This window comes from Polaribacter litoreus, from assembly GCF_054584775.1.
This window is the reverse complement of record NZ_JBTLRD010000011.1, coordinates 1-115,343: the sequence shown is the minus strand read 5'-3', so window position 1 is coordinate 115,343 and position 115,343 is coordinate 1. Positions and strand designations below refer to the sequence as shown.

Sequence of the window (115,343 nt, the reverse complement as noted above, 5' to 3'; positions counted from 1 at the left end):
TGTTTTTTTAACAATTGTAGTTTTAAAAGGTGTTTCGGTTTCGTATTCTACAATACTTTTTTTGTTCTTTTTTCCGAACCAAACTAATGCAACAACAAATAATATTGCTATGATAATTAAAATAATTTTTGCTTTTTTACTCATGATTTAGTTAATTGTGATTGATTTTATTCTTCTCTTAATGCTTCTATTGGTCTTACTACTGTTGCCATGTGTGCAGGAATTAATCCTATTAAAGTTCCTAATATAATTAACGTGACAAAGGCTACTAAAATAATTGGAATGTTTACGGTTGGGTTTATTAAAACTGCATCATCTCCATGTCCAATTGCCATGTCAATTAAAAATAAAATAAAACTTCCAAAAATAATTCCTAACATACCTGCAATGGTTGTTAAAAAAACAGATTCTAATATAATTTGTTGACGAATACTTTTTGGAGTAGCTCCTAGAGCTCGTCGAATTCCTATTTCTTGCGTTCTTTCTTTCACTGTAATTAGTAAAATATTACCAATTGCAAAAACCCCTGCAATTAAAGTTGCAATACCTACAAACCAAGTTAAAAATTGCATTCCTGTTAAAAAGCCTGTCACTTTCCCTATTTCTTTCCCTAAATTGACACTTCCAAAAGCCCTTTCATCATCTGGATGTACTTTATGTAAACCTTTTAAAGTCTGAATAACATCTGTTTCCATTTGCTCAATATCAGTTCCTTGGTTTGCAGTAATCATCATCCAATCTACATTATTGGCTGTGTTATACACTTTTTTAAATGTTGTAAAAGGAATGTAAGCACAATCACCATCAAAATTTACTGTAGTTGATGGTTCATAAACCCCAATTACCTGATAACCAATGTTATTTATTTTAATGTATTGCCCAATTGGCATTTCATCGATTTCGAATAATTGCTTGTACATATCTTCAGATATCACTGCAACTTTTGCGGTATTTAAAATATCATTTTCATTTAAAAAACGACCATATAATAACTGTTTTTTCTGAATTTGATCTAATACAGGATAATCGCCACTTACTCTAAAATCGCCAGATTTAAAATCTTTTATAATTAAATTATTTGTTTGATTTCTTGGTGCCAATAGTCTTATTTCATTGGAATATTCAGTTTTTAAAACCTCAATATCATTCATTGTTAAACGAAACCTTCTTCCTTTTTGAAAACCTTTAAAAGGAGTATCTGTAGATTGCGTCCAAACAAAAACACTGTTGGTTGCAAAATTTCCGAATAACTTATTAAAACTATTTTCTAAACCTCTTGCTGAACCAAGTAAAACAACTAATAAAAAAATCCCCCAGAGAACACCAATAATTGTAATTGCTGTTCTTACTTTATTTTTACGAATACTTCCGTAAATTTCTTGCCAAGTATCTGAATCGAATAAAAATTTCATAATTAATCTGCTCTTAAGGCTTCTATAGGTTTAATATTTGCTGCTCTTTTTGCAGGTAAATATCCTGCAATTAATCCAGATACAATTAAAACAATGGTTGCTCCAATTACTAATCCTGAACTAACGCTTGGGTCTTTTATAAAATATTTTTCTTCTAAACTATTACCAATTAAACTTAAAAGATAAGTTCCCAGAGTTAAACCTGCATAACCGGCAATAGTAGTTATTAAGACAGACTCTTGCACAACCATACCAACAATTGATGATGGTTTTGCTCCTAAGGCTTTTCTAATTCCAAACTCTTTTGTTCTTTCTTTAATTACAAAAATCATAATATTAGAGATTCCAATAATACCTGCTATTAAAGTTCCAGAACCAATAAAAATAATTATAATAAACAAAGCAAATGAAACAGTACTCACAAATTTATTTGCTTCTGCCATATTTCTAACAGAAAGTGCACTTTGATCGTCTGGATGAATGTTCATCTTTTTACGTAAATCACGCTCCATTTTGTTTCCAAAAGCAATAGCAGCATCTGTACTTAATTTGGGGTTATATCCTAAAGCTATCTGACTTATATAATCATTATTGCCATACATATTTTGTGCAGTAGTTAAGGGCATAAATGCTTTTCTTTCTTCATTATCTCCTCCATCATCAGAAAAAACACCAATAATTAGAAAAGAACTTCCGTTTACGTTTACTCTTTTATTTAAAGCTGGTTTTTCACCAAATAAATCCTTTTTAATTAATCTACCAATAACTATTACTTTAGATTTTTGTTTAATGTCTCGTTCATTTAAATACCTGCCTTCATTAATAATTGTTTTTTCTAAAAATTGATGATCTGGGTTTACAGCCATTACACTATAAGAACTCGCTTCATTTTTATATTTTATTACAAAGTTTTTATAGATTCTTGCAGATTGGTATTGAATTTTACTAGCATATTTGTCTGACACAAAATTATAATCGTCATTTTTTAACTGAACTGCTCTTCCTGATTGCAACCCTTTATATGGTTTTGTTGTTCTCCAAACTCTAACAAACATTGAGTTTTTAGCATCATCTGCAAAAGCTGTTTTGAAAAAATTTCCAAGTCCGTTTGAAATACCAAATAATAATGTAAAAAGCAAAATAGCAAAAGCTACTGTAAAACCAGACATTACAGAACGCAATCGGTTTTTATTAATGCTTTGAAAAATTTCTCTCCAACGATCTATATCAAACATAACTAGACTGCTTTAGAAGCTTTGGTTAATTCATCACTAATTATTACGCCATCTTTTAAACGTACAATTCTTTTGGTTTGCTCTGCAACTTCTTCTTCATGTGTAATTACAAAAACGGTCATTCCTTCATCATTAATATCTTTTAACAAATCCATTACATTATCTGTTGTTGTAGAATCTAAAGCTCCTGTTGGCTCATCTGCTAAAACTACTTTTGGATTGGTAACTAAAGCTCTTGCAATGGCTACACGTTGTTTTTGCCCCCCAGACAACTCATTTGGCAAATGATTTGCCCAATCTTTTAAGCCTACTTTTTCTAAATATTCTAGAGCTACTTTTAATCGCTCTTTTCTATTCATGCCTTTATAATACAAAGGTAAGGCCACATTTTCTAAGGCAGTTTTGTAAGAGATTAAATTAAAAGACTGAAATATAAAACCTAAAAATTTATTTCGTAAAAGGGCAGCCTTTTTCTCGTTCATATCTTTAATCAGCTGGCCATTTAAATAATATTCACCTTCATCGTGAATATCTAATAAACCAACAATATTTAACAAGGTAGATTTTCCAGAACCTGAGGACCCCATAATAGAAACAAACTCGCCCTCTTTTATATGTAAATCAATTCCTTTTAATACGTGTAAAGAATCTTTTCCTATCGGATAAGATTTGTGAAGTTTTTCTATTCGAATCATGAGTTTGGTTAATTTTTACACTAAAGTATTCAATGCTATTGATTGCGATTATTAATATTATGTTAAAAGCCACAGCAGATACTTAAATACAACCATAAGACGTCTGTAAAACTAAAATGTTACATGAATTTTAAAAAAAGATAATGTAATTTTGTTTTTTACTTTATAATGATAAAAAATGATTGATATTCCTGAACATAAAAAGCTTATTCTTTTTGATGGTGTATGCAATCTTTGCAATAAAGCTGTGTTAGAAGTAATTAAATACGACAAAAAAAACACATTTTTATTTGCTTCTTTACAATCTAAAACGGGTAAAAAAATAGCCTCGCAATTAAATATCAACCTCAGTAAAATAGACTCTATAATTTTATATGATCCTGGTGTTTCCTATGATATTAAGTCTACTGCTGCTTTGCATATTATGAAAGATTTTGGTGGTATTTGGAACATTACTCAAATTGGATTTTTACTACCCGAAACTTTTAGAGATTACATTTATGATTTTATTGCAGCAAATAGATACAAATGGTTTGGTAAAAAAGAAAGTTGTATGATACCTACCCCAGAAATAATTGCTAAATTTATAGAATAATTCATAAAACTTCCCCCAAGATGAAAAAAATTAAATTTAACAAAGATTTTAAGTACAAATTTACTTTAGCTACTATTTCTTTACTAGTACTTATTAGCGTTTTAAGCTATCAATTTACGAATGAAAATTTTTATATCATTTCTACCTTTATTGGTTTCTTATCTTTAGTTGCCATAGTTATATCTATTAAAGGATTTATTAGGTCGTTAAAAAAACTGAACAAACCAAAATCTAAAGAAAGAATTTTATCTTTTATTGTTATATCGATTACGGCTTGCTTACTTTTGTATATAATTATCGAAAATTTAATAAAAGCTATAAAATTTATTCTGTAAGTGAAAATACCTGATACATTACAATGCGTTATTTTTGATATGGATGGCGTTATCATAGATTCTGAAGAAATTCATAAAAAAGCTTATTATGAAACTTTTAATATGCTTGGTGTAGCTGTTTCTGAAGCACTGTATAAAACGTTTACTGGCTCATCAACTATAAATGCTTTTCAAAAATTGGTAAATCATTTTAATTTAGATGAAAATCCTGAAGATTTGGTTTTAAATAAAAGAGCTAGGTATGTTAATTTTTTTGAAAATGACCCGAATTTACAATTGGTAAACGGAGTAGAAGATCTTATTAAGCATTTTTATAACAAAGGAATCACGTTAATTTTGGCATCATCATCAGCAATGGTAAACATTAATAGAGTATTTGATCGTTTTAATTTACATCAGTATTTTATGGCTAAAATTAGTGGTGCAGATTTAACTGCTTCTAAACCTCATCCTGAGATTTTTGAAAAAGCGGCTGTTTTAGGAAAAACACCCAAAGAAAACTGTATTGTTATCGAAGATTCTGACAACGGAATAAAAGCTGCAAACGATGCTGGTATTTTTGTTATTGGTTATAAAAACCCAGTAGTTTTAGATCAAACTCTTGATAATGCTAATTTTATTATTGATGATTTTAAAAAGCTATTAAAAATCATTTAAAATATTTTTAAATATCCTTTAGGTCGTTCCTATTTCATCGATAGCATCAACATTTGGTGTGGGATTTTTTTGCTCTCTAATATCAAAATAAATAAATACGGTAACGATTGTAGAAATGATGTATAACACAAATTTTACCAAATAAGAGAAACCTAATAAAATTAAATAAATAGGATCTCTGAAATATTCGAAAAGTTCTGCTGGGTTTTCATCCTCAAGTAATGCTGTCATATCTATTCCTTGATACAAGCTTATAGGTAACTCAACAAAGAAACTGGTAATTCCTATTAGAATTTGAACTACTATTAAAATTCCAAATGTTTCCCACCAATTATCTTTAATTAAGGTAAAAGCATCACTAATTGAATCTGCAACCCCTTTGTTTTGATATATCAGTATAGGAATTGATAAGCTTAAAACCACCCAAAAATAAATACCTGGTAAGAAACAAAATAAAGTTCCTACTAAAATGATAAGACCTGCTAAAAAAAACAAACCTACATAAGGCCAAAATTGTTTTTTTGTATCTGTTTGTATTTCTTCGTAATTTACTACCCCTTTATTTTTTATATAAGATTTTATATATGATAAAGAAGTAACTGTTACCAGAGCATAAGCAATTATGTACGAAAATACAATTGCTAATAGCGGTAGAAAGATACTAGAGAAATTAAAATTGAAATCAGGCTCATTTTGATTAAAATTAAGAACCCCTGAATAAAAATAACTTGACTCAATTAAAAAATAAATTGCTGCAGCAATTGCTATGATTACAGGTACAATAGCTATTTTTATTATGGTAATAAAAAAAGGTTGCCACTCAGACTTTAAAAATTTAAAGGTATCTGAAAGCATATCTCCTAAGCCTCTTACTTGCTTAAAGTTTACAAAGTTTTGAGTATTCATTATTTTATTTGTTCTTTCTTATTCTATAGCAATTTTTACAAATTACCTTCTACTGTAATTGGGTGATTCTTTTGTAATAGCTACATCATGAGGATGGCTTTCATTAATACCACTAGCAGTAATTCTAACAAACTGGCCTGTTTCTTTTAAGGTTTCAATATCTTTAGCTCCACAATACCCCATACCTGCACGCAAACCACCAATAAACTGATGAATACTTTCAAAAAGTTCTCCTTTATACGGTACTCTACCCTCAATACCTTCTGGCACTAATTTTTTAATATCGTCTTCAACGTCTTGAAAATATCGATCTTTAGAACCTTGTTTCATGGCTGAAACAGAACCCATTCCTCTATACGATTTAAATTTTCTTCCTTCATAAATAATAGTTTCTCCAGGAGATTCTTTTGTACCTGCTAATAAAGAGCCCAACATTACACAATCTGCACCTGCAGCAATTGCCTTTGGAATATCTCCTGTATAACGAATTCCACCATCTGCAATTACAGGAACTCCACTGCCTTTAATAGCATTTGCTACTTCTAAAACTGCAGAAAACTGAGGGAAGCCTACACCAGCTACAACTCTTGTTGTACAAATAGAACCAGGCCCAATACCTACTTTAACAGCATCTGCACCAGCAGCTACTAAATACTGTGCAGCTTCTGGTGTAGCAATATTACCAACTACAACATCTAAGTTTGTGAATTTTTCTTTAACCGCTTTTAACACCTTTACAACCCCCTCTGTATGACCATGAGCTGTATCTATAATTACAGCATCTACACCAGCATTTACCAATGCTTCTGCTCTGTCTACTGCATCACCTGTAACACCTAAAGCTGCTGCAACTCTTAATCTACCATAACTATCTTTATTTGCTATTGGTTTTTGAGTAACTTTTGTAATATCTCTAAATGTAATTAATCCTTTTAAAATATAATCTTCATCAACAATTAGTAATTTTTCAATTTTATGATTTTGAAGAATTAATTCTGCATCTTTTAAAGAAGTACCCACACCTGCAGTAATTAAATTTTCACTCGTCATTACCTCTACAATTGGTCTTGTATTGTCATGTTCAAATCGCAAATCTCTATTGGTAACAATACCTTTTAGTTTACCATTATCATCAACTACAGGAATACCACCTATGCTGTGTTCTCGCATATTATTTTTAGCATCTGCAACTATTGCTGTTAACGGTAAAGTAACAGGGTCTAGTATCATACCACTTTCTGCACGTTTTACTTTTCTAACTTCTTGAGCTTGTTGCTCAATTGTCATGTTTTTATGTAAAACGCCAATACCTCCCTCTCTTGCCATGGCTATAGCCAAAGCAGACTCTGTAACAGTATCCATAGCTGCTGATACTATAGGTACATTAATAGTAATATTTCTGGTAAATTTTGTTGAAATTCGAACTTCTCTAGGAAGTACTTGTGAAAAAGCGGGAACTAAAAGTACATCATCATACGTTAAGCCTTCTCCTAAGATTTTATTTTGGTGTGCTATCATTTTGCAATTAAGATATAATTGCGTGCAAATTTACAATTAAAAAATGACTTTTAGCAGATTAAGCATTTATTTTAATTTACACCTGCTTTTTTTTACATGATTAGCTAATTTTATCGTATTGACTTTGCCAAGAATATTCACTGAAATTTTTACCAGAGCTTCCACAAAAAATAAATACCATACCTACTGCTCCTTTAAAATAAAACATAAACAACATCAGCAAATAACCAAATGAAGCTGGCTTTGTAAAAAAGAAAGGATACGAAATAGCAGTAAAAATTATACTGATTATAGCAAGTGATATTGCTAAATTTTCAATATTTTTTATAGACCAATATTTTAGTTTTCTATAAGGGCTAACATCAGTACCCCATTTATGAATTAGATAATAAAATCCGTTTCCCATTGGCGCAAATAACAAAGGATCATCTGCTTTTTTTAGATGAAATAGCTTTGATGGAGCTATGATTTTAAAACCATCTAAAATGGTGTTATGTTCTTCTTCTATTTTGTTGATTTTAGATACAACTTCTGCTGGATAATCTCCTTTAAAGAATTGAGTATCTAAAAAACGCAATCTATAATCAATACAAATTTTCTTTATTTCAGAAATATGAAAAATTGCGTTTCGGTCTACTTTATCTATATTAAAAGTGTTGATATTTCTATGGATTGGAGAGTTAGATAAACGCTCAAAAACTGAGTTGTATTGTGTATCTACTTCATCAAAAATATCATTTACCCAGGCCAAAATTTGTTCTGGATTTTTATTTTTTTTGCGTTGATCAATTAATTTTTGTTGAATATTTACTGGTTGTAACATATTTAAATTAATTTTTTATTTAAAATTACATTACAATAGCCTTTAATCAAAGTACTTACAACAAAAAAGTTTTATTTAAAATGAATATAAATAAATTTTCGGTTATAGCTTTTGTTTTAATCAATAAAACTAAAATTTTAACTGTAGTGTGGTATAAAAACTTCTTGGCTCAGCAGGAATAATACCTGGACCTGGATAACCAGTTGCTCTTCTTGTAAAATAAGAATTATTTAACAAATTATTAAATCCGGATTCTAATTTAATATTTTTGGTAAAGGTAAAAGACATTGATAAATCCATAATATGATAGGCAGGAATGGCACCATCTACTCGATTGTTGTTTAGCGGATTATATGCTGAGTTCGTAGCATCTGTAAATTGCTCAGACAAATATGAATACTGAAAAGCAGTTAAAAAATTCTTGTAACCAAAAGAAAAACCTGTTTTTAAGTTTACTTCAGGAATAAATTCTACCTTGTTACCATCTATACTTTTAGAAACACTACTATTGTATTGCGATGTTGTTAAAGCTAGGTTCGAAAAAATATCAAGTTTTAACTGTTTACTTTCTTTAAAAAATGATTCTTTAAGATTCCATTGTACTAAAGATTCTAAGCCAGCAATGGTAGCTTTTCCAATATTGCCTCTTACCCATTGTGCTCTGTAAGGAGCTTCTGTACTAAATGCCTGACCAATTCTGTTATCGTACAACAAGGTAAACAGATTTACATCATAAGATACTATTTTTTTAACACGCCCTCTAATACCGATATCTAAGGTATATCCTGTTTCATCTTGAATTGATGGATCTACAACAAAAGAAGGATTAACAGTTCTAATATCGGAAAAAGTTACCGATCTATAATTTTGTGAAAAATTAAAGTAAGATTCTAAATACGGTTTAGGTTTATAGCTAATACCAACCCCTAACAACACAAAATTACGTTCTAATAAGTTGTTATCTTCTATAAAATTGATATTCGGGTTACTACCTTGTAAATCAGGAATATTTAAAAAAGAGCCTATAGATTCTGTTTTTATATATTCAAAACGAAAACCTGGGGTTATGGAAAATGAATTGGTGATATTAAATATATTTTCACCAAAAACAGCTACGTTTAAATTGGGAAATTTAAATTGATTTTGGTTGGGATAAAACGGAAAATCATTCGTGTAAATTGTAAAATCTGCGTCTGTATTTTTACTACCAGGCCCTTGTTGAGAGGTATTATTTGCTTTGTAAAACTTACTACCTAATAACAAAACAGACTGTTGGTTTTTGATATTATACTTGGTAATTATTCTAGCTTCAGCTCCGAAATTTTTAAAATCGCCTAAAATAACATCTCTTTCAAAGTCAAAATTGCCAAATTCATCAACTTCATCGCTATTTACATCAAAAATATTGGCGTTTTCATCTAAAGGATTTGTTCTAAAACCAATTGCTTTTCGCGATGCATTTAAGGCAAAAAAGCTTAATGTTCCGTTTGTATTTTTAGAAAACTCATGGTTTAATTTTAGGTTAAATAGTTTCCAATCTACTGCAAACCAGTTTCTAGTTCTGTAGCTCTGAGTTGGATTTTCTAAAAATTGTACATCAGATAAACCACCTGCTTGTTGTGCTAAATAATAATAGTTTGTATAATCTACACTAACACTTGTTTTATCATTAAAATCATACGCCAAATAACCATAAAAATTATTGGCATTAAAACCAGAATTTGGGCGAAAACCATCTCCTTTTTTTCCATTATAAAAAGCATAATAACTCAATTTGTTTTTTGTACCAGATAATGAGGTAAAATTTGTGAGTGTCCCAAAAGAACCGAATGTATTTCTGATAATAAATTCTATTGATTTTTTACTGGGTTTATTGAATTTGAAATTCACTAAACCTCCAAATTGGGTTCCATACTGTAAAGATGCTGCACCACGAATTACCTGAATTTGACTTAAAGCTTCAGTGGGTGGTGTGTAATAACTCTCTGGATAGCCCAAAACATCTGCACTAATATCATAATCATTTTGGCGTGTATTAAAATTGGCTGTTCTATTAGGGTCTAAACCTCTACCACCAATATTTAACTGCAAACCACCATCATTACTATCGTAGATATTTAAACCTGCTACTTTTGCAAAAACCTGCCTTGCATTATTGGTAGATTTGTTAATTAACTCTTGATTTAATAAAATAACCTCAGACTTTTTACCTGCATAAATATGCGTTCCTTCTACTGGCTTTAGTGCAGTTAACCCAAATGCTTCTTTCTTTTTTACGCTAATAATAACTTCGGATAAAGTTTCTCCAAGAGAAATTAATGATACGTTGTATTTGCTTTTATTTTTTAATAAAACATCTATTTCTAAGGTCTTATAATTAAAACTAAAAAATAGCAAGCGGTATCTTTTATCTACTTTTAATTGAGACAAATTAACAACTCCCAATGCATTCGTATACCCAATAAAAAAACCTTCTTTTGTGTAAACCTCAACACCTTCAATGGGTTTTTGGGTTTCGTTATCATAAACAATTGCTGAATAATTTTGAGAAAATATTGTTAATGATACTAAGTAAAATATGATAAAAAAACTATAAACCTTTAATTTCATCGTTAAATGGTAGAATCCAATTTTTATGTTTAAAACTATTATGTACTGTCAATAAATCTATTGTAGGGTCTATAAATGGTTTGCCAATTCTACCATTTACAGATATATAACCTTCTGCAAAAACTCCAATATTTTCTTCTCTTAACTCTTTTTTGTAATGATTTCCTAAATAATGTGCATATTCCAGAATAAAATCGGGTTGCGTTTGCATTTGTTTTTTTTGAAAAGAGTTTAAAAAATAATCGTCTGTAACCGTAAAACTATTTCCGGTAGTATAATTTTTAATCCTAAAAGTGGTAAATCCTGCTTTTTCCATCAACATAACTCGCCATGAAAATCGATAGCCCTCTTCTGTCCAAAACAATTCGTCTGGATATAATGTATAACGAAAAGGAAAAGTAAATTGAATTAAAAAAAAGATACTTAAAACACTTAATACAACTCTTTTATAATTTGGTTGAAATACTGTAGAAACAGACAAAACTTTTTTTTGTATTGATAAAACCTTGGCTATTCCTTTTAAAAATTTTTCGTGAAAACTACTGTCAAAAAAAATTAAAGTAGCCACTATCATTATATAAGGGAATACACCAATATTGAACAAAACTCTAGTAAACACATGAAAAACAACTACTAAGAAGAAAGCAAAAGGTCTTGTTTTTTTAATCAGTAATAAAAAAGGAATCGTTAAATCGTATAAAGCACCACTCCAGCTCATAGCATAATGAAACCAAGTATCATTCATAAATTTACCAATTACAGGCAAATCGGTTTTTGTTGATAGCCATATTTTTAAAGGCTGCGCTCTTAACAACCAATCTGAATTTAGTTTGGCCAAACCAGCGTAAAAATATACGATGCCGAGTAATAGTTTTATGCTATCTACCATCCAAGCAGGTACGTTTTTATAAGATTTATTTTTACGATAAGCATCAACAGAAAAAGTTGCGTTTAATGGTAAAAAACAAAGTAAGAAACTTAAAATACTAATAAAGTAATAGTGATTTAAATAGGTGGTTTTATCGATCAATTCGATATAAGTGAATGATAAAAAAAAGAGTACGATTGCCAATCGATATTTGAACCCTAAAATAATACCTATGCAAGCTAAAATTGCAATGCCAAATAAAATATAAGTATATTCTCCCCAAGTGGTAACCCAAGAAAAACCATAATATTTAAAATGGAGTTTTGGTGCGATATAAAAATCGTATACCCAACCTTTAACTAAAAAGCGAGTTAAACTAAATAACATTAACAAACCAAATAATATACGAAAAGCGGCCAAAGAAGCCGCTCTTGTTTTTGTATTAAAATAGTTTGTAATCAATTGTTTAGTCACCATCGCTATCTACAAAATCAATGGTTAGGTTAAAGGCATTGATTACATTACCCTTTACTGCTATTACAAATTCTTGAATGGCATCAAAAACAGCATCAAAATTTGGGTTATAATCTTGAGTTTGCTCAAAAAAATTGTTGCCTATGTTGTTGTTTGCTGCATCTATATTATCAAACAGCGTTTCTATGTAATCGTTTAAAGAAATATCAGTACCATCAACCATAATTGTTGTACCTAAAAATTCTAGATATTCTTGTAGGCCAACTGTATTTGCATTTGTACTATAATTTCTACCATAATAAAAATCTTGAATGGCGTCATAAGCTTCTAAATACAATGCTTTTGAATTTTCTGGGCTGTACAAAGATTCCACAAATTCTGGACTTGGATTTACAGAAATATTAGCTTGTCTGTTTCTCGTTCCAGATGGTGTTGCTATCTTTTTTTCTCTAAAATTCTTTTCAGTATATTGTACATAATCATTAACTTGAATGCTAAAATAAGAGCTAATGGTATTATCTACACTATTGATATTAGCATCTTTTTCGATTTCAAGTTCAGCAATAATACTATCTGTTAAGCTCAACATTCTGGCTGTTAAAGCTTTTATATAGTTTGCATATTTTTCATCTTGATATTTTACTACTAGAGCTTCGTCTGTGGTTTCTAAGCCATTTACTAAATAATCTAAGGCAGGTAAACCTTGTGTGGTATCTAATAAGGTTCTATCAAAATTTATGTCAACTGTACTATTTAAGTTGGTGTTAATTCGTTCTAAATCTGCTGGATAAGAATTCATATCTCTTGCAAAACTAGTTCCGTAGAAAAAGAGCTCTACATGTTGCCAAACTTTAGCAGTTTCAAATAGATCTGTTCTTACTTTGGCTAAACTAGTAGCGTTTGGTGCATTTGTAAAAGTAACTACTGCATCATTTAAAATTTCAACTTTTGTTTGATAATCATTGATTGCTGGACTTAATAAGTTATTTACCCAGCTTGCAGTTAATGTTGTTCTATCAAAATCATCTTCATTAATATTTTCATCTATATTAGTCTCTGAACAAGCATAAGCTATTAGAAAAACTAATGATATTAAAAACACATAAACTATTTTTTTCATTTTTTGTTTTTATTTATTCTAAATAACGATTACAAATATACTAACAAAAGAGATAGTGTTAGCAATCTCTTTAAAGGTTTTTACTCTGGTACAACATCACTATAAGTCCACGAAAATCCACCAACACTTTTAGCAGCAATGGTATCTGCCATGTCAATTAATTCATCAGAGGTAATACTCCACAGTCCTTTATCAGCCTCTAAAATATTTAAATATCCATCTACTTCTGCATCTGTAAAATACCTGTTCCCATTTGCATCTACAATGTAACGTAGGCTGTTAATGAAACCATATCCTTCACATATATCATGAAAAGCATCTGCTCTTTGAGCTGCATCTGGAGCTAATGTTCCTATCAATTTTGCACCACCCCCTAAATAATGAACTGCTCTTACTGCAACTATTGTTGATAATTTTTCTCTAAGAATAGCTATTTGTGCATCTCTTTCCGTATAATTTTTTTCTACAATTGCTATACGTCCTTTTACAAAAGCCTCTAAAATTTCTTTTTCTATGCCTGCAAATTTTGTTAAGGCATCTACATTGTCAATATATTTATAGATTAAATTTTCGCTGGTTATGTTACCATACACATAACCGAAAGCTTCATCCCAATGATGCTCCATAGTGGTATAATTTTTATCGCTGGCAACTGTACCTTCGTCATTTGCAGTTCTATAAGTATTAGAGTTATCATTTTCATCATCTAATCTATTAAAATAATGATTTACAGCTTGATCGTACGCTAAAGCACCCACCATAGATTTTGTAAACAATTGATCCATTTCAAAACCTTTTTCATCTACATATCTTGTTGCACCATCAGAATCTAAAAAAGTACCTGCCTGACCTGCAGCTACTTGGGTTGACCAATTATCAATAACAATTTGATGACCTTCTATAAAACTATCTATTAAATTTACATTAGTAGCTCCTTGCCCTATACTATTAGATTTATTAAATAAACCAATTGAAGCAGATGTTTTAGATCTAACAATTTTGGTTGTTCCATTTAAAGAAGCATCCTCAAAACCTGCACTTTGTAAATTACCATTAACTTCTTCTCCTTCAAACATTAATTGTATTTCTGCAACTGATTTTGTTGTAATTAAATCTTTACCAATTGCATAAGTTTGCTTTAAACGCGTAGTTTGTCCGCTAAAATCTACAGTAGATTCACCATTTCTTGTAAATTGTGCTGAATAATTATCAATGTAATTATTATTGTAGGCACCATTGCTGGCTCTACTAAAATCACTTCCTGTAATAACTTCATCTAAAGAAGGAGATATTACCATAGAATCTATTTCTATTTCACTCTTCTCACACGCAACCAAAACTGCCAAAATACTAATGCAAAATATCGCTTTTTTCATTTTATTTAGATTAATTTAAAATAATTTATGCAAATATAATTACCAAATTTAGTAGTTCAAAATTTATTTAGATTTATTTTAAATAAAAATATCGAAAGTACATTTGAAATAGTAAAGTGTAAGTGTAAGGAATAAACTATGTAGTGATTGTGTTGAAAAACTACTTTTAGATTTTTTTCAAAAAAAAACCACAGCAATAGTGCTGTGGTTGTATTGAGTTAATATTTCCATTAATCTTTTAATCTTTATGCATAAAAGCTTGTTTTGCTAACAATTCGTCTTCAGTTTCAACAATATCTTCATCTGGCACACAACAATCTACAGGACAAACTGCAGCACATTGAGGCTCTTCATGAAAGCCCATACACTCCGTACATTTGTCTGGTGCTATGTAATAAATTTCGTCTGAAATAGGTTCTTGGTCTTCATCAGCGTTAACTGATTTACCATTAGGTAAAACCACATTACCACTTAAATCTGTACCATCTGCATATTTCCAATCGTCTGCTCCTTCATAAATTGCAGTATTTGGACATTCAGGTTCACAAGCCCCACAATTTATACACTCATCTGTTATTATAATCGCCATAATTTCTGTTCTCTTTTTGTACCTTTGCTTTTGCAAAAATAAACCCTAAATCATTTACATCCAAAATAAATGAGTAGTATTCAACATAGAATTAACGCTTTCGTAAAATTAGGCACTTTTTTAAGTCAATTTTCTAATAAAAGAATTGAAAAAAAAGACAATATAGAGCACAATGAACTTTTTTTTGAGGGTTTTCTTCATCAAATTAAATTGGCCCAAGAATACAACTCTTGGTTTACAAAAGATAATGTTTTATTTGCCTTAGAAAGTTGGTCTATAGCTTTATCAGAAGATAATTTAAAAACCTTTACAAGTAACTTAAATGATAAAAATAATAGCCCAAAAACGGTTGCCATTATTATGGCAGGAAACATACCTTTAGTAGGTTTTCACGATTTTTTATCGGTTTTAATTTCTGGCCATTCTGTTTTAATAAAACAATCTTCTAATGACAAATATTTATTGCCTTTTTTAGCTAAATATTTAGAATTTGTAGAAAATAGTTTTAAAGGAAACATAACGTTTACTGAAGAAAAGTTAACCAATTTTGATGCTGTAATTGCTACAGGAAGCAATAATACAGCACGTTATTTTGAGTATTATTTTAAAAACAAACCTAATATTATTAGAAAAAGTAGAAACTCTGTAGCTGTAATTAATGGCAAAGAAACTCATGAAGATTTTGAAAAATTATCAGATGATATTTTTCAATATTTTGGATTAGGATGCAGAAGTGTAGCTAAACTTTACGTACCACAAGACTATCAATTTGATACCTTTTTTAATGGGATGTATTGTAAAAAAGACCTCATCAATAACGCAAAATACGCCAACAATTACGATTATAATAAGGCTGTGTATTTAATGAGTGAGTTCGATTTACTTGAAAATGGTTTTTTAATGATTAAAGAAGATGAAAGCTACTCCTCACCTATTGCTACATTATTTTATGAATATTATGATAATGAAATCGATTTAAAAATAAAACTACATCAAGAAAGAGAAAAAATTCAGTGTATTGTTGCCAAAGACTTTATAGAAAACGAAGTTGCTTTTGGACAAACACAGCATCCAAAATTAACAGATTATGCTGATGGTGTAAATACCTTAGAATTTTTATCGAAAATATAAATTAATTTTTGGTTGATGGTTACTAGTTTTTGATAAAAAAACTTTGAAACTTTGAAACTTTGAAACTCAAAATAATGAAAAAACATAATTTTAGTGCAGGCCCTTGTATTTTACCTCAAGAAGTGTTGCAAAAAGCATCTGAAGCAATTATCAATTTTAATAATGACGATTTATCTCTTATAGAAATATCACATAGAAGTAAATCTTTTGTTGCTGTTATAGAAAAAGCACGTGCTTTAGCCTTAGAGTTATTAGGCTTAGAAAATAAAGGCTACAAAGCGTTGTTTTTACAAGGCGGTGCTAGTATGGAGTTTTTAATGGTTGCTTACAATTTACTGCATAAAAAAGCAGCCTATTTAAATACAGGAACTTGGTCTGACAAAGCCATTAAAGAAGCAAAAGCTTTTGGAGAATTGATAGAAGTTGCCTCTTCTAAAGACAAAGGGTATTCTTATATACCTAAAGGATATTCAATTCCTGAAGATGTTGATTATTTTCATTACACAAGTAACAACACTGTTGCTGGCACTCAATTAAAAGAAATCCCTGAAACAAATGTGCCTTTAGTTTGTGATATGAGTTCTGATATTTTTTCACGTCAATTAGACTTTGAAAAATTTGATTTAATTTATGCAGGAGCTCAGAAAAATATGGGTCCTGCAGGCACAACTTTAGTTGTTATTAAAGAGGATATTTTAGGCAAAGTTGAACGTCACATTCCTTCAATGTTAAACTATCAAGTACATATTGATAAAGACAGTATGTTTAACACTCCTTCTGTTTTTGCAGTTTATGTTTCTATGCTAACCTTAGAGTGGTTAAAAGATTTGGGTGGAATCTCTTTTATTGAAAAAGTCAACAATAAAAAAGCTACACTTTTATATGATGAAATTGACAGAAATCCTTTATTTAAAGGAATTGTAGCAAAAGAAGATAGAAGTACTATGAACGCTACATTTACTTTAGTTGATGAAGCTCACAAAGCAACTTTTGACAAACTTTGGCAAGAAGCTGGCATTAATGGTTTACATGGTCATAGAAGTGTTGGTGGTTATAGAGCTAGTATGTACAATGCGTTACCTTTATACAGTGTACAAGCTTTGGTTGATGTTATGCAGGAATTTGAGAAACGCTTCTCCTAACCTCTCCAAAGGAGAGAAATTCTTACTCTTAAAAATAAAAAATTAATAAACAATAAATAAAAACTCCTTCCCTTAGGGAAGGTTGGGATGGGATGAAAATATTAGCAAATGATGGACTTTCGCAAAGCGGAATTGACACTTTAGAAAAAGGTGGTTTTGAAGTACTAAATGTAAAAGTAGCTCAAAATCAGCTAGAAAATTACATTAACGAAAACAATATTGATATCATTTTAGTAAGAAGCACAACTCAAATTCAACAAGAATTAATTGATGCCTGTCCATCTTTAAAACTTATTGGTAGAGCTGGTGTTGGTATGGATAATATTGATGTTGACTATGCAATTGAAAATGGTTTACAAGTAATTAATACACCTTCTGCTTCTTCTAGCTCTGTGGCTGAATTGGTTTTTGCACATTTATTGGGTATGGTTCGTTTTTTACATTCTTCTAATAGAGAAATGCCTTTAGAAGGTGATTCTCGTTTTAATGCATTAAAAAGAACCTATTCTCAGGGTGTTGAATTAAGAGGAAAAACACTAGGTATTATTGGTTTTGGTAAAATTGGGCAAGAAGTAGCAAAAATTGCTATTGGTTTAGGAATGAAAGTATTAGCAACTGACCCACTTGTTGAAAGTGCTCCTATAACTTTAGAGTTTTTCAACGGACAAAAATCTACGTTTACCATTTTAACCACAGATAAAGAAGAGTTGTTAAAAGAAAGTGATTTTATAACATTACATATTCCTTTACAAGAAGATTATACTATTGCAGCACAAGAATTTGAAAAAATGAAAGATGGTGTTGGTATCATTAACACAGCAAGAGGTGGTGTTTTAAATGAAGTAGATTTGATGAATGCCATTGAAAATGGAAAAGTACAGTATGCTGGTTTAGATGTTTATGAAACAGAACCAATACCAGCAGTACAATTATTAATGAATCCAGATATTTCGTTAACTCCACATATTGGCGCATCAACTTTAGAAGCTCAAGAAAGAATTGGTCTTGAATTGGCAGAACAAATTATAAAATTGTTGAAATAGTATTTTTTACTATTAAGTTTTAAAGTTACACTTAATTTTAAATTTTTAATTCCTAAAAAGAATCCGTTAACACAAATAGCTCATTTTTGCTAACAGTACATCAATTATTTAAGTTGTATGCCATTTTATCAATTTAATAAATCATCACAACTATATTGAGGCCAGTTAGAAGGCACATCCATCGTTTGTCCTGGTTTTAGCAATAAAGCTTCAGGATATAATGATTTAATTTCACCCCAAGTTGTTTCAAACCATTTATCCGTATTATGTTTTTTAATAACTGTTCCCATCATTTTACCTGAAACCGCTTTATCAATTAACGGCCACCATAAACTTTCTGTTTCACGATCCCAAAAAACAAAACCATCTATTCCACCCCAAACATCTGGCTCTCGATAAGTATATCCTGAAAGTGCAAATGTAAATGTTTTATTATTGTAAACACGTGAATATACTGCTCCTAAATCGGCTAAAAAACAAAAAACAATAGCTATAGGATCTCCATCAATTACCTCATTTATAACTTCATGCTTCGTTAATAATTCTATTGAATATGCTTTAGGCCTCTTAGTATCTGTTAATACAATTATATACCTATCATCATCACTAAAACTAGAAGAATGCTTAATATCTTTTTGAGCATCACTAACAGAATAGTATTTAGGATTTATTAACGCATGAAAGGTTTCTCGCCCTAAGCCATGCCTTAAATTACATTCATCTAAATACCAATTAGAAATATCAAAATGCCAATTTGAATTATTACCTCCAAACAACATTTTTCGTTCGTTTTCAACAAATACCCAATTTTTATTGGCACAATCTGGTATATTTTCATCTTTTTTATAAGCTAATGAATCGCACCATATTTTAACTGCATTGTTTTCGTTAACAAACGCGTCATCAATACCAATATCTAGTGAGGTAAATTCCTGTGGAGTATCTTCGTTTTTGATAGAACAAGATGTAGTAATTATAAAAAATATAATGCTGATTGAAAAAATTTGTTTCATAGTATAACCTTAATTTTAATTTTAAGTCGAATTAAATTTTAAAACCTAACAAAATATTTTTAACCGCTCATTTTTAATTATTGAGCACTAAAAACGATTATCGCCATCTAACATATTACCCAAACCTCCTAAAACACTGCCTTCTCCTCTAGTTCCAGAGCCAGTTTTAGGTGCCATGGCCAAAACACGTCCTGCTAATCTACTAAAAGGTAACGATTGTATATAAACTGTTCCTGGTCCTTTTAAAGTAGCAAAAAACAATCCTTCGCCACCAAAAATAGTATTTTTAATACCGCCAATAAATTCAATATCGTAGTCAACAGTTTGTGTAAAACCAACAATACAACCAGTGTCTACTTTTAAAACTTCACCTGGCTGCAAAACCTTTTTTGCCATTGTTCCACCAGCGTGAATAAATCCTAAACCATCACCTTCCATTTTTTGCATAATAAAACCTTCTCCACCAAACAATCCTCTTCCTAGTTTTTTAGAAAATTCAATACCAATAGAAACTCCTTTTGCAGCGCATAAAAATGCATCTTTTTGGCAAATAAATTTTCCGCCAAATTCTGTTAAATCTATAGGAATTATTTTTCCTGGATAAGGAGACGCAAATGAAATTTGTTTTTTTCCAATTCCGGCATTCGTAAAAACGGTCATAAATAAACTTTCGCCTGTTAAAATTCTTTTTCCGGCAGAGAATATTTTTCCTAAAATTCCTTTTTCTTGATTAGAGCCATCACCTAAAATCGTATTCATTTTAATCTGGTCATCCATCATCATAAAAGTTCCAGCCTCGGCTACAACGCCCTCATCTGGATCTAGCTCAATTTCTACAAATTGCATTTCTTCACCAAAAATTTTATAATCTATTTCGTGTGCATTCATACTTTTTCTGTTTGATATATTTTCTGGAACTCGATCTTGAAACATTTTTTTTATTTTTAATTCAACACTTATTAGAGGTTTAAAGTAACACTATGTTACAATTATTTAAAATAAATTATTCATTTTTAATGATTTTTTAACTTTAATTTTTAACAATAAAACTACTTTTGTATCAAAATTAAACACCATACAGAAAAGCAAAACTGACTATGAAATATTTAACTCCAGAAATTGAAGCTTTATCAAAAAAATACGAAGTAAGCAAGTCTTTAGCAAGAACCTCTGTTTCTTGCGGGATTTTTCAAGACTTAGATTATAACGAAAAAAGACCACAACCTTATCTAAAAAAAGATTAGTTCTTTACTTTTAAACTCCAATGGAATTTAAAGTTAGACACCAATACACCATTTTCATTCACTCCTTTTGAAGTTAATATAATAATTTGCCCCTCTCCTGTTTCTATGGATTTTTGAATAGCTTCTCTAATTTCATCACCTCCCTTACAGCTAAATGTAATTCTACCAGTTGCTTTTTTGTAAAAATTAGCCTCTTGATGAGTAACAAGCATAGAAACTTTTCGTTTAGAATCATAAATAGCTTTCATCACTAAAATACCTGTTGGCATTTCTGCAGCCATACCTTGCGCAGCCCAAAACATACTTTTAAACGGATTTTGATTCATCCATCTGTGTTTAATAGTTACCACAACTTCTTTATTGTTTATAGACTTTACCCAAACGCCTCCAAAAAAAGCCAAAGGCAACTTAAAAAGATTGAAAAAATTGACTTTTGCTGGTGTAAACTTCATTTTTTTACTTTAAATAATAATTTAGAGGCTATTCAACGTAATTTTTTTTAATGTAAAAATCGCTAAATATATCAACTCATATATTTTTTAAATATACTTAAATATTATGATATTGGCTTAAATACGAACCCATCATTTTAATCAAACCCAGTATCAGCAACAATTTTATAATTATTCAAAGTCATTATAATACAAAATCAAAATGTTAATAAAACGTTAATTATAGTACTATGTATTGCATAATACCTTCTTTAGGATATATATTTGCATAAGAAAGTATTATATACAATTATAAAATGAAACAAAATAAAGAAAACACCAATGCCTTTTTAATACATATTTCTGCATTTGCAGGGTTTATGTTTCCATTTGGCCACATTATAACTCCATTAATTGCTTGGCAAACACTAAAAGACAGGAGTTTATTTTTAGATGAACAAGGCAAAGAAGCTGTAAACTTTAACATCAGTTATACGCTATACGTATTTTTGCTGTCTGTTGTTTTTATACCATTTGCTTTGGGTTCTATTTTTAATAGACATCATCAGTTTATCAATTGGAATAATTTTCATGTAAACTTTGATTTAGACCTACATAATTGGTTTAGTGTTTTCAGCTTTGGGTCTATTGCTGGTATTGTATACATCATAGGTATTGCTTTAGTAATTATTGCTTCTGTTAAAGCTAGAGAAGGTGAACATTACAAATACCCTTTCACTATAAAATTTATTAAATAATAAATCCTCTCTTAATCACTTTAAAAGATGGAAAAAAATGCCATCAAAATTCATCATAAAAGTAAATTAAATGAAAATAATAAATCAAAGTTTGCTCACTCAAAAATTCCTTCGTTTTAGTAAGGTTAGGATGAGCTTAATAACACATAAAATATGAAGATTGAAAACACAAAAGCACAAATGCGAAAAGGTGTTTTAGAGTTTTGCATTTTATCCATCCTAAAAAATGGAGATGCATATACTTCTGAAATACTGTCTACGCTAAAAAGTGCAGAAATGATTGTGGTAGAAGGAACCATTTACCCGTTATTAACCCGTTTAAAAAACGCTGGTTTATTAACCTATAGATGGGAAGAATCAACCTCTGGACCACCAAGAAAATATTACGTTTTAACCGAAAACGGAGGTATGTTTTTAAAAGAACTCAACAAAACCTGGACCAATTTAGTAAACGCAGTACACCAAGTAACTAGTAAAAAATCGACTACAAATGAATAAGACCATAAATATAAATTTAGGCGGATTTTTCTTCCATATCGATGAAATAGCCTATCAAAAATTACGAAGATATTTAGAATCCATTTCTAAATCTTTAAGTGATGATCCTCAAGGAAAAAACGAAATTATTGCAGATATAGAAGCTAGAATTAGTGAATTATTATCTGAAAAAATTACAGATGTTAGACAGGTTGTTAATGAAGGTGATATTGATGACATCATAAAAATAATGGGACAACCAGAAGATTATGCTGATGCAGAAGAATCGTACAGCGATGCTAGCTATTCTTACAAAAGAAACAGCGCATCTGGCAAAAAATTATTTAGAGATGGTGATGATAAGTTTTTAGGTGGTGTAGCTTCTGGTATTGCACATTATTTTGATGTTGATACCATTTGGATTCGTTTGGCATTTATTATTTTAACCGCAAGTGGATTTTCTGTTTTGGTGTACATTATTCTATGGATTTTATTACCAGAAGCAAAAACTACTGCCGAAAAATTACAAATGGAAGGCGAACCAGTAAATATTGATAATATTGAAAAAAAAATCCGTAAAGAATTTAGTGAAGTATCAGATAAAGTAAGTGTGGTTGCCAAAGAAGCATCAGATAAAATAAAAGAGGGTGCTAATGAGTTTTCAGATAAAATGAGTAAAACTTTTTCGGGAAAGACCAAAAAAAATAACGGAGCAAGCGATTTTTTTGATACTATAGGAAAAATATTACTCGCCATTTTTAAAGTATTTGGTAAGTTTATTGGTATTATAATTATATTTTTCTCTGCTGCTGTTATTTTATCTCTAATTATTGGAGGGTTTTCTGTAGGAAGTTTAGGTTGGTTAGAAATTGATGGAGAGTTTTTACACTATCCTCCTTTTTTAGATGATACTATTTTACCAACTTGGTTATTAATAGTATGTGCATTTTTATTAGCTGGTATTCCTGCTTTAGGGCTGTTTATTTTAGGTTTACGCATTTTATCTAGCAATATTAAAAAAATGAATAAGCCAACATCTTTAACCCTTTTAGGAATTTGGATTGTGGCATTTTTAGGAATCTTCTTTACATTTTTAGATTTTGGCACATCTCATGCAACTTATGGTGAATTTTCAGAAAAAAATACACTAAATATTGTGGATAATGATACGCTAAAACTAAAAATGATAAATGACGATACGATTTATTATCGTCATAGTTTAAAAAGAAGCAACTACAAAGAAGAAGTTGAAGTTAACGGAGAGGTTATGACTTATGCAAGTGATATAAAAGTTGATGTTAGAAAAAGTAATACTGACGAAAACTATATGGTGATTCAAAAGGAATCTAAAGGTAAAACAAGAAGTAAAGCCCAAAAAAATGCAAAACAAATAAAATACAACTTTAAAGTTTTTGCAAATACTATTGTTTTAGATGCCTATTTTTTATCCGATTATAAAAACCTTTGGAAAGATGAAGAAATCAATATTATATTTTATCTGACCGAAAACACAACGGTTTACTTTGATAATTCTATAAAAAACTTCTTGTATAGAGTAGATAATGAAGAAGATATTTATGATAAAGATATGGCAAATCATCATTTTAAAATGACTGATAAAAGCCTAAAATGTACAGATTGCAAAGTTGAGGTTGAAATTGAGAAAGAGGAAAAGGAATCTGATGACAACATAAGTGATATGACACAAACTATTTAATACAATTCAGTACTAAAAAACAACAATTGAGCAACCTTAGTTACATTTTAAGCGTCTAATCTAAGACCTTTGAAACATCAATTAAATCTAATATCATGAAAACTATCACCAAAAAACTACTTTCCATTCTTTTTTTAGCAACATTTTTAAGTGCTTGTAACGTAAATATGTTTAACAGTATTAACGGAAATAAAAACGTTGTAACAGAAAACAGAAAAGTAAATGAAGACTTTACTAAAATAAAAGTGAGCACAGGTTTAGACTTATATATTACTCAAGGTTCAACATCAAAAATAATTGTAGAAGCAGATGAAAATTTACAAGAAATCATTATGACAGAAATTAATGATGGTGTTTTAAAAATCTATTCCGACAAAAATATCTGGAAAGCAAAATCAAGAAAAATACACGTTACTCTCGAAACTTTAGAAGGTGTTACTGCAACAAGTGGTTCTGAAGTTTACACCAATAATCCTATAAAAGTAAATACCATTGCTCTGAAAGCAACTAGCGGAGCAAATATTAATATGTCTTTAGATGCTAACGCTGTAACAAGTAATGCTACTAGTGGCTCTGACATTGAAATTTCTGGAACTACAAATAAACATACATCTAGTGCAACAAGTGGCGCTTCTATAGATGCTTACGAACTGCAAAGCAAACATGTTACAGTTAAGGTTACAAGTGGTGCAGATATTAATGTATATGCTTCAGAAACTATAAACGCAAAGGCTACAAGTGGTGGCGATATCGATTTTAAAGGTAACCCAAAACAAGTGAGTAAAAATTCTTCTTCTGGTGGAAGTATTTCTGCTAAATAAATTTTGAATTAATTAGTCAATCAACCAAAAGAATTCTTGGGGCTTTAAATAGCCTCAAGATTTCAAAAAAATTATACCTGTTTAGAAAAATATTAAAAAAACTGACATTAGAATAGCTAACTCTAATAACAGTACTAATACTTGGTTTTATTAGTTTACTTGGTAAGTCGTCGTTTTGTAAAAAAACGACGCTTACTTTTTTTTATGCTGAACTTGTTTCAGCATCTGGGAACTTGTTTCAGCATCTCGGAACTTGTTTCAGCATCTCTGAAATTATTGCAATATCACTAAATCCAATCTTAATTTTTACGTTTTAATATAAACTCCTAAAAAGTAGACTTTTTACTCTTGACTTTTTAAAATAAAAAAACGAATTTAGCTAACTTTGGATATTACGAATTGAAACTCGTCATATCCGAAAAAAGTTAGCGAAATAGCACACCATTCCTAAAATAAGGTTGCATAATTATAACCTTTATATTCAAAATGTTCATTTGGTTAAACTAAATTTTTGTTTTACAAATAGAACATCACCCCTTAGTTCTTTTATGATTTTTTACTTTTAATCTGTAATCCTATTTTAAATGCTTCAAAAATATTTACCTTTAGCAACCAATTATAAATTTTAAAATGGAAAACAAATTCAATATTTCAGTATTAATAGATGGCGATAATGCACAACCCAAACTCATTAAAGAAATTATTGATGAAGTTTCTAAGTACGGTAAAGCAACGATTAGAAGAATTTATGGCGATTGGACTTCGCAACAAATGAATAGTTGGAAAGCCATCATCAACCAACATTCTATTACACCGATTCAAAAATTCTCTTACACAACAGGTAAAAATTCTACAGACGGCGCTTTAATTATTGATGCTATGGATATTTTACACGGTAAAAGCACAGAAGGTTTTTGCATCGTTTCTAGCGATAGCGATTACACAGGCTTGGCCAAAAGAATTCGAGAAGAAGGTTTGTTTGTAATGGGAATTGGCGAGAAGAAAACTCCTACTGCTTTCGTGAAATCTTGTGAGGTTTTCACCTTTACAGAAAACCTTAAAAATGAAGATACAGAAGAGGAGGATGAAAAAGCAACTGATGAAACCAAAAAGAAAAGAGTTGTTCAAAAAATAAAAGAGCCAAATAAAAACATTAGACTTACGAAAGAAGACTGGAAAACGGTAATAAAAGCTTTTGACATTTCTACCAATGAAGAAGATAAAGCACATATTTCTACACTAGGTTTAAACATCAGAAAAATTGATCCAAGTTTTGATCCAAGAAGTTATGGTTTTAAAAGTTTAACCAAACTTTTTGCCAACATCGAAAAATTTGAAGTCATAAAAAATGAGGTAAATGGCTCTAATCATCCGTTATTAAAAATGAAATAAACTTATTTTTTATTCCCTAAATACTCTTCTATATCTGCAATATGATGCTGCAATGCTTCTGTAGAGATTTGAATTTCTCTAATTAATAAAGCTAAAGAAATCAATAATAAAATCAACCCCAAACCAAATGCATAAATGGCAATAAGTTGATATCCGATATAAATTAAAAACATCGTTAAAACACAAAACAACAAACTAGTTATTCCAAATATTTGCATCCATTTTGTTAAATGTAACCTTTGTTTTAAATTATTAATTTGTCGTAATAAAGAGTCATCATGCTCTTTTAAGTATCGATCATGTAAATTTCTAATCACAGAAGCATAAGCCAAAAACCGATTGGTATACGCAAGCATTATTAAAGATATTGCAGAAAACAATAATGCTGGGGTAGTTAATGTAAGTTGTTCCATAATGCAAAATTAATACTATTAAACTAAAATCTTTTCTGTAATTTTACATTAATGAAAAAAATGATTTACTTACTAGCTTTATCAATATCAATGGGTGTTTTTTCGCAAAATTTACCCAAAGGTTTTGTGTATTTGCAAAATGTTGATGCATCTATTCAAAAAGAATTACGATACCTCAGTACTAATAATTTTATAGGCAAACCTATTGATGGTTACATCAACGATTGTATCATAATTTCTAAACCAACTGCCCTAGCCTTAAAAAAAATACAAACAAAACTAAAAAAAGACGGTTTAAGTTTAAAAATTTTTGATGCATACAGGCCTCAACAAGCTGTGAATCATTTTGTAAGGTGGGCAAAGGTAATTAATGATACATTAATGAAAAAACAATATTATCCTAAAGTATCAAAATCACAATTGTTTAATTTAGGATATATAGCCTCAAAATCTGGGCACTCAAGAGGCAGCACAGTAGATGTAACACTTGTAAACCTTAAAACAGGCAAAGAATTAGATATGGGGAGTCCTTATGATTTTTTTGGCACACGCTCTCATCCTTTTTACAGAAAAATATCAGAATCGCAAAAAGAAAACAGAATGTTATTAAGACGAATGATGTTAAAAAACGGATTTAAACCTTATGATAACGAGTGGTGGCATTTTACCTTAAAAGACGAACCGTACCCAAAAACCTATTTCAATTTTCCTGTAAAATAATATTTTAACAAAAACTAAACAAAGTCGTGTAAAATCGGCATTATATTTGTTCTGTAATTGCTAGAAACCATTAATATGAAAACAATTTTTAAATCTTTTCTTTTTATTATTTTATTCTTTTTTTCTTCTGAAATGTTAGCGCAGTTAGACACAAACAACGGCACAGAAAAAAAAGGTAAAGTAAAAGCAATTACCCTAAAAAATGCTAAAGAAGTAAGCAGACCAAATTCTATAGAGTTAAAAGGTTTACAAGGATTTCAAAAAGCCTATGAGGCAGAAAAACAAAAACTACAAAAAAAACAAAAAGAAGACAATTTAAAAAACAAAGGCATACTTACACAGGCTAAACTAAATGAACAACGTTTTTTAAAATCTTTTAAAAAAATAAATGGTCAGTACATTATTCCTAAGATAGATCAAGACTTAGGTAGCTTTAGATCTAATTCTAAAAGTGTAAACATTATATGCAGAGATTATCAATATCCTGATGGAGATAGAGTTACTATTTTTGTAAATGATATTCCAGTAATTTATAACATCACACTACAACAAAACTATCAAAAATTTAATATCCCTCTAAAAGTTGGACTAAATAAAATTGTTATCGAAGCTTTAAATCAAGGAACTTCTGGTCCAAATACAGCAGCTTTTAAAGTTTTTAATGATGAAGGAATGCTCATTTCTTCTAACGAATGGAATTTAGCAACAGGTGCAAAAGCTACATTAATGATTTCTAAAGACAAGTAATTTACTAAGGATATTTACAGATTTCAATAAAACTTAATTTTTATAAGTTTAATTTATAATAATGCAAAATTAACCTGTAAAAACTAGTATTTTTAACAAAATCACATATTTTACAATAATAACACCCTGTATTTTCTAATTATTCTAGAAAACAATTTCATATTTATTTAAATTTTAAAATCACAAGTTTTTTTATTCTTTATAAAACAGTTATTTTTGTATTGATATAATATTAATTTTGGTTAAACGATTAAACAAACAACAATTCATTAAATGAAAAAAATCACCAAAGAAACCTATTTAGATTGGTACAAAGACATGCTTTTTTGGCGCAAGTTCGAAGACAAGTTAGCATCCGTTTACATTCAACAAAAAGTAAGAGGTTTTTTGCACCTTTATAATGGTCAAGAAGCTATTTTAGCAGGTGCTTTACATGCTATGGATTTATCGAAAGATAAAATGATAACTGCTTACAGAAATCACGTTCAGCCAATTGGTATGGGAGAAGATCCTAAACGTGTAATGGCCGAGTTATTTGGTAAAGCTACAGGAACTTCAAAAGGTATGGGAGGATCTATGCACATCTTCTCAAAAGAGTTTCGTTTTTATGGTGGTCATGGAATTGTTGGTGGTCAAATTCCCTTAGGAGCTGGTATTGCTTTTGGAGATAAATATAAAGGAAGCGATGCTGTTACCTTAACTTGTTTTGGTGATGGTGCTGCAAGACAAGGTTCTTTGCACGAAGCATTCAATTTAGCAATGCTTTGGAAATTGCCTGTTATTTTTATTTGTGAAAACAACCAATATGCCATGGGTACATCAGTAGAAAGAACCGCAAATCATTCTGATATTTGGAAATTAGGTTTAGGATACGAAATGCCATGTGGACCAGTAGATGCTATGAACCCTGTAAAAGTTGCAGAAGCTATAGATGAAGCTATTCAAAGAGCAAGACGTGGTGATGGACCTACTTTCTTAGAAATGAAAACCTACAGATATAGGGGGCATTCAATGTCTGATGCTCAACATTATAGAACAAAAGACGAAGTAGAAGATTACAAAAAAATTGACCCAATAACTCAAGTAAAAAATATCATTTTAGAAAAGAGTTACGCTACAGAAGAAGAAATTTCTGTAATTGATAAAGAGGTGAAGTCTATGGTGAAAGAATGCGAAAAATTCGCAGAAGAATCTCCATATCCAGAAACTCAACAATTATATGATATGGTATATGAACAAGAAGATTATCCTTTTATAAGTTAAAAATATGGCTACAGTTATAAACATGCCGCGTTTAAGCGACACAATGGAAGAAGGTGTTGTTGCACAATGGTTGGTAAAAGTTGGAGATAAAATAGAAGAAGGTGATATTTTAGCAGAAATTGAAACCGATAAAGCTACTATGGAATTTGAATCATTTCATGAAGGTACTTTATTACACATTGGTATTCAAGAAGGTGAAACTTCTCCTGTTGATAAATTATTAGCAATTATTGGAGAAGAAGGGGAAGATATTTCTGGATTACTAGAAGAAGGCGAGGCACCAAAAAAAGAAGAAAACAAAGAAGAAGTAAAAGAGGAAGAAACTCCTGATGCTTCTTCGAGCGAAGACACTGTAACAATCCCTGATGGTGTTAATGTGGTTTCAATGCCACGTTTAAGTGATACTATGACAGATGGTACAGTAGCTACCTGGTTAAAAAAAGTGGGTGATAAAGTTGAAGAAGGTGATATTTTAGCTGAAATTGAGACTGATAAAGCAACAATGGAATTTGAGTGTTTTTATGAAGGAACCATTTTACACATCGGTGTTCAAGAAGGTGAAACAGCTCCTGTAGACAGTCTGTTAACTATTATTGGTCCTGAAGGTACTGACGTTTCTGCAATTGTAGCTCAAGGTGGTGCTAGTTCTAACGATTCTTCTGATGCAAAGTCAGAGGCTAAACCTGAAGCTAAAGTTGAAAAAAAAGAAGAAAAACAACCAGTTCAAGAATCAGAAAATTCTTCAAACGCTTCAACAGCTAATAACTCAGGTGGACGAGTTTTTGCCTCACCTTTAGCTAAGAAAATTGCTGCTGACAAAGGCTATAATTTAGCTGATATTTCTGGATCGGGTGAAAATGGAAGAATCATCAAAAAAGATGTTGAAAACTTTACACCTGCTGCTAAGGTTGCTGAAACAAAAGCTGCTCCTGCTGATGCACAGACTTTCGTTGCTGCAGGCGAAGAAAAATCGGAAGAGGTTAAAAACTCTCAAATGCGTAAAGCAATTGCAAAATCTTTAGGGAATTCTAAATTTTCTGCTCCAGATTTCAGTTTAAATATTGAGGTAGATATGGACAATGCAATGGCTTCTAGAAAAACAATCAATGCTATACCAGATACAAAAGTGTCTTTTAATGACATGGTAGTAAAAGCTTGTGCAATGGCATTGCAAAAACATCCGCAAGTAAATACGTCTTGGAATGATAATACCACTATTTATCACAGCCATATTCACGTTGGTGTTGCTGTTGCTGTAGATGATGGTTTATTAGTACCTGTTGTAAAACACACCAATACATTAAGTTTAACACAAATTGGCGCTTCTGTTCGTGATTTGGCAGGTAAAGCTAGAAACAAAAAAATTGCTCCAGCTGAAATGCAAGGAAGTACTTTTACTGTTTCTAACTTAGGAATGTTTGGTATCGATAATTTTACATCAATCATCAATCAGCCTAACTCAGCTATTTTATCTGTAGGTGCTATTGTGCAAAAACCTGTAGTTAAAGATGGTCAAATTGTAGTTGGAAACACTATGAATTTAACATTAACCTGTGACCATAGAACAGTTGATGGTGCTGTAGGAGCTCAATTCTTACAAACATTAAAAACATTTATAGAAAATCCTGTTACAATGCTAGCTTAGTTTTTCTTTAAATTAATTATGCTAAAAACCTAAACGTAATTGTTTAGGTTTTTTTGATTTACAAAAGAATGTTTTTCTTATTGATTTTCTTCAAAAAAAATCAAATAATAATTTCATAAGCTTAAACAAAAAAATCAATCCATAAAAGATTAACTATTTTATTATCTAATTTCAGAGGAAACAAATGAAAACACTTCTCATGATATAATCATATTTTTCTTAATATTCTGCTATATACTAGATAAAGATAGAAAGAACCTTATGGATGAATTAAGGTTTTCGGACTTTAACATTAAAGGAATAATTGACCATATCCTGTTAGATCTTGGTGCGATATTATAAAATAACCAATTTAAAGATGATAAAGTATAACCTAATTAGTTTGTTTAGTGTTAAAGTTCAACAAGCTGATTAAAAATACGTAACAAATCAATACATTAACCATTCGTTACTATATTGATTGCTGCTAAAATATCTCTATAACTTTGCTCAACATTTTTTGTAAATTGAACTTTATCTTTACGCAATATATTCATAGATACACCATCTACAAGAGTTGGATGAAACTCTCTTAAATACTGATCGCTCCATAAACCTAATTCTACAATTAATGGCGTTAATGCCAACCCTTTTTCTGTTAAAAGGTAAATATTTGACTTTTTATTAGTAGGTAGCTTCGTTTTTAAAACAATTCCAAAATCTTCTAACCACTTCAATTTTGTACTCAAAATATTTGTAGCTATTGCTTCATCACTTTCAACAAAACTCTTAAATGTTTGTTTATGTTCGATCAACATCTGTTTAATAATTACCAAAATCCATTTATCTCCAATTACATCTAAAGCAGATGTAAACGGGCAATCGCATCTAAAATTATAATCCATTCTTTTTTTTGAATTGATATACAAATATATCAAAATCTATTTTTACTTGTAAAATGCAATTATTCATTTTTTTACTTGCAAAACAAAAGTAATTATATATATTTGCTTGTATAAAACAAGTAATAATTTTAAATCTTTCTTTTACTTATGAAAAATACAATCTTCATTACCCTTATTGTAAGCCTGTTTTTAAGTTGTACATCAACAAAAACAAATTCTAACTCAACAAAAACAAAAATGACTAAAAAAGAAACTGCTATAGCTTTTGTAAAAGCTGTAACCTCACAAAACGAAGCAAAAGTACGAGCTTTAGCAACTGAAAATTATATTCAACATAATCCTTTTTTACCAACAGGATTGTCTCCTTTTATAGGTCTATTTCCTATATTGAAAGAAAACGGAACAAAAGCTCAAACCATAAGAGCCATTGAAGATGGAAATTTTGTAGTATTACATCAATTTTGGACAGGAGCAAAACCTTTTGGGGCCGAAAAAATGGTTTCTTTTGATATTTTACGTTTTAACGAAAACGGAAAAATAGCAGAACATTGGGATGCCTTACAACCTTTTGTTTCTCAAACTGCCAGTGGAAGATCACAAACTGATGGAGCAACAGATATTACTGATTTAAGCAAAACTGATAAAAATAAAGAAATCGCAGCAGCTATGGTTAGAGATATTTTGATGGGTAAAAATCCAAATAAAATAACAGACTATATCAGTTCTGAAAAATATCATCAGCATAATCCTTCTATAAAAGATGGATTGAGTGGTATTGTTGAGGCAGTAAAATATTTGACCTCTCAAAACAATATGTTCAAGTATACAAAAATCCATAAAGTTTTAGGTGAAGGTAATTTTGTTTTAACAATTAGTGAAGGAGAATGGAGTGGTAAAAAACAGGTTTTCTATGATTTACTTCGTTTTGAAAATGGTAAAGCTGTGGAGCATTGGGATGTAATTCAAGAAATACCAACTGAAAATTTAGCAAATACTAATGGAATGTTCGGATTTTAATTGTTTATAAAAATCCTAAAAACAACAGTTTAACGTGAGTTCTATATAAGGTTTATTTTACTGAAAAACAACAGATTTTCATTTCGAGCATCACTGAGATAAAAATAAATTTTTATAGAAAGTAGCATGAGAAACAGATAGTATAGCCTAGAAACCTCAAATTTAAATTAAGATTTCTCCATTTCAGTCGAAATGAAATTCATCTCAAAGAATAAAAATTATAACATACTAATAATCAGTAGTTTTAAATTAAATTAACTTTAGTTTAAAATAGGTAGTCTTATTTAGGGCTACCTTTTTTGTAATGATCTCTAAAAATCAGTAGCGTGCTAAGTTTTAACATCATTAATGACATTATATGTTATATATTAGCAAAAATTTTTTATTTACGATGACAAAAAACGCATGTACATTACTTTTAGGGCTATTAATAATGGTTGCTTGTAGCCAAGAGAAACCTAAAGACTACCTTACCTTTTCTGGAAAATTAGAAAACAATAAAGATTCCATTTTAGCTATTGCCAATAGACAAGGTATTATTAAAGAAATTAAAATTGGTGCAGAAGGTACTTTTAAAGACACTTTAAAATTAAAAAGTGATAAAGGTGAAATTTACACTCTACAAACTGCTGTAGATAAGGTAGCACCTATTTATTTAAAAAATGGCTTTGATATTACTTTAAATGGTAATTCAGATAATTTTATGGAAAGTTTCAAATATTCTGGAAACGGAGCTTCGAACTCAAATTTTATACTAGCACAAATTAAAAAAGGACAATCTATTGGAAATCCTCAGTTAATTTTAAATCTTGATGAAAAAGCTTTCCGTAAAAAAATAGAGGATTTAAAGACAGATTATGATAGCATTTTAAACGCTTACAACAACTTAGATAGTACTTTATACGCCACTGTAAAACAACAAAATGAGCAGTTGGTTACGTATTTTAACAATGCGTATGAGCAAAGTAAAGTTATGGGTAAAGGAAAACCATCTCCTAAATTTAAAAATTATATAAATATAAAAGGAGGTAAAATGTCTTTAGATGATTTTAAAGGTAAATATGTATATATTGATGTTTGGGCAACTTGGTGTGGGCCTTGTATTCAACAAATACCTTATTTAAAAACTTTAGAAGAAGATTATCACAATAAAAACATTGAATTTGTTAGTATTTCTACTGATGAATCTAGACGAAGTGGTGGTTCTTGGGAAGCTGCTGAACAAAAATGGCGCGATTTTGTAGAAAAACGCAATTTAAGTGGCGTACAATTATGGTCTGGTAAAGATTATTCTTTTCAACAAGCTTACCAGATAAATGCCATACCAAGGTTTATTTTGATAGATCCTGAAGGAAACATTGTAAATGCTAACGCTCCAAGACCTTCAGACCCACAATTAAAATCGTTATTTACGTCTTTAGGAATCTAATTGTATTTTCTATAAATTCTTTTAAAAATAAGGTCTTTAAGTTTAAAAACTTAAAGACCTTATTGGTTTACACAAAAATTTAGATCTAGTTCACAACCAGTAGTACTTAATTATAAATCAAGTTATTTAGTAAAAATCAACTATTGTAAGGTGATTTTTTTGATAAGAAAACCAAATAAATATTATTGTCAAATTTATATTACAAAAAATTTACCAATAGAAACGGAACTCCTAAAAAGCAAAGAAAACTTAAAAATACCACTAAAATTGATATTGCTGCAGAGCCAAAAGCATCTTTAGGATCTTTAAATACTTTATACAGTAAAATTGAAATATAAGCATAAACCAAAAAATTAAAGATGATAATTTCTCTACTATAAACCAATCTTGTTAAAATTGCTAAGATGGTGGCATGTCCTAAGATAAAACAATTGATTGCTAAATGTTCGAAGAAATTATATTTCTTAAAAATTAACTTTGTGAAAATTGAGGTATAAATGGCATAAGTAAACCAAAGAAATTTCATTTTATCTCGAATAAAATACCCCAATTTCATACCCATTTCCTGAGCGTTAAACAGGTCTGTTTTAGAAACTTCTGGTCGTTCTGCTCTTGGCAATATACTGCCAAGAAACAAATAAACGCTTATGGTTATAATTACATAACTTATAGGATTTAAAACTTGGCGTCTTTTTCCATTAACATATTGCAGAATTGTTTTCTTAGGATGAAGTGTTAGGTTTTTAAGATTGTACAACAACCCTTTATCCATATCTAAAAACCCTGAAAATACAGATGTAGTAATAGATTGAAAAGTAATTCTATCTACATCTTTCTTCTCTCCACAAGTTGGACAAAAATGTCCTTCAAATTCGATATTGCAGTTTATGCAAGGCACATTTTACTCTTTATAAACGCCCATATTTGCATATTTTTCCATTCTTTGAAGTACCAAATCTGTTTCATTTAAATCTTTTAATTCAGCAAAGGCATTGATTATTTGGTTTTGAACAGCCTCAAAAGCACCTTGTCTATTAGAGTGTGCTCCACCAACGGGTTCTTTAATAATACCATCTATCAATTTTAGCCTTTTCATATCAGCACCTGTTAATTTTAAAGCTTCTGCAGCTTGTTCTTTAAACTCCCAGCTACGCCATAAAATTGATGAACAAGATTCTGGAGAAATTACAGTATACCAAGTATTTTCCATCATATACACCTTATCTCCTACTCCAATACCTAAAGCACCTCCTGATGCTCCTTCACCAATAACAATAGTAATAATTGGTGTTTTTAGGCGAGTCATTTCTAAAATATTTCTAGCAATAGCTTCTCCTTGGCCACGTTCTTCTGCTTCTAAACCAGGGTATGCTCCAGGTGTATCTAACAAAGTAACCACAGGAATACCAAACTTCTCAGCCATTTTCATTAAGCGTAAGGCTTTTCTGTATCCTTCTGGATTTGCCATCCCGAAATTTCTTAGTTGACGCGTTTTGGTATTGTAGCCTTTTTGTTGCCCAATAAACATAAACGATTGATCACCTATTTTACCTAAACCACCAATCATGGCTTTATCATCTCTAACATTTCTATCTCCATGCAATTCCATAAAAGTATCACCACATATTGCATTGATATAATCTAAAGTATAAGGTCTATTAGGATGTCTTGACAGTTGAACTCTTTGCCAAGGTGTTAAATTTTTATAAATATCTTTTCTAGCCGCAGCTAATTTTCTTTCAATTTTTTTACAAGTTGCTGTAACATCAACATCACTTTCTTCACCAATAACCTGACATTTTTGTAGTTGATCTTGCAACTCTTTTATTGGCATTTCAAAATCTAAATATTCCATAATGTTGTTATTTTGATTCAATTATTTGGATAAGCAAACATACTATAAAAATTACTTTCTTTTACAAAATCAAATTAATTTTTTAGTTTTAAACGTTGCTGAAACTTCTGTTTTATAGCCGATTTATTTTTAAGAATTCCGTTAATTAAAACAACGCCAATAACAATACACGCGCCTAAATAAAATTCTGTATTCATTTTTTCTTTATCTCCAAAAACCAAAATAGCCAGTATAATTGCATAAACAGGTTCTAAATTTACGGTAAGCACTACAGTATAAGGCGATAAGTATTTCATTATTTTAACAGAAGCTATAAACGCATATGCTGTACAAATGCTGCTTAAAATAAATAAATACACCCAGTCCATTTTAGGTAAATCAAAGAAAGATAAAGATAGGGCATTTGTTACCAATAAGTACACAAGCACGAACAAAGTACCAAACAAGAGTTGGTAAAAAGAAATTCTATTTGCGTCGTATTTTTTAACAAACAAACCATTTAAAACAGCAAATAATGAACTTAAAAAAGAAGATATTAGCGCATATAAGATTCCTAAACGGTATTCACTTTCAAAATTAAAAATGATGTATAAACCAGCAATTACCAATACCCCTAATAATATTTCTACTGATTTTATGCTTCTTTTAAAGAAAAGAGGTTCTATTAAAGAGGTAAAAAAAGCGCCTGTACTCATGGTAACTAATGCCACTGAAACATTAGAAACTTTTATGGCTTTAAAAAAGAAAATCCAATGCAATGCAATCACAATTCCTGTAAAAAGAAACTTTAGCATTGCTTTTTTATCAATTTGAAAACTCTTTTTTTTAATTATAAAGTAAATAGCAATAAAGAGCACAGCTAAACCCATTCTAAAAAAAACTAAAGGAATGGCATCTAAAGTAATTAACGCACCTAAAATAGCAGTAAACCCCCAAATAAATACAATTAGGTGCAACAGGGCGTAGTTTTTTAACTTACTTTCTAGCATTTAAATATAAATAAATAGCAACGCAACCAAAAAACATATTTGGCATCCAAACATATAATAGTGAGTTTACGCCAGCAACCGCCCCTAAAACTTCTGAAATTTTTAATAAGAAAACATACATAAACATTAAACCTACCCCAATGGCTAGGTTAACACCTGTACCCCCTCTTCTTTTTCTAAAAGCTAATGCAACTGCAATAATAGTTAAAATATAAGAAGCTATGGGCAAGCTTGTTCTTTTATGAAATTCAACCAAATAGGCATTTAAATTTTTAACACCTCTCTTTTTAGAGACTTCTATAAATTCGTACAATTCATCAGAAGGCATTTCTTGAGATAATGCCGATTTATAAATTAAATCTTTAGGTGTAAAATTAAAAACAGTATCTATTTTATTACCAGAAAAGATGCTATCTCTGTCTTTATAATATTTTCTTAACCTCCAATTTCTTAACGAAAAAGTAGAATCACGATACTGAATATTATCAGCAAATAATTTTGATTTTAATTTTAATCCATCATACAATTCAGAAGTAAAATCATAGCCTCGATTATTTTCTGTATTAAAGTTTCGTATAAAAATATAAGTGCTGTCTGTAAGTTGTAAACTAAAATCATTGATATACTTGAACTCGTATTTTTGCCTGTTATTATTCAAATATTCTTTTTCAAAACCTTTTCTAGTTTTACTGCTTATAGGCACCACAAAATGATTCATAACCAATGACAAAATAGTAATTAAAGTAGCTCCAATAAAATAAGGATATAAAAATCTTGTAAAGGAAACTTTTGCATTGGTAATGGCTATAATTTCTGTATTGTTTGATAGTTTTGAAGTGAATAAAATTACAGCAATAAATAATGCCAAGGGCATAAAAGTATTGGTATAATAAATGATAAAATTCTTATAATATTCATCTACAATTTGATAAAACCCTAAGTCTGCATGCTCTAAAAAGTTATCAATTTTCTCAGAAATATCAATAGCTATAGCAATAGGAATCAAAATTAATAAGGTAAACAAAAATGTTACCAAAAATCGTTTTAATATGTACCAATCTATTATTTTCATAAGAGCCCATCCTAAATCCTTCCCAAAGGGAAGGACTTCTACGAAGTGATTATTTTTAACTTATTTCTTTAATTTTACTTTGAAATTCTTTTTCACGAACTTCCAACTTCCAACTTCTAATGTCTAATGTCTAAAAATTACAAACGCTTATCCATTTGTTTTACCATTTTGTCTTTCCATTCTCTAAAATCTCCAGCTAAAATATGTTTTCTAGCTTCGCGAGTTAGCCACACATAAAACCCTAAATTATGAATTGATGCAATTTGTTTGCCTAACATTTCTTTTGATACAAACAGATGACGTAAATAAGCCTTAGAGTAATACGTATCTACATTGGTAATTGCCATTTCATCAATTGCAGAAAAATCATTTTCCCACTTTTTATTTTTAATATTAATGGTCCCATGTGCTGTAAATAACATTCCGTTTCTGGCATTTCTTGTTGGCATTACACAATCAAACATATCAATACCTAAAGCAATATTTTCTAAAATATTAATTGGAGTACCAACTCCCATTAAATAACGTGGTTTATCTTCTGGTAAAATTTCGGTAACTACTTCTGTCATGGCGTACATTTCTTCTGCTGGTTCACCAACAGAAAGTCCGCCAATAGCATTTGCCTCTGCACCAGCGTTGGCAATATATTCAGCAGATTGTCTTCGTAAATCTTTATACGTACTTCCTTGAACTATTGGAAAAAACGTTTGTTCGTAACCATATTTAAATGGTAAATTTTCTAGATGATTCATACAGCGTTTCAACCATCTATGCGTCATGTGCATAGAACGTTTTGCGTAGTTATAATCACATGGATAAGGTGTGCATTCATCAAATGCCATAATAATATCTGCACCAATGGTTCGTTGAATTTCCATCACATTTTCTGGTGTAAAAAAATGCATAGAACCATCTATATGACTTTTGAATTTTACCCCTTCTTCGTTAATTTTTCTACGACCTGATAAGGAATATACTTGATATCCACCTGAATCTGTTAAAATATTTCTATCCCAATTCATAAACTTATGTAAACCACCAGCTTGTTCTAAAATATCTAATTTGGGTCTTAAATATAGATGATAGGTATTTCCTAAAATAATATCAGGATTTACTTCTGTTTTAAGCTCTGTTTGATGTACACCTTTTACAGTTCCTACAGTTCCTACAGGCATAAAAATGGGTGTTTCAATCACTCCATGATCTGTAGTTATGGTTCCTGCTCTTGCTTTACTTTTAGGGTCTGTTGTTATTAAGTCAAAATTCATTGCTGGCAAAGATACTACTATTTAAGAATTGAAAAATTAAAAGATTCTTAATTTAAGTGGTCTTTTTACATGATTTTTGTAAAGTTTATCTGCGTTTTTTTCTTGATGAGAATCCTGTAGTTTTTCTTTTGTTTTTTGGTGATGATTTTCTGAAAGAAGCACTCTTTTTATTAAAGTTGTTTTTGGCGGGTGCTGGTTTTCTATTTGATTTCTTTTTTTGTGTGGCTTTTGGCTTATTTTCTTTAGCAATGGTAATTGATGCTTCTTCTGTTTTTGAAGATGTAGCAATCATTTTATTAATTTCTTTTAACTCTTCTTGAGTTAATTCTCGCCAATCACCCGCTTTAAGGTTACCTAGCTCAACATTCATAATTCGTGTACGCTTTAATTTAGTAACTTCAAACCCCAAATACTCACACATTCTTCGAATTTGTCGGTTTAAACCCTGAACAAGAATTATTTTAAAAACTTTTTCTGATACTTTTTCAACTTTACATTTTTTGGTAACTGTTCCTAAAATCGGAATTCCACTACTCATTTTTTGAATAAAATGTGTATCAATAGGTTTATTAACTGAAACCACATATTCTTTTTCGTGATTGTTTCCTGCACGTAGAATTTTATTAACAATATCACCATCATTGGTTAAAAAAATTAAACCTTCAGAGGGTTTGTCTAAACGACCAATGGGAAATAATCTTTGTGGATGGTTTACCGCTTTTACAATATTATCTCTTTCTCGAGAATCTGTAGTAGACACAATACCTACAGGCTTATTTAGAGCAATGTATAAGGTTTTTGGTTTGGGTTTTAACGCACGTCCATCAACTTTTACTACATCATTTGTAAACACCCGATTTCCTAATTGTGTTGGTTTTCCGTTGAGGGTTACTCGCCCTTCTACAATGAGTTTTTCAGCTTCTCTACGTGAGCAAATACCAGTAGAACTGATAAATTTATTAAGGTTAACAGAATTTTGATTGTTGTTTTCCAAGAAATAGAATTTTGACAAAAATAATCAATATTTATCTTGCATTGATTTATGTAAAACTAAAAAGTTGACACAGATTTTACCAATTTTCACGAATAATTCAATATAACAAAATACGGATTTGTAAAAATCTGTGAAAATAGTGCCCTTAACACTAAAGTTCTATCGTTCTAAACGTTAAATTAATTCGTGGCGAATTTACTTTTTTTGTGGGTGGCAACCTGTGCAACCAATGGGTTTGAGTTGTTCCTTTCATGACCAATAAACTCCCTCTTTCTAAAAAAACATCAATTCGTTGTTTGTTTTCTTTGTGTTTAAAAGAAAATTTACGGGCTGCACCTAAAGATAATGATGCAATTGCCCCGTTTTTTTTCAACATTTTTTCTCCATCTGAATGATAAGCCATTCCTTCATCCCCTGAATGATAGAGATTCAGTAAACACGAATTGTACGTTTCACCACTTTCTTTTTCAACGATTTCTTTAAGTGCTAACAACTCTTTTGTCCAGATGTTAGCCGTTTTTGTCACTTTAGAGTAGGTGTAGGAATATTCAGCATCACCATACCAAGCCACTTTTCTTTTGGTGATGATTTTTTTTCCAAAAATAATCGCTTCATCATTTTTCCAGTTGATGGTTGTGAACAATTGTTGATAGTAAAAATCACATTGTTGTTGGTCTAAAACAATTCCATGGTAATTTGTAATACCATCAAATGGTAAAATGTTTGTTATTGTATCCGAAGAAAATAAATCCATAACACAAAATTAGGCAAAAATATTTGAGAGATTTCTGGACTGCGCTCTAAATACCGTTTATTTATATCATAATGTATTTTAAAAATCTGAAACAAGTCGTATTTTTACCAAATGGAATTTAAATTGGTATCAGCATTTGCTCCTACAGGAGATCAACCAGAAGCTATTAGACAACTTGCAGAAGGCGTTATTTCTGGCGAAAAGTTTCAAACTTTATTAGGTGTTACTGGTTCAGGGAAAACTTTTACAGTGGCTAATTTGGTAAAAGAAGTCAAAAAACCTACGCTAGTTTTAGCACATAACAAAACCCTAGCAGCGCAATTGTATGCTGAGTTTAAGCAGTTTTTTCCAGAAAATGCGGTAGAATATTTTGTTTCCTACTACGATTACTATCAACCAGAAGCCTACATTCCTGTTACTGGAACGTATATCGAAAAAGATTTATCCATCAATGAAGATATTGAGCGTTTACGACTAAGTACCACCTCTTCTTTACTTTCTGGTAGACGAGATGTTTTGGTTGTAGCCTCTGTATCGTGTTTGTATGGTATTGGAAATCCTACTGAATTTAAGAAAAACGTAATTCCCATTCATAGAGATCAACAGATTTCAAGAACTAAATTCTTGCATCAATTGGTGCAAAGTTTGTATTCTAGAACCGAAGTTGAAATAAAAAGTGGAACCTTTAAAGTAAAAGGTGATGTGGTAACCATTTATCCTTCTTATGGTGATAATGGGTATCGTGTGCATTTTTTTGGTGATGAAATTGAAGAAATTGAAGCTTTCGATTTAGAAAACAATTCCGTTATTGAGCAGTTTGAACACTTAACCATTTATCCTGCAAACTTGTTTGTTACCTCTCCTGATGTGTTGCAAAATGCCATTCATCAAATACAAGAAGACATGGTGAAACAGGTAGATTATTTTAAAGAAATTGGCAAACATCTTGAAGCTAAACGACTGCAAGAACGCACTGAATTCGATTTAGAAATGATTCGTGAATTGGGGTATTGTTCTGGTATTGAGAACTATTCTCGTTATTTAGATGGTCGAGAACCTGGCACAAGACCTTTCTGTTTGTTAGATTATTTTCCTGATGATTATTTAATGGTGATTGACGAAAGCCACGTAACTGTACCACAAACCCATGCCATGTATGGAGGTGACAGAAGTAGAAAAGAAAACTTAGTAGAATATGGTTTTCGGTTGCCTGCAGCTATGGACAATCGTCCTTTAAAGTTTGAAGAATTTGAAGCCATTCAAAACCAGACCATTTTTGTTTCTGCAACACCAGCAGATTACGAATTGCAAAAAACAGAAGGTGTTTTTGTTGAGCAAATTATTCGTCCTACAGGATTATTAGATCCACCAATTGAAGTACGCCCAAGCCTGAATCAAATTGATGATTTGATTGAAGAAATACAAATTAGAGTAGAAAAAGACGAACGTACATTGGTTACTACCTTAACCAAAAGAATGGCAGAAGAATTGACCAAATATTTAACACGAGTGGATATTCGTTGTAGGTACATTCATTCTGATGTAGATACCTTAGAACGTGTAGAAATTATGCAAGATTTGCGTAAAGGACTCTTTGATGTTTTAATTGGTGTAAATCTTTTACGAGAAGGTTTAGATTTACCAGAAGTTTCTTTAGTCGCTATTTTAGATGCTGATAAAGAAGGTTTTTTACGTAATAACAAATCGTTAACGCAAACTGTGGGTAGAGCTGCACGTAACGTAAATGGTTTGGCTATTATGTATGCTGATAAAATAACAGATAGTATGCAAAGAACCATTGATGAAACCGATAGAAGAAGAGAAATTCAAATTGCTTACAACACCAAACACAATAAAGTACCTACTCAAATCAACAAAAAAATTGAAGATACGTTAACCAAGTCAGCAGTATCAAGTTATCATTACGACAACGCAAAACAAGTAGCAGCAGAACAAGAGTTACAGTATTTGCCAAAAGAAGAAATAGAAAAACGAATTAGAGAAAAACGCAAGTTAATGGAAAAAGCGGCTAAAGAATTAGACTTTATTATTGCTGCTAAATTACGTGATGAAATTAAGGTGTTAAAAGAGCAAGTATAGCCTTAAAAAAATTATAAAACAAGTATCACTTGTTTGAAGCCTTACAAAATTGTAAGTTTGCACTATGAAAATAAGGATACATCAGGTTCGTAACTTTAGAATATTCAACTTTAATTTTTTAGTTTTTAGAAATCAATCTAAAAAATTCATACCTCCTCACCCTCTCTTTTAAAGAAATTAGAGAACCTAACTTTCTCTTTTATAATTTCTACTATAGTTTTTCGGTTTTTAAAAAAAACACACAAGCTTTAAAGCATATCACCTTGTCATCTTTTTTGATGATAAAAATCAATTTACAATAATGATTATCAACACCTTTGATGCATTCACAAGGATGTCATTTTTACATATTAATGGCATTACCAAATTCTTACACCAACACTTAAATGAACCTAAAGACCCTAAAAGTGCCATAAGAAAATCGCTTTTATATGCCGCAAAAGAAATTCCTAGCTTAGGAGGCTATGTATTTGTTATGGAAGAAAAAGAGCAAATACTTGGTGCATTAGTAATTAATAAAACAGGTATGAGTGAGTACCAATCCGAAAATCTTTTGGTGTACTTAGTGGTGCATAAAGACTTTAGAAATAAAGGAATAGCTACAAAATTATTACAAGAAGCCATTGGTTATTGCAATGGCAACATTACTATTAACATAAAAAAAGAAAATAATGCAATTGGCTTGTTCAAAAAAATAGGTTTTACAGACCACAAAGTACAAATGACTTTGAATAAACAATAATCATTGCATAACAGAACATAAATATTAATATTCATAAACACTAAATAAAATAAGATGAAAATTTTAGTAATCGGTGCTGGTAATATGGGGTTAACCTATGCAGAAGGCATGTCTAAATCTAAATTATTAAAGAAGAAAAACATTATGGTTTTAGACAATTCTGAAGAAAAATTAGAAGAACTCAATGAGATTTCTCATTTTGATGCTTTTAAAGAACTTGGAGAATGTGTGCCAAAAGCAGACATTATTTTTATAGCCGTAAAACCATACCATGCCGAAAACTTGTTTAAAGCATTAAAGCCTTTTACAAAACCAGGGCAAGTATTGGTATCAATAATGGCTGGTATTAATATCGATAATATTAAAAAATATTCTGGTTTGGCAAAAATTGTTAGAGCCATGCCAAATTTACCCGCACAAATTGGTAAAGGTTTAACCTCTTACGTAACCTCGCCTGAAGTTTCTAGGTTAGAAAAATTAACCGTTGAAAGCCTCTTAGATACTACAGGAAAATCAATGGAAGTAAGTAACGAAAAATTGATTGATGCTTCAACCGGAATTTCGGGTAGTGGTCCTGCTTATGTGTTCTACTTTATGCAAAGTATGATGGAAGCCGCACTTAAAATGGGCTTTTCTAAACAAGATTCAACTGTATTGGTAAGTCAAACTTTTACGGGTGCTGTAGAGCTCTTTAATCAATCTAACCTATCCCCGAATTCTTGGATGGAAAAAGTAGCTTCTAAAGGAGGTACAACACGTGCTGCACTAGATTCTATGGAAGATAATAATGTAAACGAATTGATAAAAGAAGCTGCTTTTGCTGCTTTTAACAGAGCTGTAGAATTAGGTAAAGAACATTAAAATGTATAAAGAAAGAATTGTAATTAAAGTAGGCACCAATGTAATGACCAACAGAGATAACAGAATTGTTAGACCTGTTTTAAGACGCTTGGTACAACAAGTGGCAGAATTATATGAAAGAGGTATTATGACTATTCTTGTTTCATCTGGATCTGTAATTGCTGGTAAAGAGGTGTTAGGAGAATCTAAAATTGAAAACGAAACACAAAAACGTCAAGTATATTCTGCTATTGGGCAACCAAGAATGATGCGTAAATACTACAATCTTTTTAATGATTTTGGCATGAAATGCGCACAAGTACTACCTACTAAAAGAGATTTTAGTCCTGGTGTGCACAGACAAAATATGATTAATTGTTGCGAAGGTTTAATGGCAGAAGGGGTTGTACCAATAGCCAATGAAGATGATGCTGTTTCTGTAACCATGTCTATGTTTTCTGATAATGACGAGTTGGCAAGTTTAATTGCACAATTAATGAATGCAGATAAACTCATTATTTTAACAGATATCGACGGTTTGTACACAGGGCATCCAGATGCAAAGAGTAGTGATTTAATAGCTAACGTAAACCCAGATGACGATTTAGACAAGTACATCAAAGACAGCAACAAAAAACCTGGCGAAGGTAGAGGTGGCATGGGTTCTAAACTAGATTATGCTCAAGAAGCAGCAGCAAACAACATCCCTACTTTTATTGCAAATGGTAAAAGAGACAATACCATTATTGATATTATTGACGGTAAATCTGTAGGAACAAAAGTGGCACTTTAAAATTTAAATGATGAAATTACTAAACATAACAACAAAAAATAACGTATTAGAAAGTATGGCAACCCTTCTAGATGAACATCGAGAAGCCATACTGGCTGCCAATAAAAAAGATTTAGACGCATTTCAGAAAGAAGATCAAGCCATGTTTGATCGTTTGATTGTAAACCATCAAAAAATTGATGGAATGATCCAAGCCATTAATGAAGTTAAAGCGCAAGAAGACCCAGTAAATCAAATTATTAGTCATAAAGATTTAGACAACGGATTACAAGTAACCAACAAAACTGCGCCTTTTGGAACCATCATGATTATTTACGAATCAAGACCAGATGTAACCATAGAGGCTGCTGTTTTAGCGTTTAAAGCCAACAATAAAATCTTGTTAAAAGGAGGTAAAGAAGCTATAAATAGTAATCTTATTTTGGTTGATTTATGGCACAAAGCCTTAACCGAAAATAATTTAAGTACAGAGTATATTAAGTTGATGCAATTAAACAGAACAGAAACGCAAGCTTTTCTAAAAAACCCTTCAGAACCTTTAGATTTAATTGTACCAAGAGGTGGAGAACGTTTAATTAACTTTGTAAAAGAGCATGCCAACTGTGCGGTTTTAATAAGTGGTAGAGGTAATAATTTTTTATATGTTGATGCGCATGCAGACTGGCAAAAAACACTTGCTGTAATCATTAATGCAAAAACCGATAAAATATCGGCTTGTAATGCTTTAGATAAAATCCTGATCAACAAAAACATCGAAAATTTCGAATTAAAAGTAAAAGAACTTCAAACGGTTTTAACAGAAAAAAAGGTTACTATTTTAGTTGATGAGGACATTCAAAAGGTTTTAGCAAATCAACCATTAATTACAGACGCAACGATTTGGCAACAAGAATTTTTAGAGTTAAAGTGCTGTATGGGTGCTGTTGATAATGTAGCGCAAGCCATAACCATGATTAATAAATTTTCTGGAGGGCATTCTGCCTCAATAATGACCACAAATACAGAAAATGCCAATAATTTTATGGAGCAAGTAGATTGTGCTGCTGTTTACAAAAACGCTTCTACGCGTTTTACAGATGGTGGTCAATTAGGTGTAGGTGCAGAGTTGGCAATAAGTACAGACAAATTACATCATAGAGGGCCTTTAGGCTTAAAAGAGCTGGTTACCAACAAATATTATATTATTGGTGAAGGGCATATACGCAACTAAAGCGTTAAACGCCTTATAGAATAAGAGGGGAAACACAAATTTGAATAGCGCAACCAAACTATTGTAGCCTTTGTTTTTTTATAATTGCAATACTGTTGCACAAAGTCTGTACAAGGTATTCGATTTTAAAATTACAAGCGGAATTCAAAGCTATTCACTTGTACTCCCCTCTTTTTATAAAACACAGCCTGCTATTCAGGTATCTTTTTATTTTAAAAAATTGATAATTCTACAAAACAATGCCTTGGGTACTTGCTTTTTATGCTGTACCTTTAATTCTTCTGCTATACTATATTTTGTAGCGCACTTGGTTACAATATTAAAATAAACTACAACTTTTATAAATTTATACTACAATATTTATAAATTTATACTAGTATTTTTATCTATTTATACTAGTATTTTTACAAAATAGAAACGGATGCGCTACACAATAGTAAGGCTTCTAAGATAAAATAGTAAAGGTATGGAGTATAAAAATATCTGTTTAGAAACTCTATAGTAATCATAGTAAGATACTTACTTAAAAGAAATTATTTTCCAATGGGTTAATAATAAAAAGAATTTACCTTTACTCAACACCACACCACCTAAATAAATTAATCGAAATTTTTAGATAGAAATACAAAATCTATAGTTAAATTTGGACAATTATTGTCCTGAATATAATTTCAGGAAAAACAATACAAAATGAATACGAAACAGTCGTTTGGAGAGTACTTACGGAAATTAAGGGAAGATCAAAATCTTCCGATACGAAAAGTTGCATCAAAACTGGATATTGACCCATCAACATTGGGAAAAATTGAACGCGGAGAAAGAAGCGCTAATAAAGAAATGCTTCCAATATTAGCGGAATTATTCGGAATAGAGGAAAAAAATCTTGGACTTATACTTTTTAGCGACAAAGTAGCTTATCAAATTATCGAAGAAGAAAATACCAACGAAATTTTAAAAGTCGCAGAACAAAAAATTAAATATTTAAAAAATAAGAATCTTAAACAAGGTTCATTGGACTTAAAATAAATATGAACATTAAAGACCTTGTTAAAAAATATCATTCGAATAGAGAAGCATATCTAAAAGCGGACTACAACGAAACTCAACTTAGGACTGATTTTCTTGACCCATTATTTGAAATGCTTGGTTGGGATATTAAAAACTCGACTGGTAAAGCGACAAACGAACGTGAAGTTTTAGTAGAAGAAGGACTAAAAACAGATGCGAGTTCCAACACCAAAAAACCTGATTATACTTTTCGCCTTTTTTCAGAACGAAAATTCTTTTTAGAAGCTAAAAAGCCGAACGTAAAAATTGAAAGCGACAACGAACCTGCAAAGCAAATTCGTAGATACGGCTTTACTGCAAAACTTAAAATTTCAGTTTTATCCAATTTTGAATATTTGGCAATCTATGATTGCTCACGAAAAGTTGAAAAAGATGATTTAGTAACAAAATCTAGAATCAATCTATATCACTATACGGAATACGAATCCGCTTTTGAGGACATAAAAAAGCAATTAAGCAATCAAGCGGTTTATTCTGGAGAATTTGATGAAACTTGGAAAGAAATTGAAGAGCAATTAAAACTTTCAAGTGTAGATGATTTATTCCTTTCTCATATTAACGAATGGCGAATCGTTTTGGGCAAAGAAATTTACTCGCACAAACCTGACTTAAGTATAGAAGAGTTAAACGATATCGTTCAGTCTTATATCAATAGTATCATATTTTTAAGAGTTTGTGAAGACCGAAATTTAGAAACCTATAAAACACTTTTAAACTTTGCAGAAAATAATGATTTCACTTCGCTCATCAAAAAATTCAAAGAAGCCGACAAAAAATATAACGCAGGTTTATTTAATCAGCCTTTAACGGAAAAGGTAGTTTCTGATAGCTCTTCCGCATTTTGGGAAATAATCAAAGATTTATATTTCCCTGAAAGCACTTATTCCTTTTCAGTTTTTGCTTCTGACATATTGGGAAACATATATGAAATTTTTCTTGGAGAACAATTAGCAATAGAAAACGGACAAATTCTCTTAAAAAAGAAACCTGAAAATGTTGATAGAGATATTGTAACCACACCAACTTTCATCATTCAAGATATTCTAAGACAAACAGTTGTTGAACATTGCAAAAATAAAACTGACAAAGAAATTATAAATTCCTCATTTGCAGATATTGCTTGCGGTTCTGGTGCATTTTTATTAGAAACTTATCAATTATTACAGGATATTCTCATTGATTATTACTTGGTAAATGATAATAAAAAACTAATTCAAACATCAATAACTACTTTCAAATTACCTTTTGAAATCAAAAAGAAAGTTTTAGAGAATTGTATTTTTGGTATTGACAAAGATTACAATGCTGTTCAAGCCTGTAAATTTGGTTTACTATTGAAACTTCTTGAAAATGAAAATAATAAAACTATAACAACGCCTGCATTACCAACTCTTGACCAAAATATTCAGTTCGGAAATAGCTTAATTGAACAATCTGAAACCAACAAAAAAAATCAAAACGAAATAAATCCTTTTAATTTCGACAAAACTCGTTTTGATGTAATCGTTGGTAATCCGCCATATTTAGCGACAGAGCATATGAAAGAGTTTACGCCTCTTGAACTGCCTATTTACAAATCGAAATTTAAATCATCTTTTAAGCAATTCGATAAGTATTTTCTTTTCATTGAAAGAGGTTTGGAACTTTTGAAAGATAGCGGATATTTTGGCTATATAGTTCCAAGCAAGTTTGCAAAAGTTGGAGCTGGAAAAAAACTGAGAGAATTACTTGTCGATAATAAAGCCATTCAACAAATAATATCCTTTGGTGCAAATCAAGTTTTTCAGAATAAAACTACTTACACTTGCCTTTTAATTCTCAAAAAAGAAAAGCTAGAACAACTCAAATATCTTGAGGTAAACTCAATCAAAAATTGGAAAACAAGAAATATTGGAAAGGAACATTTTGACGAATTCAAAATAGATTCTTTAGAAGCAGATGGTTGGGTGCTTTATCCAAGTATCTTAAAACCAATATACACATCAATTGTTTCACAATCTAAGAAATTAGAGGAGCTTATTGGTTCTGAAAACATATACAATGGCATTCAAACAAGTGCCAATAGCGTTTATATTCATTCGATAGAAAAAGAAGATAAACACTTTCTTTATTTCAAAAAAGATGGTGTTCAATGGAAAGTTGAGAAAACATTAACTAGACCTTATTTCAAGACTTCTAGCGGAGAAGATAATTTATATACTTATCGCCCATTTTCGCCAAACTCATTTGTTATTTATCCTTATTTAAAAACTAAAAAAGGAATTGAGTTTGTAGAAATAGCTGATTTAAAAGCTAATTATCCTGAAACATACAAATTTTTACATCACTACAAGGATAAACTTGATAACGATAAGCGAGACATTAAACCTGAACCTCAGACAAAAAATGAATGGTATAGATATGGTAGACATCAAAGTTTAGACAAATGTGATGTACCTGCAAAAATCATTGTTGGAGTATTAGCACAAGGCAATAAATATGCAATTGACTATTTTGGAACTTTAATATCTTCTGGTGGTACAGCAGGTTATTGTATGATTACTCTACCTGATAACTTTCCTTATTCAATCTACTACATTCAAGCTTTATTGAACTCTAAATATTTAGAATGGTTTTCTGCACTAATTGGAGAAGTATTCAGAGGTGGTTATATCGCAAGAGGTACTAAAGTGCTCAAAAAGCTACCAATTAGGCTTATTGATTTTGACACAAAATCGGAGAAAGATATTCACGATAAAATCTCAAAAATTCAAAAAGAATTAATTGATGTTCAAAGAAAAATAGATGATAGTAAAGGAAATAAAAGAACATTAATTCCTTTACAACGTCAGTTTAACAGCTTAAAATATGAACTAGACGACACACTTAAAACTTTGTTTAACTTGGGAGAATCCGATAACCTTATCCCTCTAATTTCTGAGATTTATGCAACTAATTAAAGAAGCATCAAAGGAAAAATTAAGGGGTGGATTCTATACACCAGAACCAATTGCATCATTTGTTTTAAAATGGGCATTTAACGAGAATAAACAACTTGATATTTTAGAACCGAGTTGTGGAGATGGCGTATTCCTTAAAGAAATACAAAAAGGCGGTTATGAATATAATTCTGTTACTGCAATAGAGTTTGACAAAATTGAAGCTGAAAAGTCTAAGAAAATTGGCTTGGACAATACCAAAGTTATCAATGCCGACTTTCACGATTTCTGCATTAACACCAAACAAAAATTTGATTTGGTAGTTGGAAATCCACCTTACATTCGTTATCAATATTTTGACAGAGAACAACAAGAATTTGCTTCTAACATTTTTGACAAAGCAAAACTAAAATATTCTAAACTAACCAATGCTTGGGTTTCATTTGTTGTTGGTTCTTCTCTACTTTTAAAAGAAGAAGGCAAAATCGGATTTGTATTACCAGCCGAAATACTACAAGTTTCTTATGCTCAACCTTTACGAGAGTTTTTAGCTAATTTTTATAATAAAATAAACATTGTTTCTTTCGAAAAGTTAGTCTTTCCAGATATTCAGCAAGAAGTAGTTTTATTGTTATGCGAGAAAAATAAATCTAAAACACATTTAATAGAACACCTAGAATTGAAAGATGCAGAAGAACTTGAAAAACTAGATGTATCTAAATTAAAAAGCCCAAAAAAGAAAATTGATTTCAAATCAAACAAATGGACTTTTTATTTCCTTGAACAAAATGAAATTGATTTTTTAGAAAAACTTCAAAACGAAAAAATAATTCCAAGACTTAAAGAATACGCAAAAGTAGAAGTCGGAATTACAACAGGTTCAAATCCATTTTTTACAGTTCCGCTTTCTATCGTACAATTCTACAACTTAGAAAAGTATGCAAAACCATTAGTTGGTAGAAGTGTACAAGTTCCAAGTGCTATTTTCACAGAAAAAGATTGGATTAAAAATAGAAACTCGGAAGCGCGAACACACTTTTTATCATTCCCGAAAATGGACGAACTAAATGGCTCAATTGGAGCTAGAGATTATATTGCTTGGGGAGAGCAAAAGAAAATACACAGAGGTTATAAATGTAGCATTCGTGATGAATGGCAAATTGTGCCTTCACAAAGAATTTCAGACGCTTTGTTTATTCGCAGAAACAATAAGTATCCAAAGTTAATAATTAATGAAGCAAAAGCTTTTACAACAGATACTATGCACAGAGTAACCGTAAAAGAACAAACAAATATAAAAGCGTTGACAGCTAGTTACTACAATTCTCTATCATTTGCGTTTGCTGAGATTTGTGGGAGAAGTCACGGTGGAGGAGTTTTGGAATTAATGCCAAACGAAGTGGAAAGAATCCTCTTGCCTTACAATGAAAAGAATGCGGAATTACTGCCAATTATTGACAAAATGATTCGTGAAAAGAAAGACATATCCGAATTACTGAAACTTACTAACGAAAAAATATTAAAAGAAAATTACGGCTTGACAAATACAGAAATCGACTTGGCGGACAGTATATGGAAAAAGCTATCGAACCGAAGATTGAATAGAGGAAAAAAATAGCCAACGCTAACTTTTAAACTAAACAAAAAAACCCAAAAGCAGACACCAGTAGTTTAGAAAAAGAAATAGACCAAATGGTGTATACATTATATGGTTTAACAGAAGAAGAAATTGCAATTGTTGAGAACTCTTAAGATTCACAAACACAATAAAACAATAAAAAAGTGCTGCGCTAAATTGCAATTGTAGAGGCTAGTTAGTCATTGCGCATGTTCTAAACTTGTTTCAGAAACTCACGTAGCAATCTTTCAATATTTTTAAAATTACGAAAAGATAATAAATCAGAAAATAAGATTGTAGGTGTTAATAAAAATGAAAATATGGGAAATAAAGCTACAACAATTGAAGAACAAATTGAGATACTAAAAAAAGGGGACTTATTTTTGATACAGGAGAAGAAAAAGCAAAAGAAGTACTTTTAGATATAGGTTATTATAGGTTAGGTTTTTATTGGTCTCCTTTTGAAGTGGACGCAAAACATAATCTATTAACGAACACAAAATTTTCAACAGTTTTACAATTATATTATTTAGATGTTGATTTAAAAAATATTTTAGTTAAGGCTTTAAACAGGATAGAAATTAATTTTAAAACACAGTTAATTTATTACGCTTCTAACAAATATAATAATGATGCAGTTTGGTTCTCTAATCCTAAAATTGTTAAAAACAGTTTTGTAGAAGGTTTTTATAATTTTTATAACAAGAATATAAAAACCATTAACAATAAACCAATACAGAAGCATCATTTAAAATATAAAAATCATAAGTACGCACCTGCTTGGAAAACTATTGAGTTTATGTCGTTAGGTAGCACTATTAAACTATATGATGCATTACTCAATGAATCATTAAAAAGAAAGATAGCAAAACAGTACAATGTATTAAGTTTGCAAAATTTTAAAAACTACTTAAAAACCATTAGATTCATAAGAAATATTTGTGCTCATAGTGATTTATTATTCGACTCTAATACTAGCTTTACAATTTTAAGTTCTCCACAAATACCAATAGAGAATGATAAAACACATTGTCTAGATACTGCTATTAGGGTGATACTTTATTTTTTAAAACAAATTTCCTTGAAGAGATATTTAGAATATAAAGATGACATTAATATAGTTATTGAAAAGAATTCTAAAAATAAAACCATAAAAGAAATAATTGAAACAAGAATACGATATAAAATAAAATAGTAAGAATAATTTGTAGATACTTATTTATTTCGTAATTTTGTAATAGTGCCCAGCCAAACGTAAGCTCTTGGTGATGCACTTAAAAATATTGAAAAATAGCCCAGTCGTTCGCACTGGGTTTTTTATTTTCTGTTTTTAAAACTTGAAGAAGTTGAAAGTTAAACAACGTTTATATTAAATTAAGTTGTTTAAAAACAAAATCCTCAGTAAAAGACCGAGGAATGTTGCCGACCGGGAAATGCCCAATCCAGTATTTTTGAAAATTACCCCAATTAAAAAACCGAGGATTTTGTTGCGGCCCTATTAAAGCAAACGGCTTTAATCGAGTCGACTTAATTTCTTATACATACAAAGTTAGTAAAATTTAAATAAAATATTGCAATTTTAATGCCAAATCATTAAATATAAAAGATTTAAAGAGAAAAAAATACCGAATGCTGCAATAAATGCGATGGTACATAAATTATATGGTTTAACAGCAAAAGAAATCTTAATCGTTGAAAACGCTTAAGATTCACAAACACAATAAAAACAATAAAAAAGTGGTGCGCTAAATTGCTATTGTAGAGAATAGTTAGTCATTGCGCTTGTTCTGAACTTGTTTCAGAAACTCACGTAGCAATCTCTTACAAACAGAAAAAGAAAGTTAAAAAGAATTCATATGCAAAACAACCAACAAAACATCATTATTTACAACACAGCAGATGGCAAAGCATCTGTTAGTTTATATACAAAAGACGGCAATGTTTGGATGAATCAAAGTCAACTTGCAGAACTTTTTGACACCTCTAAGCAAAACATAGGTCAACACATATCTAAAATACTAGAAGATAAAGAGTTAATTGAAAATTCAGTTGTAAAGAATTACTTTACAACTGCCCAAGATGGTAAAGAATACAATGTTACTTTTTATGCCTTAGATATGATTTTGGCTATTGGGTTTAGAGTACGTAGCAAACGAGGTACACAATTTAGAATTTGGGCAAATCAAAACCTTAAAGAATATATGATTAAGGGTTTTGTAATGGATGATGAACGCTTAAAAAATCCTGATGGCAGACCCGATTATTTTGATGAATTACTGGCACGTATTAGAGAGGTTAGAGCCTCAGAAAAACGTTTCTATCAAAAAGTAAGAGATTTATTTGCATTAAGTAGCGATTACGACACTACAGACAAAGCTACACAAATGTTTTTTGCAGAAACACAAAATAAATTACTCTATGCAGTAACCCATAAAACAGCAGCAGAATTAGTACTTGCAAGAGCAAATGCAAAAGACCCAAATATGGCATTAACTACTTGGAAAGGTAATCAAGTACGAAAACAAGACATCTTTATTGCAAAAAATTATTTAAATGAAGATGAGTTAGATTCTTTAAATAGGTTGGTAGTAATCTTTTTAGAAACAGCAGAACTACGAGCAAAAAATCGTGTAGACATTACAATGAAATTCTGGAAAGAAAATGTAGATAAAGTACTAGAGTTTAACGACCAAAAAGTGTTAAAAGGTTTGGGCGCTATTTCTAACAAGCAAATGGAAGAAAAAGTAAGAAAAATATATGCTGAATTCGATACCAACAGAAAAATTGAAGAAGCAAAAAAAGAAGATGCAATAGAATTAGAAGAAATAGAAAAATTACTAAAAAAGAAAAAATAAAACACAAAAAAGCTCTAAATGTTATTTCGTATCGTATGTCATTGTGCATGTTCTAAACTTGTTTCAGAAACTCACGTAGCAATCTCACAACCGCAATAAAAAGCTTGCTTTACTTCTGCCTCTCTTTGGCGATATTCTAAAGGTTCTCAATAGCATAAAAATAGCAACGATATAAAGAAACAAATAATAACGGACCTAACAAAGAACAAGTAACCTTAATTCTGTTGCACAAAAAAGAGGCTATCTAAAAAGTAGCCTCTTTAAATTAAACACTGGACATTAAAATAACTGTTTTGGTTTACTTAGTTTTTAAGTAAATCTAAATTACGATTCCAGCGAATATCTGCAGTACCTCCTTTACATCTGTAAGCCCCAATACGAATTCTTGTTTCTACAGGCTCTGCTGTTTGACCATTTGTATTTTGTGTAGATATTTCATGCGTTTTAGTAACCCCGTTTATTGTATAGATTACTCGTTGTCTTTTTCTGTTATTGCTGGTATAAAATTCCGTTTTTATATCTACGTTAAAATCTGTATTTCGTTTTACTGTGGTAATATAAACCATTCTTCTTCCAGAAGTTCCAGACCCACCTCTCTTTCTTACCAATTCTGCATAAATTTTAAAATCTTTTACTTTTCCATTTTGTAGAATAATACTGCCTGTTCCAGAATTATTTCTTTTGGGTTTTGCTACAAACAAAACAATTGCCGGATCTTGTGATTCTCCTAAATCTGTTCGTAAATTCGTATGCTTTCCTTTTACTTGCGCAATGTAGGTTCCATCTCCATCATTTACAGCGCTATCGCTAATATTATCAGTTACGCTACCTGCACTATTAATTCTAACTGTGCTTGTAACTTGTAGGTATTTATCATTTGCAAAATTTTGTTTAGGGCTGGTTCGCTCCATTCTAACTTGTAGTGTGCCTGGACCACTATTATCCGCTGAATTTAGCTTGTAAACTCCAAAATTATTGTACTGATAATAATCATGAGAACAACTTCTATCATCAATTTCTGTATTGATATCATCATTATAATCAGTACCTGAAATGGCATCTATAGGCATATAATTATTAGTATCACACGTTCCTTTAGCTAACGGTGTAATATTATTTTTGGTAGAAGAAGGATTGGCTTCCATTAGTAATCCGTCGTTCTCTTGTTCGCAAGAAATTAAAGTTGTAAACGCTACAGCAACTGCCATTAGCTCTAGTTTAATGTTAAAATTTTTCATTTTATTAGATTTGTTTATAGTTGTCTTAAAACTAGAGTCAATAAAAGTTTGTAACATCCTGTGCTATCCTGTGCAATTAAAAACACGCTCTATTTTACTTGATTTACCGTTAAAACTATGCAAAAAAACCTATAATAGTTTTTATACCTCTTTAAACAATGTATTTAAAAGCTGCTTATCTATATTTTATAACCAAAAAAGCCTCGCTAATGCGAGGCTTTTTAATGTAATTTATGTTGTATAAAATTATGCTAACACTTCACTTACTTTATCAGCAGCTTCTTGAAATTCTGTTGCAGAAATAATTTCCATTCCTGAATTGTCAATCAATTCTTTTGCTTCTTTCGCATTTGTACCTTGCAATCTACAAATAATAGGTACTGTAATTTTATCGCCCATATTTTGGTAAGCGTCTACAACACCTTGCGCTACTCTATCACAGCGTACTATACCTCCAAAAATATTCACTAAAATTGCTTTTACGTTTGGATCTTTTAAAATGATACCAAAAGCAGTTTCTACCCTTTGTGCATCTGCAGTACCACCAACATCTAAAAAGTTAGCAGGCTCACCACCAGATTCTTTAATCAAATCCATAGTTCCCATTGCTAAACCAGCTCCGTTAACCATACAACCAACGTTTCCATCTAAATCTACATAGTTTAAACCTGCAGCTTTTGCTTCAACTTCAATTGGGTTTTCTTCACGTAAATCGCGCATTGCTGCATAATCTTTATGACGGAATAATGCATTTTCATCTAAAGAAACTTTAGCATCAACAGCCATAATTTTAGAATCCGAAGTTTTTAACACAGGATTAATTTCAAACATAGAAGAATCTGACTTAATATAAGCTGTATATAAAGCTGTAACAAATTTTGTCATTTCTTTAAATGCAACACCAGACAAACCTAAGTTAAACGCTACTTTACGTGCCTGAAAAGGCATTAACCCTAATAAAGGATCAATTTCTTCTGTAAAAATTAAATGTGGCGTTTCTTCTGCAACTGTTTCAATATCCATTCCACCTTCAGTAGAATACATAATCATGTTTTTACCAGTAGCTCTGTTTAATAGAACAGACATATAGTATTCATCTGGTTCTTCATCACCTGGATAATACACATCTTCTGCAACTAAAACTTGATTTACCAATTTACCCTCTGCAGAAGTTTGTGGCGTAATCAACATCATTCCTAAAATATCATCAGAAATACTTTCTACTTGCTCTAAGTTTTTAGCTAGTTTAACACCACCACCTTTTCCTCGCCCACCAGCGTGAACTTGTGCCTTAATAACGTGCCAGCCTGTGCCAGTTTCTTCTGTTAGCTTTTTTGCTGCCTCCACTGCTTCTGCAGGAGTACTCGCAACGATTCCTCTTTGTATTCTAACACCAAAACTATTTAATATTTCTTTTCCTTGATATTCGTGTAAGTTCATTTGTATTGTGTTTTATGACGCAAGCAAAAATACAAATTCAAAAATTAAAGCTAATAAATATTTTAATAAAATTAACTAGCGCATAAAATTGAATTAAAACAACTCTTAAAGCACTAAAATAAAGCCCATTAAACCTATTACTTTACTTTTAAAATACGCTATTTTTTTATTTTAAGATTTTATTAACAACCCTAAACTGTAACACATCACAAGTTCTGGGGTCTTTAGTGCAATGAACATCATTTTGTGATTTTATGGTTTAGATAAAGCGTAAAAAAGCAAAGTTTATAAAAACACCAATCAACCAAGAATACATGTTTAAAAAAATTGTACTACTACTAATTGTAATAGGTAACACGCAACTATTGCTATCTCAAAACCAAAAAAAACGTAAAACCGTAAAAACCACAAGAGTTGCAAAAGCTCCTAAAATTGATGGAATTTTAAATGATGATGCTTGGAAAGATGCAGAATTACTCACAGATTTTGTAATTTTTAGACCCGAAAACGGACAATTGGTAACTAAAGCATACCAAACCATAGTAAATGTGGTTTATGATGATGATGCAGTTTACATTGCCGCCCAAATGAATGATCCTGACCCCAAAAATATACCTAGTGAATTTGCGGTAAGAGATAATTTTGGTATTGCCGATTTTTTTTTAGTAACCATTAACCCAAATGATGATGGGCAAAATCCATTTGAATTCATTGTGCAAGCTACAGGTAACCAAGCAGATGCTAAAGTTTCTAATGGGAATGAGGATTTTGATTGGAGTGCAGTTTGGGATAGTGCTGTGAAAATTACTGATAAAGGCTGGAATGTAGAGATGGAAATACCCTACAGAGCCATTCGTTTTGCAAACAGACCTGTACAATCTTGGGGTTTTAATTTTCATAGAAGATTAGAAAAATTAAATCAACAACATACCTGGACACATGTGGATAATACTGTGGGGCGTTGGACGCAGTATGATGGATTAATTACTGATTTTAGAGATATTAAACCCTCTACAAGACTAAATTTATACCCTTACGCATCTGCAGTAACCAATACTTTTGAAGGAGTTACAAATTTTGATTGGAATGTGGGTATGGACATTAAATATGGTTTAACAGAAAACTTTACTTTAGATGCTACTTTAATACCCGATTTTAGTCAAGTTGGTTTTGATGATGTGGTTTTAAATTTAGGGCCTTTTGAACAACGTTTTACAGAACAACGCCAATTTTTTACAGAAGGTACAGAACTGTTTAATATTGCAAACCTGTTTTATTCTAGAAGAATTGGAGGCCCACCTATTGATCAATTTAACATTACAACAACAACTGCTGATGATGAAGAAATTATTGATTATCCTAATAAAGTAACCATGCTAAATGCAGTTAAAATATCTGGGAGAACAAAAAATGGTTTAGGAATTGGTTTTTTTAATGCCATAACAGAACGAACAGAAGCTACAGTAAGAAATAACAGTACTGGAAATACAAGAAAAGAAGTTATTGACCCTTTTACCAATTACAATATTGTTGTGTTAGATCAGCAGTTTAATCAAAACTCAAGTGTGTCATTAATCAATACTAACGTAACCAGAGATGGGCGTTTTAGAGATGCCAATGTTACTGCTTTAGATTGGCATATAGAAACTAAAGATAGCAAATACAATGCAGACGGTTCTGTTAGAATGAGCAACATTACTGATGATGAAAATAGCCCAAACACAGGCTATACCTTTGACAATAGTTTTGGTTACGACTTCGAAAATTGGTTTTGGGAAATTGGCTATAATTTTGAAAACAAAGACTTTGATAATAATGATTTGGGTATTTTATTTACCAATAACCAACAAACCATTTACGGAAACTTTGGTTGGCGAACGGTACAGCCCACTAAAAATTTTAATAACATTTGGGTAAACTCTTATCACAATGTAAACTTTCAGCATTTTTCTGGAGTGTATACAGGGTATTTTTCAGGCATTGGGGGTAGTGCACAAACAAGAGAGCGCTTTTCATTTGGGGCTAATTTAAACTACAGTTCAGAAGAAAAAGATTTTTTTGAACCTAGACAAGGTACAACAAGTGGTATTTTCTTTTTACAACCAGAAAGAACCAATGTAAACGCTTGGTTTGAAACAAACTCTCAGAAAAAATTTGAATTGAGTGCAAATGCTTACTATACAGGCTATAGCAACAATCCAAAAGAAGGTTATGGATACAGCCTTGGTTTAAGGCATCGTTTTAACAATCAATTTTCGTTACGTTATAATTTACGTTTTAACCAAACGAATGACGATCAGGGCTATGTAGACCAAACAGCCGATCATATTATTTTTGGTTTTAGAGATCGTAAAAATTACACAAATACCATTTCAGGGAAGTATAGTTTTAGTACCAATTCATCACTCTCATTAAGTTTTAGACATTTTTGGGAATCTGTGAGTTACAATAGTTATGCAAACCTGTTTTCAAATGGTCAAATATATCCTAACACCAGTTACACAGGGAATAATGTGAATTTTAATAGCTGGAATTTAGACTTAAATTATATTTGGCAATTTGCACCTGGTAGCCAATTGATTGCTTTTTATAGAAATTCCATTTTTAATTCAGATACCAATGCTAATATCGATTTCTTTGGCAATTTAGAAAACCTTTTCATTCAATCTCAAAGGCATACGATTTCTGTTCGTTTTGTGTATTTTATTGATTATAATAGGCTAAAAAATTTATTTAAAAGAACCTAAAATGTAAACAAAACCAACGCGCACAACACATTTTTTGTGCAGCTCTAAACATCAATTTTAAAATAAATATTTGTTAATGTGCTCCGTTTTTAAACTTTGCTAAAAAAACTTAGTGTTACTGTGTTTAAAAACTACGTTTAAAAAATTTCTTTTTTATAACTTCGTGTTTCGATACAAAAACTATGATTGTTACAAAAAATATCCATAAATATTATGGTGATGTTGAAGTTTTAAAAGGGGTAGATTTAGAAATTAAAAAAGGAGAAATTGTGGCTATTGTTGGCCCTTCTGGTGCTGGAAAAACAACTTTATTACAAATTCTAGGCACGCTAGACCAACCGTTAAAAGAACAAGATTTTGAGTTATCTATCAATCATACGTCTCTTAAAAATGCATCCGAAAAACAATTATCAGAATTTAGAAACCAACAAATAGGCTTTATTTTTCAATTTCATCAATTATTACCAGAGTTTACAGCTTTAGAAAATGTGTGTATTCCTGCTTTTATTGCCAAAAAATCTAAAAAAGAAACAGAAAGTAGAGCTAAAGAATTACTCGATTTTTTAGGATTATCACACAGAATACATCACAAACCAAATGAACTTTCTGGAGGCGAACAACAAAGGGTAGCTGTAGCCAGAGCATTGATTAACAACCCTGCTGTTATTTTAGCAGATGAACCTAGTGGAAACCTAGATAGTACTTCTGCCAAAAATTTACACAAACTTTTTTTTACACTACGTGATAAATTTGGGCAAACCTTTGTTTTAGTTACTCATAATGAAGAGTTGGCAACTATGGCAGATAGAAAACTAACCATGAAAGATGGTAAAATCTTATAAAAAGTTATGATAAAAAAATTGCTCCTTTTTTTAGTATTCCTAGCATGCTTTTCTTGTGCTTCTGTTTTTAATAAAGAAACAACGGTTGTACATATATCCTCAGATAAAGCCGGTAAAATTGTATATCAACAAGATACGTTGCAGGTACATCAAAAAGAAATAAAAATTACACCAAGGCGACGCAATCGAGTTTTAAAAATTAAGGTTCTTAAAGACAGTTTGCAAAGAGATTTTTATTTAGAACCAAAATTATCTAAACTATATTGGGCAAATCTTATTAATAATTATGGAATTGGTATGCTTATCGATTTAACCAACAACAAACGTTTTACCTATCAACATAACTTACATTTTGTAACAGATAGCGCTACGAATCAAATTGTTATTGAAACTAAAAAAGTTACTGCAATACCTAAAAATACTTTTTTGGTATACACCTCGCCTTTACAGTTTTTAGATTTTTTTAACGAACCTATGGGAACCCTTGGTGCTGAATACTTTTTTATGAAAAACATAAGTTTAAGTGGAGAGTATGGTTTTAGAAATTCATCGTTTTACAACAGAGATTACAATTTTGGGTTCTTAGATGAAAAAGCAAGTGTTTTTAGAATTGAAACAAAGTGGTACAATGCTATAAACCTCACCAAAAATGTTCTTTTAAATGAATATTTGAGTTTAGAGTACAGGCAATTAAATAGTAATTATCATGATAATCTTACTTATTATTTCAAAGATTATTCATTAGGAAATGGACCAATAAATGATGATTTTGCCACTCAAAAAACAGTAAGTATTGTAAATTTTAAATATGGGATATTAGTGCCTTTAGGTAAAAAAATGTATTTCGATTTTTATACTGGTTTTGGTATTCGCACAAAAAAATTCGATCATATCAATTTAGAGTATAACAAACAAATACATCAAATTAATTTCAGTGATGACCTTTCGCTTTTTGATATAAGAGAATTTAAAGATTACAACCAAAAATCGTTTTTAAATTATTCATTAGGCTTTAAATTCGGTATAAAACTATAACGTTTGAAGAAATCTGAACTCAAAGAATTTTTAGATGAAAAGGTTATTCTTTACAATAACCCTAAATTTATTGAGTCAGATCCAATTCAGATTCCGCATACTTTTTCTAAAAAAGAAGATATTGAAATCGCTGCTTTTTTAACCGCTACTATTTCTTGGGGCAACAGAACCATGATTATAAAAAATGCTTTTAAAATGATGGAATTGTTAGACAATGCTCCTTATGATTTTATTAGCAATCATCAAGAAAAAGACCTACAAACCTTTGAAAACTTTGTGCATAGAACTTTTAATTATATTGATTTTCAGCAATTTGTAAAATCATTACAACACATTTATCAAAATCATCAAGGTTTAGAACATGCTTTAGCAATAAAAGATAAAACCACTACGTATCAAACTGCCATTCATCAATTTAAACAAATTTTCTTTGAAGTTAAGCATCAACAAAGAACCCAAAAACATGTTTCAGATCCGTTAAAAAATTCGGCTGCAAAACGAATCAATATGTTTTTACGTTGGATGGTAAGAAATGACAATGCTGGCGTAGATTTTGGAATTTGGCAAACACACAATCCAGCGCATTTATCTTGTCCTTTAGATGTGCATTCTGGAAATGTTGCCCGAAAATTAAAACTCTTAAAAAGGAAGCAAAACGATTGGAAAGCTTTGGCTGAACTCGATAAAAATTTAAGAAAATTAGACAAACAAGATCCTGTAAAATACGATTTTGCATTATTTGGTTTGGGTGTTTTTGAGAAGTTTTAAAGAGGCCTCCTCTACCTCCTCCAAAGGAGGAGAACTCTTTGTAGAGATATTTACTGGAACTTCTTTGTAATTTTTCACAAAATGTTGAATAAAAAAACCTATACTTTATTTGGTTTTATCAATTTTCTCTTTGTGAAACTTTGAGATTTCTTTGTAAATCTATGTGAAACACATAAAAATCTAAAATCAATATTAACAAAACATATTCTATTATTTTGGTTATTTTTGATGTTGACTTAAATTCAAACAAACCACACTATTACGATGAAAAAAATTATTTTTCTTTTTAGCATTTTGCTTTCTACCCAAATTTCATCACAAGATCATAGAATTCCTTTAGACACTATGGTAGTTACTACAAATTCGGTAGTCATCAAAGGAAAAACTGTACCTTATAAAGCCATTACAGGAATGCAACCTGTTTGGGATGACAATGGAAATATTACAGCCTCTTTATACTATACCTATTACAAAAGAAGTGATATTAAAAATGATGAAAACAGACCTATAATTATGTCTTTTAATGGTGGGCCAGGTTCTGCTTCTGTTTGGATGCATATTGCTTATACTGGGCCTAAAGTGTTAAAAATTGATGATGAAGGGTATCCTGTGCAACCCTATGGAATTAAAGACAATCCAAATTCTATTCTAGATGTGGCTGATATTGTGTATGTAAATCCTGTAAATACAGGATATTCTAGACCAGTTGTTGCAAAAGGTAAAAAGTTAGACAAATCTAAATTTTTTGGCATAAATGCAGATATCAAATACTTGGCAAGTTGGTTAAACACCTTTATCACCAGAAACAATCGTTGGAAATCGCCTAAATATATTATTGGAGAAAGTTATGGTGGAACTCGTGTGATGGGCTTGGCTGCAGAACTGCAAAACAGCCAATGGATGTATTTAAATGGCGTAATTATGGTGTCGCCTGCAGATTATAAAGTATTGCGTACAGAGAGTTCTATAGATTACGCCATTAATTTACCTTATTTTACTGCTGCAGCTTGGTATCACAACATGTTACCTCCAGCTTTACAAAATAAAGATTTATTAGACATTTTACCTGAATCCGAAAATTATGCCATTAATAATTTATTGCCTGCTATCGCCAAAGGCGGATTTATTACTGAGGATGAAAAAAGTAGCGTTGCTAAAAAAATTGCATATTATTCTGGATTGAGTGAAAAAGTAATTCTTCAAAATAATTTAGAAGTGTCACCATCCTTTTTTTGGAAAGAATTATTACGAGATAAAACAGGACAAACTATTGGACGATTAGATTCAAGATACTTAGGAATAGACAAACGAGAAGTTGGTACAAGTCCGGATTTTAATTCGGAATTAACATCTTGGTTACACTCCTTTACACCAGCTATTAATTATTATATTAGAGAAGAGTTGAATTTTAAAACCGATGTAAAATACAATCTTTTTGGCTCTGTAAGACCTTGGGACAATCGTAATAATAACGTAAGAGAAGGTTTGCGCCAAGCAATGGCACAGAATCCTTATTTAAAAGTTTTAATTCAGTCTGGTTATTATGATGGAGCCACCACTTATTTTAGTGCAAAATATACCATGTGGAAAACAGACCCAAGTGGAAAAATGAAAGATCGTTTCTTTTTTAAAGGATACAGAAGTGGGCATATGATGTATTTAAGAAACGAAGATTTAAAACAAGCAAATGATGATTTAAGAACATTTATTAGCAATAGTTTATCTAAAGGAAAACCTGCAAAATATTAATTGAATGCAATTTCAAAACCCAGCCATTTTATACTTTTTACCATTATTGATTGTCCCGATTTTGGTGCATCTTTTTCAGTTGCAAAAGTTTGTAAAAATGCCATTTACAAATGTGGCTTTTCTACAAAAATTAGTACAAGAAACACGCAAGAGTTCACAGATTAAAAAATGGCTGATTTTAGCATCAAGATTGTTGTTATTTACTGCAGTAATTTTTGCATTTGCACAACCTTATTTTAGCGATAAAAAAATAGAAACTCATCAACATACTTTTGTGTATTTAGACAATTCTTTAAGTACAAATACCAAAGGAAAAAAAGGAAACCTATTGCAAATAGCAGCTCAAGAAATTATAGAAAACGCCTCACAAAAAGACAGCTATTCTTTGCAAACAAATACAAACTTTTATGATGATATTACTTACGATGAATTTAAAAATAAACTATTATCAATAAAAAACACATCAAAAAAAATAGATTTTCAGAGTATTTTATTAAAAGCCAACAACTCTCAAAAAACAAAAAGCAACACTTTACATAAAAACGTTTTAATTTCTGATTTTCAGAATACTTATAAAAAAATGTTTACAAATGTAACAACTAATTTTTCTGCTATTCAACTACAAAGTAGCACTAAAAACAATATTTCTATTGATAGCGTTTTTATCAACAATGAAAATACTACAAATTTAACAATAAACGCAATTGTAAAAAACCAAGGAAATGATAAAAAAAATATTCCTGTAGCCATTTTTAACGGCAATAAATTAATCAGCAAACAATCTTTTTCTATTGATAAAAACACCAAAAAAACAATTTCATTTGTTACTCAAAATACACCCGAATTTTTAGGTAAAATAGCAATAACTTTTAATGATACATTTGCTTTTGATAATACCTTTTATTTTAGCTTAAATACCACTAAAAAAGTAACTGTTTTAAACATTGGAAAAAAAGCTAAATTTTTATCTAAAATTTTTACCAAAGATGAGTTTAATTATACCCAATCTAATATACAAAACATCAATTACAACTCCATTTTAAAACAACAAATCATCATACTAAATGAGCTCGAAAACATACCAGAAATAGTATCTAAAAGTATTATTGATTTTTCAAAAAAAGGCGGTACTGTTGTAATTATACCAAGTTTAAAATCTGACTTGTCATCGTATAATAAATTCCTAAATAAAATTGGAAATGCAAGAATTCAATCAAAAATATCAGATAGCTTAAAAATTACTAAAATCAATTTTAATCATCCATTATTTAAAAATGTATTCGCTAAAAAAGTGAATAATTTTCAATATCCTATGGTTAAGAGCTACTACCCTATTTTATCTAAAAAAATTAGTAGTATCATCAATTTTGAGAACAACAGTAGTTTTATAAGCCAGTTGAATAACACTAAAGTGTATTGGGTTTCTAGTGCTTTGACTAAAGAAAATAGCAACTTTTTAAACTCGCCTTTAATTGTGCCAGTGTTTTACAATTTCGGAAAGTTAAGCTTTCAACACTCTAAATTGTATTATTATTTAGATGATGAAAATAAAATAGACGTAGAAACCAACCTTAAAAAAGATGAAATTCTAACCATTAAAAGTCATAAAAACTCATTTATTCCACCTCAACAAACCTATCAAAATAAAGTAAGTATTACCACAAAAGACTATCCTTTACAGGCTGGTTTTTACAGTATTGTAAGTAAAAAAGACACCTTACAAACCATTGCTTATAACACCCCAAAAACAGAAAGTTTACTCAACTTTTTAGCTATAAATACCCTAAGCTCAGAAAATACAACTATTGATGTTTCAACTTCCATTCCAGATTTTTTTAGTGAATTGAACAAAAAAAACGAAGTTCATTGGCTTTGGAAATGGTTTTTAGCCTTGGCAATTGTATCTTTGTTTTTAGAAATTTTGATTTTAAAATTCTATAAACCATGAGTACGCTTCTTAAAAATGCAGTAATTATAGATAGTACCAGTCCTTATCACCTACAAAAAAAGGATCTTTTAATTACTGATGGAAAGCTTGAAAAAATTGAAGATTCCATAGAACCAAAAGAAAATTACAACCTAATTGCTTTAGAAAATTTACATGTTTCTTGTGGTTGGTTTGATACAAGCGTTTCATTAGGTGAACCTGGTTTTGAAGAAAGAGAAACCATAAAAAATGGACTAGAAGTAGCTGCAAAAAGTGGTTTTACGGCTATTGCAGTAAATGCAAATACCAATCCTGTAATTGATTCAAAATCTGATGTTGAATATGTGATTAACAAAGCACAGCATTCAGCTACAAAATTATATCCTATTGCTGCGTTAACGAAAGGAAGTAAAGGTATTGAAATGGCTGAGTTGTATGATATGCAACAATCTGGAGCCATTGCTTTTGGAGATTATAATAAGCCTGTAGAAAATGATAACTTAATGAAAGTTGCCTTATTGTACGCTCAGAATTTTGATGGCTTAGTGCTCAGTTTTCCTAAAAATAATGCCATTGCTGGTGAAGGAATTGCTAACGAAGGCATTAATAGTACAAAATTAGGGTTAAAGGGAATTCCTGCTTTAGCAGAACACATTCAAATTGCTAGAGATTTATTTTTGCTAGAATATACAGGAGGCAAATTACACATTCCTACAATATCTACAGCCAAATCTGTAGCCTTAATTAAGGAAGCGAAGAAAAAAGGATTGCAAGTTACTTGCAGTGTTGCAGCACATCATTTGGTATTGACTGATGATGAGTTACATGGATTTGACAGTAATTTTAAAACAAATCCGCCTTTACGAACCAAAGCAGATATAAAAGCATTGCAAAAAGGCGTAAAAGAAGGTGTGATTGACATGATTACCTCTGACCACAACCCTATTGATATTGAAAATAAAAAAGTAGAATTTAGCCAGGCTTTAGATGGTGTAATTGGTTTAGAATCTGCCTTTGGTGCTATTAATTCTGTATTAAACATTTCAAATTATATTGAAGCAATTACCTCAAAACCAAAAGAAATTTTTGGGATTGAAAATCATGCTATCAAAGAAAATAATGTAGCAGACATTACCTTATTCAATCCAGCAGAAAACACAGTTTTTGCTAAAGAAAAGATATTATCAACATCCAAAAATAGTCCTTTTATCAACAAAAAATTAAAAGGAAAAGTATATGGGGTTTTTGCCAACAACCAATTGATTTTAAATTAAATATTATGGAAAACACTTCTGTTAAAGACGGAAAAACAATAGCCATTATTAGTCATCTTTGGGTGGTGGGTTTGGTTATTGCTTTTATTATGAATATGAATAAGAAAAATTATTTTGCCAGTTTTTACATCCGACAAATGATTGGTTTAAATATTCTTCAATTTTTAAACGGCGCTATTATGTATAGGTATTTTGGAGACACAATTGGTTGGATTTTAGGTATCGTACTTTTTGTGCTTTGGATTATATCTCTAATAGGAGCCATACAAGGCGAAGAAAAAGAAGTGCCAGTGGTTGGAGAACATTTTCAAAACTGGTTTAGAGGAATTTAATTCATAAAAGAGGTTTAGCATCATTTTAAAATCTACAAAAACAGCATTGCTATAAAACAGAAATCTAGTTATAAGATTATGAGTTTACATTATATTGTTAGAGAGCCTTTGGTAAAAACCGAAAATCCACCTTTGTTAATCTTACTCCATGGCTATGGAAGTAACGAACAAGATTTATTTTCTTTTGCTGAAGAATTACCCCAAGAATTATTAATTGTAAGTGCACAAGCACCTTACGAAATGGGTTATGGCGGTTATGCTTGGTATGCCATTAATTTTGATGATAAAAATGGTAAGTTTTCAGATTTAAAACAGGCCAAAGCTTCTATTGAAAAAATTGCTGTTTTTATTGATGAAATCAAAGAAAAATACAACACAAACCCAAACAAAACTTTTTTACTCGGGTTCAGCCAAGGGGCTATTTTAAGTTATTCCTTAAGTTTTATATATCCCAATAAAGTAAATCATATTATTGCTTTAAGCGGTTATATCAATCATGATATGATTCCGAAACAAATTTCAGATGCTATAAAAACAGATTATTATTCTTCTCATGGTACTGTAGACCAAGTTTTACCTATAGAATGGGCAAGACAAAGTAAAGCTTTTTTAGACAAATTAGGTTTAGAAAACGAGTATTCAGAGTACCCTGTTGGTCATGGAGTGGCGCCTCAAAACTTTTACAGTTTTAAATCTTGGATAGAAGCACGTTTGTAATTTTTTAATTTTAAAAACTCAATTCTGCACAACTTAAAATTACATAACATGAAATATAAAGCCATTATTTTTGATTTAGATGGCACACTCATTGACTCGCTTTACGACATTGCAGACTCTATGAATGTTGTCCTCCAAAACCTCAACCATCCTACGCATAGTTACGAAAAACATCAAAGCTTTATAGGAAGTGGCATTAGAAGTTTGGTGGAAAAAGCATTACCAATTAACCAACGAAATGAAAAACAAGTTGAAGCTTGTTATAAGGCCATGTTAGAGGTATATAGTAATAATTGCACAATCAAAACAAAACCATATCAAGATATTATTAAACTCCTTGACGAACTAATTTCACGCGATGTAAAATTATGTGTATTATCAAATAAAGCAAATGAATTTACAAAGAAAATTGTAACAACAATTTTACCCAATTATTTTAGTGATGTACGTGGCTTAACTATTGAAGCTTACAAAAAACCACATCCTTTTGGAGCTCTTGAAATAAGTAAAAAACTGCAAATTAAAACAGAAGAAATAATTTACGTAGGCGATACTGGCATAGATATGAAAACTGCTAAAAATGCAAATATGCTTGCAGTAGGTGTATTATGGGGTTACAGACCCAAAGAAGAACTCATTACTAATGGAGCCAAACATGTTTTACAAAACCCATTAGATTTAATTGATATTTTATCTTAAATCTTCTTTTACATACAACAACCTAAATTGATTTTTTTAATGGATTTCAAGGAAGTATAAAACGTAGTATATCAAAATAAAGTTACATAAAATTCAGTTATTAAAACTAACTTTTACAAATTCAATAAAAATTCACAATCGATATCATCTTCTTATTATTTTGAAAATACTTTTCGGATATTTGCAAAAAGACTTCCTTTTCAATAGAAAATAATGATTGATAATTCTACTTTAGAGACTTTGCACAACACACTTTCTGGTGATGTCTTATACGATAATTTACACAAAACATTATATGCAACAGATGCTTCTGTATATCGTAAAATTCCGTTAGCAGTTGCTTTTCCAAAAGACGATAGCGACATCAAAATTTTAATCGATTTTGCTTTAAAAAATAACATCACTTTAATACCTAGAACAGCTGGAACTTCTTTAGCTGGCCAATGTGTGGGTGATGGAATTGTAGTAGATGTTTCCAAGCATTTTACCTCGATTCTTGAATTTGATGAACAAGCCAAAACCATAAAATTAGAACCAGGTATTGTAAGAGATTCACTAAATGTATTTTTAAAACCTTATGGTTTATTTTTTGGTCCAAACACCTCAACCTCTAACAGATGTATGATTGGTGGTATGGTAGGTAACAATTCGTCTGGAAGCACCTCTATTAAATATGGTGTTACACGCGATAAAGTATTGGCAATTGATGCCATTTTAAGTGATGGTAGTACTGCTACGTTTCAAGAAATTACATCCAAAGAATTCATCAATAAAGCCAAAGAAAATTCGTTAGAAGGCAAAATTTACAGGTCCATATACTCAGAACTTTCATCAGCAGCTGTACAGCAAGAAATTAAAAAAGAATTCCCAAAAGAAACCATTCACAGAAGATGTACTGGTTATGCTGTAGATGAATTTCTTAAATCTGATTTGTTTGGAGGTACAGAACCAACAATAAATATCGCTAAATTATTAGCAGGAAGCGAAGGAACTCTAGCTTTTTCAATTGCAATTACTTTACAACTAGACGATGTTGCCCCAAAAGAGAGCATTATGGTTTGTTCTCATTTTAAAAGTATAAATGAAAGTCTTAAAGCAACATTAACAGCTATGAATCACAATTTATACAATTGTGAGCTGATGGATAAAACCATTTTAGATTGTACCAAAAATAATCGTGAATTGGCTAAAAATCGTTTCTTTTTACAAGGTGATCCAGAAGCTGTTCTCATGCTAGAAGTTGCTGCCAATACCTTACCAGAAGCAGAACTTTTAGCAGACAATTTAGTAGCTGATTTGAAAAAATACAACTTTGGATATCATTACCCAAAAGTTTATGGTTTAGATATTGCTAAAGTGCATTATTTACGAAAAGCTGGTTTAGGTGCTTTAGGAAATATGGTTGGTGATATGAAAGCTGTAGCGTGTATAGAAGACACTGCTGTTGCTCTAGAAGATTTACCTGATTATATTGAAGAGTTTACCAAAATCATGACAAAATACCAGCAAAACGCGGTGTATTATGCACATGCTGGTGCTGGCGAATTGCATTTAAGGCCAATTCTGAATTTAAAAAAGTCGGAAGATGTGGTCTTATTCAGAAAAATAACTACTGAAACTGCAAAATTGGTAAAAAAATACCAAGGTTCGTTTTCTGGTGAACATGGAGATGGAATTGTACGTGCAGAATTTATTCCGTTAATGATTGGTGAAAACAATTATCAATTACTACGAAGAATAAAAAAAGCATTTGACCCCAATAACGTATTCAATAAAGGAAAAATAACAGATGCTTTTGCCATGGATAAAAGCCTACGTTATGAAATTGATAGAACTGAACCTGTAATTGAAACCATTCAAGATTTTTCTGATAGTGAAGGCATTATAAAACTTGCTGAAAAATGCAATGGTTCTGGAGATTGCAGAAAGCCTGTAGAAGCTGGTGGAACCATGTGCCCAAGTTATAGAGCAACAAAAAACGAAAGTGAAACTACAAGAGCAAGAGCAAACGTTCTTCGTGAAGTTTTAACCAATAATTCCGCGAAAAACAAGTTTGATTCCCCAGAATTAAAGCAAGTTTTAGACCTGTGCTTAAGCTGTAAAGCCTGTGCTTCTGAATGCCCAAGTAACGTAGATATTGCTACTATGAAAGCAGAGTTTTTATATCAGTATCAAGAAACAAATGGCTATTCTTTTCGAAGTAAATTGTTTGCAAACAATGCCAAATTGAATAAAATTGGTAGTCTAACACCTTCTTTAGCCAATTTAGTTTTAAATACTAATTTAGCAAAAACTGCTATGGGCGTTGCTGTAGAAAGAAGCGTTCCTAAATTAGCGAAACAAACATTAAATAGTTGGTATAAAGAACATTCTAACAATTCAAATCAGAATGTCATTTCGAGCGCAGTCGAGAAATCTCAAAATAAAAAAATCTATCTTTTCAATGATGAATTCACCAACTTTTATGACGTAGAAATAGGAAAAGACGCTGTTTATCTTTTAGAAAAACTAGGCTACAAAATCAACATTATTAATCACGAAGAAAGTGCTCGAAGCTATATTTCGAAAGGTTTTTTAAAAGAAGCCAAAGCTGTTTGTAATAAAAATATTTTAATTTTTAAAGATATTATTTCTGAGAGTACACCATTAATTGGTATTGAACCTTCAGCTATTTTGACATTTAGAGACGAGTATATTAGATTAGCAGACGATAAATCATCCGCAGAAAAAATAGCTCAACACACGTTTACCTTTGAAGAATTTTTAGCAAAAGAAATTGTAAAAGGAAATATTGATAAAAGCCTCTTTACAAAAGAAGAGAAAACGTTAAAAATTCATGGGCATTGCCATCAAAAAGCATTATCTGGTACAAATGCTAGTTTTCAAGTATTGAACCTGCCAGAAAACTACAGTGTAACTATTTTAAATACAGGCTGTTGCGGAATGGCTGGTTCTTTTGGTTATGAAAAAGAACACTATAAAGTAAGTATGCAGGTTGGTGAAGATACGTTGTTTCCTAAAGTAAGAAATTGTAGTTCAGATACTGAAATTGCTGCAGCTGGTACAAGTTGTCGTCATCAAATATATGATGGTACAAAACGTACAGCCAAGCATCCTATTACATTATTAAAAGAAGCTTTAATTTAAGTTATGAGTAAAAAAAAGAAATATGTAGCTGATAAAAATCGCTATAGCAAAATACAGTATCGAAGAACCGGAAATAGCGGCTTGCTTTTACCTGAACTTTCTTTAGGCTTATGGCATAACTTTGGGGCAAATGATGATTTTAAAAATGCTAGAAACTTAGTAAAATGCGCTTTTGATAATGGAATTACGCATTTTGATTTGGCAAATAATTATGGGCCTCCTTATGGTGCTGCAGAAACTACGTTTGGTAAAATTTTAAAAAAAGATTTTAAAAAGTATAGAGATGAGTTGATTATTTCTTCTAAAGCTGGTTATGATATGTGGGTGGGTCCTTATGGAAATTTTGGATCGAAAAAATATTTAGTTTCTAGTTTAGACCAAAGTTTACAAAGAATGAATTTGGATTATGTGGATATTTTTTATCATCACAGACCAGATTATGATACGCCACTAGAAGAAACAATGGGCACTTTAGATTTGTTAGTAAAACAAGGCAAAGCACTCTATGTGGGAATTTCGAATTATCAACCAGAAAGAGCTGCAAAAGCTTTTAAAATTTTGAATGACTTTAGGAACCCCTTGCTTAATTCATCAACCAAGATACAATCTATTTGATAGGTGGGTAGAAGACGGCTTGCTAGCGTTATTAAAAAATACTGGAGTTGGTGCCATTTGCTTTTCTCCTTTAGCGCAAGGCATGTTAACAGATAAATACATTAAAGGTTTACCAAAAGATTCTAGAGCCATAAAAGATGGTCGTTATTTAAAAACTGATATGGTTTTAGAAATGCTTCCAAAAATTAAAGCCTTAAATAAAATTGCTAAAAATAGAAATCAAAACTTAGCCCAAATGGCAATTGCATGGATTTTAAGAGACCCAAAAATAACATCCGTTTTAATCGGTGCAAGCAAAACGAGTCAAATTTTAGATAGCTTAAAAGCAACTGAAAACACAGTTTTTGCTGATCAAGAATTGGAAAATATCAATAAAATACTTGGTAATTAACACTTTATACATTTATAAATAAAAGTTTTAAAGTTTCTTTAAGATAGTTTCTTTATAAATATGCTTAACTTTGTTTAACTATTAATTAAAAAAGATAAACAAAAATGAGCCAAACAAAAATTATTTTAAAATATGGAATCTTAACAACAGTATTAATTGGAGGATTCTTTTTTATATCAAAACTTATAGGAGTACATGAAAACCCTTATTTACGCTTTCTAAACTTAATCTTTGTTGTTATCGGTATTAGGCAAGCAATTACCACAAATATTAAAATCAACAAAGAAACCAACTATATTACCAATTTAGGTTTAGGATTGCAAACAGCTGCTTTATCTGTTCTACTATCTATAATTGGCGTAATTGGATACGTAGAACTTATAAATCCTGAATTTTTATTGAGCATGAATAATTCATTTTTAATTGGTGGAGATTTATCTTTAGCAGAATTATTTATAACCTTATTAATTGAAGGGATGGCTTCTGTATTTATTGGGTCATTTGTAGTGATGATGTTTTACAAAAATCACGATAAAGTGATGTTAAGTGAGCATAAAATAGTTTAAGCTATCCATTCAAACTCATTAAAAGGGTAATTCACCAATGCAAAACATCAATTAAAAAAAATTAAAAACATAAGTTTTTTTGTAATTTTAATTGATGTTATATTTTTTGATTTCGATAAGAAAATTGCTCTGATCTACATTTTACTACTTGCTTTTTACATGAGCTGGGTATAGCTTTTCAGGTTGATACTGATTTATTTTACTGAAAAACAGCAGATTGTCATTTCAAATATTACTGAGATAAACATAAATTTTTATTGAAAGTAGCTTGCGAAGCAAATAGTATTGCTAATCAATCTCAAATTTAAATTAAGATTTCTCCATTTCTCTCAAAATGACATTCGTTTCAAAGCGTAAAAATATAATATATTAAGAATCAATGGTTTTTAAATGAAAATCTGTTTTTTTACATCTTATCACCAAAGAAAATAGTGTTCATTAACAACTTATTTGTTCCAAACCAAAAAGCTCTAAAGTTAGTATTATCAGTAAAAACAATAACTCTACCTCTACCAAAACGTTGCACTTTAAAAGGTACTGTGTTCGGAATTACTTTTAAGTTTTCTTTAGAAATGTAACCACTCAATAATGGTTTAGCCGAATATTGAATAGGGTTGTTATAACTGTTTTTATCAGCTTTTAAAAACATGGTAGAATTACGAAATAGTGCAATTTTATCGTTTTTATAACCGAAGTTGATTGGGTGACTTCTATCTAATTTGGCTTCAAAAATGGCTCCTCCAATAACCTGAGCTCCAGATTTTAAAGATCGGTTTTCGAAAGTAACATTCTTTACAGCATCTCGTTTCGGACTTTCAAAAGTTAAATTAATCATTTTATTACTGCTCAACCATCTAGTTGTGTTTTTATAGCCTATTACTATACCTCCATTTTGTACCCACGTTTTAATTTTTTCAATAACATTTTTTTCTAATCTACTGCTTGGTATTATAATATGCGTGTATTTAGTGATATCAATTCTAGCTAAGTTTCTTGTATCTAAACGTGTAATGTGCATATCAAAACGTTGATCGAACAAATGCCAAATTTCTCCAGAATCATTACCAGCTACTCCATCACCAACAATCATTGCTACTTTTGGTGTTGTAATTGCTGCAAAATTTCTGCTTCCTAAATCAATCCCATCATTTAAACCTGTTGTAACTGCTGTAAAACTAACATGACTATCCGCAGCCACTTCTTTTAAAAATTGATATAATTCTACCTCATTTAATTTTTGATTTTGAACAGGAATAAAAACAGTTCCGTAATCATACGCATTACCAGCGTTTTTAAAGTTTTTCATAGACACTTTTGCACGAATTTCTTTTTGTAAAATAGTGTTTAACGCTTTTGGTGTATAAAATTCGTTCCAAGCCATTAAATAACCATAATTGCTTTTAGCAGAAACAAAACCCGCTTTCATTTTTAAATCTTTAATCTCACTTCCTGCTTTTGATAGTGAAACGTTTTCGGCAAAATCTACCCCAAATGCGTGGTTAAATGTCCAAGCAGAAACATCGTAAAACAAACTATCTTTAAAGCTAGTTCTTACATCAAACATCGCTTTTACCAAACGTTGATTTTTCTGATTCATAGGCACCACATAACTGTACCCTTTTTTAAAAGTTTTTCCGTTTTCGGTAAAATCGGCCTTTATTTCATGAATTTTAATATGTTGCTTTTTTAGTACTTCTGCCAAATGATACGTTTTAGCAGCATCTTTTTCATCACCAAAAACAATAGCTTTATTTGATTCTGTGTTTCTAGATTGTTTGTAAAATTCTTGTTGATATTTTAAAATTTTTACACGCATATTTTTTGCAGCTTCTAAAGTTGACAAAGCTGCTGTAAACTGATTTCTGATGGTAAAAGGAAAGGTTAAAATTCCGTTTTCAGTTTCTTGTGCATGTCCTCTAGAACTTCCTTGTTCAAACAAAATACCTATGCTACCATTAATATCTGGAAAAGTAGAACCTTTACCATAATAATAATCGTCATAACTTTCTTCAGAATAATATAAAGAACCAATTTTGTTTAACGCTTTTGCATGATAAGTTGCAATTTCTTTGGTTAAATCTTGGTTCATTTGTGGCGTTAGCGGATTTGTTCTGCTTGGTATTCCTGGTTGAAAAAAGAAACTAGAGTTGCTACCCATTTCGTGATGATCAGTTAAAATATTTGGCAACCATTTATGAAAACTTGCAATTCTTGCAGTACTTTCTGGCAATTGCACAGGCAACCAATCTCTATTCATATCAAACTGATAATGATTGGTTCTGCCTCTTGGCCAAATCTCAGAAAATTCTCTATCATTAGGATCTGGGTTGATATTTTTACTTCTATTGGTGTTAGCCCAATAGGCAAAACGCTGCAATCCATCAGGATTAAAAGAAGGATCAAAAAGAATCACAACATTGTTTAATAAATCGTCTATATTATGTGCTGCAGCTAAATAATATGCCACTGCTAATGCTGCATTAGAGCCACTTGGTTCGTTACCATGGATAGAAAATCCTTGGTAAACCACAATTGGATGATCAGAAACATCTACGGTGCTATTATCTGTAGCTTCGATATGTTTTTTACGTATATTTTCTAAATTTTTATGATTTTCTGGTGATGTAATTGTAAGCAATAATAAGGGCCTATCTTCATAAGTTTTTCCTCTACTTTCTATTGAAATTCTATCTGAAGATGCTGCTAAAGCTTTCATATATTCTACCAATTTGTCGTGTGTAATATGCCACTCTCCTACTTCGTGACCTATTACAGATTCTGGCGTTGGAATTTCAGGATTAAAAGTGGTGTTTTTAGGTAGATAATACGATAAATTTACTTTTTGTGCTGTTAAAGAAAGTGAACTCAAAAAAACTAGTAAGAATATTTTTTTCATTTGTATAAAAAGTTTGATATGTAACAAATATAAGGAATCAAAGAGTTAATAATTACGTTTAAAAAGCACATTTTTGGAGATTATTAGCGAGGTTTATACTTACAGATATACGGATAACAATCGTTTTAAATTATATTCATCATTTTAAAATGAAGTATTTGCTCACTATTTGAGACGTGAATATGAGAACTTTTTTTATATTTAAAGCCGATAAAATCGCTTAGAAATGAAAATGAAAACTAAAAAAAATTTTACAACATTACTTCTGTTGTTTTCAATTTTAATAATTTATTCTCAATCAACAAAACCCTTTGATTACGAGAAATATTCAGATCCAAATCCGAAGAATCAACTCTCATTATACTTCAAAGAAAACGTTGATAAAAAACTGCTTAGAAAAGCACAATTCTTTAATAACAAAAAAAATATAATCCTTTCTTTTTACATCAATCAACAAGGAGAACCTTATAAATTAAACGTTACGTCTAGAGGCTCAGAAGAATATTATACGGCTATTAAAAGTACTTTTAGAGATTATTTTAAAAAGTATATTGGGTATGATTCTTTAAGCAGTAAGCATAAATATTCTTTACAAATTATTAGTAAAAAAGGCAGCAGAAAAATTTTTAACTGTAGCTCTAAGGTTATTGTAGAAAAACCACCTGTTTGTTCGGAGTGTAAAGACTTAGACCTTTATGAAGACATAAAGTATTGTTTGAATTTAGAGGTGAAAAAGCATTTTTACGACAAAGCAAATTTTAGTTTATTGAACAGTAGTCCTTTAAAAAACGAATCAGAACTTATCATAAAATTTTCTGTCAATAAATATGGCAAATTGATAAATAAAGATAAAGAAGCTGCTGGTATTTATAAAACTGAAATCAATCGTGTATTAAACTCTTTTCCTTTTTTAATTGAATCCTCTACTAAAAACAGCACTTTTTATGCGCCCAACCATAGTTTTAAAATTAGATTGACAAAAAATAAAGACATGGTTTATAAGGAGTTGAATGATGGATTTATAAATTTTACAAAACCAAGTACAACCAATGATTTTTCTGTTTATTTAAAAGAAAACCTTACTAAAGAAGATCTACAAAAATCGAATTTGAGCAGAATTACCAAAACGCTAAAAATCAGTTTTGAAATTGATGAAAATCATACAGTTTTTAATACTAAGGTAGTTGCAAAATCCAATTCATTAGCAAAAAAAATTGAAACACTTTTTAAGGATTATCCTTTAGAGAAATTCAATTTTACCGAAAAAAGAAAGCTGAATACTTATATACTTCAAATACTATCTTTTCAAAACAAAGAAGCAATTGTAAATACCAGTTCTGTAGTTGGTTTCGAAAGACCTCCTATATTTCCTGGTTGCGAAAAAGCTAAAACTGTTGCCCAAGGTAAAAGTTGTTTTAGTAAAAGTGTACAAATGCATTTTTCGAAAAAATTTGATGCAGAGTTACCCAAAAGAATAGGTTTCTCTAGAGGTAGAAAAAAAGTATCTATAGCATTTAAAATTAGTAAAGAAGGTAAAATTTTTGATATTGATGTAAACGCACCACATGCAGCTATTATAAGAGAAGTTGTACAAGTAATGAGAAAAATGCCTAGAATTGAACCTGGCTATCAAAATGGTAACCCTGTAAATGTAAAATATAGAATACCTTTTACAATAATTGTAGATTAATATAATGCTTATATATTTTTAGGCTTACTCAACTAAATTCATACATTTGTAAAATGCGAATAGATATTATTTCAGTTGCACCTAATTTATTAGAAAGTCCTTTTAATCATTCTATTGTAAAAAGGGCGCAAAAAAAAGGTTTGGCAAAAATTGTAATTCACGATTTACGTAAATACGGTTTAGGTAATTACAAACAAATAGACGACACCCAATTTGGTGGTGGTGCAGGTATGGTTTTAATGATAGAACCTATTGCCAATTGTATAAAAGATTTACAAGCAGAGAGAACGTATGATGAAATTATTTATATGACTCCAGATGCAAAAACACTAAATCAAAGTACAGCAAACACACTATCGTTAAAAGAAAATATTTTAATTCTTACAGGGCATTATAAAGGTGTAGATCAAAGAATTAGAGACAAATACATTACCAAAGAAATTTCTATTGGCGATTATGTTCTAACAGGTGGCGAATTGGCTGCTGCAGTTTTGGTTGATGCTGTTGTGCGTTTAATTCCTGGGGTTATTGGTGATGAACAATCTGCACTTACAGATTCTTTTCAAGACAATTTATTATCTCCTCCTGTGTACACAAGACCTGCAGATTTTGAAGGTATGAAAGTACCTGAAGTTTTATTATCGGGTAATTTTCCTAAAATTGATGATTGGAGAAGCGAACAAGCTTACAAAAGAACAGAAGAGATTAGACCAGATTTAATAGATTAATAGACATTTCAGGTTTTATAAAAAACAAGCCCTTTTGAATACAATAACAAGCTTCATAAAAAATAACAAAGCCATTTCTTGGGTTTTAGGATTTCAATTATTTCGATTGATTTTACTCCCATTTATGGGATTAATGCCACAAGATGCTTACTATTATTTATATGGTCAGAATTTGTCTTTATCTTATTTCGATCATCCAGGAATGATAGGTTATTGTTTACGGTTTTTTACAGACATTTTTGGGCAAACTGTGTTTGTAGTAAAACTAACCGATTTTGTAATTACGTCTTTAACCTTATTCAGTTTTTACAAATTAGCTTCTTATTTTTTATCCAAACAAAAAGTAGAAAATGCCATTGTTTTACTAGCTTCTACCCTATTTATTTCTATTTTATCTTTCAATTCTACACCAGATGTACCTTTATTATTATTTTGGACATGGAGCATCATCTGTTTATACAAAGCAATTTTCGAAAACAAAAAAGCCTATTGGATTCTTGGCGGAATTGCAATGGGACTCGCTTTTAACAGCAAATACACAGCTTTAGTTTTACAAATCGGATTAATTTTATTCGTAATTTTTTCGAACAAACACAGAAAATTTTTACTTTCTCCTTGGTTTTGGTTGAGCTTAATCATTTCTGTGGCAATCACTTTTCCTGTTTGGTATTGGAACTATCAAAACGAATTTGCCTCTTTTGCTTTTCAATCTTCAGAAAGAACCAGTTCTATTTCAGAATTTAAATTGAATCCTGGCTTTTTCTTTGGGGCAATTGGGCATCAACTATTTTTATTACTACCTGTTTTGTTTTTGGTGTTTATCACATTTACTTTTAAATTTATAAAAAGAGCCCTTTTAAAATTTAAATTGCCACCAGCCAAAACCTTATTTTTACTGGCATTTTTTATCCCAACTTTTGTTGGTTTCTTTAGTTTAACCCCTATTTATTGGGTAAAACTAAACTGGATGATGCCTTCTTACATTAGCGGAATTATTTTGGCAGGAATGTTCATCAACAAAAAATTGCTAAAAATTCAAGTTATTTTTTCTGTTGTTTTTCATGTTTTAATTGCCCTGCAAATTTTGTTTTATTTAGTACCCATTAAAAGTGATGATACTTGGGTAGGTTGGAAAGAATTGGCCATAGAAACCGAAAAATTACAAGAAAAATATACCAATACTTTTGTTTTTTCTGATGATAATTATAAAACTTCGGCTTGTTTAAATTTTTATATGGATGATAAAGTGTATGCTCAAAACATCATTGGTTTGCCTGCTTTACATTTCGATTATTTGGGTGATGATTTATCGACCTTAAATGGAAAAAATGCCATTTTTATAGATTCTGATAAGCGATTTAAAAATCACAATAAAAAAGGAAATCATCCTGAAATATTAAATAATTATTTTGAACAAATTACTGAACTTAAACCTATTACCATAAAGATAAATGGTAAAGAAGTTCGCAAATTTTGGGTATATTATTGTACCAATTATCAATACAAAAAATAATTTATTTTAGTTTTATCAAATAAAAAAAAGTATTACTTTTGCAACCGCTAAACTAACCTCTGACGAAAAAATCGTGAATGTTGTTTTAGAAAAACTTTAAAATTAAAAGATATGGAATCTTTAATAAAATTTGTTCAAGACGAATTTGTTACAAAAAAAGAATTTGCAGAATTTGCTGCAGGTGATACAATTACAGTGTATTACGAAATTAAAGAAGGAAACAAAACTAGAACCCAGTTTTTTAGAGGTGTTGTAATTCAAAGAAGAGGTACTGGTACTTCAGAAACATTTACTATCAGAAAAATGTCTGGTACTGTAGGGGTAGAAAGAATTTTCCCTGTAAACTTACCTTCTATTCAAAAAATTGAAGTTAACAAAAGAGGTAAAGTACGTAGAGCACGTATTTACTACTTTAGAGGTCTTACTGGTAAAAAAGCCAGAATTACTGAAAAAAGAAGATAATCTCTTTTCAATAAAACATAAAAAAAGCGTTGTGAAATTTCACAACGCTTTTTTTATAAACAGTCGCCAAATGGTTTGTTGCTTTTAGGTTGATATGTTAACAAACTCAATACAAAAATCAAATTATAAAATCATCTTATTTGCTTATTACAAGGATGTTAATACTATCATTTTTATCAATGAATTGAAAACCAAAATGAGATGAAAACAACTTTTATGTAAATCTACAGTAATGCAAAATCACTCCAAAAAAACATTTTAAAATCGCGTATAATAGTAAAAAAATTAGAGGATATTGCATATATTTTATTCTTTTACGAAATCGTTTTCAATAATTATCAAAATCATAACAAAACCCACCAATTAATAAGATTTTTTCATTAAAAAAATCACTTTTAATTCATAAATTTGCTCGCTTTCTCTATTGCGATTTCTTTTAAATAGAAAGCTAAAACACTTAAAATTATTATAAACACCAATAACAATGAGCAAAAAAGCTAAAATTGTATATACAAAAACAGACGAAGCACCTGCTTTAGCAACTCGTTCTTTCCTTCCTATTATAAAAGCTTTCACAAAATCTTCTGATATAGAAATTGAACTCAAAGACATTTCTTTAGCAGCAAGAATTTTGGCCAACTTTTCGGATTACCTTACTGAAGATCAAAAAGTAGAGGATGCGCTTGCTATTTTAGGAGATCTTGTAAAATCTCCAGAAGCAAATATCATTAAATTACCGAATATTAGTGCCTCAGTTTCTCAATTAACAGCTGCCATTTCAGAACTACAAACTCTGGGTTATGCAATTCCAAATTATCCTGAAGATGCAAAAACTGATGAAGAAAAAGAAATTTTAGCACGTTATAATAAAGTAAAAGGTTCTGCTGTTAATCCTGTTTTAAGAGAAGGGAATTCTGACAGAAGAGCGCCTAAAGCTATTAAAAACTACGCTCGTAAAAATCCGCATTCTATGGGTGAGTGGAAACCTGATTCTAAAACACATGTGGCTACTATGGAAACAGGTGATTTTGCACACAACGAAAAATCAGTAACTGTAGATAAGGCCACCAACATAACCATAAAACATATTGCTAATAATGGTACTGAAACTGTTTTAAAATCATCTTTAGATTTATTAGCTGGCGAAATCATTGATGCAACTGTTATGAATAAAAAAGCTTTAATTGCTTTCTTAGAAAAACACGTTGCAGATGCTAAAAAACAAGGAGTTTTACTTTCATTACACATGAAGGGAACCATGATGAAAGTTTCTGACCCAATTATTTTTGGACATGCTGTTAAAGTATTTTTTAAAGATTTATTTGAAAAGCATGCTGAAACTTTTGATAAAATTGGCGTAAATGCAAATGTAGGTTTTGGCAATGTTTTAAGTAATCTTAACGAAGTATCAGAAGAGAAAAAAGCAGAAATTTTAGCTGATATTGATGAGGCTTATAAAAACGGACCTGCTTTAGCTATGGTAAATTCAGATAAAGGAATTACCAACTTACACGTACCTTCTGATGTTATTATTGATGCTTCTATGCCAGCAATGATTAGAACTTCTGGTAGAATGTGGAACGCAAATGGCGAGTTACAAGACACCAAAGCTATTATTCCTGACAGTTCTTATGCAGGTATTTATTCAGCTACCATAGACTTTTGTAAAAAGAATGGTGCTTTTGACCCGACAACAATGGGTACAGTACCTAATGTAGGATTAATGGCTCAAAAAGCCGAAGAATATGGTTCTCATGATAAAACTTTTGAAATTGAAGCTGATGGTAAGGTAATTGTTACAGATGCAGAAGGAAACTTATTAATTGAGCATTCAGTTGAAAAGGGCGATATTTGGAGAATGTGCCAAACAAAAGATTTACCAATTCAAGATTGGGTTAAATTGGCAGTTACAAGAGCAAGAGCATCCGAAACTCCTGCTGTATTTTGGTTAGATGAAAATAGAGCTCATGATGCAGAAATTATTAAAAAAGTAAATGCATATTTACCAAACCATGATACTTCTGGTTTAGATCTTAGAATTTTATCACCAACAAAAGCAACAGAATTTACTTTAGAAAGAATTGTAAAGGGATTAGATACCATTTCTGTTTCTGGTAATGTTTTACGTGATTATTTAACTGATTTATTTCCTATTTTAGAAGTAGGTACCTCTGCAAAAATGCTATCTATTGTACCTTTAATGAATGGTGGTGGCTTATTTGAAACTGGTGCTGGTGGTTCTGCCCCAAAGCACGTTCAACAATTTTTAGAAGAAAATCACTTAAGATGGGATTCTTTAGGTGAGTTTTTAGCATTAGCTGTTTCTTTAGAGCATTTAGGAAACACTAACAACAACAAAAAAGCATTAGTTTTAGCAGAAACTTTAGATGATGCTACAGATAAATTTTTAGATAAAGATAAATCTCCTTCAAGAAAAGTGGGTGAGTTAGACAATAGAGGTTCTCACTTCTACTTGGCAAAATATTGGGCAGAAGGTTTGGCAAAACAAAATAAAAACGCTGAATTGAAAGAAGAATTTACTTCTATTTTTGAAACCTTAACAGCAAACGAAGAAAAAATAGTGGCTGAATTGAATGAAATTCAAGGTAAAACTGTAAATATTGGTGGTTACTATCAACCTAATGAAGATTTAACAATTGCTGCAATGAGACCTAATACCACCTTAAACAGCATTTTAGCTTAAAAAATAATATAAATTTTCTTAAAACATTAACATAAGGGGTGCTATTTAGCACCCCTTTTTTAGTTAGATTTGGTCGTCAACCAAAACAAAACTAATGAATAAAAAACGTATTGCCATCATTTCTGTGGCTGCACTAATTGCTATTTACTTTATTTACAATTACTTTTCGCCAGATTCAGAAGGTGATGTTTATCTAACAACAGAAGTAAAAAAAGGAGATTTTTTAAGCGAAGTAATTACCTCTGGCGAAGCTCAATCTACAAGTTCAAAAAAAATAAAAGGCCCTGATAATCTTAGAAAATTTAGACTGAATAATGTTAAAATTCAAGATTTGGTTGCTGAAGGTACAATCGTTAAAAAAGGCGATTATGTAGGGAGATTAGACCCAAGTGGGGTAAATGAACAAATTTTAGATGCTGAATTAAATTTGGAAAACGCAATATCTAAATACACGCAACAACAATTAGACACTACTTTAACTTTAAAACAAGAAAGAAACGCAATTAAAGATTTACGTTTTAGTATGGAAGAAACAACTTTAGAGTTAAAACAATCTATTTACGAACCACCTGCAACCATAAAAAAACTAGAAATAAATTTAGAAAAAGCAGAAAGAGATTTAAAAGAAAAACTTGAAAACTATAAAATTAAAAAGAGACAAGCCAATGCTAAAATGGTTGAAGTGGGTACACAAGTTTCTAAGATTAGAAAAAAATTAAACGACTTATTAAAATTACAAAAATCATTTACCATTTATTCTGATGGAAATGGTATGATTACTTATGATAAAAACTGGGATGGCTCTAAGAAAAAAGTAGGTTCTGATATCAGCCCTTGGAATCCAACCATAGCTAGTTTACCAGACCTAACCAAAATGGAATCTAAAACTTACGCCAATGAGGTTGATATAAGAAAAATTAAAGAAGGGCTACCTGTTAAGGTTGGCTTTGATGCTTTCCCTGATATTGAAATGGATGGAGTTGTAACAAGCGTTGCCAACGTAGGGGAAACAAAACGAGGTTCTGACATTAAGGTTTTTCAAGTTCTTATAAAACTAAATGGTTCTAATGATAATATTAGACCTGGTATGACCACATCAAACAAAATTTTAACTTTTGAACGTAAAGATGTTTTAAGTGTTCCTTTAGAGTCTATTTTTTCTAAAGATTCTATTACATATGTATATAAAAAATCAGGATTTTCGGTTACAAAAAAACAAGTTTCTATTGGCGATTCTAATAACGATGCCGTGATTATTACTGAAGGTTTAGCTGAAGGAGATGTTGTTTACCTAAACAAACCCGATGGCTACGAAAAAGAACCAATAGCCAAACTAAATTAGGTTTATGATTGACAAAATCTATATAGAAAAACTAAAGTCTAATTTTAGTGAAGCGGTTCGTGTAATTTTAGCCAATAAAATGAGAACGCTTTTAACTTCTTTAGGAATTATTTTTGGAGTTGCTGCTGTAATTACAATGCTTGCCATTGGTAATGGTGCAGAAAAAGAAATCTTAGCGCAATTAGAATTGGTTGGTGTTAACAACATTGTAATATCTCCTATACCTGATGACAAAGAGGATAATAATGATGAAGAAGCAGATGAAGGTAGTCTTACTCCAGATCGTTTTTCTAAGGGCTTAGATATGCTAGATGTTCATAGCATCAAAAAAAATATACCTTCTGTAAAAACTGTGAGTCCAGAAATTATTTTAGAAACCTATGTAATTAAAAAAGGTAGACAAAGCCCTGTAAAATTAATAGGAGTTTCTGCTGACTTCTTTGCAACATCAAATATTGAAATTGAGAGTGGTAAAAACTTTTCGACAGTACAAATCGAAAACTCAATGCCTGTTTGTATTATTGGTAAAAAAATCGAAAAAAAATTATTTACTGGTGAGAGTGCTATTGGAAAACAAATAAAAGTAAAAGATGTTTGGTTGCAAGTTGTGGGGGTTATCGAAGAAAAATTTATTTCTGAAAATGCACAAGAAAATTTAGGAATTAGAGATCTAAATCAAGATGTTTACATCCCTATAAAAACATTTTTGGTACGTTATAAAGATCGAAAAATTATTAGCGATAAACCTCTACCAGAAGGAAATGTGATGGTTTTCGGAAATCAACAAGGCCCAAAAAAAAGAATTCCGAGAGGTAATTATCATCAAATTGATAAATTGACGATTCAAGTAAATAATTCTTCTGAGTTAAATGCAACTGCAGATGTATTAAGCAGAATGTTGAAAAGAAGGCACAATGATATGCTAGATTTTGAAATTTCTATCCCTATTCAGCTATTAAAACAACAACAAAAAACCAAACAAATTTTTAATATTGTATTAAGTATTATTGCTGGCATTTCTCTATTGATTGGAGGTATTGGAATTATGAATATTATGTTGGCTTCTGTTTTAGAAAGAACTAAAGAAATAGGTATTATCAGAGCCATTGGAGCTACACAAGAAGATGTAATCTTACAGTTTTTAACAGAATCTGTTTTGGTTAGTATTGGTGGTGGAATTATTGGAATTGTGCTCGGTGTTTTATCCTCCTATATCTTAGAAATTTCTACAGGAATCGAAACCATTTTATCACTAAGTTCTATTTTATTATCCTTTTTTGTAGCCACATTAATTGGTTTAATTTTTGGAATTGCACCTGCCAGATCTGCTGCAAACAAAAGCCCTATTGAAGCCATTAGACACGAATAACTATGAAAAAAATACTTATTATTTTTTGCTTTTTACCAAACTTTTTAAGCTTTGGTCAGCAGCAAATTACTTTAGAACAGGCTATTGCAACTGCTCAAAAAAATTCTCCAGAATACAAAGCTTTATTAAATCAAAATCAGGCAAGTTATTGGAGATACAGAAGATTTAAAGCAGGTTTTTTACCTCAACTACGATTAGATGCAACATTACCTTCGTATTCTAACTCTATAAATAGACTTACAAACGACCAAGGTGTTGATATTTTTGTGCAATCAAATCAGTCTATAGTAGAAGGTAATTTATCTTTAAATCAAAATTTAGCCTTTACAGGTGGTACTATATCTTTAAGCTCTCAACTGCAAAGGGTAGATTATTTTGCAGATAATTCAAAAGGTTTTTCTATAGTACCTTTTTCTATAAATTATAGGCAAAATTCTCTTTTTTACAACCAATTTAAATGGGATAAAAAAATTGAACCTTTAATTTACGAAGAAGCCAAAAGAGAATTTATTGAACGTATGGAGCAAATTTCTTTAAATACAAGCAGACGTTATTTTGCTTTATTAAAAGCACAAGTACAATCAAGAATTGCTAAATCTAACTTTTCAAATCAAGATACCTTATTTCAAATATCTAAAGGAAGATATAAAATGGGAAAAATTGCAGAAAACGATTTGCTACAAATTGAATTGTCTGTTTTAAATTCAGAAAATGAGGTAATCTCTAACGAAATCAATTTTAAAAGAACCTCTCAAAATTTATCCAGATATTTGGTTTTAGATACTGAAAATATTTTGTTATCAACTCCAAAAGAATTAACCACATTTACAGTTACCATAGAAAAAGCGTTAGAAGAAGCGAAAGCAAATAGAAAAGCTGTTATAGAATTTAGACGTAGACGTTTACAGGCAGAGCAAGATGTTGCAGAAGTAAAAGGGAATAATAGATTGCAGATGAGCTTAAGGGCTAATTTTGGAATATCGCAACAAGGTGATACATTTAATAATTTATTACAAGATTTTAATCAACAACAAAACATTGTGGTATCTGTGGGTATTCCTATTTTAGATTGGGGGGTATCAAAATCTCGTAGAAAATTGGTAGAAGCCAATAAAGACTTAGAAATTACCAATATAGAAATTGAACAACAAGAATTTGAGCAAGAAATTTACCTACATGTTTTAAATTGGCAAAACCAACGCAACTTTTTAAAAACAGCAAAAAAAGCACAAGAAATTGCCATAAAAAGATATGAGATCACTAAAAAAAGATTCATTCTAGGAAAAATAACCATCACAGATTTAAACTTAGCACTACAAGAAAAAGACCGATCTATATTAAGCTATTTAAATTCTCTTGAAAAATTTTGGACAGATTATTACACGTTAAGAAGGCTTACATTATTCGATTTTATTGAAAATAAAAAAATAGAAACCGAAGATATTATTTATGATTGATACAGCTTTTTAACTTTTTTTTATCTTTTCACTGAATTTTATAGCATTACTTTTGTTTAGACAAAACAAAAATTAATCAAACAAAAAATATCAAACTTGAAAAAGATATGTTTTCTTTTTTTCTTGGTTTCATTAACTGCATTAGGCCAAGAAAAATTTACAGTTAGCGGAACTGTTTACGACAATTCTAGCAATGAAACTTTAATTGGTGTTTCTATCTATTTTCCAGAAATTAATACTGGTACAACAACCAACGAATACGGTTTTTATTCCATTACAATTCCTGAAGGTACTTATAAAATGCAAATCAGCTATTTGGGTTTTACAACTATTGTAGAAACCATTGCGTTGAAAGAAAAAATTACTAAAAATTTTAAATTAAAGGAAGAATCTGAAAGTTTAGATGAAATAGTAATTGCTACAGATATTGAAAAACTGAATGTAAAATCGCCTCAAATGAGTGTCAATAAACTCACCTCTGCTACCATCAAACAGATTCCTGTGGTTTTAGGTGAAGCAGACATCATAAAATCCATCATTTTATTACCTGGTGTTACAAGTGCTGGTGAAGGTGCTTCAGGGTTTAATGTAAGAGGGGGTGCTGCAGATCAGAATTTAATTTTATTGGATGAAGCTATCGTTTTCAATTCATCGCATTTGTTTGGTTTTTTCTCTGTTTTTAATCCTGATGTTATTAAAGATGTAAAATTATACAAAGGCGGAATTCCTGCAAAATATGGAGGTAGATTATCTTCTGTATTAGATATTTATCAAAAAGAAGGTAATAGTAAAGATTTTAATGTAACTGGTGGTATTGGATTGATATCTTCTAGATTATTGATAGAAGGCCCAATAAAAGAAGAAAAAATATCTTTTTTAATAGGTGGTCGATCTTCTTACGCGCATCTATTTTTACCACTTTTTGACAACGACAACAAGGCGTATTTTTACGATTTAAACACAAAAATCAATTATAGAATCGATGATAGAAACAGCGTTTTCTTTTCTGGTTATTTTGGCGAAGATGTTTTCGGTATTCAAAACAGCTTTATCAATACTTATGGTAATCAAGTGGCTAACTTACGTTGGAATCATCTTTTTTCAGACAAACTATTCTCAAATCTATCCTTAATCTATTCTGATTATTTTTATGGATTAACCTTAGATTTTGTTGGTTTTGAGTGGGATTCTGGTATTACGAACTACAATTTAAAATACGATTTTAATCATTATGTAAGTGATAAAATTAAGTTGAGTTATGGTATCAACAATATTTATACAAAGTTCAATCCAGGAGAAATTATACCAAGTAGAGATGATTCTGGTATTGTAGCCGAAAAATTAATTGATAAATATGCCAATGAATTTGCTGCTTATATAGATGCTGAACATAAAATTAATAACAAATTAACCTTACAATATGGAGCACGTTTTAGCAACTTTACACGTTTAGGGCAAGATGAATTGAATATTTATGAAGATGGTAATCCTGTAATTTATAACGAGGAATTTAAAAAATATGAATCTGCTGAAGCAATTGGTGTAGAATCTTTTAAAAGAAGTGATGCCGTTGCAACATTCAGTAATTTTGAGCCCCGTTTTTCGTTATCTTATGTATTAAATGATGATGCTTCTGTTAAAATGAGCTACAACAGAATGGTACAGTATTTACACTTGCTTTCTAACACAGCATCCCCTACTCCATTAGATATTTGGACACCAAGTGGAAAATATGTACAGCCTCAATTATTAGATCAATATGCTGTTGGGTATTTTAAATCGATAAAAAATGGTGATTATTCTTTAGAAACAGAAGTGTTTTATAAAGACATTCAAAATAGAATCGATTATATAAATGGTGCAAATTTAGTGGCCAATAACGAAATTGAAACGGTTATTTTAAACGGTCAAGCAAGAGCGTATGGTTTAGAGGTTTTATTCAAAAAAAACCAAGGCAATTTTACAGGTTGGTTAGCCTACACATTATCCAGATCAGAACAACAAACCTTAGGTAGAACAGCTGTTGAGCCAGGTATAAATAATGGCGAATGGTACAGTACACCTTTTGACAAAACCCACGATATTTCTATAAACGCAAGCTACAAACTCTCAGACAAGTGGACGTTAAATAGCAACTTTTTGTTACAAACAGGGCAACCAACTAATTATCCTGTAGGTCAATACGAAGTACAAGGAATAAACGTACCTATTTATGATGATAATAGAAGAAATGCAGACAGATTACCTGCATATCACAGATTAGATATTTCTGCGACTTTAACACCCGATAAAAATAAAAACAGAAAATGGCAAGGTGAATGGGTTTTCGGAATTTACAACTTGTATGGAAGGCAAAATGCAGCTTCCATCAACTTTAGTAGAAACTCAGAAACAATGCGTAATGAGGCTGTACAAACTTCTATTTTTGGCTTAGTACCTTCTGTTACCTATAATTTTAATTTTTAAATTGATGAAAAAGACATATATACTTCCAATTTTATTAGTATTTCTTTTTTCAAGTTGTGAAAAAGTAATCGATGTAGATGTTCCTTCAATTGAACCTAAACTTATCATTGATGCTTCTTTTGAAGTTTATTTTGATGAAGATCCTGTACGTGCAAAAACTACTGTAAAATTAAGTGAATCTGCAGATTACTTTGAGGAAACCATACCAACAGTAACCAACGCAACTGTTTTTATAACTTATCAAATAAATCAAGATACATTTGTTATTGATTTTATAGACGATAATGCAGACGGAGTGTATGAACCTGCAATTAATTTTATACCAGAAGATAATATTGAATATGAATTAACCGTAATTCATAACAATGAAACTTATAAAGGAAAAGCAACAAAAGTAAAATCAACACCAATTATAGAGGTAAATCGTGGTGATGGTACTTTATTTTCTGGGAATGAAATTGAAATTAAAGTAAAAATTCAAGATGAATTAGATGTAGATAATTATTATTACTTCGATTTTTCAAATAATAATTACTCAGTATTGGAAGATCGTTTTTTTGACGGACAAGAATATGAAGTGCCTAATTTTTATTTAGAAGACGAAATTGAGTTACCAATTACTGTAAATATAAAAATGTTAGGAATAACAAAAGACTACTATACTTATTTACAGATTTTAGTAGATCAAAGTGGTCAAGATGGTGGTGGTCCTTTTGAAACAGTCCCTACTTCTTTGTTAGGCAATATGATTAACACCACTAACGATAGCAATTTCCCTTTAGGTTATTTTCACATTTCAGAAACAGATACTGTTGAGCTTTTTTTAGATAAAGATGAGTAATGTATTTGCTTTTACAAAAGCCAAAAATCAATCTATCTATCGATAAAAATAGTCACATTATTAACAAAAAAGTTTATGATCAAACGATTGTGTTAAAACTTTTTTTTCGATTTTTAAACGTCTTGCTAAGTCAGAAAAGCATACAAAATTTATAAAAAAAACCTATTATTGCAAAAAACATCAACTCCAAAACAAAGATGTATTGTAAAATTATTAAATAAAAACACAAAATTTTACACCAAAAAATATATATTTCTCAAAATTAAAAGCATATTAATATCTATTTGTGAAATAACACAATTTTTAGTAATTTGCCCTTTAACAAAACAGAACACATGCCAACAGAAGTTACTAGGTTATTCGACTTTCCATACTATCAATTAGAAACATACAACCTTAACAATGCTTTTTCTACTAAATATAATGGAAAATGGGAAACAATATCCACCCAAGCATATATAGATAAAGCCAATCAACTTAGTAGAGGCTTACTAAAAATAGGATTACAACCTAATGATAAAGTTGCCATCATTTCTACAAATAACAGAAACGAATGGAACATTTGCGATATTGGTATTTTACAAACAGGTGCACAAACTGTACCTATTTATCCTACAATATCTAAAGAAGATTATCAATATGTAATCAATCATTCAGAAGCAATTTATTGCATTGTATCTGATGAAACTATTTTAGAAAAGTTAAATCAAATCAAAGGAGATACCCAATTAAAAGAAATTTATACTTTTGATGATATTAAAGGCGAAAAAAGCTGGAAAGAAATTTTAAAACTTGGCGAAGACACTTCGAACCAAAATGAGGTTGAAGCGCGAAAAAATGCGGTTAAAGCAACAGATTTAGCTACCCTAATTTATACCTCTGGTACAACAGGAAAACCAAAAGGAGTAATGCTTTCGCATGATAACGTGGTTTCTAATGTTATTGCCTCTAAAAAAAGAGTACCTCTAGAATATGGGAACTCTAAAGGATTAAGCTTTCTACCTGTTTGTCATATTTTTGAAAGAATGATTTTATACTTATACCAATATTGTGGTGTAGCTGTTTATTTTGCAGAATCTATAGAAAAATTAACTGAAAATGCTCAGGAAATAAAACCTGATGTGATGACTGCTGTACCTCGTTTGTATGAAAAAATTTATGATAAAATAATTTTAAAAGGAGAAGATTTAACAGGTATTAAAAAGAAATTATTCTTTTGGGCTGTAAACCTTGGTTTAAAATACGAACCTTATGGAGCTAATGGTTGGTGGTATGAAAAACAATTAGGCTTAGCAAGAAAATTAATTTTTTCGAAATGGCAAGCTGCTTTGGGTGGCGAATTAAAATTGATGGTTTCTGGTAGTGCTGCTTTGCAACCAAGATTAACAAGAATTTTTGCAGCGGCTAATATGCCTATTATGGAAGGCTATGGACTCACAGAAACATCGCCAGTAATTTCTGTAAATGATCAAATTAATGGAAATTTTAGAGTAGGCACTGTAGGTAAAATAATTGATGATATCGAAGTAAAAATTGCAGAAAGTGGCGAAATTTTAGTAAAAGGTCCTAATGTTATGCAAGGCTATTATAAAGATCCTGAAAAAACAGCCACTATTTTAAAAGACGGTTGGTTTTATACTGGTGATAAAGGAGAATTCGACAAAGATGGTTTCTTAAAAATTACAGGAAGAACTAAAGAAATGTTTAAAACCTCGGGTGGTAAATATGTAATTCCGCCATTATTAGAAGGCGAGTTAAAACAATCTTTATTTATTGAGCAAGTAATGGTAATAGGTGAAAATGAAAAAATGCCTGCTGCAATAATTCAGCCTAATTTTGAATACCTTGCAGACTGGGCACAACATCATAAAATTCCTTATACTTCTAATGAAGAAATCATAGCCGACAAGAGAGTTTTAGATGCTATACAAAAGGCTGTAAATAAATGTAATCGAAACTTTGGTAAATGGGAACAAATAAAAGTCTTTAAACTTACACCTGACATTTGGTCTATTGATGATGGCCACTTAACACCTACAATGAAAATGAAAAGGGCAGTAATAAAAAAGATGTATAATCATTTATATGAAGAAATTTATAGAGGATCATAAACAATTAAGTATTTTTATATATCAACCTTATTATACTGATTTAAATACAATCTTATGATAAAACAAATTGTGTACTATTCTATTTCAAAATCAGAAATGAACGACATTTCTATTACTGAAATATTAGAACCTTCAAGAGTTAATAACGAAAAAAAAGGTATTACTAGCTGTTTATTGTATCATAATAAAGTATTCTTGCAATTGTTAGAAGGCGAAAAAGAAACCATTACAGATGATTTGTATAAAATCATACAAAAAGACGTTAGGCACTCTAATATTACACTCATCATAGAAGAAAGTATAGACAAAAGAATGTATCCAGGTTGGAGCATGGCTTTCCATGAATTTAAAAACGGCACTGCCAACGAAGATAAATTTGCGCAAAGTATCGCCTTTTTTTCTAAAAATATACCTAAAAAAACAGAAGCAATTGATTTATTTTGGAGGATGGCAAAACAAATTGTTAACTAAATAAGCTATAATTTTAAACCTATCTATTACTACATAACAAATTACAAATTCGGTTTTACAGTTTATCATATAACCAAAAAATATAAAGTAGCTCAATAGAAATCAACTTAAAATTTGTTAATATTTATTGATCTAATATCAATACAAACAGCTTTCTAAAATCAAATTTTGTTGTATTTATACCAAAAAATCTACAGAAGCTTACACTTTCATTACAACAAACAGTAATCAGAAAAAATAAATAGTGATAATTCGTGTAAATCGCATATAAACAACTACTTTTGCACGAAATTTAAGAAAGTACACATGCAGTCTATAAGAAACATCGCAATTATTGCACACGTTGACCACGGAAAAACAACGTTAGTAGATAAAATTATCGATCAAGCTAAAATTCTAGACGATCGTAAAGAGCGTACAGATTTGTTGCTAGATAACAACGATTTAGAGCGAGAAAGAGGAATTACCATTCTGTCTAAAAACGTATCTGTAAACTATAAAGGAATAAAAATTAATGTAATTGATACTCCTGGTCACGCCGATTTTGGTGGTGAAGTAGAACGTGTTTTAAAAATGGCTGATGGTGTTTTATTATTAGTTGATGCTTTTGAAGGCCCAATGCCACAAACTCGTTTTGTATTAGGTAAAGCAATTGAATTGGGTTTAACCCCTATTGTTGTTGTAAATAAAGTTGATAAAGAAAACTGTACTCCAGATTTAGTACACGAAAAAGTATTCGACTTAATGTTTGCTTTAGATGCTACAGAAGATCAATTAGATTTTACAACAATCTATGGCTCTGCTAAAAACGGTTGGATGTCAACAGATTGGAAAGATGAAAAAACAGACATCATTGATTTGTTAGATGCTGTTGTTGAATCAATTCCAGAAGCTCCTTATAGAGAAGGTTCTCCACAGATGCAAATAACATCTTTAGACTTTTCTGCTTTTACAGGTAGAATTGCAATAGGACGTGTATTTAGAGGAGATTTAGAAGAAAATAAAGACTATATGCTGTGTAAAGCTGATGGTTCTACTAAAAAAGTAAGAATCAAAGAATTACACATTTTTGAAGGCATGGGTAAAGCCAAAACCGATAAAGTAAGAAGTGGTGATATTTGTGCAATAACAGGTATTGAAGGTTTTGAAATTGGTGATACCATTGCCGATTTAGAAAATCCTGAAGCACTACCTAGAATTGAGGTAGATCAGCCAACAATGAGTATGTTGTTTACCATTAATAACTCACCATTTTTTGGTAAAGAAGGTAAATTTGTAACTTCTCGTCATTTGCGTGATAGGTTGTTTAAAGAAATGGAAAAGAATTTAGCTTTACGAGTAGATACTACTGACTCTGAAGATAAATTTAACGTTTTTGGTCGTGGAGTTTTACACTTATCTGTTTTAATAGAAACCATGCGTAGAGAAGGATACGAATTACAAGTAGGTAGACCTCAAGTAATTTTAAAAGATATTGATGGTGTAAAATCTGAACCTTACGAAACTTTATCTATTGATGTGCCAGAAGATGTAGCATCAAAAGCAATCAACTTAGTTTCTTTACGTAAAGGAGATTTGTTGGTGATGGAACCAAAAGGAGATTTACAGCATTTAGAGTTTACCATACCATCTAGAGGGTTAATTGGTTTACGAAACAAAATTTTAACAGCTACAGCTGGTACAGCAATTATAAATCATAGATTTTCTGAATATGGGCCTTTTAAAGGTGAGTTTTCAGAAGATATTAAAGGGGCTATTGTTTCTGCAGCAGCAGGTAAAGCAACTGCTTATGCTATTGATAGGTTACAAGATAGAGGTCGTTTCTTTATAGATCCAAATGAAGAAATTTATGTTGGTCAGGTTGTTGGAGAAAACAGTAAAGATACTGATATGGGTGTAAACTTAATTAAAGGAAAAAAATTAAGTAACGTACGTTCTTCAGGTACTGATGATAGTGTAAAAATTGCACCAAAAATCGATTTTTCTCTAGAAGAATGTATGGAATATATTAAAAGTGATGAATATTTAGAGGTTACCCCTGCTAGTTTACGTATGCGTAAAATTAATTTTAGACCATAAATTTTTGGTAGTAAAAGCCAAATAATAACGATAAAAATGTAAAGCTCAAGAATTTATTTCTTGGGCTTTTTTACTTAAAAAACGTAAGTTCGATTTAAAAAGCGTTGATTATTAAAATTTTATAATTTTTATTCTTTGAAACCAATGTCATTTCGTCTGAAATGGACAAAATCTTAATTTAAATTTAAGATTTCTCAGCTACACTATTTGCTTCGCAAGCTACTTTCAATAAAAAATTTATTTTTATCACAGTAATATTCGAAATACCAATCTACTGATATTGTTAATAGAAAAACCTTAAGTTAGGATAAAAAAAAACCAAGTAAAATTAATTACTTGGTTTTAAAAAAAAATTTAAAATGTAAAAACTATTTTGCTGTTTTTTCTTTTTTAGGCGTTGCTTTATCAGCAATAATTCTGGTTTCTTTATTAGCTACCTCCCAAGCTGTATGAAAAACCAAACGCGTTCTATTTTCTAACAATTCGTAATTAATTTTGTCTGGTGTATCTGTTGGTTTATGATAATCTACATGCGTACCATTAAAATAGAAAATGATAGGCACATTGTTTTTTGCAAAGTTATAATGATCTGATCTATAGTAAAAACGATTCGGATCATTCTCATCATTATATTTATAATCTAAATTAATATTGGTGTATTTCTTATTAATTGCCTCAGATAAATTGTGGAGTTCTGTACTTAATTTATCAGAACCAATCAAGTATACATAATTTGGGTCGGCTTTATGTCTATCATCAATTCTACCAATCATGTCTATATTCAAATCGCAAACTGTATTTGCTAAAGGAAATAAAGGATCAACATCAGCATAATATTTAGAGCCCAACAATCCTTTTTCTTCTCCAGTAACGTGTAAAAATAAAATAGAACGTTTAGGACCTTTGCCTGCTTTTGTTGCCATTTGAAATGCTTCTGCAATTTCTAACATGGCTACAGTTCCAGATCCATCATCATCAGCACCATTATAAATTTTTCCACCTTTAATTCCTTCGTGATCCAAATGTGCAGAAATCACTACAATTTCATCTGGCTTTTCTGAACCTTTAATAAAAGCAACTACATTTTCAGAATCTTTAAATTTTCCTCTACGCGTATTTTTATTAATCCATTCTGCGGGTACTTCTTGATAATAATCATCACCTCCTAAAGGAGAAACAATTTCTTGATTTACATAAAAATTCTTTAAATATTCTACTGCTTTTTTCTGTCCAGGCTCACCTGTATTTCTTCCTTCAAACTCATCAGAAGCATAAGTAAAAAGGTGAGCACCAAGATCTTTGGCTGTAATTGTTGCTGCATATTTTGCTGCCTGATCTACATTTACATCTTCTGTAACATTTTTTGTTGAACCACAAGCAAAAAAAGTGATTGTTCCAAAAACAAATAATATTTTTTTCATTGATTAACTCTGTTTAGTTTAGTACTGAATTAATTCCAAAAATAGCAAAAAGTTTGTCCCAAATCAAAATTAGTTTCTATTGATTACAAATTGTTGCAGTTCTTTATTAAAATTTACGATATCTTTTGGAAACAGGTTATCGAATGCATTTTGTTGAATAAGTTCAATTGGTGTTCCTGCTAAAGTTTTATGGTTGGCAAATAATATCATTTCATCCGCAAATTTAATACACAAATTTACTTCATGCGATGATAAAATAATGGTTTTAGAAGTTTCTTTGACCAGTTTTTTTAATAGGTCGAAAATTTTAATGGTATGATGCAAATCTAAATGCGCAGTGGGTTCGTCTAAAATAATAATATCAGTGTCTTGTGCTAAAGCTCTAGCAATTAGTGCTCGTTGTAATTGGCCATCACTCAATTCATAAAAAAACTTTTCTTTAAGGTGATCAATTTCTGTTTGATCTATGGCCCAGTTTATTTTTTCTAAGTCATTTTCTGAAAGTTTATCAATCCAATTGGTGTAAGGTTGTCTGCCTAAAGCAATCAGCTCAAAAACCGTAATTTGACTTTCTGGTAAACGTTCTGTTAAAACCAAACTTAAAACTGTAGAAAGCTCTTTATTTGTATAGGTGTTAATATTTTTTTGGTTGATAAAAACCTCGCCTTTTAATGCTTTTTGAACTTTAGAAATTGTTCTTAATAAAGTTGATTTACCTATTCCGTTTTTACCTAAAACCGCAACCAATTTTCCTTTTTCAATAGCAATATCAATCTTAGACGCTACAATATTTTGCGACTTTTTATTCTGATAACCTATGCTTAGATTTTCGGTTTTTAAGATGATATTTTTAAGATGTTTCAAGGTTTGTTGCTTTATTACTAGATTATATATAAATCTTCTTTTTTCTAACTAACAACCAAATAACAACAGGTGCCCCAAAAAGCGATGTTATTGCATTAATGGGTAGCGTAAATTCGCTTGTTGGTAATTGAGCAATAGCATCGCAAATTAATAAAATAATAGCGCCCAAAATGGCTACAGCTGGTATTAATATTTTATGATTTGATGTCGTAAAAAACATTCTTGTAATATGAGGTACAGCCAAACCCACAAAAGCTATTGGGCCAGAAAAAGCAGTAATAACACCAGTTAACAAGCTAGTAATTAACAGGATAATATTTCTGCTTTTTTTAATGTTAATGCCTAAACTCTTGGCGTAATTTTCGCCCAATAAAAAACTGTTTAAAGGTTTTATAATTGTTAGTGTTGCAAGAATTCCAATACTATAAATAATAGAAAAAACTAAAATTTCATTCCAACTTAAATTCCCTAAACTACCAAAACTCCAGAATAAATATTGCTGAATTTGCTCTGCTTCAGAAAAGTAAGCCAATACACTAATTACTGCAGAAGTTAAAGACCCAAACATTAAACCAATAATTAAAATTGACATTGTATTTCTAACCTTATTTGCGGCTATAATTACTGCAGATAATACTAAAAAAGCACCTAAACTAGCAGCAATGGGTAAAGACCAATTAGATACAGTATTGGTTAATAAAAATCCTCCAAAAACAGAAGAACCTAAAATTAAAATAGCAACACCTAAACTCGCTCCAGAAGAAATACCCAATACAAATGGACCAGCTAGTGGATTTCTAAATAACGTTTGCATTAACAAACCACAAATAGACAAACCAGAACCTACTAAAATTGCAGTTATTGCTTTTGGTAATCGAAAATTTAAAATAATTATTTCCCAACTTTCTTTGGATGAAAAACTACCTGTAAAAATTTTAAAAATATCTTGAAAAGGAATAGAAACTGAACCCAAGCTAATATTTACAAAAAACAAGAATATCAGTATTACTGATAATATGATAAAGTGTTTTGTGTAAGATTTGTTTTTCATGTAAGACTTTTAGGATTCGTATCAATGAAACCTATTTTTTATAATCAGATAAAAAAGCGACTAATTTCTGAATGGCAATTCCTCTATGAGAAATTTTATTTTTTTCTTCAGAACTCATTTCTGCAAAAGACAAATTGTATCCTTCAGGTTTAAAAATTGGGTCGTAACCAAAACCTTTTTCACCTTGTTTTTCGGTTAAAATATCGCCTTTGCAAATGCCTTCAAAAAGAAATTTTTCATCATTTAAATTTAAAGCAACAGCAGTTCTAAATTGTGCTTTTCTATTTTCTTTAGCTTGTAATTCTGATAATAATTTTTGCATATTATTTTCAGAATTTGAAGGTTCACCAGCAAAACGTGCAGAATAAACTCCTGGTTTTCCTCCTAAACTTTCAACTTCTAAACCTGTATCATCAGCAAAACAATTGTAACCAAATTTATGAGTAATATAATCTGCTTTTAATTTGGCATTGCCTTCTAAAGTTGTTTCAGTTTCATCAATTTCATCAAAACAATTTATGTCTTTTAAACTCAATAATTCTATAGATTTTGGCAGCATTTTCTGAACTTCAGCCAATTTGTTAAGGTTGTTGGTAGCAAATACGAGTTTCATTATTTTGAATTACAAAGTTTTAATAAAACAAAGTTACAAAGTTTTTAAGGTTTGAAAGTAACAAAAGAGGAGAGTTTAAAACGACAGTTTTTAATAAAACTTTGAACGGATATTTAATTTAAAAAATGACAAAAATCATTGATTTAATCACATTTAAATTTTGAAAATAAAAATGGCTGTATCTTAAGCTATATGTGATATTTGTTACAGATAAAAGCTTTAGAAGTTTGTTAATTTGTAGTGTAAATAGGTCACTAAATTTTGAGTTAAACTCAATATAATTTATAAAAATATGAAGTATATTATTGTAGGAGGAGTTGCTGGTGGAGCAACAACTGCAGCTCGTTTAAGAAGAATAGACGAAAAAGCAGAAATAATTATTGTAGAAAAAGGTTCGCACATTTCTTACGCAAATTGTGGATTGCCTTATTACATTGGTGGCGTTATAAAAGATAGAAGTAAGCTTTTAGTGCAAACACCAGAAAGTTTTAATGCCCGTTTTAACATAGATATTCGCATACATTCAGAAATAATTTCTGTGAATTCTGACAATAAAAGTGTTGAAATTAAAAAAACACAAACTGGCGAAGTTTATAAAGAAACTTACGATAAATTAATTTTATCTCCAGGTGCTTCTGCTATTAAACCTCCAATTCCAGGTATTAATTCGCCAAACATTTTTACGTTACGTAATGTAGATGATACCGATAAAATTAAAGCTTTTGTAGATGATTCTAAACCAAGAAGAGCAATTGTAGTTGGTGCAGGGTTTATTGGTTTAGAAATGGCAGAAAATTTACATCATATTAGTGTTAAAGTAACTGTTGTAGAAGCTGCAAGTCAAGTTATGAATATGATGGATAGTGAAATTGCAGCACCAATTCATCAACATTTTAAAGAAAAGAATGTTGGTTTGTTTTTAGAAGATGCTGTTAAAGAATTTAAACCCAATGGAGATTTAATTGATGTTCATTTGGCAAGTGAACGCGTAATTTCTGCCGATTTTATCATCTTATCTATAGGTGTAAAACCAGATACTTCTTTGGCAAAATCTGCAGGAATTAAAATTGGTGAAGCAGGTGGTATTTGGGTAGATGAGTATTTGCAAACATCAAAAAAAGATATTTATGCAGTGGGTGATGCTATCGAGTTTCCTCATCCTATAACAGGTAAACCAAGTTTGGCATTTTTAGCAGGACCAGCAAATAAACAAGGTCGAATTTTAGCTGATAATATGGTGTATGGCCATAAAAGAAAATATTTAGGTTCAATTGGTACAGCTATTGCAAAAGTATTTGATTTATCAGCAGGAATTGTAGGACTTACACATCGTGGTTTAAAAGCTTTGGGTAGAAAACACGAAAGTACAATTGTTTACGGTGGTTCTCACGCTAGTTATTATCCAGGTGCTATGCAAATGGTGTTAAAAATTAGTTTTGATCCTGATAATGGAAAATTACTAGGAGGACAAATTGTAGGTTATAAAGGAGTTGATAAACGATTAGATTTGTTAGCAACAACCATTAAAAATGGCGGAACAATTTATGATTTACAAGAAATAGAACATGCTTATGCACCACCTTTTAGTTCTGCAAAAGACCCAGTAAATCAGGCTGGTTTTAATGCAGAAAATATTATTAAAGGCTTGTTTAAACCACTTTCTCCTTATCAATTTAAGAAAAGAGGTATTACAGATTCTTTTGTGTTAGATGTAAGAACTAAAGAAGAATATGATTTAGGTTCTATTGATGGAGCATTAAATATTAATGTTGATGATTTAAGAAATCATTTAAAAAAGATACCTAAGGATAAAAAAATAATGATTTATTGTGGTGTTGGTTTGCGTGGTTATGTGGCTACAAGAATTTTACGTCAGAATGGTTATGATGATGTTTACAATCTTTCTGGTGGATTAAAAGTCTACAAACAAGCAATGGCAGAACAATCTAATCCCATTTTTTTTGATGATGTAATTGAAGATAAGACAGCAAAACCCGAAACACCTTACAATATAAAAACCATAGAAGTAGATGCTTGTGGTTTACAATGTCCTGGTCCTATTTTAAAATTAAAAGAGAATATTGAAGGAATTTTAGATGGAGACCAAATGGAAGTTACAGCTACAGATCCAGGTTTTTATAGTGATGTAGAATCTTGGTGCAAAGTTACTGGAAACAAACTAATTAAAAGAGAACATAACCAAGGAGAAGTAAAAGCAATAATCGAAAAAGCTAAAAAAGAAGTTTCAAGTGATTTACAAGTGGCATCAGACCATAAAACAATTGTTGTTTTTAGTGATGATTTAGATAAAGCTTTGGCTTCTTTTGTAATTGCAAATGGTGCCTCTAGTATGGGTAAAAAAGTAACAATGTTTTTTACTTTTTGGGGTTTAAATGTTATTAAAGATGCTAACAAACCAAAAGTAAAAAAAGATACCATGGGCAATATGTTTAGCAAAATGATGCCAAGTCATGCAGGAGAATTAAGACTTTCTAATATGAATATGGCAGGTATGGGACGTTTAATGATGAAATGGAGAATGAAAGATAAACACGTAGATGCTTTAGAAACAATGATACAGATTGCACAAGAAAGTGGTATAAATATGATTGCTTGCCAAATGAGTAAGGATATTATGGGAGTTGATAAAACTGAATTAATACCAGGTGTAAAAATAGGAGGTGTTGCTAATTATTTAGAAGAAGCAGAACAATCTAATTTAAACTTATTTGTATAAAATAGCATTTAAAAATTGAGAGTAAAATTAAGAAGTCTGTTTTGATGATAGAAATCAAATAAGGCTTCTTTTTTTTTTAAAATTATAATGATGCTAGTTCATTTTAATTATTCGTGATGATAAGGTTCATTCTTTAAAATCGTAAAACCTCTGTATAATTGTTCAACAATAAATAAACGAATCATTTGATGGGAAAACGTCATTTTAGATAATGATATTTTACCAACAGATTTTTTATACACCGCTTCAGAAAAACCATAGGGACCACCAATTACTAAAACCAATTGTTTAATTCCAGAATTCATTTTCTTTTGTAAATATTTAGAAAATTCTATAGATGTAAAATGTTTTCCTTTGTCATCTAACAAAATTAATTGATCTGTATTTTGGAGTTTGGCTAAAATTAAATTTCCTTCTTTTTCTTTTTGCTGAACTTCGCTTAAATTTTTTACATTTTTAATATCAGGTATAATTTCGAGTTCAAACTTAATATAGTGTTTTAATCGATTTTGATATTCATCAATCAATTGAATTAAATGTTTGTTGTCGGTTTTACCTATGGCCAGAAGTTTAATTTTCATTAGTTTTTAGGTTTGTCACTTCGAGTAATTTTCGATTTTATGAGAAAATTGTATCGAGAAGTTCACTATAATTGTTCTCGATACAAATTTATTCGTTTTCACTCATTAAATTCACTCGAACTGACAAAAAGTTAAAAAATCATTGCTATTTTTACATCAGAAACACGAAAAAATGATATCAAAAGAACAATTTCAGAACGAACTAGATTTAATTATCAAAAATGCTTTAAGAGAAGATATTGGAGATGGAGATCATACTTCACTTTCATGTATTCCTGCAGAAGCAGAAGGTAAAGCAAAATTGTTGGTAAAAGAAGACGGAATTATAGCTGGTGTGGAATTTGCCAAACTTGTTTTTAAATATGTTGATGCAGATTTACAAGTAGAAACTTTTATAAACGATGGTGATGAAGTTAAATATGGAGATATTGTTTTTCATGTTGCTGGTAAATCGCAATCCATTTTAATGGCAGAACGTTTGGTGTTAAATGCAATGCAAAGAATGAGTGCAATTGCAACCAAAACTGCATATTTTGCAAACTTGCTAAAAGGGACAAAAACCAAAGTTTTAGATACCAGAAAAACCACTCCAGGAATTAGAGCTCTAGAAAAATGGGCAGTAAAAATTGGAGGTGGAGAAAATCACAGATTTGCGTTGTATGACATGGTAATGATTAAAGACAATCACATTGATTTTGCAGGTGGAATTACAGCAGCCATTACAAAAACTAAAAAATATTTAGCGGATAATAATATTGATATAAAAATTATTGTGGAAGCTAGAAGTTTAGAAGAAATTGAAGAAATTTTATCTGTTGATGGAGTCTACAGAATTTTAATTGATAATTTTAATTACGAAGATACTAGAAAAGCGGTGGCTTTAATTGGTGATAAATGCTTAACAGAATCTTCTGGAGGAATTAACGAAGACACCATTAGAGAATACGCAGAATGTGGTGTAGATTTTATTTCATCTGGTGCTTTAACACATTCGGTTTATAATATGGATTTAAGTTTAAAAGCGCTTTAAGAAGTTCTGAGTTTAAAATTTAAAGTTGAATCCTTGAACTAAAGCCCAACTTTGAATTTTGAACTTTAAATAATGAATTAAAAAGCATGAACAATTATTTTGATAGCGAAGAATACTCTAAAATTGATTTTACAAAATCAAAAATAAAAAAAGGAGAATATGACAATTGTACATTTACCAATTGTAATTTTGAAAGTATTCACGCATCAAATATTCAGTTTGTAGAATGCGAATTTATCGATTGTAATTTTAGTAATACTATCATAAAAAACACCGCTTTTAAAGATGTGAGTTTTAGTAATTGTAAAATGTTGGGCGTAAAATTCAGTGAATGCGATCCTTTTTTATTGCAATTTTCTTTTAAAGATTGTTTGTTAAATTTCGCGTCTTTTTATCAATTAAATATTCAAAATACAAGATTTGTAAATTGTAACTTAGAAGAAACTGATTTTACAGCATCTAATTTATCGAGTTCAACTTTTGATAATTGCGATCTAAAAAATACAATTTTTGATAGAACATCACTAGAAAAAGTAGATTTTAGAACCGCATTTAATTTTAAAATAGATCCAGAAGAAAATAGTGTAAAAGGCGCTAAGTTTAGTAAAGAAAATGTTTATGGCTTATTATCAAAATATAAATTGATTATCGAATGAAAAAACAACTTATAATTCTTTTAATGTTAGTGTGTATGATTTCTTGTACAGAAAAAAACCAAACTGTTTTCTTACATACTTTAAATACCGAAAAAATTGAAAAATTAAATTTAAATATTGATAACAAAGATGATTTTATCGCATACAATTACATCCATAAAAATGATACCATCAAAAATATAAATTTGAAATATTATAGTAAAAAGGATATGTTGATGATTGAAAAGGATACATTTTTAATTACTAACAAAAGGTACATCACAAAGAATTACGATTACAAAATGTATCAAACAAATGAAATGAAAACTCACCTTAGAACGTTAATTTTTCATAAAAAATACGGACTTTTGTGTAGTACAGGTTTTGGAGCAGACTTTCTATTCTTTAAAGACTCGCTACAATTGCCAGAAACAAAAATGATTTTTAAACAAATAATATTAGCACTTCATAAAATAGAGCAGTAATTTTTTCCTTAATGGAAATGTCTCAAAGATAAAGAGGCTTATGACAAAAGAAATAGAAGATAAACTTGATAAAATACCAATAGTTTGCAACTTAGTGCGTTTTGGTAAACGCATTAAAGTGCCTGGTTTAGAAGGTATGTCTTTATATGATGTTATAGAAATGTACTTTATTGGTATTGTAGAAGGTGCTTTAACTACAAGGGCTGGAGGTATTGCTTACAGTTTTTTTATGGCAATTTTTCCGTTTTTGCTGTTTGTGTTAACTTTAATTCCGTTTTTACCTATTGATGGCGCACAAGAAGGTTTACTTTCTGTTATTGGTAATGTGTTACCACCCAAAACCTTTGATGCTGTAGACTCTGTTATTATCGATATCATAAAAAACCAATATGGTGGGTTGTTATCTTTCGGTTTTTTGGCCTCACTTTTTTTAATGACAAATGGTGTAAATGCCATTTTTGGCGGTTTTGAATATTCGTATCACGTAAAAGAAATGCGTAACGTGTTTCGTTCTTATTTTATCGCCATGTTAGTTACATTAGTAATTGTTGCTTTTTTACTGATAACTGTAGTTCTTATTATTTTTTTCGAGTTATTCTTAAAAGAAATTGTTACGTTAGGTTGGTTAGAAGATAACTTAATTTGGTTACAATTAGGTAGAGGTTTCATATTTTTAAGTATGATTTTTATTACAGTTTCCATCCTCTATCAATATGGAGTTAAAGATGCCAAACACTCACGGTTTTTATCACCTGGCGCATTTTTTACAACAATATTATCAATATTAACATTTTACCTTTTTAGCTATTATGTTACAGAATTTGCAAAATACAACGAGTTATATGGCTCAATTGGTACTTTATTGATTTTAATGTTATTCATTTGGCTAAATGCCATAATTCTCTTATTGGGTTTCGAGTTAAATGCAACCATTTACTCTTTACGAAGACGAAATAAAACCTTTGTAACCCCTAAAAAATTATAACTTTTCACGATATTTGCGCTCTTAAATTGTACAATTACAAAATCATAATTACAAATTTTTAGGTTTTAGTGATTTGATCATTAATTAAAATTTCGTAATTCATAATTATTTATATGAAACCAAGCATCCCAAAAGGAACTAGAGATTTTTCGCCAACAGAAGTTGCCAATCGTACTTATATTATAAATACGATTAAAACTGCTTTCGAAACTTTCGGATTTCAACCGATTGAAACTCCGAGTTTTGAAAATTCATCAACTTTAATGGGAAAATATGGGGAAGAAGGAGATCGTCTGATTTTTAAAATTTTAAATTCTGGGGATTTTCTAAAAAAAGCTGATGAAAAATTATTAGCTGAAAAAGAAAGCACAAAAGTTACAGCGCAAATTTCAGAAAAAGCATTGCGTTACGATTTAACTGTTCCGTTTGCAAGATATGTAGTACAACATCAAAATGAAATTACATTTCCTTTTAAAAGATATCAAGTACAACCAGTTTGGAGAGCAGACAGACCACAAAAAGGACGTTTTAGAGAATTTTATCAATGTGATGCTGATGTTGTGGGGAGTAAATCGCTTTGGCAAGAAGTAGAATTTATTAAATTATACGATACAGTTTTTACTCAATTAGGTTTAGAAAAAACGACCATTAAAATCAATAACAGAAAAATACTTTCGGGTATTGCAGAGGTTATTGGCGCGCAAGATAAATTAATCGATTTTACTGTAGCTTTAGACAAGTTAGATAAAATTGGTCAAGAAAAAGTAGAAGCAGAAATGATATCCAAAGGTATTTCTGAAGAAGCAATTCAAAAAGTACAACCTTTATTTTCTTTTGATGGCACTAATAAAGAGAATTTAGATGCTTTAGCAGAAATGTTACAATTATCAGAAGAAGGATTGCAAGGCGTACAAGAATTAAGATTTGTAATCAATGCAATTTCAAAATTAGGTTTACAATCTGCTAAATTAGAGTTGGATGTAACTTTAGCAAGAGGATTAAATTATTACACAGGAGCAATTTTTGAAGTATCTGCTCCAGAAGGTGTAAAAATGGGTTCTATTGGTGGTGGAGGTAGATATGATGATTTAACAGGAATTTTTGGTTTAAAAGATGTTTCTGGTGTAGGAATTTCTTTTGGTTTGGATAGAATTTACTTAGTTTTAGAAGAGTTAGGTTTGTTTAAATCTGTTGATTTGCCAAAACCAAAGGTATTATTTATCAATTTTGGTGATGCAGAAGCTTTGTATTCTATGAAAGCCATTGCTGCTTTAAGAACTCAAAATATAAAATCTGAATTGTATCCTGATGCTGCAAAAATGAAAAAACAAATGAATTACGCTAACAAACGCGAAATTGAATTTGTTGTAATTGTGGGTTCTCAAGAAATTGAAAAACAAGAATATACTTTAAAAAATATGGTTTCTGGAGCGCAAACAAAATGTTCGTTATCAGAATTAGTAGACCAATTAAAATAGTTATACAACATTATAGATTGATTGGTAACATCAACAAAAAACTTAAAGTATTTACAGAATTGATAAAAATTGAACCTTACAAAACTGTTTTTGAAGAAGTTTAGTTATCAAGAATTATTCTGTTATAATGATAATTGATGTAAAAACGTTTATAATACGTTGCAAACACGTAAATTTGCACTTTAATATAGATTGAAATGTTTGAATTGAGCAGCAAAATGAATGACGAAAGAACAGAAGAAATTGGTGAAAACCACATTGGTACATCAGCAAAAACACCACTTAGAGCTGATGCTTTTGATATTTCTGATGAAGAAAAAATAGCCAAAATACAAGAAAGTGTAAAAGATATTTTAAACACTTTGGGTATGGATTTAACAGACGACAGTTTACAAGGCACTCCAAAAAGAGTGGCAAAAGCTTTTGTAAACGAAATTTTTATGGGCTTAAACCCTAAAAATATGCCTAAACCATCAACTTTCGATAATAATTACAATTATGGAGAAATGTTAGTGGAGAAAAACATTGTTGTGTATTCCACTTGCGAGCATCATTTATTACCAATTATTGGTAGAGCTCATGTGGCTTATATTTCTGATGGAAAAGTGATTGGTTTATCAAAAATGAACAGAATTGTAGAATATTTTTCTAAAAGACCACAGGTTCAAGAGCGGTTAACTATGCAAGTTGTACAAGCAATGCAAGAAGCTCTGGGTACAGAAAATGTAGCTTGTGTAATCGACGCAAAACATTTATGCGTAAATTCTAGAGGAATAAAAGATATTGAAAGTTCTACAGTTACTGCTGAGTTTGGTGGTAAATTTAAAGAGCCAGAAACCAAAAGAGAGTTTTTAGATTATCTAAAAATGGACACTGATTTCGATTGATGTTTTATTACTACTAAAATCAAAAACTTAAAATATTCAAAACCGTTTAGAAAATTTCTAAACGGTTTTTTGCTTTAAGTTACTTGAATTCATTAGATACAAGAGTTCTTATCTGCATACATAAAAGTAATCCTAAAAAGGTTTATTCTATATATCAAAAAAGAGCCATAGCAAAAAATGCTATGGCTCTTAAATATGATAAATATCAACTTAATAAAAGAAATTTTTATTTCTTGTTACCAGCTTCCATTTTCTTCTTTAACGCTGCAAGACCTCCAATATCTCCTAATGTAGTTTTTTCTGCATCTTGAGATTTTTTAGCTTGCGCTTTGATGTTCTTACGCTCTTGCTCTTTAAAGATAGAAGTATGAGATACAACTACTCTTCTGTATTCTTTAGAAAATTCTAGGACAATAAATTTCAAAGTTTCACCTTTGCTTAATTTTGTACCATCTTCTTTTTCTAAAAATCTACTTGGTGCAAAACCTTCTACGCCATCATCAAAAGTTACTACAGCACCTTTATCATTCTTGTCTTTTACAACACCTTCATGAATAGAACCTATTGCATAAGTTGCCTCGTGAGCATCCCAAGGGTTATCTTGAGTTTGCTTATGACCTAAGTTTAATTTTCTGTTTTCAACATCTAATTCTAAAACTTGAACATCTAATTTTTGACCCACAGTTACAAAATCTGATGGATGCTTAATTTTCTTAGTCCAAGATAAATCAGAAATATACACTAAACCATCAATACCTTCTTCTAACTCAACAAACACTCCAAAATTAGTGTAATTTCTTACAGTACCAGTATGTGTAGAACCTACTGGGAATTTAGAGGTAATATCTGTCCAAGGATCTGGGTGTAATTGTTTGATACCTAAAGACATTTTACGATCTTCTCTGTCTAAAGTTAAAATTTGAGCTTCAACTTTATCACCAACTTTTACAAAATCTTGTGCAGAACGCAAGTGTGTAGACCAAGACATTTCAGAAACGTGAATTAACCCTTCTACTCCTTGCTCTACTTCTACAAACGCACCATAATCAGCTAAAACAACTACTTCACCAGTTACTTTATCACCAACTTTTAAGTTAGCATCTAAGGCTTCCCATGGGTGAGCAGATAATTGTTTTAAGCCTAATTGTATTCTAGATTTGTTATCATCAAAATCTAAAATTACAACATTTAATTTTTGATCTAACTCAACAACCTCATTTGGGTGATTAATTCTAGACCAAGATAAATCTGTAATATGTACTAAACCATCAACACCACCTAAATCAACAAATACACCATAAGAAGTAATGTTTTTAACCACACCTTCTAATACTTGTCCTTTTTCTAACTGGCCAATGATTTCTTTTTTCTGTAATTCAATATCAGCCTCAATCAATGCTTTGTGAGAAACAACAACGTTTTTAAATTCGTGGTTGATTTTAACAACTTTGAATTCCATTGTTTTCTCTACATATTGATCGTAATCTCTAATTGGTTTTACATCAATTTGAGAACCTGGTAAAAATGCTTCGATTCCGAAAACATCTACAATCATACCACCTCTAGTTCTACATTTAACAAAACCGTTAACTACTTCACCAGTTTCATGCGCATTATTTACACGTTCCCAAGCTTTTATTACTCTTGCTTTTTTATGAGATAATACCAATTGACCAGAAGAATCTTCTCTTTTATCCACTAAAACTTCAACAGTATCTCCTACAGATAAGCCTTGATTGTAACGAAATTCGTTTAAAGATATTACTCCCTCAGATTTAGAATTGATGTCGATAATTGCATCTCTATCAGTAATTCTGATAACTTTTCCTTCAATTACGTCACTTTCGTTTACAAAACCAATAGTTCCTTTTAAAGCTTCTTCAAACTCTTTTAATTTTTCTTCATCAACTTCATCAATACCTTCTTCGTATTTGTGCCAGTTAAAATCAGCTAAAAATTGTTGTGGATCTTGTTGTTTTTCAACAGCTGGAGTTGCTGTTTCTTGTACCTCAGTAGCAACTACTTGCTCGTCAGTGTTTTTTGTTTCTTCAGACATTCCTGAAAATAAAATTTGTATCTTGTTGTTTTTCAGATTTTTAACGATAAAAACATCAAGAGATGTTTTATAAAATTGATTTTTCTTGAATCCTTTTTTAAATCTGTTCTCGTAAAAAGGAGTGCAAATTTACAAAAAACATTTGATTTTTAAATACTTATATTCAAATAATTCATCCATATACATATGAAACTTGCTACTGATAATCAAAAACTTATGAAAACTTTCCATAAAACGGCGTTTATTTTTATGCGCAAACCTATTTTTTATGTAAAATGAAAGTAATTAAACTAAAATAAACCAACTATTTTAAATATAAAAGATGCTTTAAAGCATCACAATTTAATACTCAAAAACATGATAAAAAGTACAGTTATACTTTCTGTTATTATATATTTTTTTGCTAGAAATACAATTTATCGTACTTTTTTTACCGATATTTTACCTGCAAGAACTACATTTGCAGCCAGTTTAGCAGCAGGCGCAAAATTGAATTTGAAGTAATGGGTACAAGAACGTAGATGATGGATAAAAAAACACAAAATTTAGTAGACAAAGGTATTATGCTTCCACTTATGGAGGAATTTTATACCATTCAAGGAGAGGGTTCGCATACTGGAACAGCAGCTTATTTTATAAGAGTTGGGGGTTGTGATGTAGGATGTCATTGGTGTGATGTTAAAGAAAGTTGGAATGCAAAGTTACACCCTCCTACTTTAGCAGATAACATTGTTACTAATGCTAAAAAATATGCTGATACTGTTGTGGTTACAGGTGGAGAACCGCTAATGTGGTCTATGGATTATTTAACAAACCTACTACAAAAAAATAATTTGAAAACCCATATTGAAACCTCTGGTGCATATTCTTTTTCTGGAAAATGGGATTGGTTCTGCCTATCTCCTAAAAAAACAAAGCTACCTTTAGACGAAGTTTATCCAGAAGCTGATGAATTAAAAATGATTATTCATAATAAATCAGATTTTGATTTTGCAGAACAACAAGCTGCTAAAGTCTCTGAAAAATGTCAATTATTTTTACAACCTGAGTGGAGTAAAAAAGAAAAAATGACAGAATTAATTGTACAATATGTTATGAAAAATCCTAAATGGAAAATTTCTCTACAGACACATAAATATTTGAATATTCCCTAAAGTGCTGAACTTGTTTCAGTATCTTTTTTTTGTAGCTATTTCCTGCTTTCGGCAGTCGCTCTTTTCAAGGAGCTCCAACAAAGCCTCAATCAGGGCTAGAACTATTTACCAATTTTTAGATTTCTGAAAGTTTCTGTTCAACCAAACTACAAATTTTTTCAAATTGTTCTTCGATATCCATATCAGAATTATCAAATTCAATGGCATCAGCTGCTTTAACCAATGGAGAGTCTTTTCTGGTAGAATCAATTCGATCTCGTTCTTGCACATTGAATAAAATTTTCTCAAAACTTACATCATCTCCTCTATCAATCAATTCTTTGTACCTTCTAGATGCTCGTTTATCTGCAGAAGCAGTCATAAATAATTTTAATGCTGCATTAGGAAAAACAACGGTTCCAATATCTCTACCATCCATAACAATTCCTCTTTCACTACCCATTTGTTGTTGTTCTGCTACCAACTTTTTACGAACCTCAGAAATAGAAGCCACCTTACTTACCAACTGAGAAATTGCTAAAGATCTTATTTCTTTTTCAACATTTTCTCCATTTAAAAACATCTCTGCAAAACCAAGCTCGTTGTTATATTGAAAAGAAAGTGAAATATTAGATAGGTTAGAGATAAGTTTCTCTTTTTCTAAAAAATTTTCACCAACAAAACCGTTTTGTTTGGCATATAAAGAAACAGCTCTATACATTGCACCTGTATCTACATAAATGTAATTATATTTTTTAGCTAATAATTTAGCAATAGTACTCTTTCCTGTGGATGAAAAACCGTCTATAGCTATGGTAATTTTTTTATTCATTTATCTTTTATCTAAATCAATTTGCAAACTAAAAGTACTTGCATTTGTTGCAGAGTGAAATTTAGAATACGCATAATTAAATTTTAATTTATTCATTTTTATTCCAAATCCAAAAGAAATACCCCCAAAAGTTCTTACATTTTGAAGTTTTAATTCGGCTGCTCTTCTAAAATTACAACCTAACCTTAAATTAATAGCACTTTCTGGAAACAACTCTGCTCCGATTACAAAATGCCTGAATGTATTCCCTATAAAACCAATTTCTTGCTCGCTTACATTTCCTTCTAAATCCGTAGTTTGATCAGAAGGATTGGGTATAGAAACATTCCATTGTTGTAAATTATCTAATGTTAAATACCATTTTAAAGGTACATATTCTAATTGATAAGAAGCTCCCACAGCAACCTTAAAAGGTAACTGTTCTTTTGTTCCATTAAACGATTTAATTTGAGTACCAAAATTACGGGCAACCACTGTAAATGCATATGGCTTATAAGGCGAGTAATATAATACTGCAAAATCAACTGCAACTCCAGATGATGTAAAGTTATCAATGTTAGAATTAATTAATTTTATATTAGCTCCGAAAAAAAAATTTGTCCAAGGTAAATTTCTAGCATATCCAATAGATAAGGCAATATCGCTTGCATTAAAATTACCTGTTTCATTTCCTTGATCATCAGCACCAATCAAAGTACCGTAATTTAAATAACTTATGCTCCCATGGATTGTTCCAAATCGCCTAGAAATAAGTTTTGCATAAGACATAGATCCAATGTCTATTCCTGCCAAAAAACTAGAGTAATTTAAAGAAACTTTATTATCTATAGCATCATTTATTGTTGCTGGATTCCAAATTGGTTGATTTATATCATCTATAAAAGTTAAAACTTCACCTCCTAAAGCAATTTGTCTTGCTGATGTTGATAAATTTAAAAATTGATATACATTCTCACCTCCAACTTGAGAATTTATAGAGAAATAAGTCATTAAAAAAAGATAAAAAAGAAATTTTTTGATATTCATTAAATCTATAAATAATCATATATAAATAATAACGAAAATACTTCAATATATTTCAAGACAGAAAGAAAAACCTTAAAATATTAATTAATAGTAATAACTTTGATTGGTGCTAGTATAATTTAAAGAAATTTTCATCGAACAAAGTACTCTTTTTATATATCAAGAAACTTACTTATTTATTCATATCAACAAGAAAATTATTTAATAGGATTTCTGAGTTATTCATACGCTAATGTATGGATTAAATAAGAATATTAATCTAAAATAAAAAACCTCATATCGTAAGATATGAGGTTTAAGAATCTTGATTATTACAAGATAAAGAAAGGCAGCGACC

Annotated in this window: 96 protein-coding genes and 1 pseudogene (1 of these 97 running past the window's edge); 62 read left to right on the top strand and 35 right to left on the bottom strand. The window is 30.5% G+C overall.

Annotated features, from left to right (window positions below; translation table 11 throughout):
* The 4 genes in view from ACW9UN_RS11340 to ACW9UN_RS11325 are tightly spaced (at most 23 nt apart) and all read right to left on the bottom strand, a layout consistent with a single transcriptional unit that may run on beyond the window.
* Positions 1-144, bottom strand: the start of a protein-coding gene (locus ACW9UN_RS11340; protein WP_459486395.1) for an efflux RND transporter periplasmic adaptor subunit. 972 nt of this gene lie to the left of the window's left edge; only the first 144 of its 1,116 coding nucleotides appear in the window; it begins with the start codon at positions 142-144; the stop codon falls past the left edge of the window.
* Between the two features lie 23 nt (positions 145-167).
* Positions 168-1,412: an ABC transporter permease gene (locus ACW9UN_RS11335; protein WP_459486393.1), complete on the bottom strand. Its 1,245-nt coding sequence runs from the start codon at positions 1,410-1,412 to the stop codon at positions 168-170.
* Between the two features lie 2 nt (positions 1,413-1,414).
* Positions 1,415-2,647, bottom strand: coding sequence for an ABC transporter permease (locus tag ACW9UN_RS11330; RefSeq protein WP_459486391.1), 1,233 nt, complete (start codon positions 2,645-2,647; stop codon positions 1,415-1,417).
* Between the two features lie 2 nt (positions 2,648-2,649).
* Entirely contained in the window at positions 2,650-3,342 is a 693-nt protein-coding gene (locus ACW9UN_RS11325) for an ABC transporter ATP-binding protein (protein ID WP_459486389.1), read from the bottom strand.
* A gap of 178 nt (positions 3,343-3,520) precedes the next feature.
* Here ACW9UN_RS11325 and ACW9UN_RS11320 point away from each other — a divergent pair, with 178 nt between their 5' ends.
* From ACW9UN_RS11320 to ACW9UN_RS11310, 3 genes are read left to right on the top strand one after another with little or no spacing between them, the layout of a single operon-like run.
* Positions 3,521-3,937 (top strand): thiol-disulfide oxidoreductase DCC family protein, encoded by a 417-nt coding sequence (locus tag ACW9UN_RS11320; RefSeq protein WP_459486387.1) that lies wholly within the window; start codon positions 3,521-3,523, stop codon positions 3,935-3,937.
* Positions 3,938-3,957: 20 nt separating this feature from the next.
* Positions 3,958-4,272: a hypothetical protein gene (locus tag ACW9UN_RS11315; RefSeq protein ID WP_459486385.1), complete on the top strand. Its 315-nt coding sequence runs from the start codon at positions 3,958-3,960 to the stop codon at positions 4,270-4,272.
* Positions 4,273-4,929 carry an HAD family hydrolase gene (locus tag ACW9UN_RS11310; RefSeq protein ID WP_459486383.1) on the top strand — a complete coding sequence of 219 codons (657 nt, stop codon included), beginning with the start codon at positions 4,273-4,275 and terminating at the stop codon, positions 4,927-4,929.
* Positions 4,930-4,947: 18 nt separating this feature from the next.
* On the opposite strand, the gene ACW9UN_RS11305 is transcribed toward ACW9UN_RS11310, so the two are convergent.
* The 8 genes from ACW9UN_RS11305 to ACW9UN_RS11270 form a co-directional block, all read right to left on the bottom strand.
* Positions 4,948-5,835, bottom strand: a complete 888-nt coding sequence (locus ACW9UN_RS11305; protein ID WP_459486381.1) for a hypothetical protein — start codon at positions 5,833-5,835, stop codon at positions 4,948-4,950.
* A 42-nt stretch (positions 5,836-5,877) separates the two neighbouring features.
* Positions 5,878-7,353 (bottom strand): IMP dehydrogenase, encoded by a 1,476-nt coding sequence (gene guaB / locus ACW9UN_RS11300; RefSeq protein ID WP_459486380.1) that lies wholly within the window; start codon positions 7,351-7,353, stop codon positions 5,878-5,880.
* 100 nt (positions 7,354-7,453) lie between these two features.
* Complete coding sequence (locus tag ACW9UN_RS11295; RefSeq protein WP_459486378.1) at positions 7,454-8,176, bottom strand: hypothetical protein; 723 nt, start codon at positions 8,174-8,176, stop codon at positions 7,454-7,456.
* Between the two features lie 129 nt (positions 8,177-8,305).
* Positions 8,306-10,786 carry a TonB-dependent receptor domain-containing protein gene (locus ACW9UN_RS11290; RefSeq protein WP_459486377.1) on the bottom strand — a complete coding sequence of 827 codons (2,481 nt, stop codon included), beginning with the start codon at positions 10,784-10,786 and terminating at the stop codon, positions 8,306-8,308.
* Complete coding sequence (locus ACW9UN_RS11285; protein ID WP_459486376.1) at positions 10,767-12,131, bottom strand: HTTM domain-containing protein; 1,365 nt, start codon at positions 12,129-12,131, stop codon at positions 10,767-10,769. The genes ACW9UN_RS11290 and ACW9UN_RS11285 overlap by 20 nt, the downstream gene beginning before the upstream one ends.
* Positions 12,121-13,248, bottom strand: a complete 1,128-nt coding sequence (locus ACW9UN_RS11280) for an imelysin family protein (protein ID WP_459486375.1) — start codon at positions 13,246-13,248, stop codon at positions 12,121-12,123. The genes ACW9UN_RS11285 and ACW9UN_RS11280 overlap by 11 nt, the downstream gene beginning before the upstream one ends.
* Positions 13,249-13,328: 80 nt before the next feature.
* Entirely contained in the window at positions 13,329-14,624 is a 1,296-nt protein-coding gene (locus tag ACW9UN_RS11275; RefSeq protein ID WP_459486374.1) for a DUF4856 domain-containing protein, read from the bottom strand.
* Between the two features lie 238 nt (positions 14,625-14,862).
* Complete coding sequence (locus ACW9UN_RS11270; protein WP_459486373.1) at positions 14,863-15,213, bottom strand: 4Fe-4S dicluster domain-containing protein; 351 nt, start codon at positions 15,211-15,213, stop codon at positions 14,863-14,865.
* Between the two features lie 69 nt (positions 15,214-15,282).
* On the opposite strand from ACW9UN_RS11270, the gene ACW9UN_RS11265 reads away from it, so the two are divergent.
* The 3 genes from ACW9UN_RS11265 to ACW9UN_RS11255 all read left to right on the top strand — a co-directional run bounded on the left by ACW9UN_RS11265 (position 15,283) and on the right by ACW9UN_RS11255 (position 18,529).
* Complete coding sequence (locus ACW9UN_RS11265; protein ID WP_459486371.1) at positions 15,283-16,344, top strand: acyl-CoA reductase; 1,062 nt, start codon at positions 15,283-15,285, stop codon at positions 16,342-16,344.
* A 74-nt stretch (positions 16,345-16,418) separates the two neighbouring features.
* Positions 16,419-17,486, top strand: a complete 1,068-nt coding sequence (gene serC / locus ACW9UN_RS11260) for a 3-phosphoserine/phosphohydroxythreonine transaminase (protein WP_459486370.1) — start codon at positions 16,419-16,421, stop codon at positions 17,484-17,486.
* Positions 17,487-17,578: 92 nt separating this feature from the next.
* Positions 17,579-18,529: a D-2-hydroxyacid dehydrogenase gene (locus ACW9UN_RS11255; RefSeq protein WP_459486369.1), complete on the top strand. Its 951-nt coding sequence runs from the start codon at positions 17,579-17,581 to the stop codon at positions 18,527-18,529.
* 128 nt (positions 18,530-18,657) lie between these two features.
* Here the strand turns inward: ACW9UN_RS11255 and ACW9UN_RS11250 are convergent, their stop codons facing one another.
* Together ACW9UN_RS11250 and ACW9UN_RS11245 are read right to left on the bottom strand one after the other, a co-directional pair.
* Positions 18,658-19,542, bottom strand: coding sequence for a DUF3179 domain-containing (seleno)protein (locus ACW9UN_RS11250; RefSeq protein ID WP_459486368.1), 885 nt, complete (start codon positions 19,540-19,542; stop codon positions 18,658-18,660).
* 87 nt (positions 19,543-19,629) lie between these two features.
* Positions 19,630-20,430 (bottom strand): TIGR00266 family protein, encoded by an 801-nt coding sequence (locus ACW9UN_RS11245; protein ID WP_459486446.1) that lies wholly within the window; start codon positions 20,428-20,430, stop codon positions 19,630-19,632.
* Positions 20,431-20,639: 209 nt separating this feature from the next.
* Between ACW9UN_RS11245 and ACW9UN_RS11240 the strand changes: the two genes are divergently transcribed.
* Positions 20,640-20,786, top strand: a complete 147-nt coding sequence (locus tag ACW9UN_RS11240) for a hypothetical protein (RefSeq protein WP_459486367.1) — start codon at positions 20,640-20,642, stop codon at positions 20,784-20,786.
* Here the strand turns inward: ACW9UN_RS11240 and ACW9UN_RS11235 are convergent.
* Complete coding sequence (locus tag ACW9UN_RS11235; protein ID WP_459486366.1) at positions 20,783-21,238, bottom strand: DUF4442 domain-containing protein; 456 nt, start codon at positions 21,236-21,238, stop codon at positions 20,783-20,785. The genes ACW9UN_RS11240 and ACW9UN_RS11235 overlap by 4 nt on opposite strands.
* A gap of 296 nt (positions 21,239-21,534) precedes the next feature.
* Between ACW9UN_RS11235 and ACW9UN_RS11230 the strand changes: the two genes are divergently transcribed.
* From ACW9UN_RS11230 to ACW9UN_RS11210, 5 genes are all read left to right on the top strand, one after another.
* Positions 21,535-21,975 carry a DUF4870 domain-containing protein gene (locus ACW9UN_RS11230; protein WP_459486365.1) on the top strand — a complete coding sequence of 147 codons (441 nt, stop codon included), beginning with the start codon at positions 21,535-21,537 and terminating at the stop codon, positions 21,973-21,975.
* Between the two features lie 153 nt (positions 21,976-22,128).
* Entirely contained in the window at positions 22,129-22,473 is a 345-nt protein-coding gene (locus tag ACW9UN_RS11225) for a PadR family transcriptional regulator (RefSeq protein ID WP_459486364.1), read from the top strand.
* Positions 22,466-24,169, top strand: a complete 1,704-nt coding sequence (locus ACW9UN_RS11220; protein ID WP_459486363.1) for a PspC domain-containing protein — start codon at positions 22,466-22,468, stop codon at positions 24,167-24,169. The genes ACW9UN_RS11225 and ACW9UN_RS11220 overlap by 8 nt, the downstream gene beginning before the upstream one ends.
* 95 nt (positions 24,170-24,264) lie before the next feature.
* Entirely contained in the window at positions 24,265-24,990 is a 726-nt protein-coding gene (locus tag ACW9UN_RS11215) for a head GIN domain-containing protein (protein WP_459486361.1), read from the top strand.
* A gap of 630 nt (positions 24,991-25,620) precedes the next feature.
* The gene (locus ACW9UN_RS11210) at positions 25,621-26,382 is read left to right on the top strand and encodes an NYN domain-containing protein (protein WP_459486360.1); all 762 of its coding nucleotides are present in this window, start codon (positions 25,621-25,623) and stop codon (positions 26,380-26,382) included.
* 2 nt (positions 26,383-26,384) lie between these two features.
* Here ACW9UN_RS11210 and ACW9UN_RS11205 read toward each other — a convergent pair whose 3' ends face one another.
* Entirely contained in the window at positions 26,385-26,795 is a 411-nt protein-coding gene (locus ACW9UN_RS11205) for a DUF2721 domain-containing protein (RefSeq protein ID WP_459486359.1), read from the bottom strand.
* Positions 26,796-26,846: 51 nt separating this feature from the next.
* Between ACW9UN_RS11205 and ACW9UN_RS11200 the strand changes: the two genes are divergently transcribed.
* The 4 genes from ACW9UN_RS11200 (at position 26,847) to ACW9UN_RS11185 (ending at position 31,170) form a co-directional block, all read left to right on the top strand.
* On the top strand, positions 26,847-27,515 hold the full coding sequence (locus tag ACW9UN_RS11200; protein WP_459486358.1) for a M15 family metallopeptidase: 669 nt from the start codon (positions 26,847-26,849) through the stop codon (positions 27,513-27,515).
* 75 nt (positions 27,516-27,590) lie between these two features.
* Positions 27,591-28,262 (top strand): hypothetical protein, encoded by a 672-nt coding sequence (locus tag ACW9UN_RS11195; protein ID WP_459486356.1) that lies wholly within the window; start codon positions 27,591-27,593, stop codon positions 28,260-28,262.
* A gap of 273 nt (positions 28,263-28,535) precedes the next feature.
* Positions 28,536-29,525, top strand: a complete 990-nt coding sequence (gene pdhA, locus ACW9UN_RS11190) for a pyruvate dehydrogenase (acetyl-transferring) E1 component subunit alpha (RefSeq protein ID WP_459486355.1) — start codon at positions 28,536-28,538, stop codon at positions 29,523-29,525.
* 4 nt (positions 29,526-29,529) lie between these two features.
* Positions 29,530-31,170: a dihydrolipoyl dehydrogenase family protein gene (locus ACW9UN_RS11185; RefSeq protein WP_459486354.1), complete on the top strand. Its 1,641-nt coding sequence runs from the start codon at positions 29,530-29,532 to the stop codon at positions 31,168-31,170.
* Positions 31,171-31,607: 437 nt separating this feature from the next.
* Here the strand turns inward: ACW9UN_RS11185 and ACW9UN_RS11180 are convergent, their stop codons facing one another.
* Entirely contained in the window at positions 31,608-32,054 is a 447-nt protein-coding gene (locus ACW9UN_RS11180; protein WP_459486353.1) for a winged helix-turn-helix transcriptional regulator, read from the bottom strand.
* Positions 32,055-32,291: 237 nt separating this feature from the next.
* Here ACW9UN_RS11180 and ACW9UN_RS11175 point away from each other — a divergent pair, with 237 nt between their 5' ends.
* On the top strand, positions 32,292-33,071 hold the full coding sequence (locus ACW9UN_RS11175) for a nuclear transport factor 2 family protein (RefSeq protein WP_459486352.1): 780 nt from the start codon (positions 32,292-32,294) through the stop codon (positions 33,069-33,071).
* Positions 33,072-33,462: 391 nt separating this feature from the next.
* A complete protein-coding gene (locus ACW9UN_RS11170) occupies positions 33,463-34,500 on the top strand; it encodes a TlpA family protein disulfide reductase (RefSeq protein WP_459486350.1) in 1,038 nt (345 codons plus the stop codon).
* A gap of 199 nt (positions 34,501-34,699) precedes the next feature.
* Here ACW9UN_RS11170 and ACW9UN_RS11165 read toward each other — a convergent pair whose 3' ends face one another.
* From ACW9UN_RS11165 to ACW9UN_RS11135, 7 genes are all read right to left on the bottom strand, one after another.
* Complete coding sequence (locus ACW9UN_RS11165) at positions 34,700-35,398, bottom strand: DUF3667 domain-containing protein (RefSeq protein ID WP_459486349.1); 699 nt, start codon at positions 35,396-35,398, stop codon at positions 34,700-34,702.
* A gap of 3 nt (positions 35,399-35,401) precedes the next feature.
* Positions 35,402-36,355, bottom strand: a complete 954-nt coding sequence (locus ACW9UN_RS11160; protein WP_459486347.1) for an acetyl-CoA carboxylase carboxyltransferase subunit alpha — start codon at positions 36,353-36,355, stop codon at positions 35,402-35,404.
* A 74-nt stretch (positions 36,356-36,429) separates the two neighbouring features.
* Positions 36,430-37,344, bottom strand: a complete 915-nt coding sequence (locus tag ACW9UN_RS11155; RefSeq protein WP_459486346.1) for a DMT family transporter — start codon at positions 37,342-37,344, stop codon at positions 36,430-36,432.
* Positions 37,331-38,416, bottom strand: coding sequence for an LptF/LptG family permease (locus tag ACW9UN_RS11150; protein WP_459486344.1), 1,086 nt, complete (start codon positions 38,414-38,416; stop codon positions 37,331-37,333). The genes ACW9UN_RS11155 and ACW9UN_RS11150 overlap by 14 nt, the downstream gene beginning before the upstream one ends.
* Before the next feature lie 137 nt (positions 38,417-38,553).
* Positions 38,554-39,684: a tRNA guanosine(34) transglycosylase Tgt gene (gene tgt, locus ACW9UN_RS11145; RefSeq protein WP_459486342.1), complete on the bottom strand. Its 1,131-nt coding sequence runs from the start codon at positions 39,682-39,684 to the stop codon at positions 38,554-38,556.
* Positions 39,685-39,769: 85 nt separating this feature from the next.
* A complete protein-coding gene (gene rluF / locus ACW9UN_RS11140; RefSeq protein ID WP_459486341.1) occupies positions 39,770-40,678 on the bottom strand; it encodes a 23S rRNA pseudouridine(2604) synthase RluF in 909 nt (302 codons plus the stop codon).
* 151 nt (positions 40,679-40,829) lie between these two features.
* Positions 40,830-41,432 (bottom strand): alpha-ketoglutarate-dependent dioxygenase AlkB family protein, encoded by a 603-nt coding sequence (locus ACW9UN_RS11135; protein ID WP_459486340.1) that lies wholly within the window; start codon positions 41,430-41,432, stop codon positions 40,830-40,832.
* Between the two features lie 111 nt (positions 41,433-41,543).
* On the opposite strand from ACW9UN_RS11135, the gene uvrB reads away from it, so the two are divergent.
* From uvrB to ACW9UN_RS11085, 10 genes are all read left to right on the top strand, one after another.
* The gene (uvrB, locus tag ACW9UN_RS11130) at positions 41,544-43,532 is read left to right on the top strand and encodes an excinuclease ABC subunit UvrB (RefSeq protein ID WP_459486339.1); all 1,989 of its coding nucleotides are present in this window, start codon (positions 41,544-41,546) and stop codon (positions 43,530-43,532) included.
* Between the two features lie 301 nt (positions 43,533-43,833).
* Positions 43,834-44,274 carry a GNAT family N-acetyltransferase gene (locus ACW9UN_RS11125; protein ID WP_459486338.1) on the top strand — a complete coding sequence of 147 codons (441 nt, stop codon included), beginning with the start codon at positions 43,834-43,836 and terminating at the stop codon, positions 44,272-44,274.
* A gap of 54 nt (positions 44,275-44,328) precedes the next feature.
* On the top strand, positions 44,329-45,135 hold the full coding sequence (proC, locus tag ACW9UN_RS11120; protein WP_459486337.1) for a pyrroline-5-carboxylate reductase: 807 nt from the start codon (positions 44,329-44,331) through the stop codon (positions 45,133-45,135).
* A 1-nt stretch (position 45,136) separates the two neighbouring features.
* Positions 45,137-45,907, top strand: a complete 771-nt coding sequence (gene proB / locus ACW9UN_RS11115; protein WP_459486336.1) for a glutamate 5-kinase — start codon at positions 45,137-45,139, stop codon at positions 45,905-45,907.
* 10 nt (positions 45,908-45,917) lie between these two features.
* Positions 45,918-47,117 carry a glutamate-5-semialdehyde dehydrogenase gene (locus tag ACW9UN_RS11110; RefSeq protein ID WP_459486445.1) on the top strand — a complete coding sequence of 400 codons (1,200 nt, stop codon included), beginning with the start codon at positions 45,918-45,920 and terminating at the stop codon, positions 47,115-47,117.
* Between the two features lie 690 nt (positions 47,118-47,807).
* Complete coding sequence (locus ACW9UN_RS11105) at positions 47,808-48,143, top strand: helix-turn-helix domain-containing protein (RefSeq protein ID WP_459486335.1); 336 nt, start codon at positions 47,808-47,810, stop codon at positions 48,141-48,143.
* A 2-nt stretch (positions 48,144-48,145) separates the two neighbouring features.
* On the top strand, positions 48,146-51,124 hold the full coding sequence (locus ACW9UN_RS11100) for an Eco57I restriction-modification methylase domain-containing protein (protein WP_459486334.1): 2,979 nt from the start codon (positions 48,146-48,148) through the stop codon (positions 51,122-51,124).
* On the top strand, positions 51,111-52,721 hold the full coding sequence (locus ACW9UN_RS11095; RefSeq protein ID WP_459486333.1) for an Eco57I restriction-modification methylase domain-containing protein: 1,611 nt from the start codon (positions 51,111-51,113) through the stop codon (positions 52,719-52,721). The genes ACW9UN_RS11100 and ACW9UN_RS11095 overlap by 14 nt, the downstream gene beginning before the upstream one ends.
* 379 nt (positions 52,722-53,100) lie before the next feature.
* Entirely contained in the window at positions 53,101-53,916 is an 816-nt protein-coding gene (locus tag ACW9UN_RS11090) for an Abi family protein (protein WP_459486444.1), read from the top strand.
* A 661-nt stretch (positions 53,917-54,577) separates the two neighbouring features.
* On the top strand, positions 54,578-55,576 hold the full coding sequence (locus tag ACW9UN_RS11085) for a virulence RhuM family protein (protein WP_459486332.1): 999 nt from the start codon (positions 54,578-54,580) through the stop codon (positions 55,574-55,576).
* A 302-nt stretch (positions 55,577-55,878) separates the two neighbouring features.
* Here ACW9UN_RS11085 and ACW9UN_RS11080 read toward each other — a convergent pair whose 3' ends face one another.
* Positions 55,879-56,814 (bottom strand): hypothetical protein, encoded by a 936-nt coding sequence (locus ACW9UN_RS11080; RefSeq protein ID WP_459486331.1) that lies wholly within the window; start codon positions 56,812-56,814, stop codon positions 55,879-55,881.
* A gap of 246 nt (positions 56,815-57,060) precedes the next feature.
* The gene (gene sucC, locus ACW9UN_RS11075; RefSeq protein ID WP_459486330.1) at positions 57,061-58,254 is read right to left on the bottom strand and encodes an ADP-forming succinate--CoA ligase subunit beta; all 1,194 of its coding nucleotides are present in this window, start codon (positions 58,252-58,254) and stop codon (positions 57,061-57,063) included.
* A gap of 314 nt (positions 58,255-58,568) precedes the next feature.
* Between sucC and ACW9UN_RS11070 the strand changes: the two genes are divergently transcribed.
* From ACW9UN_RS11070 to ACW9UN_RS11010, 13 genes and pseudogenes are all read left to right on the top strand, one after another.
* Positions 58,569-61,001, top strand: coding sequence for a DUF5916 domain-containing protein (locus ACW9UN_RS11070; protein WP_459486329.1), 2,433 nt, complete (start codon positions 58,569-58,571; stop codon positions 60,999-61,001).
* Between the two features lie 182 nt (positions 61,002-61,183).
* Positions 61,184-61,843 carry an ABC transporter ATP-binding protein gene (locus ACW9UN_RS11065; RefSeq protein ID WP_459486328.1) on the top strand — a complete coding sequence of 220 codons (660 nt, stop codon included), beginning with the start codon at positions 61,184-61,186 and terminating at the stop codon, positions 61,841-61,843.
* Between the two features lie 6 nt (positions 61,844-61,849).
* Positions 61,850-62,878, top strand: a complete 1,029-nt coding sequence (locus ACW9UN_RS11060; RefSeq protein WP_459486327.1) for a hypothetical protein — start codon at positions 61,850-61,852, stop codon at positions 62,876-62,878.
* 3 nt (positions 62,879-62,881) lie between these two features.
* Positions 62,882-63,646 (top strand): TIGR02757 family protein, encoded by a 765-nt coding sequence (locus tag ACW9UN_RS11055; RefSeq protein WP_459486326.1) that lies wholly within the window; start codon positions 62,882-62,884, stop codon positions 63,644-63,646.
* Between the two features lie 264 nt (positions 63,647-63,910).
* Positions 63,911-65,395 carry a S10 family peptidase gene (locus ACW9UN_RS11050; RefSeq protein WP_459486325.1) on the top strand — a complete coding sequence of 495 codons (1,485 nt, stop codon included), beginning with the start codon at positions 63,911-63,913 and terminating at the stop codon, positions 65,393-65,395.
* Positions 65,396-65,459: 64 nt separating this feature from the next.
* Positions 65,460-67,343: a BatA domain-containing protein gene (locus ACW9UN_RS11045; protein WP_459486443.1), complete on the top strand. Its 1,884-nt coding sequence runs from the start codon at positions 65,460-65,462 to the stop codon at positions 67,341-67,343.
* Positions 67,340-68,596 (top strand): dihydroorotase, encoded by a 1,257-nt coding sequence (locus ACW9UN_RS11040; RefSeq protein WP_459486324.1) that lies wholly within the window; start codon positions 67,340-67,342, stop codon positions 68,594-68,596. The genes ACW9UN_RS11045 and ACW9UN_RS11040 overlap by 4 nt, the downstream gene beginning before the upstream one ends.
* Positions 68,597-68,601: 5 nt before the next feature.
* Entirely contained in the window at positions 68,602-68,928 is a 327-nt protein-coding gene (locus tag ACW9UN_RS11035) for a DUF4870 domain-containing protein (RefSeq protein WP_459486323.1), read from the top strand.
* A gap of 78 nt (positions 68,929-69,006) precedes the next feature.
* Complete coding sequence (locus tag ACW9UN_RS11030; protein ID WP_459486322.1) at positions 69,007-69,645, top strand: alpha/beta hydrolase; 639 nt, start codon at positions 69,007-69,009, stop codon at positions 69,643-69,645.
* 48 nt (positions 69,646-69,693) lie between these two features.
* Positions 69,694-70,344 (top strand): HAD family hydrolase, encoded by a 651-nt coding sequence (locus ACW9UN_RS11025; RefSeq protein ID WP_459486321.1) that lies wholly within the window; start codon positions 69,694-69,696, stop codon positions 70,342-70,344.
* A gap of 213 nt (positions 70,345-70,557) precedes the next feature.
* Positions 70,558-73,491 carry an FAD-binding and (Fe-S)-binding domain-containing protein gene (locus ACW9UN_RS11020; RefSeq protein WP_459486320.1) on the top strand — a complete coding sequence of 978 codons (2,934 nt, stop codon included), beginning with the start codon at positions 70,558-70,560 and terminating at the stop codon, positions 73,489-73,491.
* A 3-nt stretch (positions 73,492-73,494) separates the two neighbouring features.
* Positions 73,495-74,497 (top strand): annotated as a pseudogene (locus ACW9UN_RS11015) (aldo/keto reductase).
* Positions 74,498-74,601: 104 nt separating this feature from the next.
* Positions 74,602-75,063 carry a hypothetical protein gene (locus tag ACW9UN_RS11010; RefSeq protein ID WP_459486319.1) on the top strand — a complete coding sequence of 154 codons (462 nt, stop codon included), beginning with the start codon at positions 74,602-74,604 and terminating at the stop codon, positions 75,061-75,063.
* A 406-nt stretch (positions 75,064-75,469) separates the two neighbouring features.
* Here the strand turns inward: ACW9UN_RS11010 and ACW9UN_RS11005 are convergent, their stop codons facing one another.
* A complete protein-coding gene (locus ACW9UN_RS11005; RefSeq protein ID WP_459486318.1) occupies positions 75,470-77,959 on the bottom strand; it encodes a M14 family zinc carboxypeptidase in 2,490 nt (829 codons plus the stop codon).
* A gap of 232 nt (positions 77,960-78,191) precedes the next feature.
* Between ACW9UN_RS11005 and ACW9UN_RS11000 the strand changes: the two genes are divergently transcribed.
* From ACW9UN_RS11000 to typA, 13 genes are all read left to right on the top strand, one after another.
* A complete protein-coding gene (locus ACW9UN_RS11000) occupies positions 78,192-79,649 on the top strand; it encodes an energy transducer TonB (protein WP_459486317.1) in 1,458 nt (485 codons plus the stop codon).
* Between the two features lie 53 nt (positions 79,650-79,702).
* Positions 79,703-80,377, top strand: a complete 675-nt coding sequence (gene trmD / locus ACW9UN_RS10995) for a tRNA (guanosine(37)-N1)-methyltransferase TrmD (protein ID WP_459486316.1) — start codon at positions 79,703-79,705, stop codon at positions 80,375-80,377.
* A gap of 34 nt (positions 80,378-80,411) precedes the next feature.
* Positions 80,412-81,890 carry a glycosyltransferase family 39 protein gene (locus ACW9UN_RS10990; RefSeq protein WP_459486315.1) on the top strand — a complete coding sequence of 493 codons (1,479 nt, stop codon included), beginning with the start codon at positions 80,412-80,414 and terminating at the stop codon, positions 81,888-81,890.
* A gap of 111 nt (positions 81,891-82,001) precedes the next feature.
* A complete protein-coding gene (rplS, locus tag ACW9UN_RS10985; RefSeq protein WP_459486314.1) occupies positions 82,002-82,352 on the top strand; it encodes a 50S ribosomal protein L19 in 351 nt (116 codons plus the stop codon).
* A gap of 484 nt (positions 82,353-82,836) precedes the next feature.
* Positions 82,837-85,056, top strand: a complete 2,220-nt coding sequence (locus ACW9UN_RS10980) for an NADP-dependent isocitrate dehydrogenase (RefSeq protein ID WP_459486313.1) — start codon at positions 82,837-82,839, stop codon at positions 85,054-85,056.
* 94 nt (positions 85,057-85,150) lie between these two features.
* Complete coding sequence (locus ACW9UN_RS10975) at positions 85,151-86,398, top strand: efflux RND transporter periplasmic adaptor subunit (protein ID WP_459486312.1); 1,248 nt, start codon at positions 85,151-85,153, stop codon at positions 86,396-86,398.
* A 4-nt stretch (positions 86,399-86,402) separates the two neighbouring features.
* Complete coding sequence (locus ACW9UN_RS10970) at positions 86,403-87,767, top strand: ABC transporter permease (protein ID WP_459486311.1); 1,365 nt, start codon at positions 86,403-86,405, stop codon at positions 87,765-87,767.
* Between the two features lie 2 nt (positions 87,768-87,769).
* Positions 87,770-89,224, top strand: a complete 1,455-nt coding sequence (locus ACW9UN_RS10965; RefSeq protein WP_459486310.1) for a TolC family protein — start codon at positions 87,770-87,772, stop codon at positions 89,222-89,224.
* A 96-nt stretch (positions 89,225-89,320) separates the two neighbouring features.
* Positions 89,321-91,690, top strand: coding sequence for a TonB-dependent receptor (locus tag ACW9UN_RS10960; RefSeq protein WP_459486309.1), 2,370 nt, complete (start codon positions 89,321-89,323; stop codon positions 91,688-91,690).
* Positions 91,691-91,694: 4 nt separating this feature from the next.
* On the top strand, positions 91,695-92,531 hold the full coding sequence (locus ACW9UN_RS10955) for a DUF4249 family protein (RefSeq protein WP_459486308.1): 837 nt from the start codon (positions 91,695-91,697) through the stop codon (positions 92,529-92,531).
* Positions 92,532-92,866: 335 nt separating this feature from the next.
* Positions 92,867-94,642 carry an AMP-dependent synthetase/ligase gene (locus ACW9UN_RS10950; RefSeq protein ID WP_459486307.1) on the top strand — a complete coding sequence of 592 codons (1,776 nt, stop codon included), beginning with the start codon at positions 92,867-92,869 and terminating at the stop codon, positions 94,640-94,642.
* A 54-nt stretch (positions 94,643-94,696) separates the two neighbouring features.
* Positions 94,697-95,113 (top strand): BLUF domain-containing protein, encoded by a 417-nt coding sequence (locus ACW9UN_RS10945; protein ID WP_459486306.1) that lies wholly within the window; start codon positions 94,697-94,699, stop codon positions 95,111-95,113.
* A gap of 306 nt (positions 95,114-95,419) precedes the next feature.
* Positions 95,420-97,192 (top strand): translational GTPase TypA, encoded by a 1,773-nt coding sequence (gene typA, locus ACW9UN_RS10940; RefSeq protein WP_459486305.1) that lies wholly within the window; start codon positions 95,420-95,422, stop codon positions 97,190-97,192.
* Between the two features lie 368 nt (positions 97,193-97,560).
* Here the strand turns inward: typA and ACW9UN_RS10935 are convergent, their stop codons facing one another.
* The 4 genes from ACW9UN_RS10935 to ACW9UN_RS10920 form a co-directional block, all read right to left on the bottom strand.
* Positions 97,561-98,613: a M28 family metallopeptidase gene (locus ACW9UN_RS10935; protein ID WP_459486304.1), complete on the bottom strand. Its 1,053-nt coding sequence runs from the start codon at positions 98,611-98,613 to the stop codon at positions 97,561-97,563.
* 69 nt (positions 98,614-98,682) lie between these two features.
* Positions 98,683-99,477 (bottom strand): ABC transporter ATP-binding protein, encoded by a 795-nt coding sequence (locus tag ACW9UN_RS10930; protein WP_459486303.1) that lies wholly within the window; start codon positions 99,475-99,477, stop codon positions 98,683-98,685.
* 22 nt (positions 99,478-99,499) lie between these two features.
* A complete protein-coding gene (locus tag ACW9UN_RS10925) occupies positions 99,500-100,528 on the bottom strand; it encodes a FecCD family ABC transporter permease (protein ID WP_459486302.1) in 1,029 nt (342 codons plus the stop codon).
* Between the two features lie 31 nt (positions 100,529-100,559).
* The gene (locus ACW9UN_RS10920) at positions 100,560-101,141 is read right to left on the bottom strand and encodes a non-canonical purine NTP diphosphatase (protein ID WP_459486301.1); all 582 of its coding nucleotides are present in this window, start codon (positions 101,139-101,141) and stop codon (positions 100,560-100,562) included.
* A 292-nt stretch (positions 101,142-101,433) separates the two neighbouring features.
* On the opposite strand from ACW9UN_RS10920, the gene ACW9UN_RS10915 reads away from it, so the two are divergent.
* Positions 101,434-103,878, top strand: coding sequence for an FAD-dependent oxidoreductase (locus ACW9UN_RS10915; protein ID WP_459486300.1), 2,445 nt, complete (start codon positions 101,434-101,436; stop codon positions 103,876-103,878).
* Between the two features lie 107 nt (positions 103,879-103,985).
* Here ACW9UN_RS10915 and rlmH read toward each other — a convergent pair whose 3' ends face one another.
* Positions 103,986-104,459 (bottom strand): 23S rRNA (pseudouridine(1915)-N(3))-methyltransferase RlmH, encoded by a 474-nt coding sequence (gene rlmH, locus ACW9UN_RS10910; RefSeq protein WP_459486299.1) that lies wholly within the window; start codon positions 104,457-104,459, stop codon positions 103,986-103,988.
* 172 nt (positions 104,460-104,631) lie between these two features.
* On the opposite strand from rlmH, the gene nadC reads away from it, so the two are divergent.
* The 6 genes from nadC to folE all read left to right on the top strand — a co-directional run bounded on the left by nadC (position 104,632) and on the right by folE (position 109,959).
* A complete protein-coding gene (gene nadC, locus ACW9UN_RS10905; RefSeq protein ID WP_459486298.1) occupies positions 104,632-105,489 on the top strand; it encodes a carboxylating nicotinate-nucleotide diphosphorylase in 858 nt (285 codons plus the stop codon).
* Positions 105,490-105,575: 86 nt separating this feature from the next.
* Positions 105,576-106,145 carry a pentapeptide repeat-containing protein gene (locus ACW9UN_RS10900; protein ID WP_459486297.1) on the top strand — a complete coding sequence of 190 codons (570 nt, stop codon included), beginning with the start codon at positions 105,576-105,578 and terminating at the stop codon, positions 106,143-106,145.
* Entirely contained in the window at positions 106,142-106,609 is a 468-nt protein-coding gene (locus ACW9UN_RS10895; protein WP_459486296.1) for a hypothetical protein, read from the top strand. The genes ACW9UN_RS10900 and ACW9UN_RS10895 overlap by 4 nt, the downstream gene beginning before the upstream one ends.
* A gap of 40 nt (positions 106,610-106,649) precedes the next feature.
* Positions 106,650-107,594 carry a YihY/virulence factor BrkB family protein gene (locus tag ACW9UN_RS10890; protein ID WP_459486295.1) on the top strand — a complete coding sequence of 315 codons (945 nt, stop codon included), beginning with the start codon at positions 106,650-106,652 and terminating at the stop codon, positions 107,592-107,594.
* Positions 107,595-107,707: 113 nt separating this feature from the next.
* Positions 107,708-109,072, top strand: coding sequence for a histidine--tRNA ligase (hisS, locus tag ACW9UN_RS10885; RefSeq protein WP_459486294.1), 1,365 nt, complete (start codon positions 107,708-107,710; stop codon positions 109,070-109,072).
* A 197-nt stretch (positions 109,073-109,269) separates the two neighbouring features.
* Positions 109,270-109,959, top strand: a complete 690-nt coding sequence (gene folE / locus ACW9UN_RS10880; RefSeq protein WP_459486293.1) for a GTP cyclohydrolase I FolE — start codon at positions 109,270-109,272, stop codon at positions 109,957-109,959.
* A 226-nt stretch (positions 109,960-110,185) separates the two neighbouring features.
* Here the strand turns inward: folE and rpsA are convergent, their stop codons facing one another.
* Positions 110,186-112,015 carry a 30S ribosomal protein S1 gene (gene rpsA, locus ACW9UN_RS10875; protein ID WP_459486292.1) on the bottom strand — a complete coding sequence of 610 codons (1,830 nt, stop codon included), beginning with the start codon at positions 112,013-112,015 and terminating at the stop codon, positions 110,186-110,188.
* 524 nt (positions 112,016-112,539) lie between these two features.
* Here rpsA and ACW9UN_RS10870 point away from each other — a divergent pair.
* Positions 112,540-113,169: a 7-carboxy-7-deazaguanine synthase QueE gene (locus ACW9UN_RS10870; protein ID WP_459486291.1), complete on the top strand. Its 630-nt coding sequence runs from the start codon at positions 112,540-112,542 to the stop codon at positions 113,167-113,169.
* 115 nt (positions 113,170-113,284) lie between these two features.
* Here ACW9UN_RS10870 and cmk read toward each other — a convergent pair whose 3' ends face one another.
* Positions 113,285-113,980: a (d)CMP kinase gene (gene cmk, locus ACW9UN_RS10865; protein WP_459486290.1), complete on the bottom strand. Its 696-nt coding sequence runs from the start codon at positions 113,978-113,980 to the stop codon at positions 113,285-113,287.
* Positions 113,981-115,006 carry a type IX secretion system protein PorQ gene (porQ, locus tag ACW9UN_RS10860; RefSeq protein WP_459486289.1) on the bottom strand — a complete coding sequence of 342 codons (1,026 nt, stop codon included), beginning with the start codon at positions 115,004-115,006 and terminating at the stop codon, positions 113,981-113,983.
* Positions 115,007-115,343: the final 337 nt, after the last annotated feature.

Bases quoted from the DNA above. Each gene is read 5' to 3' on its own strand.
- ACW9UN_RS11335 (WP_459486393.1), bottom strand. From the start codon at position 1,412: ATGAAATTTTTATTCGATTCAGATACTTGGCAAGAAATTTACGGAAGT.
- ACW9UN_RS11330 (WP_459486391.1), bottom strand. From the start codon at position 2,647: ATGTTTGATATAGATCGTTGGAGAGAAATTTTTCAAAGCATTAATAAA.
- ACW9UN_RS11325 (WP_459486389.1), bottom strand. From the start codon at position 3,342: ATGATTCGAATAGAAAAACTTCACAAATCTTATCCGATAGGAAAAGAT.
- ACW9UN_RS11320 (WP_459486387.1), top strand. From the start codon at position 3,521: ATGATTGATATTCCTGAACATAAAAAGCTTATTCTTTTTGATGGTGTA.
- ACW9UN_RS11315 (WP_459486385.1), top strand. From the start codon at position 3,958: ATGAAAAAAATTAAATTTAACAAAGATTTTAAGTACAAATTTACTTTA.
- ACW9UN_RS11305 (WP_459486381.1), bottom strand. From the start codon at position 5,835: ATGAATACTCAAAACTTTGTAAACTTTAAGCAAGTAAGAGGCTTAGGA.
- guaB (WP_459486380.1), bottom strand. From the start codon at position 7,353: ATGATAGCACACCAAAATAAAATCTTAGGAGAAGGCTTAACGTATGAT.
- ACW9UN_RS11295 (WP_459486378.1), bottom strand. From the start codon at position 8,176: ATGTTACAACCAGTAAATATTCAACAAAAATTAATTGATCAACGCAAA.
- ACW9UN_RS11290 (WP_459486377.1), bottom strand. From the start codon at position 10,786: ATGAAATTAAAGGTTTATAGTTTTTTTATCATATTTTACTTAGTATCA.
- ACW9UN_RS11285 (WP_459486376.1), bottom strand. From the start codon at position 12,131: ATGGTGACTAAACAATTGATTACAAACTATTTTAATACAAAAACAAGA.
- ACW9UN_RS11280 (WP_459486375.1), bottom strand. From the start codon at position 13,248: ATGAAAAAAATAGTTTATGTGTTTTTAATATCATTAGTTTTTCTAATA.
- ACW9UN_RS11275 (WP_459486374.1), bottom strand. From the start codon at position 14,624: ATGAAAAAAGCGATATTTTGCATTAGTATTTTGGCAGTTTTGGTTGCG.
- ACW9UN_RS11270 (WP_459486373.1), bottom strand. From the start codon at position 15,213: ATGGCGATTATAATAACAGATGAGTGTATAAATTGTGGGGCTTGTGAA.
- ACW9UN_RS11265 (WP_459486371.1), top strand. From the start codon at position 15,283: ATGAGTAGTATTCAACATAGAATTAACGCTTTCGTAAAATTAGGCACT.
- serC (WP_459486370.1), top strand. From the start codon at position 16,419: ATGAAAAAACATAATTTTAGTGCAGGCCCTTGTATTTTACCTCAAGAA.
- ACW9UN_RS11255 (WP_459486369.1), top strand. From the start codon at position 17,579: ATGAAAATATTAGCAAATGATGGACTTTCGCAAAGCGGAATTGACACT.
- ACW9UN_RS11250 (WP_459486368.1), bottom strand. From the start codon at position 19,542: ATGAAACAAATTTTTTCAATCAGCATTATATTTTTTATAATTACTACA.
- ACW9UN_RS11245 (WP_459486446.1), bottom strand. From the start codon at position 20,430: ATGAATGCACACGAAATAGATTATAAAATTTTTGGTGAAGAAATGCAA.
- ACW9UN_RS11240 (WP_459486367.1), top strand. From the start codon at position 20,640: ATGAAATATTTAACTCCAGAAATTGAAGCTTTATCAAAAAAATACGAA.
- ACW9UN_RS11235 (WP_459486366.1), bottom strand. From the start codon at position 21,238: ATGAAGTTTACACCAGCAAAAGTCAATTTTTTCAATCTTTTTAAGTTG.
- ACW9UN_RS11230 (WP_459486365.1), top strand. From the start codon at position 21,535: ATGAAACAAAATAAAGAAAACACCAATGCCTTTTTAATACATATTTCT.
- ACW9UN_RS11225 (WP_459486364.1), top strand. From the start codon at position 22,129: ATGAAGATTGAAAACACAAAAGCACAAATGCGAAAAGGTGTTTTAGAG.
- ACW9UN_RS11220 (WP_459486363.1), top strand. From the start codon at position 22,466: ATGAATAAGACCATAAATATAAATTTAGGCGGATTTTTCTTCCATATC.
- ACW9UN_RS11215 (WP_459486361.1), top strand. From the start codon at position 24,265: ATGAAAACTATCACCAAAAAACTACTTTCCATTCTTTTTTTAGCAACA.
- ACW9UN_RS11210 (WP_459486360.1), top strand. From the start codon at position 25,621: ATGGAAAACAAATTCAATATTTCAGTATTAATAGATGGCGATAATGCA.
- ACW9UN_RS11205 (WP_459486359.1), bottom strand. From the start codon at position 26,795: ATGGAACAACTTACATTAACTACCCCAGCATTATTGTTTTCTGCAATA.
- ACW9UN_RS11200 (WP_459486358.1), top strand. From the start codon at position 26,847: ATGAAAAAAATGATTTACTTACTAGCTTTATCAATATCAATGGGTGTT.
- ACW9UN_RS11195 (WP_459486356.1), top strand. From the start codon at position 27,591: ATGAAAACAATTTTTAAATCTTTTCTTTTTATTATTTTATTCTTTTTT.
- pdhA (WP_459486355.1), top strand. From the start codon at position 28,536: ATGAAAAAAATCACCAAAGAAACCTATTTAGATTGGTACAAAGACATG.
- ACW9UN_RS11185 (WP_459486354.1), top strand. From the start codon at position 29,530: ATGGCTACAGTTATAAACATGCCGCGTTTAAGCGACACAATGGAAGAA.
- ACW9UN_RS11180 (WP_459486353.1), bottom strand. From the start codon at position 32,054: ATGGATTATAATTTTAGATGCGATTGCCCGTTTACATCTGCTTTAGAT.
- ACW9UN_RS11175 (WP_459486352.1), top strand. From the start codon at position 32,292: ATGACTAAAAAAGAAACTGCTATAGCTTTTGTAAAAGCTGTAACCTCA.
- ACW9UN_RS11170 (WP_459486350.1), top strand. From the start codon at position 33,463: ATGACAAAAAACGCATGTACATTACTTTTAGGGCTATTAATAATGGTT.
- ACW9UN_RS11160 (WP_459486347.1), bottom strand. From the start codon at position 36,355: ATGGAATATTTAGATTTTGAAATGCCAATAAAAGAGTTGCAAGATCAA.
- ACW9UN_RS11155 (WP_459486346.1), bottom strand. From the start codon at position 37,344: ATGCTAGAAAGTAAGTTAAAAAACTACGCCCTGTTGCACCTAATTGTA.
- ACW9UN_RS11150 (WP_459486344.1), bottom strand. From the start codon at position 38,416: ATGAAAATAATAGATTGGTACATATTAAAACGATTTTTGGTAACATTT.
- tgt (WP_459486342.1), bottom strand. From the start codon at position 39,684: ATGAATTTTGACTTAATAACAACAGACCCTAAAAGTAAAGCAAGAGCA.
- ACW9UN_RS11135 (WP_459486340.1), bottom strand. From the start codon at position 41,432: ATGGATTTATTTTCTTCGGATACAATAACAAACATTTTACCATTTGAT.
- uvrB (WP_459486339.1), top strand. From the start codon at position 41,544: ATGGAATTTAAATTGGTATCAGCATTTGCTCCTACAGGAGATCAACCA.
- ACW9UN_RS11125 (WP_459486338.1), top strand. From the start codon at position 43,834: ATGATTATCAACACCTTTGATGCATTCACAAGGATGTCATTTTTACAT.
- proC (WP_459486337.1), top strand. From the start codon at position 44,329: ATGAAAATTTTAGTAATCGGTGCTGGTAATATGGGGTTAACCTATGCA.
- proB (WP_459486336.1), top strand. From the start codon at position 45,137: ATGTATAAAGAAAGAATTGTAATTAAAGTAGGCACCAATGTAATGACC.
- ACW9UN_RS11110 (WP_459486445.1), top strand. From the start codon at position 45,918: ATGAAATTACTAAACATAACAACAAAAAATAACGTATTAGAAAGTATG.
- ACW9UN_RS11105 (WP_459486335.1), top strand. From the start codon at position 47,808: ATGAATACGAAACAGTCGTTTGGAGAGTACTTACGGAAATTAAGGGAA.
- ACW9UN_RS11100 (WP_459486334.1), top strand. From the start codon at position 48,146: ATGAACATTAAAGACCTTGTTAAAAAATATCATTCGAATAGAGAAGCA.
- ACW9UN_RS11095 (WP_459486333.1), top strand. From the start codon at position 51,111: ATGCAACTAATTAAAGAAGCATCAAAGGAAAAATTAAGGGGTGGATTC.
- ACW9UN_RS11085 (WP_459486332.1), top strand. From the start codon at position 54,578: ATGCAAAACAACCAACAAAACATCATTATTTACAACACAGCAGATGGC.
- ACW9UN_RS11080 (WP_459486331.1), bottom strand. From the start codon at position 56,814: ATGAAAAATTTTAACATTAAACTAGAGCTAATGGCAGTTGCTGTAGCG.
- sucC (WP_459486330.1), bottom strand. From the start codon at position 58,254: ATGAACTTACACGAATATCAAGGAAAAGAAATATTAAATAGTTTTGGT.
- ACW9UN_RS11070 (WP_459486329.1), top strand. From the start codon at position 58,569: ATGTTTAAAAAAATTGTACTACTACTAATTGTAATAGGTAACACGCAA.
- ACW9UN_RS11065 (WP_459486328.1), top strand. From the start codon at position 61,184: ATGATTGTTACAAAAAATATCCATAAATATTATGGTGATGTTGAAGTT.
- ACW9UN_RS11060 (WP_459486327.1), top strand. From the start codon at position 61,850: ATGATAAAAAAATTGCTCCTTTTTTTAGTATTCCTAGCATGCTTTTCT.
- ACW9UN_RS11050 (WP_459486325.1), top strand. From the start codon at position 63,911: ATGAAAAAAATTATTTTTCTTTTTAGCATTTTGCTTTCTACCCAAATT.
- ACW9UN_RS11040 (WP_459486324.1), top strand. From the start codon at position 67,340: ATGAGTACGCTTCTTAAAAATGCAGTAATTATAGATAGTACCAGTCCT.
- ACW9UN_RS11035 (WP_459486323.1), top strand. From the start codon at position 68,602: ATGGAAAACACTTCTGTTAAAGACGGAAAAACAATAGCCATTATTAGT.
- ACW9UN_RS11030 (WP_459486322.1), top strand. From the start codon at position 69,007: ATGAGTTTACATTATATTGTTAGAGAGCCTTTGGTAAAAACCGAAAAT.
- ACW9UN_RS11025 (WP_459486321.1), top strand. From the start codon at position 69,694: ATGAAATATAAAGCCATTATTTTTGATTTAGATGGCACACTCATTGAC.
- ACW9UN_RS11020 (WP_459486320.1), top strand. From the start codon at position 70,558: ATGATTGATAATTCTACTTTAGAGACTTTGCACAACACACTTTCTGGT.
- ACW9UN_RS11010 (WP_459486319.1), top strand. From the start codon at position 74,602: ATGAGCCAAACAAAAATTATTTTAAAATATGGAATCTTAACAACAGTA.
- ACW9UN_RS11005 (WP_459486318.1), bottom strand. From the start codon at position 77,959: ATGAAAAAAATATTCTTACTAGTTTTTTTGAGTTCACTTTCTTTAACA.
- ACW9UN_RS11000 (WP_459486317.1), top strand. From the start codon at position 78,192: ATGAAAACTAAAAAAAATTTTACAACATTACTTCTGTTGTTTTCAATT.
- trmD (WP_459486316.1), top strand. From the start codon at position 79,703: ATGCGAATAGATATTATTTCAGTTGCACCTAATTTATTAGAAAGTCCT.
- rplS (WP_459486314.1), top strand. From the start codon at position 82,002: ATGGAATCTTTAATAAAATTTGTTCAAGACGAATTTGTTACAAAAAAA.
- ACW9UN_RS10980 (WP_459486313.1), top strand. From the start codon at position 82,837: ATGAGCAAAAAAGCTAAAATTGTATATACAAAAACAGACGAAGCACCT.
- ACW9UN_RS10975 (WP_459486312.1), top strand. From the start codon at position 85,151: ATGAATAAAAAACGTATTGCCATCATTTCTGTGGCTGCACTAATTGCT.
- ACW9UN_RS10970 (WP_459486311.1), top strand. From the start codon at position 86,403: ATGATTGACAAAATCTATATAGAAAAACTAAAGTCTAATTTTAGTGAA.
- ACW9UN_RS10965 (WP_459486310.1), top strand. From the start codon at position 87,770: ATGAAAAAAATACTTATTATTTTTTGCTTTTTACCAAACTTTTTAAGC.
- ACW9UN_RS10955 (WP_459486308.1), top strand. From the start codon at position 91,695: ATGAAAAAGACATATATACTTCCAATTTTATTAGTATTTCTTTTTTCA.
- ACW9UN_RS10950 (WP_459486307.1), top strand. From the start codon at position 92,867: ATGCCAACAGAAGTTACTAGGTTATTCGACTTTCCATACTATCAATTA.
- ACW9UN_RS10945 (WP_459486306.1), top strand. From the start codon at position 94,697: ATGATAAAACAAATTGTGTACTATTCTATTTCAAAATCAGAAATGAAC.
- typA (WP_459486305.1), top strand. From the start codon at position 95,420: ATGCAGTCTATAAGAAACATCGCAATTATTGCACACGTTGACCACGGA.
- ACW9UN_RS10935 (WP_459486304.1), bottom strand. From the start codon at position 98,613: ATGAAAAAAATATTATTTGTTTTTGGAACAATCACTTTTTTTGCTTGT.
- ACW9UN_RS10925 (WP_459486302.1), bottom strand. From the start codon at position 100,528: ATGAAAAACAAATCTTACACAAAACACTTTATCATATTATCAGTAATA.
- ACW9UN_RS10920 (WP_459486301.1), bottom strand. From the start codon at position 101,141: ATGAAACTCGTATTTGCTACCAACAACCTTAACAAATTGGCTGAAGTT.
- ACW9UN_RS10915 (WP_459486300.1), top strand. From the start codon at position 101,434: ATGAAGTATATTATTGTAGGAGGAGTTGCTGGTGGAGCAACAACTGCA.
- rlmH (WP_459486299.1), bottom strand. From the start codon at position 104,459: ATGAAAATTAAACTTCTGGCCATAGGTAAAACCGACAACAAACATTTA.
- nadC (WP_459486298.1), top strand. From the start codon at position 104,632: ATGATATCAAAAGAACAATTTCAGAACGAACTAGATTTAATTATCAAA.
- ACW9UN_RS10900 (WP_459486297.1), top strand. From the start codon at position 105,576: ATGAACAATTATTTTGATAGCGAAGAATACTCTAAAATTGATTTTACA.
- ACW9UN_RS10895 (WP_459486296.1), top strand. From the start codon at position 106,142: ATGAAAAAACAACTTATAATTCTTTTAATGTTAGTGTGTATGATTTCT.
- ACW9UN_RS10890 (WP_459486295.1), top strand. From the start codon at position 106,650: ATGACAAAAGAAATAGAAGATAAACTTGATAAAATACCAATAGTTTGC.
- hisS (WP_459486294.1), top strand. From the start codon at position 107,708: ATGAAACCAAGCATCCCAAAAGGAACTAGAGATTTTTCGCCAACAGAA.
- folE (WP_459486293.1), top strand. From the start codon at position 109,270: ATGTTTGAATTGAGCAGCAAAATGAATGACGAAAGAACAGAAGAAATT.
- rpsA (WP_459486292.1), bottom strand. From the start codon at position 112,015: ATGTCTGAAGAAACAAAAAACACTGACGAGCAAGTAGTTGCTACTGAG.
- ACW9UN_RS10870 (WP_459486291.1), top strand. From the start codon at position 112,540: ATGGATAAAAAAACACAAAATTTAGTAGACAAAGGTATTATGCTTCCA.
- cmk (WP_459486290.1), bottom strand. From the start codon at position 113,980: ATGAATAAAAAAATTACCATAGCTATAGACGGTTTTTCATCCACAGGA.
- porQ (WP_459486289.1), bottom strand. From the start codon at position 115,006: ATGAATATCAAAAAATTTCTTTTTTATCTTTTTTTAATGACTTATTTC.